Raw genomic sequence first — 115,343 nt, 5'->3', positions numbered from 1 at the left:
AAAGACGCCTATTTTTATTCCTGATTCCTTCAAAACAGCATATTATGATTATTTGTTATTTAAACTCATCGTAATGTTAACTCGCAAATTTTGCTGAAATTAACTTGTCAAGTTATTTGGTTTTCATTTATGCCTGTAAAATAAAAAAGTCAACCTCTTTCAGATTGACTTTTTTATAGCTTGTTTTGCACAGTTTACTTAGACTGAGTCTAACTACAATAGGAAGTGTCAATACCCCCGTCCCCTCATCGCCGTCCTATTTTTCCACATAATTTGTAGTAGGGCCAGTAACAGTATATTTTCCAGTGGTAGGTGAATATGATAAACCCCATGCAGCAGAAGGAGCAGATTGCGGGCTAGAAGGAACAGTCATATAAGTTATACCATTAACAGTCCAATCACCACCAGCTGTTGGAAATGCTTCTGTACCACTCAAGCTAGCCGCACCTCCTGGAGATAGATTTTTTTCTGCATCAATCATTCTTGCTACTTTAATAATTTGGTCAGAAGTGGCATGGTCGGCCTTTAACTTTGAATTTTGTTGAACGTTTGAAAATCTTGGTATAGCAATTGCCGCCAAAATACCTAAAATCGCAATAACCACAATCAGTTCAATGAGCGTGAAGCCCTTTCTGTTGTGCATTCTTTTTGTAAATACTTTGATCATAACTTTCTCCTCCTTTTATTTTCTCTCTTATGTATGAATGCATTTATGAATATCCCCCTGCGATCACCCCCGTTTGAGATTGATGATAAATGCTTATATTAAAGCTTATATAGCTTAACAGACAACTTTTTTGGTGCAAGATTCGAGGTTCAAGGTACAAGTAAAAGCATAAAGATCTAAATCAATATAATTGCTTACCCTATTGAACCGTCTTCAGCATATCAAACATCGGCAGCACCATGGCAATGACGATAAAACCGATGATCAAACCCATTACCAAAATCATGATTGGTTCAAACAATGTAACCATTTTCTGCAAGGCTGTCTCTACCTCATCATCATAGAAGTTTGCCGTCTTGTCCAGGATATCATCTAATGTACCAGATTCTTCTCCGATATGAATCATGTTATCCACCATGGGGGGGAATATACCTAGTCTTCTGATAGGAGGTGCTAGGGGAACACCGCGGCGAACCTCTTCTCTCACATTCATTATGCCATCAGCTGCTACCTTGTTCCCTACTACATTGGCCACGTTCTCCATAGCCTGAAGCAGCGGAATCCCGCTGGACAGAAGGGTAGACAAGGTGCGGGTAAACCGTGCTGTAATGATCTTCTGTGTTAGACCCCCTATTATAGGGAAATTTAGTTTCAGTTTATCAAATTTAAGTCTTCCGTTAGTGGTTAGGGTATAACGCTTAACACCATAGACGATAGCAATAATACCCAGCAGGAATAGATACCAAAAATTCTTTAGAAGTTCGCTGAACTTCATGAGTATTCTAGTGGGCAGCGGCAGCGGTACACCGCTTCCCTGAAACATACCTATGAAAGTGGGCATGACGAAGGTCAGAAGGAAAACTACTACGACTGTAGCTACAACACTGAGGATGATCGGATAAACCATAGCACCCTTGATCTTGTTGTTGATCTTGGTTTCTTTTTCATAGTGAACAGCCATGCGCTCCAGGATCGTATCGATGGAACCGCTGGCTTCTCCTGCCTCTACCATATGGATCAGCAGCTCTGGAAATATATCCATATGTTTTTTCAGGGATTCTGAAAAGGTTAAGCCTTTTTGCACTTCTTCGTATACTTCTTCTAAAACATTTCTTAACTTTTTGTTTTCTGTCTGACTACGCAGAATATCCAAACAGTTTATAATCGGCACTCCGGCATTGAGCATGGTATAGGTTTGTCTGCAAAATACTGCGATATCTTTGGTTTTGACACCACCTAAAAGATTTACCTCCCGTAACTGACTGTCAACCTCTTCCTGGATCATGACAGGATAGCTGTTGCTGCTGCGAAGCATTTGTATGACTTCCTGCTGTGAGTTGGCAGTGAAGGTCCCCTGGTGGCTCTGTCCGTTGACGCCGATGGCTTTGTATTTGTAGATAGGCATATAATCACCTCGAATTCGTGTGGAACAGCACACAGGCTTGCTCCCTACAGTATTATAGGGGTGTAGATAAAAGCCACCCATATGATTAAGAATCAAATAATAAATTATGATTTTCCGGAACGACGAGGGCGTCGTTCCCTACATTAAGATCCTTCGACTTCGTTTCACTGTGCGCAGGATGACAGTTTAGACTAGAAGCCGATGGTTTTTTTCATCATATCCAGGTCTAAAGAGTAGTTCAGTGCATTTTCTTTGGAGATGATGCCCTGCTTGTACAGTTCCATGAGAGAATAATCCATCGTCTGCATCCCAGCTTTGATTCCTGTTTGAATCGAGGTTTGGATCTGATGAGTTTTGCCCTCTCGGATCAGGTTTCGTATGGCGTTATTTGCCAGCATAACTTCAAAGGCAGCGACCCTTCCATGTCCTTCTTGCTTAGGCAGCAGCTGCTGCGAGATAATTCCTTCCAATACTGCTGCCAGCTGGATACGGATCTGCTGCTGCTGATAAGGCGGAAATACGTCTATAATCCGGTCAATGGTCTTTGCTGCACCAATGGTATGGAGGGTAGACAGTACTAAATGTCCTGTTTCAGCCGCAGTGATGGCGATGCTCATGGTTTCTAAATCACGCATCTCGCCAACCAAAATAACATCAGGGTCCTGACGGAGTGCTGCTCTTAGTCCCTTACTGAAGGATTGGGTATCATCACCTATTTCCCGCTGGTTGATAATGCATTTGTTGTGCTTATGGAGATATTCTATGGGATCTTCTAAGGTTAGTACATGACCGCTTCGCTCATGATTGATCAAGTCGATCATAGAAGCTAAGGTAGTGGATTTTCCGCTTCCCGTTGGTCCCGTTACCAGAATAAGACCCCTTGTTTTCTTCGTCAGCTCTTTAACACTGGGGGGCAGTCCTAAATCCTCCAAAGATGGAATATGGATATTCACCACCCGTATGGCCATGCAGTAGCTTCCCCGCTGCTTGTAGATGTTCATACGGAATCTTCCTAAGCCTGGGTTGGAAAAGGATAAATCCAATTCACCTTTTTGCTCCAGTTGTTTGATTTGCTCCACCGTCAGCATTTGTCTCGCTAAGACTGCGGTATCCTCTGAGCTGAGTGTTGTATCTCCCATTTTTTCCAAGTGTCCGTCTACTCTGATGATCGGTGGTACATTAACAGTAATATGTAAATCTGATGCTCTAGCCGCTACTGCTTTTTCCAATAGGCTTAAAATGTCCATTCTCATTCCCCCTTAATCTAGATTGTAGGTCATTCGGAGCAGCTCATCTACAGTAGTGATTCCACTGATAACCAGTTCTCTGCAGCTTTGACGAAGTGTCGTCATCCCCTGATCCACCGCAGCTCTTCTCAAATCCTCTGTATTGCTTCGCTCATCAATAAGCCTTTTGATATCCTTGGTGATAGGCATAATCTCATGTATAGAGGTTCTGCCCCGATAACCGGTTTGATTGCAGGCATTGCATCCTTCCCCTTTATACAGCATCATTCCGTCAGTCAATTCCAACAGTTGGATTTCTCCAGCACTAGGAGGATAGGCAGTCTTACAGTTAGTACAAATTTTTTTTACCAGACGCTGGGCTATGATGCCAACCACTGAACTGGAGATCAGGTAAGGTTCAATACCCATGTCCACCAATCTGGCAATCGTGGATGCAGTATCATTTGTATGAACGGTACTGAGGACAAGATGACCTGTTATGGCTGCCCGTACTGCGATCTGTGCTGTCTCTGCATCCCGGATTTCTCCGATCATAACGATGTCTGGATCCTGCCGCAGTATAGCACGGAGTCCGCTGGCGAAGGTTAAACCCGCCTTTATGTTTACTTGAGACTGATTTATTCCTTCCAGTCTGTATTCCACAGGGTCTTCCACGGTAATGATGTTTTTTTGTACATCATTTAATTCTCTAAGGGCGGCATAGAGAGTAGTGGTTTTTCCACTCCCAGTTGGACCTGTAACGAGGATAATCCCAAAGGGGTTTTTGATAATTTGGTCAAATACCTGTAGATTTTTTGGTGTAAAACCTAATTCACTTTTACTGATAATTACACCGCTTCTATCAAGCAGACGTATTACAACTTTTTCGCCATATACAGTAGGCATAACAGAAATCCGCATGTCAACCTCTCTGCCGTCTACATTCATCTCTACTCTGCCATCCTGAGGAATTCGCTTTTCTGCAATATCCATCTTTCCCATGATTTTGATTCGGGTGACAATGGCGGAATGGCTGGATTTGGATGGTGTCATATTCTCTTGTAACTCGCCGTCTACCCGAAAACGAACTCGTAGAATTCTCTCATAGGGTTCTATATGTATATCACTGGCTCTCATTTTCACTGCTTGAGAGATGATTGAGTTTACCAGCTTTACTACTGGAGCGTTATTGATCTGGGCCAGGCTTTCTTCGTCAATCTCTTCAGCGATTTCATCATAGCTTTCTTTAAACTCCTCTAAAGCTTTTTCTGCACTAGCCTTTTGATAGTACTGATCAATAGCCATTAAAACATCTTTGCGGGTAGCAATCACTGGCTCCACATCATAACCTGTAATGAGCTTGATATCATCCATGGCAAATATGTTTAAAGGATCTGACATAGCTACTACCAGTTTGCCTCTTTCTATCCGGATAGGAATCAATATATGTCGTCTTGCAACTTTTTCGCTGATCAGCTTTGGTATATCCGGATTTATATAATACTTGTCTAATACTACATGGGGGATACCCAGCTGAAACTCTAAAACCTCGATGATTTGTTTTTCCTGGAGTATGCCTTCTTCTATAAGAACCTCGCCGAGTTTTTTATTTAATTTTTTTTGCAGCTGTAAGGCATCTATCAGCTGCTCTTCTGTAATTAAGCTGGCTTCAACCAATAGGTCACCTAATCTTTTATTTTTAACATTCATTAGATTCCGTCCTCTCAGTAGTCATAAAGACTGATAATTGCCTAAAAAAACGAAAATAAAATCTGAAAAAAAAGCTAACAATACCCATCGATTGTTAGCCGGTTACGCCGCCACATCCCTACAGCATAAGGCGTCCAAATGTATCTGTAGTTCAACTGTTCAAGGTTTATTATTTTTTTATTACTTATTCGACGAAATTATCTAAAATCCTGTTAGGATATAAAAAAACTGTAAAATACTGTTGAAGTCAGGATTAGATATTATCACTTTATATCCATTTTTACAGCAGTAAACATGTCTCCTTAAACTAAATTCGACATCAGCAGACACCATATGCTGTAGCAAAGAGAAGATGTCTTGCTAATACTTGGTCTCAGAATGAGGCAAATTTAAAAGCTGTATAATTTAACATGTAAATAATACAGCTTTCTAGATCTATTATTTATCCATATGATAATTTGAAAGTACCGCCTTTAATACATGCCTCTCTACCTTGCGTACCAAGGTAGTCCACCAAAATTCTCTCCCCTCCAGGGGAACCACAAGTATGGTAAACAATCCCAAGCGGTTTCCGCCCAATATATCGGTAAAGAGTTGGTCGCCGATTACCGCCGTGGTATCCGGAATGGTACCCATGATCTCCATAGCTCGCCGAAATGGCCCTCTGCGAGGCTTTCTTGCTCTATGGATAGCCGGCAGCTTTAAGGTTTCATTGAATACCACCACTCGGTCCTCTGTATTGTTGGACACAAGACAGATAGAGAAGCCTGTTTCCTGCAGTTCCAAGAGCCAAGCCTTGACTGCATCGCTGGCGTATTTTTTATCCCACTGTACCAGTGTATTGTCAATATCGATAATCAGGCCTCTGATCTGTTTTTTCTTTAAAAGGTTTATATCTATTTGGAATACGGATTCTGCGTAATGCTTTGGTGTTAATCTTGTCAGCATTTTTTCACCTCTATGATTGGAATATATATTTACCATTATAACCCAGAATCCATAGAAGCAGTACATGTTTTTCCGGAAATTATATTTCCGTGGAAATAGTGATATTTCAACATCTTACGGCAATGCTCTTGTATTTTTGACGAATAGTTCTTATTTTATCGGATGGAGCTGGATATCGCCGGATACTGTTCGGATTGAGACTTTGTGACTGCTGTTCCCTACTCTGCCGGAGATGCTTTTTTTATTTACACTGCCTGTTAGAGTAATAGGAAAATCACTGATGAAATTACCGGAGACTGTATCGGTTTCGATAGCAAAGGAAGCTGTTTTAGGCAGTTTTATGCTTACTTTGCCTGAAGTGGTTTTAGCCTTGATATCATGATTAAAGCTTGCATAGCTTACATTTAGATCTCCTGAAATGGATTCAAGATCCATGTTGCCCTGACTGTTTTCTAAGCGAATATTGCCGGAGGTAGTCTTTAGGGTGCTATCTTCTGTTTTGCAGTTTTCTATAGTGATTTTTCCCGACACCGACTTTTGGTTTAAGGTCTTCACATCAAGATGCGTGATTTGCATATCCCCTGAAGTGCTGCCCAAGTCTGCTGTATTTCCCACTAAAGACTTTGCAATCAAATTGCCGGATACAGAAGTAAATCTGAAATCTGTGTGTTCTAGGGTATCTATTTTTGTAGTTCCTGAGACATTTCTAATATCCATGGCCTGCCTGTAAGCTTTGGGGACATAAACATCTAAAGCTGTATTTTCATTGATGAAACCGACGATATTATTTGATTTTCTTTTGATGGATAGTTTTATACGGTCTCCGCTGCTTGAGGCATCCAGATAAGGGATATAGTTTTCAGAGCTGGTGGATACGGTACCATGAAAGTGAGCTTTTAGCGTTGTTCCATCTGTTGTGGGTATAATATTGATGTTGCTGCTGGCCGCTTCAATATCGATTTGCTTCAAGCCATCGATATCAAAGGTCTTTTCTTCATTGATTTCTCTGCTGACGGTTCCCCCGATCGATCCTTTTTCCTGGTTTTGTATATTGGGAGTAGCCGTATTCCTTCCTATTGAAAAACTTCTGGTTAAAAAGGAAGTTATGGCTGCCAGGGAAAAGGAAACCACTACTACAAGGGATAAAATGAGAATTAATTTTTTCATATTGATGTTTTTAAACATGTTATACCCTCCTACCGGTGATAATACGTAAGTTTAATTTAATATATTGAAGCGTAGCTTTGTAGAAATACATGGACAGATAACAGTTGCCGATAATGAATAGAATGCCTAAGGCAGTGGTTCCTATTGCCGCAAAGAAAGTGGCCAGGGGATTCATGTGGATGCTGAAGGGCAAGTGCATGCTCCATCCGAAAAATGGAAACAGTATTGAACCTCCAAACATTGCTACTCCTGATATGGTTATGCCAAAGGCTGCGGCAAACAGTGCAGTGAGTATTCCAACCAGTGCCAAAAAAGGACCCAGGATAAATATGACATTGAAGAATCCAAGACTTATGGTTGCAAATACAGCCCTTAGTACATTGGTGGTAGAGGTATCCGTTTCAGCCCTTTTGAGTGCATGGCCAACAGTAAATTCTTTGGCTAGATTTTTTGGATCTCCCAATGAAGCGGCAATTTCTTCTTCTGTTTTTCCTTGCTCAAGGCCCATTTGAAAATGTTCTTCATAGTCGTATAGTATCTCGTTTCTCTCTTCTACGGATATGTTGCTCAAGGATTGCTCCAGTGTATTTAGAAATTCTGCTTTACGCAAGTTCTTCATCTCCTTCCAAAATATGATTTATTCCTTTTACAAATCGGAACCATTCCATCAGCAGTTCCTCTTTCGTTTTTTTTCCTAAGGGTGTCAGTCTGTAGTATTTTCGTGGCGGGCCTTCCTGCGATTCTTGAAGATATGTGATGAAGTACCCTTCTTCCTTTAATCTTCGCAGCAATGGATAGATGGTTCCCTCGGAAATCGCTATATTTTTTGAGATTTCGTTGACCAGCTCATATCCATAGCAATCCTTACGATCCAGCATAGCCAGTACGCAAAGCTCCAGTACGCCTTTTTTGAATTGTATGTTCATTAGGACTCCTTTCTGTACAAACAAGAGATATATCTGAACGGCACAGAAGCACGCTCCCTTGTACATTTCTGCTTAGTGGATTTATTGATTTTTTGGTCATATTTTCTCTATGATTATAATGTATCATAAGCTACCTTTTAATACAAGGTACTGTGTGATTTTTTTTTATTTTTACAGTTTTTCATTTTATAAAGAGGTGTTTTTTAAAGAAATTTGTGCATATAGGTTTAGCAGAATGCCATAGGGATACGTTTTCTACCCTTCTAATAGCAGGAAGAAATACAAAATATAGTAAGACTGTAGATCAGATCAGAGCTTAACAATAACCTTAAGGATAAAGCGGAAGTAAAACAAAAATATAGTATAAAAGGCTGGGAGTCCCAGCCTATATGAAATAGAATTGTATTACTGACTTTGGATCTTGTCCATTATATTATTGTTTTTAACATATTCATCGATTTGTCTGATCTCTTCTTCACTCAGTTCGAAGCTGTGAACGATCAAGCCCCCATCAATCAGCTCCATGTAGTCCATTTCCAGCCGCTCCTGGGTTGCGTATACCATCTGAACCACTGGATCTACAAGGTTCCAACGGATCATAGTCTCATCATCAAATTCTACATCTAGATAGACATCTACCGATTGTCCCTGATAGGATATTTCTTTAATACCATTAATTTTCAAGTGTCCAACCTCCTTCTTCTATCTAAAGAAACTGCTATTGTTAGTATGTCCTGTCTAAAGCTGTATTTAGCAGACCATTAGGAATAACAAAATCTGCAAATCCTTTAAGGACTTTTATATTGTGATATGATATAGCCACCTTTTATCATTTTTCTTTAAAAGATGAAAAAGCAGCTTAGAGCATTCAATAATATGCTCAAATGCTGCTTTTGCTGCTTAGTGTACACCTTTGCTATTGAAAAAATCCTTATATTGCATATCACTTTTTAGGATATGCTGTTCAATCCAGTTGGATACAAAGATGATAATGTCCATGGTGATTTTTCTTTGTTTCTCATCAATGTCCTCGTTTTCCAGCTCAACAATTTTATCGATAAAGCTGTTATGTTCTTTCAGATGGGCACCGAGGCCTGGAAATCCATGTTTTTCCATAAGCGCTTCTTCAAAATCAAAATGATAGATGGTGTAGTCCTTTAGTTCTAACAGTACGTCCATGATTTCGTCATAGTGATCAGCGCCGTCCTTTAAGGCTACGATATTATATAGCTTTGATCCAATTTCAAATAGTTTTTTGTGTTGTTGGTCAATTGCCTCCACATTACAGCTGTAGGCATCCTTCCATTTGAATAACATTCCTGCTTCCCCCTTTGTGAAGTATACACCTTATTATACCATATTTTTATAAAGGAAGCCTATAGAAATGGCTAATACTTTATTCATGCTTATGTAATGTCAAAAGGTTTACAGTAACGCCGTTTTCAAATTTTACGATAGGCATATGAGGTACATTTATATAGTCTTCAAAACCAGTGATTATTCCACGACCGTACTCCGGGATAATAATTGACTCCCCTATTTTAAAGAAATTGGATCTGCGAACAAAAATATCTATGATATTTGGATCAAATTTTTTCGATTTATTTTCCCAAACTAAGCTTATTGCATCACGAGGTTTTGTTCCACTGTTATGAAAATAGCCTCCCACCTTTTCCTCATAAAAATGTGCCATTGAAATGATCCTGGCAAACCTGCCAATATCTTTGCCGCTTTTTCCTTTTGGATAGCCTCCGCCATCATAGTGCTCATAATAGTCGAGGATTCCGAAAAAAATGGATTCTTTTCTAAGCATAGGGAGTTCGGTGGATATGTTTTTAATGAAGTCTACGTATACTTGATAAAGTTCCTTCCCTTTTGTTGAATACTGCAAGTGAATATTAAAGGTTTCTTTCGGCAGCCTTGTTAAGGATGCGTCTATAAGTAAAGCTGTAATTGCAAGATCTACCAGTTCTTCTTCTGTCAGTTCTATTGTTAATCCAATCATTAAGGAAATGCTTACGGTATTCATACTGTGAATTAAAAGTATATCTTTATAGTGTTTTATCGGTATGAGGGCATTACAAAGCACATTATTGGATCTAATGATGTCATATAGTTTTTTTCTGACTCTAGAGGCTCTTTCTTTTAGCTTAGCAGATTCGAGATTGTTTTCAAAAGATAAAAAAAGAGGAAATTTATATAAAGTATCCAGATAATCATTGTCAGGATTATAGTTTTTTTCTGAATAAGAATCTTGTCTCATAGTTTCCACGTTAACATGCGGGTCCAGTAGAGACATCATCGTTAATGGTACTGTCATCAATTTGTTGTGCTCCAGGATAATTTCTTGCAGCATATCAATATACTGGGCATTTCTATACTGCTCTTCATCGATATACTGCTGGTACGAATCCTGTGAAGGAACAACAAGTACATGAGTATTTGAAGGCAAGTGGTAAATGATCTTTTGAATAATATCAGAAGATAGCGTTTTGTATTGGTTGATCAGCATCAAACCGTCTGTTCTGTAAATAGGATGTAATAGTATATCTCCTGGAATCAGCTGACGTAATTGTTTTTTTACATACAAATTAGGCTTAGTATTTCCCATAAATTCTACCCTCCTAGTTGATAAGAATAAACAATAACATATTTTGATACCTGGAATAATCTACTTCTTCTTTCTTGAGAATTGAGCCAAATGCCCCCTTGCAAGCACTGTGACAGGACAGCGCCTTTAGTTAAAAGAGCGGAGAATATGTCTATGAAACTATATAAACATCATAGCATACTAAAACACCTAAAGAAAATGCAAAATCTTTTTTATAAACAAATTAAGAGGCATTGCGGATTTATATAAATCAGTACCCACTTTGCCTCTGATTGTATTGATACTCATGCTTCAAGCTGTAGGATAGGCCAAATTTCGAGTATATGACAGGCTTATATAGTATGGGGGGCAACTTACCTATTCATCATCCTCGATGATCGGTTCTGTACTGCAATTAAAGGCCTTACTGAGCTTTTTAATCGCTCGTTTTTCAATTCTTGATACATAGGAGCGGGATATTCCCAGCAGCTTTGCGATTTCCCTTTGGGTTTTGCTGCCCCCGTTTGCTAGGCCGTATCTCAGTTCGATAACGGTTCTTTCTCTGCTTTTCAGAACTTTTGCCATTTTTTGATATAGCTTTTTCACCTGAATCTTTAATTCTACTTCTTCAAGAACCTCATCATTTTCAGTGCCCAATATGTCGAGTAAGGAAATTTCATTGCCTTCCTTATCGACACCAATAGGATCCTGCAAGGATACTTCGCTTTTTGTTTTTTTGTTAGATCGGATTGTCATAAGGATTTCATTTCCGTTTTTTACAAAACTGCGACATATTAATTTTTTTAGAGGAATTATTGAAAAAAGAAAGAATGATTATTCTAGGGAGTAAGGGATAAAAACTGTGAAAAGATGTCTAAACTACAAAAGGCATAAATGATACAACTGAGGAGGACGTAAATGAAGCCATCGAGTATAATATTTTTTTTGATTGTTGCGACCAGCATATATTTTGGACTGCACTATTATTTATACAACAGCCTGACAAAGGATTTACAGCTTAGTGTAGGCATACGCCGTATGATTATTGTAATGCTCTTTATGGGAGGCCTGCTGTTCTTTGCAGGTGAAATACTGGAGAGAATGTACGGACTGCATGGCTTTTCCTATGCAGGCAGTATTTGGCTGGGTTTTATCACTATCGGTTTTTTCATTTTTATATTAAAGGATCTTTCTCTATTCTTCTCTATACCACGACATACCGCAGTCTATGGTGCCTTGCTACTAACCCTGCTGTTAGGGCTTTTTTCGATCTACCAGGCAGCTAAACCACCTGGATTGATAGAGCACCGGTTATCAGTAGGACGCTTTCCACAGGATCAATCAGAATTTACCATTCTTCAGCTTTCCGACCTTCATCTGGATGGATATAAATCTGAGACTTGGTTTGCCGAGATAGTGGAACAGGTGAACAGGCAGCAGCCCGATGTGATCGTGATGACAGGCGACATTATTGATGATCGTTATGAACGTGTAGAGCGGTTTTTGCCGCTGCTGCAGCAGTTAAAGAGCACCCATGGGGTCTATGCTGTATCAGGCAATCACGAATTCTATGCAGGCATAGAGGATTTCTACAAGTTAATGGCGCAGGCCAATATCTATGTGCTGAAAAATGAAAGGATATCTCTTGGAAATACCCTAGAACTGGCGGGTATCCATGATGATACAGCAAAACGCTTTGGACTGGAGACTGCAGATCTTGATAGTATCCTGAAGAACGCAGACCCTGAAAGAATCACTGTGCTGTTATCCCATAAACCTGTGGATTTTGATAAAGCTGTGGCCCTAGGCGTAGATTTGCAGCTTTCAGGACATACCCACGGCGGGCAAATTCCCCCTATGAATCTACTGGTTCGACTGGCCTTCAAATACTCCCATGGACTGTACCAAATGGAGGACTCCTATATCTACACCTCCAGCGGTACCGGTTTTTGGGGCCCTCCCATGCGGTTGTTTACCTCCCCGGAAATGGTGAAGCTGACTTTGACAGGTAAACCCGATTTTTAGTCTTCAACCATAGGACGTCGATAAGACGTCTTTTTTTCTTCCCCAGTATATAAGGAAATCCTATGGTTTGTATATTTTACCATGGTTCCTAGTGTATTCTTAAGGGAATTTTCTGCCCGCCACAGACTGTCTTTTGCCGTTGTTAAATTATATGCATCAGGTTTTTCTAAGGCAGCAGGCAGCGGCAGTATTTCAAAGACTAACTTTTGTCCTTTCCTATAGCGGTGAATCCAGGTAGGTATGTATGTTACCCCTTCGATCTTTAAAGGTGCATTCTGTCTATCCTTGCGAAGCAGTACATTGACAATGATCCCGTCCTCAGTATGGCGATTTTTCAGGATTTCATACCGTTGGTTGGATAAAAAGTTTCCCATGGAATAGACTACCAGCGTTTCTTTTTCAGCAGTTTGGATGAGTTCCATGGGCTGCAGTACATGGGGATGACTTCCGAAAATAATATCTGCTCCCTCCTCTGCCAGGTACTGGGCAATTTGTCTTTGGACAGGATTGGGCTCCTGCTCATATTCATTTCCCCAGTGAAGGTAAAAAATGACCAGTTCTGCCCCTTCTGCCTTCATTTGTTGAATTCTTTCCTTCAATTTCTCAAGTTCCTTAGTGAGGGCTTGGTAGCTAAAGCTGTCAATCAAAGCCTCTGCTTCCTTCGGAATTTTGATGGCGTTGAGCGTTTTAAATTCACCCCATGGAGGCGTTTCATAGGTATAGGCAGTTAAGCCGATTTTTATCCCCTTATGTTCAAGGATCTGAAATGAAGATTCACTGGTATTTCTCCTTGTGCCAAAAGCTGCTATTTCTTTCTCCTCCAGCACATCCAGCGTACGCAGGACTCCTGCCAGACCTGTATCAAGGGTATGATTATTTGCTGTACTGGCACCGTGAAAGCCTGCCTCCCTCAGTGCATCCGCAAGGGTGTCGGGAGAGTTAAACAACGGAAAGCTGGAGTAACCCCGTTCTTTCCCGCCAAAGGTGGTTTCCAGGTTGCATAGTGCCAGATCTGCCTGCTGTATGTAGGCTTTGACAAATTGGAAGTTGTTATGAAAATCGTGGGTTTTCGCTTGTTCATTCCACTGAGCTTTCAGTTGGGGTCCGTGAACCATTATGTCTCCCACAGCCGTGATCTGAAGGGTTATAGGTTCTTCTTTCTGCTTGTCCTCCGTTACAGACGGGGTTTCTTCAAGAAGTTCCTGAAATGCGGGATCGCTTTCTTCGAAAGGGTGAAGGCCGATATAGAACAATAATATGAATACGGCCAGTCCGATATGTATTTGTTTGATGTTCATGTCAATCACCTTCTATAAAAATCTTGGTAATATTGCCCAATTTTTGACTCCTTATATTAAAGCATAAAAAAAGAGACGATGCAAGTGTAGGTTGCAGGTCTCTTTGGAGATGATTGAATTATGCCTATTCACAAGGTAATCGGCTCCAGTGTTAGTATAGGCCAGTTTTGAACGAAACGGCACAAGGGCTTGTAGTTTATGGGATAGTGGTCATCGCTGCGGGTCGACAGAATCGTCGACCCCTATAAATATCCTTTTATACAAAGCTAGAAGTTGATTTTATCTCTACGCATACTGACGTTTAGGATCAAACCGATACAGATCATGTTCGACAGCATAAAGGTTCCCCCATAGCTTACAAAGGGCAATGGCTTACCGGTTACAGGCATCAATCCTATAGTCATGGCAATATTTGCAAAGATATGAAAGGCCAGCATAAAGGTTACTCCGGTAACCAAATATGCTCCGAAATCATCTTTGGCTCTACGGGCAATATTGACGCATTTTACCAGTAAAATGCTGTACATCACCAACAGAAAAAGTGCACCCAGCAGTCCTAGCTCCTCAGATAACACGGAGAAGATAAAGTCGGTATGCTTTTCCGGAAGAAAGCCCAGCTGGGTTTGTACGCCTTTAAACAGACCCCTGCCAAACAATCTGCCAGACCCTATGGTCAGTTTAGACTGGATTACGTGATATCCCTTCCCCATTGGGTCCATCTCTGGATTTAAAAACACCAGTATTCTGGTTTTCTGATAATCCTTCAATCCCATCCAGGCAAAGGGCATACTGAGAATGCCGATTAGTGCTGTTACGAGAATATGCTTATAGCGCAGGCCGGCCATAAAAAGAATCCCGAAAGTAAAGGCTGCAAAGGTCAATGTAGTCCCTAAATCCGGTTGTGCAAGAATGAGTACCATCGGTACCGCCGCAAAGCCTAATATTCTGATTAGAGTAGACAGTTCATGAATAGAATCTTTTTTATCGGATACCAGCTTGGCTAAACAGATGATGATTCCTATTTTTACGAAATCAGAAGGTTGAAACTGTACACCGCCAATACGGATCCAACGGTTTGCTCCCCATGTATCCTTTCCTGAACCAAACAACAGCACCGCCATCAGCAATGCATTGCAGAGTATATAGATAGGAATATAGAGTTTGGCAAAGAAATTATAGTCAATTAATAAAAGGATAATAATGGCAGTGAATCCCATAAGGATCGATATTATCTGGGTTTTTATATATCGCGTACTTTCAAGACTTTGGGTGGCACTACCAATGATGACTACGCCAAAAACACAGATGATCAGCAATACAGCGATTAAGCCAAAGTCCAGCTTACGGATAAGTCTGTTGTCAAATTTAAACATAATACCTCCAAGTCTAGGCAATGTATGATCCTATATATTTCAGTATATCCTATGACTAGTTTATCTTAAACCCATGCAGGATTCAACACCTTGTTTAAATTACCAGTCCCTCCAACCCAACAGGGATATTTTGTTTATGCAAAGTCTAGTCGGGTAATAAGACAATATATGTGTTAAAATGAAGTATGGGTATATCTTTGGGAGGTGAAAGGATGGAAAAGTTCGTTCCTGAAATTAAAACGGAACTGAGGAAGAAAATCATCGAGGTACCTCAGGCTATCTATAAGGCCAGCGGTATCAAGATAATGGGCAAAAGAATAAAATCTCTTTTATTTTCAACAGATGTAGCAATTATTAAAAATACAAATGCCGACGCCATCATCGCGGTATATCCCTTTACCCCACAGTCGGCCATTACACAAGCGATCATGGAAGTAGCTCCTGTTCCTGTTTTTTGTGGAGTAGGAGGCGGATTAACTACCGGGCAAAGATCGATAAACGTGGCCTTACATGCGGAGTTTCAAGGAGCTATCGGTGTGGTGTTAAATGCCCCTACTGCTAATGAAGTTATTATCGAAATGAAGAAGCAGATCGACATTCCTATTACTGTAACTGTGGTATCTGAAAATGAAGATATTGACGGAAGAATCAAAGCCGGAGCATCAATTTTTAATGTATCTGGAGGCGCCAATACGGCAAGGATCGTAAGGCAGATCCGAAAGGCTTATCTGGAATTCCCTATTATCGCTACCGGAGGACCTACAGATGCTACGATTCAAGAAACCATTGATGCCGGAGCCAATGCTATTACTTACACACCTCCTTGCACTGCCGATATATTTAGTGAGGTTATGGATCGATATAGAATTGAATTAAGCAAGAAATAGACATATAATGGAAATAAAAGGAAAGGATCTGCTTCCTTTTAGCAGATCCTTTCCTTTTATGCTATAGACTAGGGGGAATGCAATATGGAGCCATTTGGGGGATTTGGAGCTTTCAATTTTATGTTTAGCTTATTTCCTATCTTTTTTATTTTTGTATTTGGCATGATCGTGTTTACTGTGATTAGAGGAATTAAAGAATGGCATAACAATAATCAGCAGCCTGTGCTTTCCGTACCGGCCGTAGTGGTAACTAAGCGCAGCCATACTTCACGCAGTGCACACAATCATGGGGACCATACCCATCACAGTACGTCTACCACCTATTATACTACCTTCGAGGTAGAAAGCGGTGACCGTATGGAGTTTCGCGTTTCCGCTCAGGAGTATGGTATGCTGGCTGAAGGCGATGTAGGGAAACTGACCTTCCAAGGTAGCCGATATCACAGCTTCGACCGTAAAAAAAGCTCTCAGGAGTAAAAATGGCAGGAATTAGAACAACTTGATCTTTAAATGCTCTAATTCCTGTTTTGTTTTTCCGAAAATCTCTTGAAAAACCTCCTCTTCTAAGAGATTGAAAAGCATGGCGGGTACTTTCCCTTCATTGAGGCTCTCTAACAGCTGCTGGTACTTCTCTGCCGTCCATTGAATCATCAAATACTGTATTTCTTTTATACTCTCCTGCCCTTGTATAACAATCTTGATTTTTGAGTTTTCTTTCGGCATATGCCTCACCTTTTCATTCTGAGGATACTACATTCTTATGATCATCAGAATTTGTCTTATGATATTTATTAATATTTCTCTTCTCGGCAGATATATATGATTATAAGGGGTGATGGTTTTGAGTGTAGCAGGTATATATAGTCGAAAGTCTTTATTTACCGGTAAAGGTGAATCGGTGAAAAACCAGATTGATGCCTGTCAGGAATATGCCGCGATGAAAGGCTGGGATAGTCTTGTTTATTTTGATGAAGGCTTTTCCGGACAGAACCAAAACAGACCTGGTTTTCAACAGCTTCTGCAGGATATCGATCAGGGAAAAATACAGCATGTGATATTTTATAAGCTGGATCGTATTTCAAGAAGAATGCTGGATATATTAGAGTTCATTGAAAAAATGAATAGCAAAGGTATTGATTTTATCTCTATAACGGAGAATTTCGATACTACTACTCCACTTGGAAGAGCTATGGTACATATCGCTGCTACCTTCGCCCAGTTGGAAAGAGAGATGCTGCAGCAGCGGGTTCGGGACAATATGATCCAGCTGGCGAAGACTGGCAGATGGCTTGGAGGGATCGCACCAACGGGTTACACATCCAAGGAAATGCGATTTAGAGACCATCAGGGAAAAGAGAAAAGAAAGTATATCCTGGAGGGTATTCCTGAAGAGTTAGCGGTTATTGAGAAAATCTATACACATTATTTAAAGAAAAAGTCCCTAAGCCAGGTTGAGAAATATTTATTAGCCCAAGGCTTTCAGACAAAGAATGGCGGGGCTTTTCAAAAACAGACGATACGTTCAATATTGATGAATCCCGTCTATGTAAAGGCTGACCCCAGAATATTTGACTATTTTAGGGTACTTCAGTCCGATATTGCCTCCCCTATTGAAGCATTCGACGGCATCCATGGATTGTTGACCTATAATAAAAATAGAAAATCAGGCATAAAAGGAACAGAACCTTGTGATCCGGAGCATTGGATTGTGACGGTGGGGGATCATAATGGCATCATTGATGCTTCTGATTGGATTGCGGTTCAAAAACAGATATCTAAAAACAGCAAGCCTGGTGTACCCTGGAAAAAGAGCAGTCACGCCCTTCTCTCTGGACTGCTGCGCTGTAAATACTGTGGAGGGCCAATGATTATCCGATATGGGCAAAAAGATAAAAAAAATGGTCATCGGTTCTATTACTATGTTTGTCAGCAAAAGGATCTTACCGGTGGTGCAGGCTGCAGCAATAGGAATATTCGGGGAGACCTGTTGGATCAGACTGTGTTGGAGACATTGGTTTCACTGGCGCCTCAGCCGAGTCAGGTTAAAAAAATACTGGAGAAAGTAGAATCCAAATTTTTAAACAGTAAAAGAAATATAATATCTTCAAATGAGGATTTAAATAAACAAATTCACAGAAATCGCAAACGAATTCAGCAGCTGTTATCAAAGCTGGAAAGAAACATTCCTGATGCAGCTGCAAAGCATATTGGCGAGAGAATTGAGGAGTTGGATCACCATATCTCAGAATTAGAGAAAAAAATGGAACATAGAAAAATAGTAGAGCAGCATCCATCAATGGATCTCTCCCCTGCTATATTAAAGGGTATCAGAGAAAACGTTGCCTCGATTGGGCATGTAGTTAACAGTATGGAGAGTGTAGAGGAAAAACGTAGGTTTGTTGAAGGAACAGTTGAAAGGATTCTTTATCATGAGGGAGCCGTAGAAATCCATTTAAAAAAGAATGCTGCAGTACAGTGAAAAACGGATTCTCAATGCACCTTGCAGCATAGGTTGCCAATCGGGTTCCTTTGCTTCTATCGAAGGTAATAATGGCCTTGATCAGTCCAATGGTACCTATAGAAATCAAATCGTCTACTTCTTTACCGGTGTTGTGGTATTTCTTTACGATATGGGCCACTAACCGAAGATTTCGCTCAACCAAAATATTTTTAGCCTCTTCATCCCCTTGCTCGTATTTTTCCAGATAAAAATTTTCTTCCTCTTGGGTTAAGGGCTTTGGAAAAGATGTATTGCTGGATACATAGGATACAAGTGTGAATACCGGTTTGGCCAATACTGCCGAAAGTGTAAAAAAGGTCGTCCACATGAAGCTGCCCCCCTCCTTATTATTGGTCATCTTAAATAATATTCAATTTAGTATAAAAGTGTGCATGTCACGATTTTTATTCTTTCCTCTCATTTTCCAAAGCTTGAATTCTTGCTGCGATATTTCTGAAGGTAGGTGCGGCCACTCTCCCACCAGAACCACCGTCTTCAGCGATAATTGTAATGGCGTAGCGAGGATTTTTTGTTGGAAAATAGCCTGTAAACCACGCATGAACTGTATTTCTTCTATCAGACACAGCTTCTGCCGAGCCTGTTTTGCCAGCTGCATCAATAAAACCAGTCAGATCCTGATTTCTTGCCGTTCCTTCCGAAACAACTTTTTCCATCATATGCTGGAGTTGTTTAGCGGTCTCCTGGGATAATAAACGCTGTGGTGTATTTTGATTGTGATCCTCAAGAATATTTCCCTGATCATCTATAATGTTGCGGATCAGTCTTACACCCGGGTCCATGCCATCATTGGCGATGATGGCCGTTAACCTTGCAATTTGAAGAGGTGTAACCCCCAGTGTACCTTGACCGATGGAAATGTTGCCGATTCCGGCCCCCTTGATATAGTCATCCTCTGCCAGGGTACCAGGGACCTCCTCCGTCAGCTCAATACCTGTCTTTCGTCCTAAACCCAATTTTTCTGCCATGGAAAGTATTTCCTTACCTCCTACCAGCTTTCCCAGCTGGATAAAATAGGAGTTGCAGGATAAAGAAAAGGCATCTGCAAAATTTATCAGCCCATGGCCGCCCCGTTCATAGCTGGAGCATCGAATGATGATATCCCCGATCTCTTCTGCACCACTGCAAAAATAGGTATCATCCAATGAAACCAATTTGTTTTCTAGGGCTGCGGCAGATACTACGATCTTAAAAACGGAGCCTGGAGGATAGGGAGTCTGAATCGCACGGTTAAAGAGCTCAAGGTTATTGCTGTTTAGGGATGCTGCCACATCGTCTTGATCATAGTTGGGTCTGCTGACCATAGCGATTACTTCGCCATGTCGAATATCCAGAACAACGACACTCCCTTTTTCATGGGAGCGGTCAAACTCTTCTTCCACGATCTGCTGTATATTCATATCCAAGGTTGTAACGATATTCTTTCGTTCTTCAGGCCTGCTTTCCTGTATCACCTTATATCCGAGACCGGGAATCATTCTTTTTTGTGCATCTACAATGGCTCCGATCCTAAAGGTTTGTTTTTCCTTTAACACTTCGTCAAAAGCTTTCTCCAATCCCTGATGACCTGTATTGTCAATCTTATTGATGTAGCCTATCAGATGAGATGCCAGGCCGGATTCATTATATCGATCCTCTGACTCTACAGGATATACTCCTCTCATTCCTACAGCTTCTTTTATCAGCGTTTGATCTTGGTGAACTACCTTTAGCTGAACAGGCCGTGAGCCGAGAATTTTCTCATATCGGAGTATATAGTTTTTTACCCCTGTTAGTTTGGCAATAATCTCTAAGTTTTCATCAGTTTTTTGGAAAAGTTCAGGAAAAATAACCAGATACTGATTTTTCTGCTGATTGGTTAATGGCTTCAGGTTTCGGTCAAATATTTTTCCTCTGGCCACACCAATCGGGATTTCTTTAAACCATTGATTTGTCGCCTTATGATAATAATCTTCTCTTTTGAGCAGTTGGATATAAGCCAAACGGCTGATCAACATACCTAGAATTAAAGTAAATATGATGCCTAAAGAGAACAATCTTTTTCGGTTAACATCAATAATACTGGGTGAGGATTTTTCAATTTTTTTTCTCTCTAATCTTGTTCTCAATAAAAAACACCTTCTCAGAATGGAATATTCTCATTATCTCCTATTCTAAAAAGGTGTATACATTATAGTATTTTCAGTTCCTTGCCATTTTGCTTCTCGTAAATGACGGAGCGTACCTTTGCTACCATGATGTCTATGGCCACCTTATTGTAGCCTCCTTCCGGAATAATTACATCTGCATATCGCTTATAGGGTTCAATAAATTGCAGATGAGCTGGCCTTACTGTATTGAAGTACTGATCAATAACCGAATCTAAAGTTCGGTTTCTTTCAGTGATATCTCTTTTGATTCTGCGGACGATACGCACGTCTGCATCCGTATCTACGAAGATTTTGATATCCATTAAGTCACGGAGCCGCTCGTCCTCTAAGATCATGATACCTTCAAGGATAATAATATCCCTGGGTTGAACCAACTGTGTTTCTTTTTCTCTGGTATGTATGGAGAAGTTGTATTTTGGCTTATGGATGGGCTTAAAGTTTAGCAAATCCTTCAAATGAGTCAGCAGCAGTTCTGTATCAAAAGCTAAAGGATGATCATAATTGGTATGAATGCGTTCTTCAAAGGTTAAATGACTTTGATCCTTATAATATGAATCCTGCTCAATGATGGCTATATTTTTTTCCGGAAGACTTCCAAAAATAGCCTTTGCAACCGTACTTTTGCCTGAACCGGTTCCCCCGGTGATACCGATTAATATTGGCTTACTCAACGGAATCATCCTTCCTATCTTTTCTTAATATATAATACCTGTCTACAGGCTTTTCCATCTTCATCTTAATGATCTGCTGGGGATGCGGTGCCACCTGGATTTCTTCGCCCTTATCGTTCCACAGAACACCTATTTGTTGTGTAAACATATCAATGTCAGGCCCGATCACTTCGATTTGATCTCCTTTGAAAATCCGATTACGCTGTTCTATCGTAGCGATCTGAGTTTCAGGGTCATATTCCAGTACTAAGCCAATAAAATCATATTCCCGGATATAGGAGCTGTTTTCATATACCTGCTCTTTTTCATCGGGCTTATTGAAATAAAAACCGGTGGTGAAGTCCCGGTGGCTGGCTTTTTTGATCTCTTCCATCCATTCAGGATTGTATCTGTAGGCTTCTCCCAATTGATAATATGCATCAATGGCACGGCGGTAGGCCCCTACGATGGTAGCCACATAGTAGGCGCTCTTCATCCTGCCTTCGATTTTTAGACTGGATAGTCCTGACTGAATCAATTCAGGAATATGCTCGATCATACAAAGATCCTTTGAATTGTAAAAATATGTGCCTCTTTCATCCTCTACCACAGGAATATATTCACCAGGCCTCTTCTCTTCAACCAAATAATATTTCCATCGGCAGGGATGGGCACATTCACCTCGGTTGGCATCGCGGTTGGCCATATAGTTGCTGAGCAAACATCTTCCGGAATAAGATATGCACATGGCACCATGTATAAAAGCTTCCAGTTCCAGATCCTGAGGTATTTTGCTATGGATTTCTTTAATTTCATCTAAGGAAAGCTCTCTCGCCAGAATTACACGCTTGATTCCCTGTTTATGCCAGAATCGGGCACTCATATAATTTGTATTATTGGCTTGGGTGCTCAAATGTACTTCAAGCTCTGGGGCATACTCCCGCACGTACATCAAAGTGCCGGGGTCAGATAATATAACGGCATCGATCTGCATGGCCGAAAGCTTCTGCAGATAGCCTGGAAGCTCTTGAAGATCTTCGTTGTGGGGAATAATGTTTAGGGTAACATAAACCTTTTTTTCCCGTTCATGAGCAAACTGTATCCCCTTTTCCATGTCCTCAAAGGAAAAGTTTTTGGCACTGGCCCGCAGTCCAAATTGCTGCCCGCCAATATATACTGCATCGGCACCGTAGATGATGGCCATTTTCAATCTTTCAAGGTCTCCTGCAGGTGCTAATAGTTCTACTTTATCCACATTTATGCCTCCTTGTTTTTATAACTGATCGCTACCCCGTCTCCAATCGGAAGCAGGCAGGATACAAGTTTTGGGTCTTCCATAATATAATCCAAATAAGTTCTCATTCGCTTGACGATGGTTTTTTTCCTTCGTATAACGTATTCATTAGAGGCCACCATCCCTTTATACAACACGTTGTCTGATATAAGTACGCCGCCGGGCTTTAGCAAATGAATGCAGGATGCAAGGAATTCCATATACTGCCCTTTTGCTGCATCTAAAAAAATCAAATCATATGTTCCCTCCAGGGAGGGCAGTACTTCTTCTGCACAACCTTGCAGGATGCAGATATGGTCACTAAGGCCTGCTGCTGCAATATATCCTTTTGCCTTTTCGATCATATCCGAGCGTCTCTCGATGGTCGTGACTTTACCTCCTCCGGAGGATTGGCAGAAAACAATGGCTGAGTAGCCGATCGCCGTACCTACCTCCAGAATCTTTTTAGCCCCGTTTATTTTTGTAATCACTTCCAGGAGCTTAGATACCTCCGGTTGAACGATAGGTACATGATTCTCCAGAGCGTATTCCTCCATCTCCTTTAGTAAGCCTTCATTTTTACAAATGGTATTTCGTATATATTCCTCGATCAACGGATTTACTATATTGCTCAAGCTTTACACTCCTTTTTGCTATGCTCACAAAAATGAATACGTGGTATGTTCCCACGTATTAGGTTTCCCAATCCTTTAATTTCCATTCTTCGCCTTCAGGTGTTCTTTATAGGTTTTACTGAAAGTATGCTCTCCGTTTTTGCTTACAACAAAATATAGATACTCTGTTGTTTCTGGGTATAAAGCAGCTTCTATGGAAGGTTTACCCGGCGAAGCAATAGGCTTAGGCGGTAAACCTTGGTATTTATAGGTATTGTAAGGAGAATCGATTTCAATATCCTTCAGTGTAAGATTCTCTTTCCTCTCGCCCAATATATATTGAACGGTAGCACAGGATTGAAGCAGCATATTTTGCTTAATACGGTTGTGGAATACACTGGAAACCAGTGGTCTTTCCTTATCCAGTTTCGCCTCACGCTCAATAATGGAAGCCAAGGTAATCACTTCATTGATGGAAAGACCCATTTCCTGTGCTCTTTGATAGTAGGATTCCTGAAAGACCTGGTTGAAGCGATCCAACATTTTCTTTAGGATTTCTTCTTCCGTGGCATCCCTAGCAACCTGATAAGTATCGGGGAACAAGAAACCCTCCAGCCGGTTCTCACCCTTTGGAATGTTCTCTAAAAACTTATAGTTGAAGTCACCGTAGTTAGCTAGTTGAAGAAATTTATCTCTGTCAATCAGTCCGTTACTCTCTAACCGATTTACGATCTGAACGAATTCGAAGCCTTCTGGGATAGTAAATTTAACCGTATCATGGGTTACATCCCCCTCTACCAAGGCCTGTATAATCGCTTTTGCATCCATATCATTACGTAATGCATATTTTCCAGCCTGCATTTTGCCGTCGGATTTTGACAGTCTGCTCAAAATCCGAAAGGCTAGATCGTTTTTGATCAGGTTATTTTCCTTTAACAGCTTAGCTATTCTTGCAGTAGAAGTACCGCTGGGTATTTCTACAGTAATGGTACTGTTACTGTATGCATCCACTGGCTGGATCAATTTACCAAAAGAATAAAACAATCCGAGGGGTGCCGCTAATAGGACAGCGATCAGCAGCAGTAGTAAGTTTTTGAATTTTTTCTTCCTTTGCCTTCTTACAGAGGAATTCATAAAAGTACCCTCCATCTAGTCATTTGAAAATCATTGTGATGATATCATTATACATTTATCAACAGTTTTTTACAATATTTTAACCGGAATTTAAAGAATGACGCAAAATGGTAGACATAATATTTTTACGTCTACCATTTTCTTATGAAAACATATCCTTCATATCTACTGCTTCGCCGATAATCTTGTAGACATCACCGATCAGCTGACTGAATCGCATTTCGGCATGTAAAAATTCTGCTGCCAAGGGGTCTTTTGCTATAATTTCATAGAGCTTCTGCAGCTGCTCAGTTTTTGATGCATCCATAGTTTGTCCCGATATCTGGGCAGCCTGCAGTTCAATTTGTCGTTTATGGAAATCGTCAATCATTTTCTTTAGCTGTGGAGACTTTTGAACTTCTCCCTGAAGTCTTTTATATTGTCTGAATTCATCTGAGTTTTTAAGGGCTCTTGCCAGCTGATGGGCATAGTCATGGATATTCATAAAACAACCTCCTTAATATTTATTAATTTAATGAAATGATTAATGGTACTAAAACCGGTACTAAGGCTGACAAGATCAAGCCTGTAATAAAGGAAATCACAGCCGTATTGCCGTTGGTAGCGCTTGATATAACCGGCAGGGATGTATCCATGGCCGTTGCTCCTGCTGGTGCGATGCTTTCTAGCTTTCCTATATATTTTGCAATAAAGGGTATAGAAATCAGAGCAATTACTTCGCGGCTAACGTTGGTAATAAACGCTAAAGCACCTGTTTCTGCACTGTATTTAGAAAGCTCTATGGCAGAAAGACTATACCAGCCAAAACCGGCACCGATCGCTCCTGCTTCATAAAAGGGGATACCTAAAAAATATCCTCCTACCATACTTCCGGCAATGCTTCCTAGTGCCACCATCAGGGGAACCAATAGAATCTTTATTCCATTGGCCATGATTTTGGGAACAATATCTCTATTGCGGCCAATGTCTATCCCGACAAATAGCAGCAGTGTGCACAGACCTATATCGATGATTTGCCCCATAAATCCTACATATTGCTCTGGGAATATAAACAATCCACAGAATACACCTAGTAAAACGGAAAGCATAATTTTAACTGTCATGGCCACACTCCCCTTCTTCTTTTGTCGTGAATGCCTTAGAAACCAATTTTACACCCAGTATGCTGAATAGGATGGAAAAAAGAGCCAATACAATTCCCTGGTAGCCTAATTTAAAAAAGGTGCCTACAATTTCTTTATTAATACCGATATTTATGCCCATGATCATCAAGAGTGCCAGAAGACACCAGGTCTGAATTTGAGAAAGCCTGTCCTTAAGTTTTGAACTTAGTATGTCCTGATAGCCTATCACAGCACCTATCAGGATGATTGTAACATAGAGTAGTATACGCAAGCAGAAGCCCCCCCTTATGTCCTTTGATTAATATCCATTATTATTATACAATGATTCACGAAAAAGTGAAAAAAATATGCTGCAGGGCAGCATATTTTATACCTCCATAATGATCGGTAGAATCATTGGACTTCTCTTGGTCTTAGAATACAAGAAGTCTCTTAAACTATCCTTGATTGCAGACTTCAACACTGCCCATTCTCTCACGTTATTACCCTGGCAATTCTGAAGGGAATTTCGAACGACTGTTCTCGCCTCATCCATAAGATCTTCGGACTCTCGCACATAAACGAAGCCTCTGGATATGATATCGGGCCCTGCAACCACCTGACCGGTTTCCTTGGTGATAGTTACAACCACAACCATTAATCCATCTTCAGATAAATGCTTTCTGTCTCTCAATACGATATTGCCAACATCTCCTACACCTAAACCATCTACCAAAATATTGCCTGCAGTTACATTTCCGCTTATTTTTGCACCTTCCTTAGATATCTCTATGACTTGACCGTTATCTAAAGTAAAGATATTTTCAGGAGGGGTTCCCATGCTTTCCGCCAGCTTTGCATGCTGCCGCAGATGTCTGTGCTCCCCATGGACCGGTATAAAATACTGGGGTCTGACCAAGGAATGGATTAGCTTCAATTCCTCCTGGCAGGCGTGACCGGATACATGGACATCAGCCAGGCTCTCATAGATTACATTGGCACCCTTTTCAAAGAGCTGATTTACTACCTTTGCTACAGTTTTTTCATTTCCTGGTATTGGGGTAGCAGAAATAATCACCATATCTCCAGGTTGTATCTCCAGCTTTTTATGCTCTGAGGCTGCAATTCTGGAAAGAGCAGACATCGGCTCGCCTTGGCTGCCGGTTGTTACCACCACGATTTCATGGTCCATATAGCGATCGATATCATTCATATCTACCAGCATATCACTGGGTACATTCAAATAACCTAGCTCCATCGCTACATTTACTACATTGATCATGCTTCTGCCGGAAAATGAAACTTTTCTGTTAAACTTATAAGCTGCATTGATGATCTGCTGTACTCTATGAACGTTGGATGCAAAGGTTGCTACGATGATTCGTTTTGTTGCATTTCTAAAAATATTCTCAAAGGTTGCTCCAACAGTACGCTCCGACATCGTATAGCCTGGTCGTTCTACATTGGTGCTGTCTGCCATAAGCAGCAGTACCCCTTTTTGTCCCAGTTCAGCCAGTCTATGAAGATCAATGCGCTCCCCGTCAATCGGTGTAAAATCCACTTTAAAGTCACCTGTGTGAACAATCGTTCCTACTGAGGTATGGATTGCCAAGCACACTGCATCTGCTATACTATGACTGGTTCGCATAAATTCAACCTTAAATTCACCCAGCTTTACTGTATCCCCAGGCTTAACAACCTGCATGTGCACGCTGCCTGAAAGCTTATGCTCTTTCAACTTCGTCTCCACCAATCCAAGGGTCAGCTTCGTTCCATAGATGGGTAGATTTATTTTTTTTAAAACATAAGGCAGTGCACCGATATGATCCTCATGACCGTGGGTAAGGACGATGCCCCGAACCTTGTCTTTGTTTTTAATCAAATAGGTTATGTCGGGAATAACAATATCAATTCCCAGCATTTCATCCTCAGGGAAGGTTAATCCACAGTCAATCAACATGATATCATCTTTATATTCAATGGCCATCATATTTTTGCCGATTTCATTTAATCCACCTAGTGGAATTAGTTTTAGCTTTGCTGTTTTTTTTGCCACATTATCACTCTCCTAATTTATACGATGTCAATTATTCCGAACCCGTTGTAATTTCTAAATTCAAGATAACCGTTCACCTTTTGCACAATCCATTATACAGTATTTAACAGCGGTTTACAATATGTAAACTAGTCACTTATGAAATCACCTTCATGCCTTTATGTGTTATTATTGCTAATTTTAAATTTTTATATAAGCAGACAGGGGATGAAATTTTACGTTGCTAAAAAGAAAAAACCTGCAACTTTATCGTTACAGGATTATTTACACTTGCTGCAATACCCAAAAAACTTGACTTTATGGTCGCGGATCTCGAAATTATAATTCTTTTCGATTTCGTTCTCTAAAGCGTCCATTAAATCAACTTCTACTTCAATAACATTTCCGCACTTTAAACAGATCAAATGGTGATGCTGATGATCATCTTGATGGGTATTAAGTTCATAGCGGCTGCATCCGTCGTCAAAATTGATTTTGGATATTACGTCTAATTCGTCCAGTAGTTGTAAAGTTCTGTAAACTGTTGCTAACCCGATTTCCGGACATTTCTCTTTAACCATGTCATAGATTTCTTCTGTACTAAGGTGTTTGCCTTGATTTTCAATAATTGTATCCAGTGTAGCCCGTCTTTGAGGTGTTAATTTATAGCCTTTCTCTTTTAACTGATCCTTAAGACCTTCCATGATTTCTGTCACATCCACACCTTCTTTTCAATTAATAATCTCTGTCATGATTAGTTTAAAGCCTAAATCTGGAAAAGTCAAGGGAAAATAAAAATAATATTGAAAAATGTACAATTTCAATTGAAAATTTCTACACTTTATCTGTGCAATCCTTCTTCCCTAAAGAGCAGCCTTTACAGTCACCGCATTTTGGCGGTTCCTTAATGATGGTATAGCATCTGGGGCATCGTTTTATCGAGTTATCAGCAATTTGATTCCCGCAGGTTTTACAAAGCATTGGCATAAGAGGTTCATCCTTCCCAATTGTATATAAAGGCAATGACATTTATTCTCAATTACAATTTACCATCTTCTGATAGATAAATCAAGTGAAAAATATAGGAATCTCCTTATAAATTTGAATTTCCCCAGGTGCAACTTTACAGATATATGCGTAGAATTCTACACCTGCATGATAGGCCTCCACTACCGCATCTGCAAAATGAGGATCCATCATACGATTCGGTGTAAATGCAATGGCATCTTCCCTTTGAACGATAAAATAGACAGCTCCCCGCATTCCTGCCTGAAGGGCTTCCATTAGTTCCAGTACATGCTTTCTACCTCGCTCTGTAGGAGCATCAGGAAACGATGCCACATGATCCTCCCGCACATAGGTTACACATTTGGCTTCAATAAAGGCTGCATCCCGCTGCCGATGGATAAGAAGGTCAAATCGGCTCTTGCCGAAGGTCACCTCTTTTTTAACAGATGTATAGTCTTTAAAAGCTGGTATACTGTTGCTCTCAAAGCCTTTTTCCAGCAGAATATTTGGCAGCTTCGAATCGATGGAAACCAGAACATCCTCTTTGTAAACCATCAAAAGATCATAGGCGGTTTTTCTTTTTTTATCCTGTACCTGTCTGACGACAATTCTGGCCCCCTCCGTCAGCAGTTCTCTCATCCTCCCAGTATTGGCTATATGGGTTTTCTGAATATCCCCATCAATGAAAATTTCTCCAATAAAACGATTCAATCTCTTTATAAACCTAGCTTCTTTTAATTCGCCTTGTATACGTATTTTCAATTTAAACCCTCCAAGTCTTTCATGCATATATCTGGAAAACCTGCTTCCCTTTCATCGCCTGAGTCTACGCATGAAGATTGCCAATACAGAAATTCTAAAACAGGATTTCAGCAAGGTCACTGAAAAAGTCCAGGTTCTGTCATTCTAAATAAAAGATCGTGGATTAAAGAATTTTTAAAAGCGCTTAATTTCTCAGATCCTTCGCTGCGCTCAGGATGACAAACCAGACTTTTTGCAGTATTTTTGACTTTTTCAGTGGCATTGATTCGAGCGTCCTTTTATTATTCAGGAAAGAGAATTATATTTTGTAGGTCCATAGACAGATTTACAGCTTCCCCTATGGAAAAAATAGTATCTGGCAGCATCAGACACTCTAGCATTTCTTCCCCAAGCTTCACTTTATAATAGATCCGATCCCCTGCAAAACGCATATCTACAATAATAGCAGAGGCATTTCCTTTATCTTTTTTCAATTTAATTTCTTCCGGTCGGATCATCATCCAATAAGTACCGTCTGCTCTTTCTTCTGATTTTAATTCACCGCCGCTATAGTAAAAGATTCCTTTCTCTATCCTGCCCTTTAAATAGTTCTTTTTACCAAGAAAATTGGCTGCTTCCCTATTTTTCGGCATCAGATATATTTCCTCTGGTGTGCCGATCTGCTGTACTTTCCCATCCAACAGCAATACAATTCGGTCTGATGACAATAAAGCTTCTTCCTTATCGTGGGTTACCAATATAGTTGTTATTTTTAGCTTTTTCTGCAACCCGCATACAAAGTCCCGCATGCTTTCCCTAAGCCTTGCGTCTAGATTAGAAAAAGGCTCGTCCAATAGTAGTACCTTAGGTTCTATTGCTAGGGCCCTGGCTAGTGCCACCCTCTGCTTTTGTCCACCGGATAATTCTCTGGGATATTTTTTTTCAAAGCCATGCAACTCAACAAGCTCTAGCATCTCATTAATCTTTTTTGCCTGTTCTTCTCTCCCTTTTCCTGCCATCCGCAAACCAAAACCAATATTGTTCCAGACATTTAAATGAGGAAACAGCAAGTAATCCTGAAATACCATGACCGTACCCCTTCTTTCAACCGGTATATTTAGGATAGAGTTGCCATCGAAGAGGAGTTGTCCTCCATCAGGCGGAAGGAGTCCTGCAATGATTTTCAGCAGAGTCGTTTTTCCACAGCCGGAAGGGCCCAATAATGAAACTAATTCCCCCTTACGAACAGAAAAATTGATTTCATTTAAAACAATTTTTTGATCAAAATGCTTGGATATATTGATGAGTTGCAATTCATTCATGATTAAACCGTCCAATCTTTTAAAGATAAAAATAATCCTGGGTATTTAAATGAGTTCTTAAGATTTTATTTATAAGGAGAAAAAAAATAAGGGTTATAGCGATAAAGATCAGGCTAAGGGCAGATGCAATGGCCCGATCACCGCTTTCGATAAACGGAAACAGAACCATGGATAAGGTAATGATTTTTCCTCCACCGACCAAATAGGTTAAGAAGTATTGGCTAAAGGAAATGATAAAAACTAAGCTGCCTGCAGAAACTAATCCCGGTGCCAACAATGGCAGCATAACATGGAACTGTGTCTGTAAACGGTTGGCTCCAAGTATTCTCGCCTGCTGCTCCATCCTCGTGCCTAAGGCCTCATATACATTGGTGAGAATTCGCACAGCATAAGGTATGCAGGGGATCAGATGAACCAATAATATTCCCCAAAAGGTATCGGCTAAGCCCATTTGGATGAATTTCACATGGATTCCCATGGCCACAGCAAGAGGTGGCACGATGATGGGCGATAAAATAAAGATTTGTATAGCTTTTTTTCCTTTAAAATTATGCTGGCCTATTGCCTTTGCCGCCGGAAGACTTACCAACAGCGTTACAAAGGTAACGGCCAGAGATAGGAAGAAACTAAAGCACAAAATTTTCAATATTTTCGTATGGGGATCAATAATATATCGCCATCCCCTTAGGCCAACATCTTTTGGAATGAGATCAGGCCATGGCCAAGTTTTTGTAAAGGACCAAATCAGTAAAATAAAAATCGGTAATGTTAGCAGGAAAACAATAGAATACAGGAGGATTTCCTGAACCCACTTACGTTCTCTCATATTGATCACCTATCATATTGAAGAATGAGATTAAAAAGTTTAGTATAGAGCATTGTAAGCAGAATACATATAAATGTAATACACATTAAGATTACCATGGTATAGGGCCTATTGGTCATATCAGGATGAATATAGTTAATATAAGCCATGACCGGCAATGCCTTGGGAAAAGTTGGACCGATCAAGTAAGGAACTTCAAAAGCTCCAAAAGAAAAAGCGAAAATGATAATAAAGGCGGAGGATATAGTAGGCAGCAGCAAAGGTAACAGTACATGAATGAAAATTTGACGTCTGTTTGCACCTAAATTAGCCGCTGCATCGGCTAATTTGCTATTGATTTTGCTCATAACTGTATAGACTACCATAGTGATGAAGGGTACTTCCTTCCATATATAAGTAATAATAATCCCGAAACCTCTTTTATCAAATACCAGCTTTGAAAATTGAGAAGAGTCTTGAATCAAATCAAGATGATAAAACAATCTGGCAAGAATTCCACTGTCAAAGAATATATTCAACATGAGCAGCACTGCAACCGTATGAGGAACAATAATAGGAAGCTTGTAAAATATGCTTACAAGCTTCTCTGAATTATTTTTTTGAATCAAAAGATATGAAAGCAATACACCTATGCCCACGGAGAACAGCGAAGATACAAAGGATGTATACAAGCTAAAAGCTAAAGCAGTTAGAAAACTGCTATCCCTTAGAACCTCCCTATAGTAGAATAATGTAATGTTTCTAAGACCAACTACGGGAAAATAGCCAAGGCTCTGTGCCAAAGCCATAGATAAGCCTCCGATAAATATACCTGATAGGATCATTAGAACGGGAGCTAGAAGTATATAGGGTTTTAAGGTTCTGCTATTCAATGCTACTCACCCTTTTTTGATAGTACCTGTACCCAAATCTCTTCAATGCGTGGAATAAATCGTGCAGGCATTTCCGGCACACGATGTTCCATTAATATATTCTGCGGAATTCCACCCTTGCCCAATGGAATACTATCAAACACCTGCTTTTCTTCCTGTGAGAGCTTGTTATAGTCTAGCACTGGAAGATCTCCCCACTGTTCAGGATTGTATTTAGAAATCTGTGCCTCAAAGCCTTCGATATAATTTATGGTTACCATAGCCCCGGCTTTGTTTTGTGCATTAAAGGGGATTGCTAAAAAATGGGTATTTCCAATGTTACCCTTATCAAATACAAAGGTATCTGTGGTCTCTGAAAACTCTCCATCTGTTATTCTTCCTGAAGCATAATAAGGGGTGTAGCTCATCCCGAATAAAACTTCACCATCAGCAAACATATTATTCAGCTGGGCCACTGTAGCAGGATAGGTTTCGCCCTTTCTCCACAGATAGGGCTTCAATTCTCTTAAATAGTCCATACCAGGAGCTACATTGTTTTCCAAAGCGCCATCTTCTAAGGTTTGGAAGGTTTCGTAGCCGCATACATCATATATAATGTTTCTGACAAAAGCACTGCCGGTAAAATCAGGAGGTGCAGGATAGGTGATTTTTCCTGGATACTTTTTTGCCAGTTCTAGCAGTTCTATATGGTTTTTCGGTGGGGCATCAATCTTGGCCCTATCATATATGAATACCAGCTGTGCTTTTCCATAGGGCGCTTCGTAGCCTTCAACCGGATAACCAAAATCGTATTTAACATCCTCTTCATCAAGATTGATATATTTCTGTGCATTTGGCAGTTTATCTAAAAATGGCCCAAAGAGCAATTCGTTGTTTTTAGCTGTGTAAAAGTTTTCTCCGTTGATCCAGAGTACATCTATACTTCCCTTTTCATTACCCACCTGTTTGTCTCCCAAAAGTTTATTTAAGAAGTCTTCTGCATTCATCGGCACCCTATTGAGCGTAATATCATAGTTGTCCTTTAATGCAGGTGCGATAACCGTATCCAGCCATCTATTTACCTTTTCATCGCCACCCCATCCGTAAAAGTTTACCACCGATCCTTTTGCCGCCGATTCTACCTCTGACCACTCCATATCCAAGACATCTTTGGATACTGGAGTAGATACCTTGCTGCTGCATCCAATGATGGATATGCTGAGTAGTCCTATTAATAAAAATATCAAAATCCTTTTTTTCATGATTGTCACCTCATCAAATAGTTTTTTACAAAAAAAAAATAACAGTTATTTGCCAAAAATTTTATATGCCTCATAAAAGCGTTGTGCTCCTGTATAGAGGATCATGATCGTAAATAGATTGATGAATACTATCCGTAAGTCAGGGAAAAGCATAATCAAAGAAAAAACGATAAAGGTTTCAGTTCGTTCTGCTAGTCCAGCTTGATAATAAAATGCTTTTTCACTCTTTCTATCGCTTAAGGCACCTACTGTTAGGAAAATAGAGAAGGAAAAAATAATAGATGATAACAAAAACATCAGCGACATCCTTGCATCATGATATTTCAAAGCTAGGGATAATATAATACCAATTTCTACAATTCTGTCAAAAATAATGTCCATTAATGCTCCAAGTTCACTGCTTTGGCCGGTTAATCTTGCAATGGAGCCGTCTATTACATCAAAAAAACCTGAAATCCATAACAGTAGTAATGCAATCCAAGCTAGATCATAGTAAAGCATTATAGAACTAAAAATTCCAAAAATTAAAGCTAACACTGTGATTTGTTTTGGTGTTAACATAGTTTTGATAAAAACCCTTGCAATTTGATTAAAAACTGGCTGCACATACACTCTTGCTTTCGTATCTAACAAGTAGTATCCTCCATTCGTGAAATCATTAAATCAACTATCTACTATTATAATATAATTATTTCTAAAGTGTTTATAGAAAAAAACTATAGTTTTCTTCAAACTATAGTTTATCTCTATTAGCAGCTTACTCATATTCCTCATCGTTTTCTTCTTCCTGCATCAATTCTTCATATGCAGCTGCTACTGCATTGAATTCTTCGTCATCTTCTACACACTCTAAAGAATAGCTGCCGTTCTCTTCGATCATTCTGAAGATGAACGCTTCCTCACTATCTCCATCTAAAGGAAGCAGGATTGCGTATTCGCTTTCATTTACTTCCAGTGTGGCAATAACCTCAAAATCTGTTTCTTTTCCTTCCTCATCAAGAAGGGTTACAATATTTTCGTTCTCCATTTTTTCACCCCTTTCACCTGCGACTATCCAGGTATCCCTGTAGAATATATGTGGCTGCCACCATATCGATTACTGTTTTTCGCTTCTCCCTGCGCATATCTGCTTCAATTAGGGATCTTTCAGCGGCAACAGTAGTAAGTCGCTCATCCCATAGAATGATCTCTACTTTAAAACGGTTTTTTAACCCTTCCACAAACTCTAGAACTTTCTCTCCTTGAGGCCCAATGGTACCATTCATGTTTTTAGGCAGGCCTACTATAATTTTGCTGACGTCCTTTTCCTTAATCAGTTCGCCGATCCTTGCATAATCGGCTTTTTTTTTGGTTCTTCTAATGGTCTCAAGGCCTTGGGCGGTAAGGCCCAATAAATCACTTACTGCAACGCCGATCGTTTTATCTCCAACATCCAATCCCATAGCACGCATATAAAACTCCTCACTTTATACAATTTTAATACAGAAATTAGGACAATAGCTGCTGCAATACCCACATAAAACACAGGTTTTAGGGTCAACAGTCAAAATATTATTCTTAATGGCTAAAGACTTTTGACTGCATTTTGGAATACAAGCGCCACATGTTTCACACCATTTATCAATATGGAGCCTTCTGGGCATTGTGTTGATTTTATCTTGTAATGCTTTCGGTATAGAAATACCTTTAAACCGCATAACATTAGCCTGCACTTCCTCTATAGTCTGCATTCCGACGGCAACAGCATCTAAAAATGGCAGGTTCAATACAAACTGAAAGCATTGATCTGCATCATGAATAAGATTGCCTCCACCAAGAGGCTTCATTCCATAAATTCCCTTTCCTCTTTGATGAGCTGTTTCGAGGGCTTCTATCATTTCCTTTATAGAGCCGTCCTGTATACCCAGTCCTGTCATATTTATGATCGGGTGTATGATGTCGATCTCATCTATTTCAGCAGCAGCTCTAACCGCTGCAATGTGGTGGGTAGAAATTCCCACTGCCTTTAGAATACCAGCTTCCTTCATACTTTTGAAATACTCTAAGGCTTCCATGTGTCCCCTAATAGTATGTTCATTTTCCTGTTCATGCAACAAAAAAATATCAATTTGATCCAAGTCAAGTTCTTTGCGTGCCATATTCAGACTGGCTTCTGCAGTTCCTTTGTCATAAGCGTAAGACTTGGTTGCTATAACCAGCTTCTGCCTGTCCATGGCTTTTATCGCTCTACGAATATGGGGATAGGTCTGATAAAGCTCCGCTGTATCTATAAAATTTACGCCTAGGGAAAAGGCTTCTTGAATAATAGCAGCCCCTGCCTCTACGGTCATATTAGCCTGTAGGGGTCCGATAGTCAATGCACCAAAGCACAGCCTTGAAACCTGTATGCCTGAACGTCCTAAAGTTCTATATTCTAAGCTAGACATCGGTATGGTTCTCCTTTGGAATGTAAAAAGTTAAAAACAACATACTCATGGCTAAGAAAATAATTCCCGTCGCAGAAGCTACAACGCCAGAGTCATTTACAAGAAATCCTACAACACAAGCTGTAACGATGCCTGCCCATCCGATAGAGAGGTTTGGGTACGCTTTAAAGAGTCTATTGATGGCACCAACCGGCCGGTAGAACAATACAGCCAGTATTAAAATCGTGCTGATCAAAACCTTACTCCAGATCGTAACACGGATTAACCTTAGATTCATAGCCAGCTTTCGATTTGCGATTAAAAAAATGGTTCCGGGTCCCTCACTAAAGATCTGTTGAATAGCACCGGCTAAATGAGATTTTGCACCTAAAACATTGATGTCGATAAAGGCCATCACTGCCACGACAAAAACAGTGGAAAATCCTATAATAAGGATTTGTTTCAGACGAATACGAACATTAAATAGCCGCAAAGATGAAAATACAAAAGCTGCAACGGCCGTAATGGTGCCACCTACATTGGCGCCTAAACCGGGAAAACCTACGATTACTGTTGTACAGACAAATATTAATAAGGTCAAATATCTGCTTGTTTTAAACCTATCTATTATCGCTGTTGCAAATACTAGAGTTGAACCGATCAAAACCCCCATATATTCATTCCCTATTCCATAATAACGGGCTCCAATGATTGGATCATATCCCAACAGGGAGGTTTTGATCAACCGTCCGTGGGTAGCTATATCTAGCAGCAGCCCAATGGTGGTCAAGGCAGAAAGAATCAGAAGAGGATCCAGTCGATGTCTGCTGATTTTTTTAGCTCCGTAGGTAATAAGGACGGTAATAACAATCATCCAGGTAAATACCAGAAACAGATTTCTTTTCGCAAACAAAGAAAGAATCAATAATACAAAGGGTACTGTCATTGTACTTAACAATAGATTCATGAACCCACTTACCCATTTGCTATTGAGCCTGTCCTTCAATAAAATCAGTATTAATGCTGAGATGGAGATTAGTATCTCAAAAATTGCAAAGGTTGTTAATACGGGATATCTAAACTCTGATGTAGCAATAATATCCTGATTAATATTCATCAGCCACTCCAGGTTGCCAGCTCTTTCAAGATAAGCTAAGGGTCTTCCGGTCATACTTTCACTTTGTACCCCTAAATATTCTACAATACTGGGTGCTAAGTCTACGTTACCTACAACCCCTTCACGCCTGGTGGTATTCGATGTCAATATTCCTGGTCGGATTCCGTCACCTACTGCTAAAATGGGCGTCAGCCTGTCACCTGCTTTAATATTAGACGCAGAGGGATAAGGGGTTACTACATATAGTCTCGTATTTGAAAAATCAATGTGCTCCAGGAGTTGGACCATATAAGCATCTAACTCCCTCAGTGTTTTCACCCTATGATTCATATAAGCCTGATCCGTCATATTGTCCCGGTAGCGTTCCAGCCGATAGATGTCTCCAATGTCTATGACTGTCAACCCGGCTTTTTCATAAGCCTCAATAAATGCTTCAAGCATTCTCTGATAATTATTCTTTAAACCAAATGGATATAGATCATCCTTTATTAAAGTGCCTTGACTCACATCTCCATAATCCACAAAGCCCAGCTCATCCATGGCAATAAGTGGGGCCAAACGTACCGATGCATCTGAGATATCACTGTTTCCGATTGCTGCAGTCTTTATTTTCTTTTCATGCAGTGCTTGTCCCAGAGCTCCTGCAACAGCACCATATTCTCCTGCAGTATTTAGCCTTTGCAGCTTTGCCATATCTTGATTTACGATACCTTCAGCTCCCGGATCCGTGCCCATTCTGCGCAGGTAAATCTCTCTATTGTCTTCATTGATATTTACAAAATGTATGGAATCAGAGGATGCTTCAGCGCGAACGCCTGAACCAAGGGTTGTATAAGCTTTAAATATATTGGCTCTCGTAGAAGTCCGATTGTTCATCAGACCGATAGAGCCTTGGTCAATTAGCTTCTTTATGGTAGGAAGCTTTTCAAGATCTTGAAAGTTTACTTCGTTTATAGCCACAACAACTACTCTTTTATCTATGGCAGGTTCACTATAGGAGCTCATCCCAGATAAAAGAAGCAGTAGCACAACCATGCAAATGGTTTTATTTAACTTGTTATACAATATTTATCTCTCCTATTTATTTTCTAAATAGCTCTTTAACAATTCTTCCAATAGTTCATCTCTTTCAAGCTGGCGAATTAAGCTTCTTGCATTGTTATGACTGGTAATATAGGTTGGGTCGCCGGATAAAATATAGCCCACCAGCTGATTAATGGGATTATACCCTTTCTCTTTTAAAGACTTATACACATTTTTTAATATTTCCTCTGCCTGATTTACTTTTTCTTTATCCACATTAAACTTCATTGTGAGATTAAATTTTTCATTCATTGTTACCCGCTCCTTTCTTTTATATATTACTATTATTCGCTGTGATTATGCATAATCCTGTCCAATTGCAGATTTATAAAGAATAAAAGGACATTAGCGGAACAGCACAGGGGCTGTTCCCTACATAATGTTAAATTTCTAAATCACATATCTATATAGATTTACGCCTCTACAACAAGATGTTGTTTTGTAGGGGACAACCTATGTGTCTGCCCGCTTTTTCGGGACGACACATAGGTCGTCCCCTACATTTATCTTTCATTTTACTGGCGTTTATCTATATAGATTATATACCTTTTATACTATTATTTAAGCTGAGATCTTACTAATTCTTCAACTTTTTGCAGTGCTTCCTCCAGCTTGGCCACGTCCTTTGCCCCAGCCTGAGCCATGTTTGGACGTCCGCCGCCGCCACCGCCAGCGATTTTGGCAACTTCCTTAATAATGTTTCCGGCATGGATACCTTGCTTGACTGCATCGTCAGTAGCCATAGCAACAAAATTCACTTTATCCTGATCTGCTGTTCCTAATACTACTACCCCTGATCCGATGCGGTCTCTTACTTTATCAGCAAGATTTCTCAAACTATCCATATCTAATCCTTCCAGCCTGTAGGATACCACCTTTAGATCTTTAATTCGATAAGCATTTTCTAGAATTTCATCAATAGAACCACTAGCCAACTTGAGCTTCAAAGCCTCAAGCTCTTTTTGGGCTCCCTTTAATTCCTGAATGAGTGACTCTGTTTTATGAACTAGCTCTTTTTCACTTGTTTTTAACAGCTTGGAGAGTTCACTCAGTTTGTTTTCCTTTTCTTTAATGGTTTCATAAGCCTTAAGTCCGGTTACTGCCTCTATTCTTCTGACACCGGCAGCCACTCCGCCTTCGCTGATAATCTTAAATATTCCGATTTGACCGATATTCTCAATATGCGTACCGCCGCACAATTCTATACTATAGCCATCGATAGATACAACCCTTACCGTATTTCCATACTTTTCACCAAATAGGGCTGTGGCGCCTATTTTCTTAGCTTCCTCTAAAGACATATTTTCTGCTTTTACACCAAGGCCCATCAATATTCTTTCATTAATAGATTCCTCAATACGGTCTATTTCTTCTGTGGTAAGGGCTTGGAAATGGCTGAAGTCAAAGCGCAGACGATCAGGTGTAACATAAGAACCTGCCTGCTCAACGTGCTGTCCAACTGTTTCCTTCAGTGCTTTATGCAGCAGATGGGTAGCCGTATGATTTCTTTCTGTAGCCTTTCGAAGCTCCCTATCAACAATAGCTTTTATTTGCGTATTTACGGCTAGTGTTCCCTCCACTACTTTACCATAATGGAGAATTCTTTCATTGTTTCCTTTTCTACAATCAAATATTTCCACTTTCACGGCTTCATTTTCCATAAAACCTTTATCTCCGATTTGTCCGCCTCCCTCCGGATAAAAGGGTGTTCGGTCGAGAATCAGGATAACTTCGTCATTTTGCATGGCAGTATCCACTGCCTCTCCATTTTTCATAATGGCCAGCACTTTGCCTTCTGTTTGTGTATTGCCATAGCCTTCAAAGGTTGATCGGATGTCCGCACTAAGCTTTGAAAAAATATCTTCCTTCCAGCCTTCATCCTCCATGTTTTGTCTTGCTGATCTAGCCCGTACCCGTTGCTTCTCCATTTCTTCTTTAAAGCCTGCCTCATCAATCTCAATTCTCTCTTCTTCAAGGATTTCCTTTGTTAGTTCGATAGGAAAACCATAGGTGTCGTATAGTTTAAATGCATTTTCACCTGAAAGGCAGGTCTTCTTCTGCTGCTTCAATTCTTCTACAAAGCCTCTAAGTATCTCACTGCCCTGATCAATGGTTTCACGGAACCGGTCTTCCTCTACAGAGATTACCTTTTTAATGTATTCCTGTTTCTCTATAAGTTCCGGATAAGCCTGGCCGGATACAGCAATCACACGGTCTACCAAAGCTGTAAGGAATGTATCCTGAATTCCTAATTGTTTTCCATGTTTGGCAGCTCTACGGAGTAATCTGCGTAGTACATAACCCCTTCCCTCGTTGCTTGGCATAATACCGTCGCTTACCATAAAGGTTACGGAACGAATATGGTCTGTTATAATACGGATAGAAATATCACTCTTAGAGCTTACACCATATTTTTGATTGGACAGGGTAGTAACGCCTTCTAAAATTTGCTGCATTGTATCAACTTCAAAAATAGAATCTACTCCCTGCATGATGCAAGCAACTCTTTCTAATCCCATTCCGGTATCAATATTAGGCTTTGGCAGTGGATTGTAGTTGCCCTGCTCATCTTTGTCGAATTGGGTAAATACATGGTTCCAAAACTCAACGTATCGGTCACAGTCACAGCCTGGTTTACAGTTCTCGTGACCGCAGCCATATTTTTCCCCACGGTCGAAATAGATCTCCGAGCATGGTCCGCATGGTCCTAGCCCGATCTCCCAAAAGTTGTCGGCTTTTCCTAATCGAACAATACGTTCGGCCGGTACGCCAATTGTTTTATTCCATATCTCATAGGCATCATCATCCTGCTCATATACGCTGACCCACAGCTTTTCTACCGGCATTTTTAAATGCTCCGTTACATATTCCCAGCCCCACTGGATTGATTCTACTTTAAAATAGTCACCAAAGGAGAAGTTTCCTAACATCTCAAAAAAAGTGCCGTGGCGGGCTGTTTTGCCTACATTTTCAATGTCTCCTGTACGTATGCACTTCTGACAGGTAACCATTCTCTTGTTAGGCGGCGTGTCAATTCCCATAAAAAAGGGTTTCAGAGGAGCCATACCGGAATTAATCAGCAGCAAACTCTTATCATTTTCAGGTACTAAGGAATAGCTTTTTCCTACATAATGGTTCTTACTGGCAAAAAAATTTAAAAAAGAACTGCGAATATCATTTAAACTCATTTTTTCCATACTTACGCCCTCCATATCTCTTGTGTTATTTTAATCATTTACAAAAAATAAACTCTCGTTCCTACAATATAGGGACGAGAGTGCTCTCGCGGTACCACCCTACTTACCAAAATGGTCTCTCCAGTACAGTTCAATACCTGACAGATAACGGCTGTCTTCCGCTGATTCTTACTAAAATAGATTCAGAACCATGGCTCAAAAGCTGCTTCTAATAAGGACTGTTAGAAATCTCTCAGCCAAAGGATTTCCTCTCTGCATACACTCTCTTATTATACTCCTCTTTATCATTGCCTTTGTTTACTATTCATGTCTAGATTATAATGGAATTAGCTATTTTTGTCAATTCATGAAAGTATCATATAATCTTTTTAGTATCTCACTATTCTCTCAATGATATGATGAAAAATTATTTTAATACTGGCTGCAACGGGGACTGCAAACAGCATTCCTAATATTCCATAGAGCATATTGCCAACGATCAGTACAAGGATGACCATAATGGGATGAAGCCCTACGCTTTCCCCCACAATTTTAGGGGAAATAATAGCACTTTCAATCTGCTGGATTACGGTAAAGGCTATGATAACCCAAATGGCTTTAGATGGTTCATCTAATAGAGCGATGATCACTCCCGGAATTGATCCGATAATGGGTCCAAAGTAAGGAATAATGTTGGATAGCCCTGCAATAAAACCGATTAGAAAAGCAAATTCAACCTTTATAATCAACATGGCAGCTATGCTTAAAACACCTACGGCTGCAGCAACGATCAATTGTCCCCGGATAAAGCGGCTGATGAGTATATCTATATCTCTGGCAATATCAAGAATAGCTGTCCGCCCAGATTTAGGCAGCAATAGTATAATTTTTTTCTTAAAATGAGAAGCATCCTTTAAGAAATAGAAGGTAAACACAGGAATCAGCACCAGTGTTACTAAATGGGTAAATATATTGAAGATACGAGTAGTAATATTTCTAAAGAAGTTCACTAAATATACTTGAATACGGGTAAGGTTTTCTGTTATGGCCTCCTCTACGCCGATAAATTCTGGCGGCAAGTATTCAATTTGATCCACTTTGCTGTAAATTTTGTTCATAAGTTCTCCAGCCTGTCTGGAGTATATAGGAAGTAAATCGATCAGTCTTCCCATTTCTCTGGATATTTTAGGCGTGATCGTAAATAGTATAAAGAATATTGTAGCAGTTAGTATTGAATAGACGATGATCACTGCCCATATCCTTGAAATATTGTGCTTGCTGATTTGATTAACAATAGGATTTAGGAGATAAGCTAAAAGAACTGACCAACCCAAAGGTGGAAGTACCTGCCAAATAATACTTCGAAAATTGTACAACAGGCCAAAAAATAAGATACCTGCAAGCCCTAATGAAAAATAATAGAAATGTTTTTTGCTGATTCTAATTTTTTTCTGTTGATCAATAAAGTGATTGCCAATGTTAACTAAATAATAAACGGAAAATCCTAAAAGTAAGAGTAATAAGATATTTATTCCAGCTACGATAAGTAAAAAAAAATAAAAAGCAGGCTTAACTTCTAAAAAGTTTTGTAAATATAATCCCAGATTGCCCATCAAAATTTCTCCCTAAAGCTTTATTGAAAGCAGCTAAGAGACCTTAGCTGCTTTATAATTTACTTAAACATATCCATTGATTGTGCCATGCCCATCATAGAGACTGCACTTTTAAGCATTTTATTACCTCTTTTCATCATTCTTTTTCTTTGTCGCGGACTCATCCTAGAGTAAGCAAATAGCCCGGCAGTTGCACCAATAAGCCCACCGGTTAGCATTCCTGACATAAATCGATCTCTCATGCCCATCCTCCTTTTTCATTATTGGTAATCTGTGTCTTAATTATTCCAATGACAATATTTTTTTTAATCCTCCGGTATGGTACTGCACTTCGTTCTTCATTTCCTGTGGTACGATTACAGAGAAATCCTTAAAGGATACTGAATCGACCAAGGGCAACAGGGGCCTTCCTTCAATCAGATCATGAAATAATCCGTCTGTAAGAATCAAGGCAGTGATTTTTCCCCTATCAATGTCAAATAATAAATCTTGAACCATGCCAATGTTTTGTCCTTCTTCGGTTAAAACCTCTAAATCCAGAATGTCCTGTCGCCCGTGAAATTGGAATGATGCTTTGTAATGGATAGGAACATGCTCTACAAAGCTGCTTTTCTGAACAGTAATTACATTATCATCAAAACTTGATATATTATGATAATGGATGAATCTACAGCTGTGCATCAGGCCTCCCTCATCTACAAGAAGAGCCTTTAAATTCATAGTCTGCTGATCAAACAAAATATCTTTTACTTTTCCTTTTTTGCTATTATCTTCTAAACAGATTACAGGTAAGCCTATAATGTCACTCCCTCTTTTTAACATTGATTACACCACACTTTTTCATAAAAAAAAGTAAGTGAAATGCCTACTTTTATCATTCCACTTACCATTTGAAAACATACTCATATGCTATTGTTAGTATTATCTTACTTTGCTACTTATTGTACCTCCGCCTAATAATAAATCTCCTTGGTAAAAAACAACAGCTTGCCCTGGTGTAATGGCTCTTTGGGGATTTTTAAAAACGACCTTCATTGTCTTGTTTTCCATAGGGTATAAAATGGCTTCAGAAGCCCTTGCATTATAACGAATTTGAGCTTGAACGGATATAGGCTCATTAGTATAACTTAAATGTATAAAATTCACATCTTCTGCTATCAGTTCCGCTCCAAACACATCTTCGTTGTCTCCTAAAACTACTTGATTGCTTTCCGGTCGTATCTCTACTACATAGCTTCGTTTTCCCAGTGCGATCTCTAAACCTTTTCTCTGTCCTATCGTATAATGAACAATACCTCTGTGGGTTCCAAGCTTTTTTCCCGTAGTATCTACAAAATCCCCGGGCAAAACAACTTCTGGTTCATTTGCCTCAATGAAGCTGCCATAATCATCATCTTTTACAAAGCAGATTTCTTGACTATCTGGCTTGTAAGCATTGATAAATCCCATTTCTGCTGCAATTTTCCGCACCTCATCCTTCGATTCGAAATCTCCTAAGGGCATGAGGGTATGAGCCAGCTGCTCCTGAGTAAAGTGATATAGGGCATAGGTTTGATCTTTTCCGGCTGTGTTAGATTTTTTAATTCTATATTGCTGGGTTTCTGGATCATAGATAATCTTCGCATAGTGTCCGGTGGCCACATAGTAAGCACCCAGCTGATGGGCACGACGCAGCAATTCATCAAACTTTATAAACCTATTGCAGGCAATACAAGGATTGGGTGTTCTTCCCCTTTTGTATTCATCAATAAAGTACTGAATCACTTTTTTTTCAAATATGTCCTTAAAGTTCATAACATAAAAAGGTATCTCCAGCCGATCTGCTACTCTTCTGGCATCGTCAACTGCTGAAAGACCACAGCAGCCACCGGAGCTTTCCTGTTCATCCCCATTCATATCCGGCCAGACCTGCATGGTTACACCAATAACATCATACCCCTGTTTCTTCAATATATAAGCTGTTACAGAGCTGTCTACGCCACCGCTCATGCCAACAACTACTTTGTTTTTATCTAAGCTCATTATCATCTCACCTATATAGTATTATTTTAATCGAATTCTAACAATTTATCAGAAAAAAGCCCAGATATTCTGGGCTCTGTTTTAGTGTTCTTCTTCGTGATGATGGTGGTCTTCTGTAGGATCAAAGTCCTCTAAGCCGGCAAGCTGTAAACTATTTTTTCTTGCGTAATCCAGCAAGGCTGATTTTACTGCCTGTTCGGCTAAAACAGAACAGTGAATCTTTTGCGCCGGAAGACCGTCTAAGGCTTCTACTACCGCTCTATTGGTTAACTGCAGTGCCTCTTCCACAGTCTTTCCCTTAATCATTTCTGTTGCAATACTGGAAGTTGCGATTGCCGATCCGCAACCGAAGGTTTTAAATTTCACATCTACAATTACACCATCATCTATCTTTAGATACATTTTCATTATATCTCCGCATTTGGCATTTCCTACCTCGCCAATGCCATCTGCATTTTCGATTTCTCCCACATTTCTAGGATTCATAAAGTGATCCATTACTTTATCTGAATACATTATTTTTGTCCTCCCTTTACCTTCTCATATAGTGGTGACATTTGTCTTAATCGATCAACAACCTTTGGCAGTTCCTGTAAAACATAATCAATATCTTCTTCTGTTGTAAAATCTCCAATGGTTAAGCGTAAAGAACCATGGGCAATCTCATGGGATAAGCCTAAAGCCATTAGTACATGGGACGGATCTAAAGAACCGGATGTGCAGGCTGATCCACTAGAGCCGGCAATTCCTAACATATCCAAGCTAAGCAGTAGAGATTCACCTTCAATAAATTCAAAGGCAAAGTTAGCATTGCCGGGAAGTCTATGCTCCGGATGTCCATTCAAACGAACATAGCCGACCTTTTCCATGATGCCTTTGATGAGCTTATCTCTTAGAACTTTTACATGCTGAATATGTGCCTCTAGATTCTCATCTGCAAGGGCTGCAGCTTTTCCGAAACCAACAATTCCCGGTAAATTCTCTGTCCCCGCTCTTCTTCTTCTTTCCTGAGCACCCCCATGAATCAAAGAGTGAATCTTAACACCTTTTCGTATATAAAGGGCACCGATTCCCTTTGGTCCATAAACCTTATGGGCAGATAGGGACATCAAATCGATGTTTAAATCGTTCACATTGATCTTTATATTGCCGAAGGCCTGAACGGCATCTACATGGAAGATAACTTTTTTCTCTTTGGCAATTTGTCCAATTTCCTTAATTGGCTGAATAGTACCGATCTCATTGTTAGCGAACATAATGGTGATAAGTATCGTTTGATCTTTAATAGCGCTTTTTAAATCATCTATGTTAATTCGGCCATGGGCATCTACCTCTAGATAGGTAACTTCAAAACCGTTCTTTTCTAGATATTCGCAGGTATGCAGTACAGCATGATGTTCAATCTTAGTAGTAATAATATGATTACCCTTATCTCTATTTGCATAGGCAATCCCTTTTATAGCCCAGTTGTCGGCTTCAGAACCTCCGCCTGTGAAGAATATTTCATCGGCCTTCGCACCAATTGACTTAGCCAGTTGTTCCCTTGATAAATCAATAGCCTGCTTGGCTTCCCTGCCAAAGGAGTGAATACTGGAAGGATTGCCAAACTTTTCTGTAAAGTAAGGCAGCATTTCATCAAGTACTTCCTGCTTCATTGGCGTTGTTGCGGAATAGTCTAAATATACCCTCTTCTTCATGCAATCATCTCCCAAATCGTTTATATATAATACATATAAGTGTCTTTATTATTCATTCGTTTGTAATCATCAATCATATTTTGCAGGGTAATAGAATCTACAACTTCATTAATACTATCTCTAATTTTCTCCCATATAATTCTGGTAACACAGCAATCTGCTCTTGAACATTCATTGCTGTCATCACTCACAACACATTCGGCAGGTGCTAATGGTCCTTCAAGAGTTCTAATAATATCCCCAACGGTAATATCTTGGGGTCTTTCTGCCAACACATAACCACCCTGTGCACCCCGAACACTTTTCACAAGCCCTGCTTTCCTCAAGCTAGCGAAAAGTTGCTCTAAATAATGCACAGATATATTTTGTCGCTCGGCGATGTTGTTTAGCGCTATGGGACCTTCTCCATAGCTTAATGCCAGATCAAACATAGCCTTAACGCCATATCTTCCCTTAGTAGATAATCTCATTTCATCACTCCCTTCGAATCCCAAGTAAACAACTAGAAATTCATTCTTAGTATATTATACCCAACTAAATTTGTCAACATTCACTTATATGTTTTTTGGCATAAAAAATAGTCGACTGACATAATGTCAGCTGACTATTTTTTAAAGTAAGCTTTATACCACTGGATAGTCTTATACAGGCCCTCTTCCAGACTGTATTTAGGAGTCCAATTTAAGAGCTTTCTAGCCTTTTCTGCTGAAAGATACTGATGCTTTATTTCATGCTGCCCTTGATTCAGTATTACCGGTTTCAGCTCACTAGACATCAGTGTCAGAATTTGATGAACAAGTTCTAACACGGTCAATTGAATTTCATTGCTAAAATTAAAAGCTTCCCCGTAGATTTTTCCATCCTCCATATTTTCAACCAGGAGCAGATAGGCAAAAACTGCATCCTCAACATAAAAATAATCCCTAATAAATGTACCATCGCTGCGGATTTCAGGTGCCTTGCCATGAAGGATTGATTGAATGGTCTGAGGTATAATTCTATTAAAGTTTAAATCCCCTCCCCCATACAGGTTACCGCATCGGGTAATACAGACGGGAAGCCTATAGGTCTGATAATATGCCTGTGCCAATAAGTCAGTGCAGCTTTTAGAAACATCATAGGGATGTTTACCTTGCAGTGGCATAGTCTCATCATAGGGAAGCTTTTCTTGGTCGCCATAGGCCTTGTCGCTGGAAGCAACAATTACCTGCTTAATGGTTGGAGTTCTGCGGCAGGCTTCCAGCACATTCCAAGTTCCTTCGATATTTGCCTTAAAGGTCGATAGGGGATTTCTGTTGGCAATACCCACGATCGCCTGAGCTGCAATATGAAAAACGATTTCGATCTCGTACTCTCCCATTATTCGCTCCAGCAGCTGCAAATCTTCAAGGGAGCCTTTGACAATATTGATTTTTTTATCGTAACCCTCAGATATTAATTTTGAATCTGCAACCCAATCTCTTATTAAACCTGTTACATTAGCCCCTCTGTTCAGTAATTCTTGTACCAGATAGCTGCCCAAAAAACCAGTGCATCCAGTCACAAATACATTCCTATTTATCCAAAAATCCTTATTTGCCATCTTTCCACACCTTCCATGACTTTTTCTGCTGCCATATTTGATTGGCATCCTGGAGATCTTTATAGGTATCCATAGCAATCCAAAAACCATGATGCATGAATACGGCTAGTTGGCGATCACTGACTAGGTTTTGCATTGGATCTTGCTCCAAGACACAATCTTCGTCTGTTCTAAGATATTGAAAAACCTCAGGATTGAAAACAAAAAAACCTCCATTAATAATCCCTTCTGTTTTCTGTTTTTCTTGAAAGGATTGGGCTACACCGTCTTCAATCGAAAGGGTCCCATACTGGCTTTTTTTATGAATACCTGTTACGGTTCCTATTTTTCCTTTTTCAATATGGAAATCCAACAGTGCCTGTAAGTCGATATCTGCCAATCCGTCTCCATAGGTGAGCATAAAGGGTTCATTTCCAATGTATTCTTGTGCACGTTTAATTCTCGCTCCTGTCATGGTATTTATGCCGGTATCAATAAAAGTAATTTTCCAGTTCTCAGGCTGATCAAGCATATGGATGTACCCATTGGGTTGATTCATATCTAGAACAAAGTTATTACTTTTCCATGGATAGTCCATGAAATACTCCTTTATTTTTTCTCCCTTATATCCAAGCAGTAATATAAAATCATTAAACCCTTGGTGATGATACAACTTCATGATATGCCAGAGGATAGGTTTATCACCCACTGGCGCAAGGGGTTTAGGTACATCCTCTGTTATATTTTTCATCCTAGTGCCTTTTCCTCCACACAGGATTACCACTTTCATTAGAATCCCCTCCCTGGTTGATCTCCTCTTGGGATTTTCTATAATTTAAATTATGCAGACATGCTCATTTCGGTGAATGGGATTTCTTATTAAAAGCGATAGCTATGCTGCCGCTAAATCTTCATTTTTTTATAATCTAACAGATTCAAATACTGCTGCTGAAGTTCCTGGGCATGATGCTCCCATGAATAGTGTTCTAATATATAGGTTCTTAATAGATCACTTTTTGGCGTCTCTAAAGCCATTAAGGTGCTTGAACGAATACTTTCAAGGTTATTGGGGTGACAATAATTGATCATGTTTTTAAAAACCTCCTTAGCTGAGCCAATTTCAGTAGAAACAATGTTGCAGCCCGCTGCCCCGGCTTCAAGGTTTGCCAGACCAGGATACTCCAACCAGCTGGGGAGAATATGAACATGGGCGTGGTGATAGAGATTCAAAACCTGCTGATGATCCATTTTATTGATGAAGATTGTTTTCTCTCCTGCTTCTGTACGGCAAAGCTTATAATACTCCTGATCATTAATACTTCCGACAAAAACTATTGGTATGGAGTCTTTTTTTAATGCCCGGATGAGGTTCAATTGATTTTTCTGATAACTAATTCTCCCGACACATAACACATACTGGTTAAATCCATATTTATTACGGATATAATTCGATGTTTCTGCTGAAGCAATATTTGTGCCATAGGGTATAATCTTGTATAACTTTTTGTAGTTAAAATTCTGTTTGATGAGATTTGCTTCTCCTTTACAGTGAAGAATTGATAAATCAACATGGTCGAAAATATGTTTTCTCTTTTTTTCTCCATTGATCCAAGTATCCAGCTTTGAGATCTGATTGGTAGTCTTAAGATATTCACTGAGATCCCAATAAATAGGTGTCAATGCAACTGCCTTATCTCTAATGGATATATGGTTCATAAAATTATATAATTCACTGGCCCGTGAAACATTAAATAGGTGGATGACATCATAGGTATTTAGATTAATTCTATGATCCATGCATATATCTGCAGTGATTTTATACCTTCCAAGCTGCTTTTTTAAAGCACAAATAATGGTTGTATCTCCTGCCGGATTTTCTACTAAATCCTTTCTTACAAAAAACAATACTCTCATAAGATCCTCCTCTTTTGGTTCGGCTATCAATGGATGGTCTATTGATATAAGCTCGCTACTATACTGTATTCATTTTTTATTTTTATGGCACAAAAAAGAACCACCTTATGGTGATTCATCCCCTTTTAAATTTTTTGGGATCTATATCTGGATCTTCTATTGAGGTTGGAAAAAAATCCTCTGGAAAAATCCTTTTTTCAAACTCCTCGCATAACTCCAGTTCAATTGCTTCATAAGGTTCTCCCACCAGTGGTTCCTGAAAGGTACCATATGAGGGGAGCTGCAGCCGCACTCTGCCGACTACGCTTATAATCATAAAAATCCCTATAGGTATTATCAAATGTTCTCCTTCGGATTCTGGGAAATGCAGGAGCTCTGTTCTGGTTTCTGCAATAATCCGGTAATTAAATTCACTTCTTGCTTCTGGTATGTACATTACAGCGTCCTTTTTTATTTCAGGTAAATTTCCATTCATAGCCTTCACTTCACCACTGACTTGATCCCGTACGATTAGCTGGTAAGGAATTTGAATTTGAAATTGTACCCTGGAATGACCTGGACGTTTAGAGCCTAAAGGCGTGATTTTTATACTATCCTCCAATAATTTTCCCTCTTGAAAGGTAATGTTGATAAACTGAAATAAGTCTCCAGACTTCGGCATAACAACAGAAAACTTAGGTAAGCAGCTTCGAAACTGATAGCTGGAATATACCTGATCTGCAATAATGTTGACTGACTCCAGCGGATCAAATAGAATTTTACTTTGCTGTTTTTCCTGCTTATATGCTCCTCTTTTTAGACCTGTGTAGGGTTCTGGTTCACTAAGCTTTCGAATACTTTTCTTATTCTGTATTGTATTGTCATTTATCATGAAATCCCCCTCCTATTCCAATATCTATTATATTGTACTTTCCATATCTTGTTTTCATCACTTATTTATTTAATACAAGTGTCATATTTTCCAAAAATCAATGATAAATATATAGTGGGACAACACTTAAAAAGGAGATATGTATATGGTGAAGAGCAATGAAAAGCATTTTATCTATTACGGATCCTCTGGATTTTCATACCATTTCTATCTAGTAGGAACAAATTTATATGTAAGGGTGCTGAAAGAAGCTATCACCTATAACACAATGAAATTAGAAGAAAAGACTGTAGAATTTTCTGTTGGTATAGATACTGCTGGGAAATTTCATATAGCCTCCATATTAGAAACTGGGCATCTAAAATATGGTATCTATTTTAATGAAGCATGGGAATCCAGAAATTTAATGACCTTTGATCGTTATCACAGCCAACTAAAAAACATCATCCTATTTGTCTTTGAAGAAAAAATTCATATTCTTATGGCACAATCCTACACAGAAAACAGCGATCTTTGGATAATCAAACACTACTACTGGAACAAACAGAGTTGGGAGAATCAGAAAATATGTGAGATAATAACGGAGCCCTATGATGTGGCGTTTCATGCAGATTTGGACAGTAAAAACAATATACATCTCGTCTATAAATCCCGTGTTGGTAAGTATTATCAGATTTATTATGCAAAATTTCTCTTGAATTATCGATCATGGAATATTCCTGTTAAAATCAGTGAGGGCCTCTACGAACATACCCACCCATTTGTTCTCTGTGACAACAAGGATCAATTGCATGTCACATGGTCCTCCTTTATTGGTGGACACTATGAAATTCGTTATTTTAATGCAAAACAACCGATCTCATATAAAAATAATACTCGAAAGGAAATTTTAAGGATTTCAAAAAATGGTACAGATTGCAGTCAACCCTACCTTATTCAATTGGAAAATGAGATGATTATATTCTGGCGAGAGGGAATTCATCTATTTTCTCAAGCAAAAGAGCATGACAGCGATAAGTGGGGGGAAACCCGATGGCTCGCAAATCTATCAGAAAAGAATCTTGCTAGAATTGGTGTACTAGGCAACAGCTACAGATTTAGGTCTCCTATAAAGGTTCTTGCAGCATTGGGTTATATAAATGATGAAATATTATTACTTGGAGTTGATTCAACCGTGTCACAATCAAAGGATAAAGAGGATCACGGTGAAACTGAAGAAAAAGAGGAAGAAGTACAGCCACCAGATATATTTATAGACCCCTTTAATATAATCGATGAATCTGAAGTCTTAAAACCGGAGAATGATCTTTATGAAGAAACCGGGATTTTTGAAAAGCTGGAAGAGATTATCTATCAAAACCAACAGATACAAAAGGATCTTCAATCTATTATAGAAAGGCACCAATCATTGCAAGCCGATACAGCCGATCAGTTGATATCATTACTGAAGGCCGCGAGAGACATCACTCCCGGTAAGAAGGGTTTTATAAAAAGATTGCAGGATTTTTTCATAAAAAATGATCCCTAATCATGGGATCATTTCTTTCGTAAGGAATCAAGCCTTTCTTTGATGCTTTTTTCACTTCCATTTTCTGTGGGTCTGTAGTAGCTCCTTTTCTCCTCATATAGATTATTAGGCAGATACTGCTGCTTTACATACCCCCCAAAGTCGTGGGGATATAAATAATTTTTTCCAAATCCTCTTTTTTTAGCACCACTGTAATGAGCATCCATAATGTGGGGCGGTGGTGGGTCGATGTTCCTTGTACGGATGTCTGAAGCAGCTTGTTCGATAGCTACAATGCTGCTGTTGGATTTTGGCGAGCAGGCCAAAAAAAGCACTGCTTCAGCAAGGATTATCCTAGCCTCTGGAAAGCCTACCATTTGTGCTGCCTGTATACAGGACAGAACAATAGAAATAGCATTAGGAGAAGCTAGTCCTATATCTTCGCTGGCTATCACCAGCAGCCTTCTGCCGATAGTGAGGATATCTGCTCCACCTTCAATAAGCTGCGCTAAATATAAAATGGATGCATCAGGATCACTCCCCCTGATACTTTTTTGTAAAGCAGAAAGATAATTGTATTTATCTTCTTCCCGATCATAATAGTTCATTCGCTGCTGCATGGCTTCGATAATCATATCTTTTTCAATCTCTATATCGTTCCCCAGGGATCTTACGATAAATTCCAGTGTATTGAGAGCAATTCTTCCATCTCCGTTGCACAGGGTTGCTATAAGATCGATATTCTCCTGTGATATGAGAACTTTTCTACTACCTAACCCATTTTTATGAGAAATGGCACGAATTAACATTTGACTTAATTCCTCAGCAGTCAGTGACTTTAGCTCATAGACTGCCCGTACACGGCTAAGCACTGCAGGATTCATTGCAAAATAGGGATTTTCCGTTGTGCTGCCTATAAACCTGATGGTGCCTTCCTCCAGAGCCTTCAATAAGGTATCCTGCTGGCTCTTGTTCCAACGATGACATTCATCCACATAAACGTATGTCGGTTTGTATCCCAGGGTATATTTAGTCTTTTTGGCATAATCGATGATTTCTTTTAAATCCTTTGTTCCTGTAGTAGTGGCATTTAGCTCATAAAAATTAGCATCAAGTTCTTTAACGATGATTCTGGCCAATGTGGTTTTCCCCGTACCGGGAGGTCCAAAGAATATGGCAGAATCAAAGGTCTTGTTTTTGATAGATTGGTAGAGCAAGGATTTTTTATGTAAAATATGAGCTTGTCCGATAAACTCCTCCAGGGTATCGGGTCTTATTCTGATTGATAGCGGCTCCATCATTTGTTTCCTTTCTGTAATCGTTTCATTATAGAATATATCATCTATTCGATATGAAATCCATAATCCCCTTCTACAAATTGAAACCCGCCCGCTTAAAGTTAAAACAACAAGAGGATGTGCGTTTATTACACATCCTCTTGTTGTTCATTAGCAATCTATTCCAGGACCTGAAATAACTTCATCTAGCTGTGGTGGGAAAAATGCAGGTGGCAGCTGTGCATTAAATACTTCACAAGGTTCTCCTAAAGGTTCACAAGGTGCAGGTGGCGGACAGAATCCGAATGCAGGTATCACTAGCTGAACAATAAGCTCGCATTTTATTACATTGTATACTCCAACTGTAAATACTGCAAAGCATACATCATCGTATGGATCTAAGGTTGCGCCTTCATTTCTCTCGATTTTAACATCTAGGATAGTAGCCACTATTTCAAGCTTGATGATTTGATCATCTTCATCAGTTGACGGATGAATTGTACCTGTTTGATCCACTCTGCTTTCTCTAATGATAGTTTGTGTGTCTGGACAATATAATGGTCCAACAGTTTCTGTTCTTCTTAGTATTAGTTCATTGTCCTTGGAGATCGTGCAATCATCGAATACTACATCATATAGAATTCTTAACTGATATTTGTAGGTGATTATCTTACGATCTGGATCTCCTGGTAATGGTCTCTTTTGGATTACTTTAAATGATCCAGGTACAAGTCCTGCGACTCTTACATTAATGATGCTCTCAACACTACAATCTACGCGAACCCGTAAGTCTGGATCAAATACAATTCCTTCATCTCTATCTTCCTTATTTGGATCTCCAACTAAGCAGATTCTTAGAAGGCAAGAGTCATAAACCTTAGGAATCTGGACACACACCAACTCCCTTGCATTTCCAAATTGCTCTCTCAGCTCTTCTGGAATAAAGCCAGGTGTAAATAAACTGATTCCATGGGCTGAGGATGAATGTCTGTACATATCGTGTACCCCCTTCTTTATTGATCAATTATATTGCTATCAGTCTTAAGTATAAAATCGCCTGTTCTAATTGTATATTATGATACTCATTAAAAATTGGTGAGTAAATTGTTCAGTTTATATATATAAATTACCAACATATTGTGGAAGGGGCATTAATATATTTCTAGTAAGGCAGGTGATGGAAGTGTTAGATATTGGCAGGTTTGATACAAATGCAAATATCCATAGGACAGCTTATCGGTTTAGCTTAGATGATTCTCAATACCTTCGCTTCGGAATACAGGGCGAGGAATTATCTGAGAAATCGGTACATCCTTATCCTATTAAAGAATATGCTGTTGATCATGACAGCCATGGGCATATCGGAGCTGTTATACTGGACCAGGAAGGACAATTCTATTATTATAACTTTAACGGACAATCGTGGGATACACATCTTTTGTATCAGGCGGCTTTAGATGCAGAAAAAATTGACTTTGTAGATATAAAGTATACGAATCGGAATCCGCAAATTTTTTTCTGCTGGCGCGATCTATCTTCTCCTTTCAAGGTTTCCATTGTCACTTACTTTACAGAAGACGGCAGCTGGAAGAAAAAAATTATTGCCAGAACCTATTTTAAGAATAATTGTAAACCCTATTGTATAACAAAAGACCATGGTGATAATCTCTACTTATCCTTTCTAACGAATAACAATATGATTTACGATCTTAAATTATCGGTTTACAGGATTGAAACTGCTCAATGGGAGGATGCGTTTTATCTCTCTGATTGTATCTATATTAAGAATTTCTTCATAGACATGCTGGCAGATGAAAAAGGCAACCTACATATCAGCTGGACTGACAAAAACAAAAGTAATTATTGTATTAAATATCTCTGTTACACGATAGATTCAGCAAAAAAAACAACGAATGTTGTTATTGAGAAAGATCAGCCTATTAAATGGTTTTTTCAGTATATTAACCATGATGTTTTCATGATCATATATGTTGCGAATGAAGAAATTTATTATATTTATGCTCATTTATTACAAAATTGCGAACTCATCTGGTCAAGAGAAGGAGTACGGATTCATCATATAACAACCCCAGTATTCAGTAAGATCCTTCCTGAAAATATTACTCATACAAACTTTGGCTTATATAATGATCTTGAAAGTAAAACCTTATTAAATCTCTTCAGCTTGGTTTCAAGGGAAGACTTAAATCAATTGTCAGTACTTGAGGCGAATTTATCATTGGCTGCAGAAAATAGGTTTAGCAATAATCCCTCGATGATCAATAGGGATATGTCCATCAGCAATCGTAAACAGCAACCCTATCATAATCCGCCTATTGCTGCAATCAGCAAAAGTCAGCTTGAATCCAACGGCAGGAAAAATATAATCAGTACAATGGAAAGTGAAATTCGCTTTTTAAAAGAGGAAGTGAAGAAGTTAACCGATTTGAATCGAAAATATCTACACCTAATTAATGAAAGTGGTGACAAAATCAGTCAATACAAAGAGCAAATACAAAAATGGGAAGGTGAAAAAGATATTTTTCAGCACAAAATTTTGGCATTGGAAAAAAAATGTGTGTCCTTGGAAAAAGAGAGAGAAAAACTTCATGGGGAGTTGATACTTTCTCAGCAGCAGAATCAACTTTTCAAGGATGGTATAAAAGAAAAGGAAACAATTCTCACCCAGCAGAAACAAGAAAATGTGGCAAAAAAAGAATCTGGATTTTTCAAAAGAATATTCAAATAAAAAGTTCTCCTATTGAAGGAGAACTTTTTGATACTCTACTTGTTTATCCCTGCGGTGAATTTCGAAGACAGATTGAAATGGGATTTTTCCATTTCGGACTAATTCTAATGCTTTTTGCAGATCAGCCTCATTTGAAAGATAAACTGCTGAATTGCAGGACTTTGCAATTGATCTAGGTGCTTTTTTATAAATGCTCTCTATGTTGTGTCTTCGGAGGAGCTCCTCTATATAATAAGCATGATAATTCGACGTAAAAACGATAATGTATTTTCCTTCTCCATACTGCATACGATCATCTCCTGTCTAACGATTTCACTACAGTATATTCTCGGCATGAATTCTATGAGACAGGTAAAAGAGAGCTCTTCTACACTTTTTTATTTTATCTTTTTAAAGACATATTCGGAAGTCATTAGCTGAAGCAAAGCTCCATATTCAATATCAAAGGCTACTTCATCTCCAACGCTGTATTCCTTTAGCGAATCCGTAACATCAACAATCAGGTGGTCGCTGCTAGCACCTAAAATTGATATTTTCTCATCCTTTGGAATCAAATTATTTACAGATACATCCTGTCTTCCTATGGCCAGAATGGCTCTTTTTCTAATACCATGATCCTCAAATACAGGCTTATTGCCAAAAGCGTCCATGCCAATTTCTCCAATAGGCACCGATGGCTTTTCTTTTAATTCAACAATTTCAGCGATCAAAGTAAATGCATCCTGATAGGTACCAGAGATTGGCTCTCCAAAGGCGGTTTCCCTTCCGAGGACAATGGATTCGCCCAACCGCAAATGATTGATGGCTTTTGGCATCTCCCCGCGTTCCAATAAATAAAGGCTGCTGGAATTTCCACCAGATATAATTTCCATTCGGATTTGGAATGTATCTTCAATCTCCATGGCAATATTTACCAGCTGTCCCAGGTTCGTCGGATTTGGAATGACACCTCCATAGCAAGTCAAATTGGTTCCTATACCAACCAATTGAACCCCCTCTAATTGGGTAATTTCTTTAATGGTTGTGTGAATTTGGTCACTCCAAATTCCTTCCCTTAGATCCCCTAGATCAATCATTAATATGATTTTATGCACCTTTCCCTGCTTTATTGACGCTTCAGATAGTTTTTTGATAGTAGCTATTTCAGAATTCAAGCTGATATCTACCAGTGAAACTACTTTCTCAGCTTGACTGATCATTGGAAGCCTCAGAAGCAGCTTTTGGATTGGAATATGGGCTATTTTTCCAAAGTTTTCCAATCTTGCATCTGCCAACATGTTTATCCCACCCTCTACCATGGCTTCAGCTACCTGTGGAACAGCGCAGAATACTTTTGTGACCCCTGCTACCTGTATTCCTGCATTTTTACAACGATCGACCAGCACTTGTGTGTTGGCTCTGATTTTGGAAAGGTCTATCTCAATTCGTGGACAAACATCCATATTTCTACCTCCAGTCGATTAAAGGATAGCCGGGAATATTGTCCCGGCTATTATTCTATCATTAGACTTTGCTTCATTAGATTCAATGCTGCTTCCGGATATCTTTTTGATAAAACCCCTAAAGAAGCCATGATGTAATGGTTGTCAATAAGAATCTGTGCTTCCGGGGTTGGCAACAGATAGTCTCCTTTGTTGCGCAAAGCTATCTCTTTTAAGATATCTACCCTTTTAGGCAGTCGCGAGAGTGCACCGCCGGTTCCAATGATCCATTTAATATTGGTAAGATCTTTTCCCTCTGCCAAGGTCTTCTTACCTGTTGGCCCATAGAGATGACGAAGCTTTCCAGTATGACGGTTCATTGCTGTGAGGACTGCCTCCAGTGTAAGTATTTCAACAAATTGGATGGCTAAAGGTGTATCCGGTATTGGTTTATGTGTCTCAATCAGGGTTTCTACATCTCCATCCAATTGCTTTTGCAATTCTTCTTTCCCAATTCGCTCTACGATGTTTCTCATATTTACATAAACTCCAAGATCGCCCTCTACAGTACGCTTGGCCAGAGGTTCCGGACTAATTAAAATCCTATTGATCTCTTCACTGCCTTCCGTGACAGAGTGTACATCCGTAGTAGCACCGCCGACATCTAATGTGATGAGATCTCCAATATTTTCCTGCAGCAGCTTAGATGCTTCCATTACCGCTCCGGGCGTAGGAATGATCGGTCCCGTAACCAATTCTCTCACTCTTGACATCCCCGGAGCATGAATAATGTGTTCTTCGAAGGCTTCCTGTATTACCGAACGGGTAGGCTCTATATTGAGTTGGTCAATCTTCGGGTAAACATTTTCAACGATATAGAGTTTATTAGGTTTACCTTTAAAGATTTCTACGATCTCATCTTGATTCTCGATATTCCCCGCATAAATAATCGGCACATCAATATCCAAATCAGCGATTAGTTCTGCATTATAGAGAGCTGTTTCTCTTTCTCCATAATCAACGCCGCCTGCTATGAGAATAAGATTTGGTTTAATTTCCATAATGTTTTTTAAATCAGTTCTTCTAAGCTTTCCACCTGTCACTTTGTGAATGATGGCACCTGCACCTAAAGCAGCTTCCTTTGCTGCTCTAACGGTCATATCATAGACGAGTCCATGTACGGTCATCTTTAATCCACCAGCTGCACTACTGGTGGCAAGCATCTCGTCATATGAGAAATCATCAATTTTTAGGTTTTTTTTAAGATCCTCAATTGCACCCTGCAAACCGATATTTACATCACCCTCTGATACAGAAGTAGGGGCCTGACCTTGCCCCAGAAACCTGGGGCGGTCAGAATGGATGTCTGCAAAGGCATTTACAACGGTAGTAGTACTGCCTATTTCAGCAACAAGAATATTAATTTTCATTTTGAATTTCACTTCTTCTCTTCACTAAGAAAGTGGCTACATGAATACCTTTTGTTCCTCTTCCAAATCCTGCATCAACACCCTGCTTTACAGCCAATTCCGGTGTTACCTGTGTACCGCCGCACAGAATCATGATTCTATCACGAACTCCCTTTTCAATACAAAGCTCATGGATTCGTTTCATATTTCTATAATGTATGTCATCATGGCTGATAATCGTAGATGCCAATATAGCGTCTGCATTTAGCTCAATAGCAGCATCAACCAGCTTTTCAAGGGCCACGGACGTCCCAAGATAATGACATTCGATACCGTATTTTTCGATACCGCCGTGCTTAATATCTATGATTTCTCTCAACCCAACAGAATGCTCATCTTCTCCAACTGTACCTGCTACGATCTTCATCGGCTGAGCTGCAATGGCTTCTCTCACTTCTTGTTCGGACATGATTTCAGGTTCCGGCGGGATAACAAGATCCTTTGTATCTATTGCAAAGGCAACCCTACCCTTTAACTGAATTCGTGTACCCTCTGCTGGATGCATGGTTTCCTTATGAATGACTTCTACGTCCTCAAGACCCATTTTCTTACCAATTTCAAGGGCAGCAAATTCTGCTACTCGTTTGCTGGCTGGAAGGAATAGATCCATTTGTACGATTCCATCACCCATCCACTCCACTTCCGGAAGGATTTTTGAAGACTCACGAAGTTCCTTTGTTTCTTCCATTCTCACATTTACATTATCTGTATCATCCAATTCATCAATGTAGATAATTTTTTCCGGTACTTCCAAAGTGGAACCATCAATGAGCTTAGAAGGGTTATCCTCTGCTGTTTCATCGTACTGCTTCACATTGTTGTATCCGAAATGAGCTGTAACGGGTGCAAGATAATCTGCATCTCTTTCAAAGATTGCGCCTACGCCGATGCCTCCATCAATTTTTCTTGCGATACCATCGCCATTTCTTTCGGGATAATGGCCTGAATCTACAAAGAATCCTTGTTCCACTGCCTTGAAATAGCCGCCGGTTTCCAAGATTTCCTCCATAAATAGTACAGCTCTTTCTTTCAGCTCACGAACCTTCTCCGGCAAATACCCTTCCTTCTTCAGTTCGATCATATCCATTAAGCTGTCCATACCTACAAGTGCTTGTTTTGCTGTATCGCAGGCTTCCATATTGTAGATGTGCCAAGGTACATTTCTTCCTTCATCCGGTGTAATGGTAGATTGGATATCCGCACTGGTTAACCTGGAGATCATTAGGTTCAATACATGAGTTACAGTAGCTTCTCTAGTAGAAGATTCCATGTATTTCGTGTTCATTTGTGCACGCATCCGGTATTCAGAGAATAGGTCTCTTAAAGCTACTGCGTAAGGTAAATCCAAGTGCATGGACGGTGCCGGAGGTGCGGTTGGAGGTACTGTAGACAAACAAATATTTGTCTTTTTCATACCTACTTTTACTGAATAAATTGAGTTTAATGCATGTTGCACCATTAGCTCAGGCATAACCTTCCAAGCTTCTCTAGCAGTAGCATTGGCATTGTGTGCTCCATCGATTTGCGCCATATCCGCCCATGTCATGATTTTTTTAGACTCCGCTGCATCTACGAAGGAACGGATCATATTGATGTTTCTGTATAAAACATTATATTGTGGATCCTGATGCGCACCGTTAACACCTTCTTCTGCAAACATCACGGCGATATCAGGACCTGCAACACCACTTACATAAGAATGATAGTTAATCGGCCTGCCTACTTCTTCCTCGATAAGGTCTAAGGCTTTTCTTTGTGCTCTTACTTGCTTTCTTGTAATAGGAATTCCACCGATACCTTGAGGTGTACCTTCGATGAGGCCGTCAAAGTGGGATTGGCCAGCTGTACGGATAACCATGATATGATCTGCTCCATGCCATGCAGCCATTCTCATACGACGAATATCATCTTCGAATCTCCCGGAAGCGATTTCCGTAGTAATAGTATAATCCGGTTGTGGATCGATATCACCAAAATATTTGGCAGATGGAAGGGGTACACTGTTTTTAAGAGGTTTAGAACAGTTTTTATAATTAAATGGACCCATTTGAAGATTCTCTTCTTTTTCTCTCCATGTCCATCCTCTTCTCTTAGGTCTGTAGCTTTCTAAGTCTTTCAAGATTTCTTTAACATCAATCTTTTCATTGATTTTTAACTCCATTATTTTGCACCCCCTTGAAACATTGCTGCTGCTTCATCCCAGTATTTCCCCTCTACCAGGGCTAATCCAGCTTCTCTGATTGGTAAATTTTTTTCTTTAGCCAGCTTATATACCACGTGACCAGCACCTTTGCCCATTAGACCACGATCCATTACCCCCTCTACAATCGTCTTTGCCTCAAGACTTGAGAATCCCATTCGAAGCAATACAGACCTTTCGATCGATGGAGTCGTATTCTTATAGGCTAGATCGATCATTGGATCAACAATTTTTTCTGCCAACTGCCAAAATCTCTCCTTTAGCTGCTCATCTGTAAGATTGGCAAGGTGGGCTCTACGTTGTTGAAAGTCATCTGCTCTTTTCATGCTTTCTCCCTCCATATTCTTAATTGATTTAAATAGGGATAAGGCATCCCCGCTGATGCCCAGCCCATTTTAACTATTCTTCTATTTCAACTGTTTTCTCTTGAAGTGCCTGTTTTACAAAATCTACAGAAACCTTGGCGTCCTGCGCCAGGAACTCTAGGTCTGCCTTTGAGACAAACTTAATGCCAGTAGTTTCAATGCTGTTGTGAATATAGGATCTTCGAATTTTATCCATATCTATTTCCCGTACCTGTATAAGACCAGGATTTTCCGGTAAGATAATATTGGTTCCCGGAATCTCATCCTTTGGATTTCCAAATTTGATTTCAATACCATTTTGCCGTGCAAAGGATAATTGCGCCTGAAGGTGTTTACCGGCCCCTGTATATTCAGTCTCTTGAACGACGATAATCTGGTCCTGATCTAATTCCTGTGCGATACTGAAAGCTGCTGCCAGGGAAGTATTGCCTGCCGGTCCTCTTTCAAGTCCTTGCAGCTGTGCCAAAGCTTCAGTCATATAGAACACTTCTCCTTGCGACACCGTTACATAGCGATCCATGTATCTTAGCGGTCTTGCAGCTGATCTTGGTACATCAGAACGGTCTGGCCATGTGGAAAAAGGAATGCCAAAGCCTGTGTGTCCGGTTGTGAAAGATTTTCGGTTAAACTGTTTATCACTTGCCATATGCAGGCCTTGAAGATTTACACTGGCACCGACTACCACAACCCCTTCTGCACCGGCTTTCATAAGTCCTCTGGCTGTACCTGTAAGGTTTCCGCCTCCTGCATTGGTACATACCACTACATCCGGGTCTCTTCCTTCCTTCTCTCTAAACTGCATTGCCAATTCATAGCCTAATGTCTCTACACCGGCTATACCAAAGGGCGTATAGAGAGACGCATTAAAATACTGGGTTTCCTCCAGAAGCTTTAAAAATGTATAGAATAACTCTGGCCCTACAGAAAGCTGAACAACTTCTGCTCCATATGCCTCGCATTTTCTTGCCTTTTCAATGATCTCCGGCTGTCCAACACCTCTGCTATCGTAGCATTCCTGTACAATAATGCATTTTAGTCCCTGCATCGCAGCTTGGCTGGCAACAGCTGCACCATAGTTTCCGCTGGTAGCAGCGATAACTCCTTTATAGCCTAGTTTTTTCGCATGATAGACTGCATTGGCAGCTCGTCTGGCTTTAAAGCTCCCCGATGGATTAGATGCCTCATCCTTAATAAAAATGCGGGCACCTTTTCCTTTAGGTGCAAATTTCCTTACTAGAGCCGTAAGATTGCGCAGCTCTAACAGAGGGGTATTGCCTACGCCAGTTGAACCCTGGATGTTTTGCATTTCTTCTAGGGTATATCCTGTCTCCCGCATCATCCGTTCATAATCAAAGGCAATGCTGCCGGATTCGAAAACGCTGTAATCAATACCAATAGCCTGTTTCATAATCTCATTTCTACGGGACATTACCCCTTGATAACTCATATCCTTATGCATTGTTTTCACCTCCTGCAAGCATTTCTTTCAATTGAATGCCAATTTGCAGAAGCTCAGGAACAAAATCCCCAAAGTTATGTTTGTAAGCAGGATGAATCTCTACCAATTTCCCGTTAACTTTTCTTCCGGTTACTGTAGTAATCTTAACTTCATCTCCTATTGCTGCATCTTTTTCAAGAAAACCTTTTACCCAAGACTCTAAAGGTACTTGTTTCGTATCTTCAGGAACTTGTGGAGCTCTCTCTTCCGATGTTAAAACTATGTTGTGGATCATTACCCAATCGCCTTTTCTTGCTTCCATATCGATCTCCTACCTTTGGATTAAGTCTCTCATATCTCCCATAATAGCTCTTGGAACTGGTAAATCTAACATTGTTTTTAATCCTGGTGCTGCATTGATTACATGTGGAATCATGTTTACACACATAGCAATCGTACCAAGACCGCCTTCAACTTCAGGCTTATTCGCCATATTGATAGGAGGTGTTCCTTTAATTGTGATATAATCTCCTGTTTCCGTTCCTTCCATTTCCGGTTCGATCTGCTGAGGATGGATCATATCTATTTTTACTTCTCCATCTACCCAAGCTTGAGCAGTCATGTTTACTCCTGCAACATTTCCGGCTGCAGCAAAGCCGTGGGGTGATTTTCGATCTACAGATGTAACAATTGGCTTCATTTGCTGGTCAAATTTTTCAACCTTCCAACCGATAGCATCTGCGATCATTCCGATAGACTCAGCAAAGCCAACATGTCCTGCCAAAGTGCCTTCTCTAACACCTTTTTCAAATTCTTCTACTGTGATACCAACACCTTGCTCCTCCATAACTGCGTGACCAAAAGGAGATAAGCTGTTTACTCTCTTTGCTTCGATATGTTCAACATCAACCATGCATCCAGTTAAGCATACAACCAATAGGTCCATCATAAGTCCTGGATTGATTCCTGTACCTAGTACAGTCACACCGTTCTCTTTAGCAATTCTATCAAGTTCAGCTGCCAGCTCTGGACTTTGCGCCTGCGGGTATGCCATTTCTTCTGCAGTTGAAACAACATTAATTTTTTTCTCAAGTACATATTTAATACGCGGGAAAGCACTTTTTGTAAAGGAATCCGTAGCACACAGACAAACATCACAGCTTCCTTCTGTTAACACTTCTTCGATGTTTGGATTAATAATAACCTCAGGTCTGTCTCCTCGATCCACACCGAGCACCTCATACATGCTCTTACCTACTCTGGATGCATTTCTATCGCACACCCCTACTATATCTACACCTTTCTTCTTAAGAAGCATTTTTGCCATGCCGCTTCCCATAGCACCAAATCCCCAAATTGCAACTTTTACATTTTCCATATATAAGCACCTCCATCATTATTTGTATATACGCACTTATTATTTGCAATTTTCTTGCCAAACTTATTCTTTTCATTAAATTATTTTGTCAGGAAATATACAGATTTTCCTTATACATCTATTGTTTTTTGCAATTTTATTCAATTTTCCATTCAATTTTACTGAAAATTCCATATATGTAACAATCAAAAATAAAAATGCAAATAATTTTGCACTTACGCATGCAAAATTATTTGCATTTCACGCTTTTATCTGACTGTATTTTTTAATTTTGTGTTGAAGCGTCTGACGCTTGATTCCTAATCTTTCTGCAGCCTTGGAAATATTATCATTACTTTCTTTCAAAGCTTTAAGGATTAAATCATATTCGATTTCTTCTAAGGTATCTGTTAGATTTTTATGGGGAGTCAATCTTCTTGCGGATGCAGGTGCAAACATTTTTGCACTTATTTGCGGGGGAAAATGTTCTATCTTCAAAAGTTTTTCATTTTCAATAATATTCATGGCAGCTTCTATCGTGTTCTCCAATTCTCTAACATTTCCCGGCCATCTATAGTCTCTAAAGATATTTAGCACCTTTTCTTCAACATCTTCAACCTTTTTGTTCATTTTTATGTTTATTTTTTCTATAAAGGCTTTCGCTAATACTGGAATATCATCTTTTCTCTCTCTTAATGGTGGTAGGTTGATTGGAATTACATTAATCCTATAAAACAAATCCTTTCTCAGAATTCCTTTTTCTACAGCTTCATAGGGTTCTTCATTGGTGCTGGCAATAATTCGTACATCTATCGGTATATCCTTCACACCACCAATTCTTCTAACATAACCCTCCTGCAGCACCCGCAGCAGTTTTGATTGCAACAATAGACCCATAGAATTTAGTTCGTCTAAAAAAATGGTTCCCCCATTTGCCTGTTCGAATAACCCTGGGCGGTCTATTGCCCCTGTAAAGCCTCCCTTTACAGTACCAAACAATATTCCCTCCAGCAAAGCTTCCGGAAGAGCAGCACAGTTTTGTGCTATGAAGGGCTTATCCTTTCTGCTGCCGTTGTAATGAATACTTTGTGCAACCAATTCCTTTCCTGTCCCTGTTTCACCGTATATAAAGACACTTGAAGAAGAAAAGGCCGCTTTTTTAGCAAATTCTATAGCCTTTAAAAAGCCTTCATTCTGTCCAATGATACGATCAAAGGTAAACTTCCTTTCTTTTGATACGATCCTGCTCTGTGGCTTGGACAGCTGAAGCTGCAGTGTCATGATTTGATCGGATAGGGCTTTTATTTTTGTAATATTTTTTGCGATTTCTAGAGCCCCTACCTTCTTTTGATCAAAATATACCGGAACAGTAGTACTGATAGTGGTAATTTCTTTATTTTTGTTATTGAGATATGTCTGGGGATGGTCAATCAAGCTTTGCTCTGTTGATAATACCCTTAACAGCGTGCTATTGTTCCAATCCAAGCTAGGAAAAAGCTCCAACAGGGGTTTATTGAGTACATCATTAGGATTCATTCCTTCCAGCTCCGCCATGGCTTTATTATAAATAATGGTTCTTCCTTCATTATCTATAACATGAACTCCTTCATCTATGGATTGCAAAACAATTTCCAATATCTCATAAAAATAGGGCTTCAAGAAATCCCTCCTTTCCTGAGGCTGTATCTTATTTAATTCTATTTTTTATTTCTAAACCCTTTTTTAAAAGCTTAGTTAAAGTTTAGTGTGGATATTATATATTTTAGACATAGATTGTGATACGGGTAGGGGTGGACGACTCTGTCCACCCGCAGATGCCCAATAAAACAAGCGGACGCGGGGGTCCTCACCTTACAAAATCAACATTATAGGTAATAGAGCCTTTTTAAAAAGCATGGTCTAAGGACCATGCTTTCGTCTTATTCATATAATGGATATTTTCGATATAAGCTTTCAACCATTTCTATGGCATCATCATGATCTGTTGGATTTTCTACAACGATCTTGATGATCTCTGCAATGGTCACCATATCCTCCTCTTTCATTCCCCGGGTGGTCACGGCCGGAGTACCGATTCGAATGCCACTGGTTACAAATGGGCTCTGTGGATCATAAGGAATGGTGTTTTTGTTCACTGTAACACCCATTTCATCCAGCAATAACTCTGCATCCTTGCCTGTAATGTTTTTATTGCGAAGATCTACCAGCAACAGATGGTTGTCGGTTCCGCCGGATACAATGCGGAAATCTCTTTTTGTCAACTCTTCCGCTAGTTTTGCTGCATTCTTAACAACCTGCTGCTGATAAGTCTTGAATTCATCCGATAGTGCTTCTTTAAAGCTTACAGCCTTCCCTGCAATGACATGCATGAGAGGTCCGCCCTGTATTCCAGGGAAAATTGATTTATCAATGGCTTTTCCGAACTCCTTCTTACATAGTATTGCACCGCCTCTTGGGCCCCGTAAGGTTTTGTGGGTTGTTGTGGTTACAAAATGTGCATGCTCACAAGGATTTGGATGAAGTCCTGCAGCTACAAGTCCGGCTATATGAGCCATATCTACCATGAGATAAGCCCGTGCTTCATCGGCAATCTCTCTAAATCTTTTGAAATCTATGGTTCTGGAATAGGCACTGGCCCCAGCAACAATAAGCTTTGGTTTAACTTTCAGCGCAATTCGCCTTACCTCATCATAATCAATTCTTTCATCTTCCTTTGATACACCATATTCTACGAAATTATAATATTTACCGGAAATATTTACGGGACTGCCATGGGTTAGATGCCCACCATGGGATAGATTCATACCAAGAACCGTATCACCAGGCTCAAGAATCGTAAAGTACACGCCTAGATTGGCATTGGCTCCTGAATGTGGCTGAACATTGACGTATTCTGCATTAAACAGCTCCTTGAGCCGCTCTCTTGCTAAGTCTTCAACAATATCGACGTATTCGCAGCCGCCATAATAACGTTTTCCCGGATAGCCCTCTGCATACTTATTTGTTAAATGACTCCCCATGGCTTCCATAACGGCTTTACTAACAAAGTTTTCTGAAGCAATCAACTCAATTTTTGTCTTTTGCCTGTCAATTTCCTTTTCGATTGCATTGAATACATCTACATCGACTTGCATAAGATTGTCAAAATTCATTGTTCAGTTCTCCCTTCATATGTATTATGAATTACTTGAATCTTCCATAAACTATTATAGATATAAATAGTCAATTTTACAAGTTTACTTTTTTATACTGCATCCCATATAGTATTATTTCTAGTTTTCATTGATATTAGACATAAATTAGCGTAATATATTACCATGTAGAAGACAATCATTGATGCTATCATTCTATTGATTTTTTGGAGGTGTAGGTTTTTGGCAGATGCTCAAAAAAAAATACTTATTCTTGCCCTCTTTGCAGGTCAGATCATGCTGGAAAACGGTGCTGAAACCTACCGGGTTGAGGATACAATTATCCGAATTTGCAAAGCCTATGGGGTCTCTCATGTGGAATCCTTTGTTACCCCGACCGGTATCTTCGTCTCTATTTCTTCAGATCAAAAAGAGGACCAGGTTATTACGATGGTTAAGCGTATTCGAACACGCTCTATTGATTTGAATAAGGTATCTATGGTAAATGACTTTTCAAGAACATTAACTCTGAATAGAATATCTTTTGAAGAAGGTATGTCTAGGCTTAAAGATATTAACCGAATACCCAAATACCCTCAATTTCTTAGGACATTTTGCGCAGGTATGGCTTCAGCTTTTTTTGGAATTTTGCTAGGTGCAAGCATAAAAGATTTTATTAGTTCTTTTCTCATTGCAATGATTGTCTATAATGGCGTTACGATGATTGGAAAAAAAAACTCCAATCTATTTCTGGAAAATGCCATAGGTGGAATTTTGGCTTCTCTGTTAGCTATTTTATCTGTCCAAATCAATTTAGGTACGAATTTGGATAAGATCATCATCAGCTCCATCATGATTCTTTTGCCTGGTGTTTCCATCACCAATGCAGTACGGGATTCTATAGCAGGGGACTTACTTTCAGGTATATCGAGAGCAGCAGAAGCTTTTATCATTGCTATATCTATTGCAGTGGGTGTTGGTATCGTCATTCATTTATGGTTTTATGGAATAGGGGTGAGTGCTTTATGATTCAACAGCTGATCTTTGCGGCTCTTTCTATTATAGGTTTCAGTGTGTTGTTTAATATACCCAAAAATGCCATCTATAAAACAGCCCTTTCAGGTGCCCTAGGCTGGATTACCTATGTTTATTTCAGTAATCAGCTGGGACAGTCGACAGTGATGTCTTCCTTTGTGGCAGCTGCTGTTGTGGCTCTATTAAGTGAATTTTTTGCAAGACGCTTCAAAGAAGCCGTAACGGTTTTCGTAATACCGGGCATTCTCCCCTTAGTTCCCGGCTCTGGTATGTACTATACGATGTTGGCTATTATTAAAAAGGATTTCAACCGTGCTGCCTTAATTAGCAGCGAAACCATGTTTATTGCGGGAAGCATCGCAGCCGCAATTTTTATCGTTTCTTCTGTTACAAGGCTATTCTTTGTAAAGAAAATATAAATAGAGGAGCCCAATGAAGATTACATAATATTATTATGTAATCTTCATTGGGCTATTTTACTCCATTTTTACTGTCTATTCATAATTCTTGTAATCTCAGGAATATACTTTCTATTGGCACGAAATCTCTTTTCGAACATGCGGATGATCATAAAAGATAGTGCCATGATCAAGAAGCCAATAAATGCAGCGTACAATTCCACATTGCCCCTATAACCCATCTGTTTGAGCAGATAACCGCTACCCCCTATACCTAACACCATAACGATGAGAGGAATAACATAGATGATAAAGGCAGCTCCTAGTACATCCTGGGTTTCCATATTTACTTCCACCATATCGCCGACTTCAGCACCCACTTCATTAATTGCGGCAATAGTCAAAGTCATATTTTCCTTCCCGTGCTGGCAAGCACCACAGTCTCCGCAAGCTGCATGCTTTGTCATCAGAATACGTGCTTTGTTTCCTTTTAAAGTTTCCAATACTTTTCCTACCTGATGCATTCTATTCACCTCTTTACGATATGGAATAATAATTATACACTCCCCTAAAAGATCAGCTCCTGCGGTTATTTATTTAATAAACTTCATAAATCAATGATGAATGATCCATTCCTATTTAGATTATACCACTTTTTTAGACTGAATAATAAACTTTCGTAGAAAAAGACTCCCTTTTCAGGAGCCTTATCTAGCTTACTCTACATAGATTACAGTTCTTACAGTTATCTAACTTCATTGCCAAGTCACTGCATGCTCTCTTAGAGAATACACAGGGAATATTCATGGTTTTTGATTGTTCTTTGATAATTTCACTTAAATTGTGTTCTATATAATCAACTAATACAATGACCATGTCTACATTTGCAGGTATTGATTTCTTCCGCATTCCTTTTTTTCTACCTGGCCAATGTATGTATTCCTGAATTCCCCTTTCGGTTAATACATCAGGTATATTTCCTAATTTATCTCCACCTACAATTAGAGCCGTCATTCTTCTCACTCCTTAATTGATATTGATTATCATTATTATATAATAGCATGGCTATTTTGTCAAATAATAAAAACAGAGTGCTTGGGCACTCTATTTTTTCTTTCTTTTCTTTATTCTTCCAGAGAAACTCTAATATGCAATTCTTTTAACTGTCTTTCGTCTACAATTGTAGGGTCCTCCGTCATAGGTGATGATGCATTTTGTGTTTTAGGGAATGCGATCACCTCACGAATGCTATCATTACCTGTCAACAGCATAACAAAGCGATCAAGTCCATAGGCAATTCCGCCATGGGGAGGTGTTCCGTACTTAAAAGCTTCTAAGAGGAATCCAAACTTATCCCATGCCTCTTCTTTACTAAAGCCCAATGCCTTAAACATTGTCTGCTGTAATTCACTGCGGTGAATTCTTATACTGCCCCCACCGATTTCAACACCATTGAGTACGATATCATAAGCTTTTGCACGGACTTTATCTGGGGCGGTCTCCAGCAGTTCTACATCTTCGTCCATTGGAGAGGTAAATGGATGATGTTTAGCCACATATCTGTTTTCTTCCTCATCATATTCGAATAGTGGGAACTCAGTAACCCATAATAGCTTATATTCGTTCTTATTTAGAAGTTTTAATTGTTTAGCCGCCTCAACACGAAGGTGTCCTAAAGCATCGAAAACAGTACTGGATTTGTCAGCAATAAATAGCAAAAGATCTCCTTCTTTTGCTTCGAATCTTTCCAGGATCATTTTCATTTCCGTTTCTGTTAGAAATTTAGCGATAGGAGATTGGATTCCTTCATGGGTCCACTTAATCCAGGCTAAACCCTTTGCACCATAGGTTTTTACATAGTCTTCCAGCTTAGTAATGTCTTTTCTGCTAAATTGTTCACCGTACCCGTCAATGTTAATTCCCCGTACATCGCCGCCGTTGTTTACGGCATCCTTGAAGACTTTAAAGCCACAGCCCTTGGCAATATCATTGATGGATTTTAGTTCAAAGCCAAATCGCAAATCTGGCTTGTCTGACCCGTAACGCTCCATGGCTTCTGCATAGGGCAGCCTCTGCAGCGGGAGCGGTATATCGATGTCCATCATTTCCTTAAAAATTCTTTGCAGCAGTCTTTCATTCATAGAGAGTACATCTTCTACTTCCACAAAAGACATTTCGATATCAATTTGGGTAAACTCCGGTTGTCTATCTGCTCTTAAATCCTCATCACGGAAGCAGCGTACGATCTGAAAATACCGGTCCATACCTGATACCATTAGAAGCTGTTTAAATAGCTGCGGTGATTGAGGTAAAGCATAAAACTTTCCTGGGTTTACCCTGCTGGGTACCAAGTAGTCCCTTGCACCCTCTGGCGTCGGTTTTGTCAGCATTGGTGTTTCAATTTCTGCGAATCCGTTTTCATCTAAATAATCTCTTACAATCTTTGCCATCTTATGTCGGAACATAAGATTACGTTGCATCCTTGGCTTTCTTAAATCTAAGTATCTATATTTTAATCTTAGATTCTCAGATACCTCATCGTTGTCATCAATGTAAATCGGCGGCGTCTGGGCTTCCGATAATATTTTTAATTCTTGGGCAAAAATTTCAATTTCTCCGGTGGGTATATTGGCATTGACGGATTGTCTTTTTCTTACAATTCCCCGAACAGCCAATACATATTCTCCTCTGATCTTTTCAGCTTTAATAAATGCTTCTTCAGATATATCCTTATCAAATATGATTTGTACAATTCCTGCCCGGTCTCTTAAATCTGCAAAAATTAGTCCGCCTAAATCACGTCTTTTTTGTACCCAGCCCATGACAATTACTTCTTCATCTACATTAGATAAACGGAGATTTCCGCACATGTGAGTTCTTTTCATACTCCCTAAAACTTCAGCCATAAAAAAGCCTCCTTTTATTTTAATCTATTTTTAAGCTCCTGGATTATATTGCTTAGTTTGATCTCTTCCTGGTTGCCAGAATCCATATTCTTTAGCTGTACAATATCTTTTTCTAACTCATCATCTCCAATGACAACAGTATAAGCAGCCTGCTGCTTATCTGCATATTTAAATTGAGCCTTAAGACTTCTGTTCATATGGTCCTTATCTGCAGAAATTCCTTCCAGCCTTAGTTTATGAAGTAGCCTAACGGCTTCTTTTGAGGGTCTTTCTCCAATGGCAGCTATAAATATATCCAATCCGGAGGGTTTTGGGATCTCTATCTGATTGTTTTGAAGGGTCAGCAGCAAGCGCTCAATACCCATACCAAAGCCTACACCCGGTGTAGCCGGTCCCCCTAGACAGCCAATCAAGCCATCATAGCGGCCACCGCCACAAACAGTACCCTGAGCCCCTATTTCCCTTGATACAATTTCAAAGGCTGTCTTTGTGTAATAATCCAATCCTCGAACAATGGTAGGATCCACTGTATAGGCAATCTCCATCAAGGTTAGATTCTCTTTTAGGCCTTCAAAATCGGTTTTACATTCTTCACATATATGATCCAGCATGTAGGGTACATCTTTGATCTCTTCCTTACATGAATCGGTTTTACAATCGATAATACGCATTGGGTTTCGATCGAAACGATCCTGACAGGTTTTGCACAACTTATCCAATTTACCACGAAGATATTCCTTAAGCTTCTCATTATACTTGTTTCTGCACTCAGGGCAGCCTACGCTGTTAATCCTGAGTTCAAGATTGGTAATACCCAGCTTTCTATAAAAGGCCATAGCGATACCGATGACCTCTGCATCTACAGAAGGGCTGGAAGTACCAAAGGCCTCAACGCCGAATTGATGGAAAGCTCTTAATCTGCCTGACTGAGGACGCTCATAACGAAAGCAGGGTGTTATGTAAAATAACTTCATGGGTTGTGGCTCCGCATAGAGCTTATTTTCAATAAAGGATCTCACCACCGGTGCTGTTCCCTCGGGCTTTAGAGTGATTTCCCTTCCACCATTATCTTTGAAAGAATACATTTCTTTTTGGACAATATCCGTTGTTTCTCCAACACCTCTGTGAAACAGTTCTGTATGTTCGAAAATCGGGGTTCTGATTTCCTTATATCCGAATTTTTCACAGATTTCTCTAAATAAACTTTCCACATAGTTCCATTTGTATGCTTCTGACGGCAATACATCTCTTGTTCCTCTTGGAGCCTGAATACTCATAATAACCCTCCCTAATCCAAAATAGATAAAACAAAAAACTTCAACATCCCTATTGTTGACAGGGACGAGAAGTTTTATATCCCGCGGTACCACCCTAATTGGAAAATCCCACTTTTACCTTTAACGCCGGTTTGCGTGCTATCCTACTATTGGTTCAGATAACCTACTCTAAGGTGTCTTCAATAGAGCCATCATTATTGGGCTTCCACCACTTCCCAACTCGCTGAAAACTAAGCTAAATCTACTCTTCCTTTTCATTGTATTTCTTACCTAATTTCCTTATATTATAATGTAGCTCATGCTATCTGTCAATATATGGCTTACAGAATCATTAATTCTCTTCTCTTTCTTTCAATCATTTCTTTGACTCTTTGGATATATTGATAGACATTTGTCAGGTTTGGCACCCTCTCCAGACGGTTTTCTTTTGGATATACAATCTTCGAAACAGCTCCTGCTCCCGCAGCCAGTATCGTTTGCCTTTCCTCCATGATTTGAATGTTGTAAATGCCCTCATGCCCTGGAAGACAGTAGCCTATGTTTTCTAAATTTCCGACCATAAATTTCTGCCGATATAAATAATAGGGTTTCATTCCCATTCTTTTGGTATAATCAACTGTTATTTTTAACATTTCCTTCGCCTGTTCTTCCATAACTAAGGGATAATCTTCCAGCTTTTCTTTTAGATTTGACGCCCGTTTGACGGCAAGGGTGTGTACAGTAATATTTTCAGGTAATAGTTCCGCCAGGGCCTTCATCGTATATTCGATCTCCTTGCATCCTTCACCGGGCAAACCTACAATCACATCCATATTAATGGTTTCGAAGCCAATTTCCTTAGCCAATTGAAAAGCCTCTACTATTTGGCGGGGAGAATGGGCCCTGCCGATACGTTCTAGGGTTTGGGAATTCATCGTTTGCGGATTTATACTAATTCGATTTACACCATAGTTTTTTAAAATCTTCAGCTTTTCCCGATCAATAGTATCAGGTCTGCCAGCCTCTACAGTAATCTCTTTTAAGTCGGAAAGTACAATATTCTCGTTCAAAGTTAACATAAGTTTTTTTATGTTGACTGTATCCAGTGATGTTGGTGTACCTCCTCCAATGTAGAGGGTCTCAATTTTATGCCCTAATTCATTCATTAAAGCAATGGTTCCCTTTATTTCATATATCAAAGCATCTAAATATTGATCAACAATTCCCTGCCCACGGTTCAATGGATTAGATGGAAAAGAACAAAATAGGCATCGGGTTGGACAGAAGGGAATACTTACATAGAGGCTCACCAGGCTTTTATTGTTATTGGCGATAAAGGGTCTCTCCGTAACAGCAATATCCATTAGCAGCTTGCGCTTTTCCTCATTAATTCTATACTTGTTTTCCATTATGGAATCAATCTCAGGGAGTGCATAATTTTGATCCAGCAGCTCATGAACAATTTTTGTAGGCCTGATCCCGGTTAATATCCCCCAATCGGGAAACTTTTGCAGTGCTTTGCTGATTACTTCATAAATGCTTAATTTTATTGTTCTTTTCACTTCTTTTACCAGGTTCATTTGATCAAAGTCAGATTTTTCAATAGCAATGTGATACTGAAACAGTAGTTCTTTTTCTCTTGTTATTGCAGACTGAATTTCTATGTGGTCTTCTTTCTCGATTAATTTGTTTACCAACAAAAAGCTTTGGTGGTCTACCAAAGCTTCATCGTCAATAAAATAAATATTTTCAGTCTTTATAAATATCTTTAACAGCTCTAATACTTCATACTGATAGTTGTGACCTTGCAATAATACCTTTATCATTTCATCACCCTATATTAATAACGGATTGTGATTTCATCCTTTAGTTTCCTTACATAATTTCCACTGATTCCAAGTTCTTTTGCAATTTCTTCATCCCCTAGTCCCGATTGAACCATATCAATGAAGTCATGAAAATCAATATCTGTAAATTGGCTCATATTTTTTCTGCCTAGATAATAACCAATCTTCTTTTCCATATTAAATCAGCCCTCCTACAAAATGTATCTTCTGTTATTTTGACCACTTTCATAGAGGGCTATGCATTTTCTACTGATTCACAAATGGATTTGTAAGTTTTTCAATACTTATGGTCGAAGCAGGACCATGGCCCGGCATTACTTTTGTTTCATCGGGCAAAGTAAATAGCTTTAGTAAAATTGACTGAATAATGCTTTTAAATGAACCGCCTTCTAAGTCGGTTCTTCCAATAGAGTTGGCAAAAAGTGTGTCCCCGGTAAATACTACATCCTCTACAAAGACGCATATACTTCCTAAGGTATGTCCTGGTGTATGGAGAATTTTCAACTTTAGTTTTCCCAGCTCAATGATCTCTTGGTCCTCTAGCAGCCTGTCTGCTTCTACTTCAATTTTAGGCCCGCTCATAAAGCTTGATAAGTTTTTATCAGCATCTGACAAAAGATAAGCATCTTCTCTATGAATATAAACCGGTACCTTTTTTAATGAAAGGATATCAGCAACTCCCCCAATATGATCTCCATGTCCGTGGGTTAATAATATAAAGGAAAGCTCAAGCTGCTGATTTTCAATAAACTTCAGAATATCTTTCGCATCGCCGCCTGGATCAATGATCGCAGCTTTACCGGTTTCTTCGCAGGTTATCACATAACAATTGGCGGCATAGACTCCCGCCGGTATCCGTTCTATTAACAATACTATCCCTCCTAAAAATTTCTATGGCTGTCTACCAGCATGGTTACCGGACCATCATTACACAAGCTTACCTCCATATGTGCCTGGAAAACTCCTGTTTCCACCCTCAGACCTTTCGATCTGCATTGCTCGACAAAACACATATACAAGTGATTAGCTTGTTCAGGTCTGGCAGCAGTACTGAAGCTGGGTCTTCTTCCTTTACGGCAATCCCCAAGCAGTGTAAACTGCGAAACAACCAATAACTCCCCCTGAATATCTAATAAAGATAAATTCATCTTATCATTTTCATCTTCAAAAATTCGCAGGTTGATAATTTTTTCAACCATATATTCAACATCCTTTAGATCATCAGATTCCTCAACTCCAAGGAGTACCAAGAAACCTTTTTGGATCTCTCCAACCCGCTGTCCTTCAACGACAACTGCAGCCTCACTAACTCTCTGTACAACTGCCCGCATTCTATTCCTCCTTGTCTTGCTTAGGAAGTGACTCTATATACATCCATTACTCCCTGCATCGTCTTGATCTTGTTCATTAGTCTATCTAACTGTGCAATATTCGTTATCTCGATAGTCAGATTAATGATTGCAATTCTTTCCTTATTTGTTCTTGCATTGATCGCTGTAACCGTAAGCTTTGTCTCAGAAAGTACATTCGTTATTTCAGACAATAGGCCTTTTCGATCTGCCGCAATGATTTGGATTTCTGTTTGATAGGTGATTTGACGGCCTTCATCCCACTCAACTTCAATGAAACGGTCTTGAGATTCATAATCATCTGCTATATTGGGACAGTCTTTTCTGTGGATGGAAACACCCCGGCCTCTCGTAATAAAACCAATAATTTCATCCCCTGGTACTGGGTTGCAGCATTTTGAAAAGCGTACAAGTATGTTATCTATACCCTTTACCGTAACTCCTTGGTTCCCTTTATTTTCCTGACGAGGCTTATATTGCTTATTATGAGAAGTAACAATGTCTTCCGTTGATCGCTCTTCTTTTTGTGCCAGCTTATACATTTCTTTTAATTTAGGTATAACCTGGTTCATCATAATTCCACCGTAACCGATGGCAGCATAGAGATCATCTATAGTATTTAAATTGAATTTCTTCGCTAATTGACTAAGCCATTGGGGCTTTAATAATGCCTGACCTTCATAGCCGCTTCTGCGCACTTCTTTTTCAAGCATCTCCTTCCCCTTTTCAGTATTCTCTTCTTTTCTTTCTTTTTTAAACCACTGGCGAATCCTGTTTTTCGCCTGTGTACTTTTTACAAACTTTAACCAATCCCTGCTTGGGCCGTTACTATGACTAGAAGTTAGTATTTCGACAATATTCCCGTTTTTTAGCTTATAATCTATCGGAACGATTCGCCCATCAACCTTCGCACCTATACAGCTGTTGCCTATAGCCGAATGTATCTTATAGGCAAAATCAACTGGTGTAGATCCTGCCGGCAGGTCTACAACATCACCCTTCGGTGTGAATACAAATACCTCATTGGTAAACAAATCTATTTTTAAGGATTCCATAAACTCCCTAGGATCGCTGAGATCCCTTTGCCATTCTAAAAGCTGACGCAGCCAATTGAGTTTATCATCCATATCCTCTTCAGCACTTCGACCCTCTTTATACTTCCAGTGAGCTGCAATTCCGTATTCAGCAATACGATGCATATCTCTCGTTCGAATTTGTATTTCAAAGGGTTCTCCCATTGGGCCAATCACTGTAGTCAAAGATTGATACATATTGGGTTTCGGCATGGCAATATAGTCTTTAAATCTGCCAGGAATCGGCTTCCACATCGTATGGACGATACCCAATACACCATAGCAATCTTTTATACTGTCTACAATAATTCGTATAGCCGTTAAGTCAAATATCTCTTCAAAGGACTTATGCTGGTAAACCATTTTCCTGTAAATACTATAAAAATGCTTAGGGCGGCCGCTAAGTTCAAATTCAATATTTACATTATTCAATGCTTCCTTCAGCTGCTTAATGACTTGATTAATATAGTCCTCCCGCTCCCGTCTCTTTTTAGCGACCTTTTCAACCAGTTCGTAATATCCATCAGGGTCAATATAGCGAAGGGATAGGTCTTCTAATTCCCATTTTATTTTGGATATACCTAAACGATGGGCTATAGGCGCATAGATTTCAATGGTTTCCATGGCCTTTTCTTTTTTCTTATTTTCATTCATATATTTAAGGGTTCTCATGTTATGGAGCCGGTCTGCAAGCTTAATGATAATGACCCGTATATCTTTAGCCATAGCTATAAACATTTTTCTGAGGCTCTCTGCCTGTCTTTCTTCTTTTGTTTCATAAGTAAAGTTACCTAATTTGGTAACCCCTTCCACAAGAACAGCTACTTCCTCGCTAAATTCTTTCTTAATTTGCTCATAGCTATACTTCGTATCTTCAATTACATCATGAAGTAAGCCTGCCACAATGGTAGAATCATCCATTTCAAGCTCAGCAAGAATCCTTGCCACCTCAACAGGGTGAACAAAGTACTTTTCACCAGATTTTCGAACCTGGCCTTCATGTGCAGCTTCAGCAAAATTGTATGCCTTTATGATTAGACTCAAATCGCTGTTTGGATTATATTGTTGTATTTGCGCCAGCAAGTTCTCTAACATATTATCACCCTATTATTACTTCTTGATGTAAGATTATAAAGCATCAAAAATTAAAAAAATATTAAATATATTATATAACAAAAGAATTAAAAAAAACAGTATACAATGCACATATTTGTCAAAATAGAAAGAACAAGTGGTTGGATATCCAACCACTTTAGTATTTTACCAAGGATCTAACATCATATCCTTCCAGACGTTTTCGTCCTTCTAAATAGGTTAACTCAATCAGGAAAACAATACCAACTACTACACCACCCAATTCCTCAATTAATTTAATGGTGGAGTAAATTGTACCGCCAGTTGCAAGCAGATCATCAGCAATAATGACTTTTTGACCTGGCTTTATAGCATCTTTATGTATTTCTAAAACATCACTGCCATACTCAAGCTTATATTCATAACGAAGGGTCTCTCCTGGCAGCTTATTTGGCTTTCTTACAGGAACAAAGCCTTTTTTAAGTGCATAAGCCAGCGGAGTTCCTACAATGAAACCTCTTGACTCTGGGCCAATCACTAAATCAAAATCCTTGTCTTCCACTTCTTTTACAAACTGATCTATGGTATAACGAAAAGTTTCTCCATCCTTGAGTAAGGTAGTAATATCCTTGAATCGGATTCCCTTCTCCGGAAAATCTGGTATTACCCTAATTTTTTCTTTTAAGTCCATTTTTATTTCCCTCCATATTCAATCTTCATTGTCAAAGATAATGGGTTTTGCCTTTGCTATATAAAATCAACCACAGGATAACATTCCCATAATAAAATACGCACTATTCATTATATGCTATATTTAAGTTGTATTCAATAGGCTAATCCAAGTTATGGGCTTGATTTAGAGCAGAGTTTTTAACTGCTTCACTAGTATCTATTCTTCAAGCTTTTCAATAATCCTTCATTGTGATGGGATTAATTCTTTTTGATTTTTCGTCGATATTTATCAACAAAAAATAGAGCAAATAGAAATAGCGCCGCTAAATACCCAACAAGCCCTAGTTGTTTTATTTGAATCATATCTTGAAAGTCACCACTGTTCGCTATAAGCTGAGAGGAAGACAGCATTAAAGCGGCTATGAGCAAGCTGGCGGAGAGTCTGTTTCCAATCTCTCTTACAGTTTGTGCAAGCTTTTGTACTTCCATCTGTTCCAAGATCACCCGAATTTCATTCTTTTCTATTTTGTGTAATAGATTTTTCAAATGTCTGGGGAAACCTCTAAAAGATGTAAATAAATTATCTGCATAATCCATTCCCTCATGGAGGATGCGTCTAGGGTTCAGCCGGTAGGCTGTAATCTCTCCAATAAACTGTCCGGCCATATCTGAGACGCTAAAATCCGGATTGAGCATTTTCACACAGCCCTCTAAAGTAATCACCGCCTTCGCCAGTATGGTAAATTGCAGAGGCAGTTTGACATGATTATGGTATGCAATTTTCATAAGAGCCGATACTGCTTCACTCATATTCAGTCGCTTTAGCGGTGTATTATAATAGAAATTCAGCACGAAGGATATATCTTCTTTTAATCTGCGGATGCTCGTATCTTCACTGAGTGCATCTATCTCGATCAAAAGATTGACTATTTTATCTATATCTCTCTTGGCTCCAGCTATAAATAAATCTGCAATAAAACTCATTGTTTCCTTATCCAAATAGCCTACTATGCCGAAGTCTATAAAAGAAATCTTCTTTTCATTTATGACAAATATGTTCCCCGGATGGGGGTCACCATGGAATAATCCGTGTATAAAGACCTGCTTCATAAAAGAAGTTGCAATTAAATCTCCAATTACTTTTATATCCCAGCCCTTCATTTTTAACGTCTCAATATCAGCTACTTTTACTCCCTCGATTCTCTCTAAGGTTAAAATCGTTTTCGATGTAAATTCCCAATAAACTTTGGGAATCATTACACCAGGATGCTCTTTGAAGTTATCCCTGAATTTTTCTGTATTTCTTGCCTCTATCGTATAATCCAGCTCCCGATGGATAGAGTTTGAAAATTCGTCTACAACCTCTGCTACCTTAAAAGGCATTTCACCAGGATAAAAATCATCAAATAGAGAAGCCATCTGTGATAAAATTTCTATATCTCTTGAAACAACGCCCTTAATATTCGGTCTCTGAATTTTTAACACCACATCCTCACCGGAATGAAGCTTCGCACAATGCACCTGTCCAATAGATGCTGCCGCAGTCGGTTTGGAGGAAAAATATTTAAAATCCTCATCTATATGCAAGCCTAAGCTTTCTCTGAGCGCATCTTCAACCAACGATAAAGGGAATTGGGAAGCACGATCCTGCAGTTTGGAAAGTTCAAAAATGACTTCCTCCGATACAATGTCAGGTCTGGTGCTCAGGATCTGCCCTAATTTTATAAAGGTTGGACCAAGCTCTTCTAAAGCCATTCTGAGTCTTTCTCCCGCTGTAAGAGAAGTATTCATAATTCTTCTTACAGCAATCCATCTTGGTACATTACCCTTATGGTATAGCCTTTCTACGAAATAACCAAATCCATATTTGATCAGAATATCCACTATTTGTTTGTATCGTTTCAAATGACCATAACCTAGGCTAATTTTTCTTTTCAATATAACCACTCACTCTTCAATAAAAATGGTAATACCATCGATAGAGATAGTATTACCATTATCTTACATGAATTATAAACATGAAAGCTGTTATTTAAGCAGCGTTATATCGTTTATTCTTTTTCTCCCAGTTTTTCCAAAGTGTCCAAACAGGACTAGCAATAAAAATAGAAGAATAGGTTCCTGTTGCAATACCAGCGATGAGGGGTAGAGCGAATTGTCGAATAGCATCTACACCTAATACATATAACATAATAATTGACAACAACGTTGTAAACGAAGTATTAATAGAACGGGCAATGGTCTGATTTATACTTGTATCAGCGATTTCCTCATAAGATGCTTTTTTCATAAACTTTACATTTTCCCGAATTCTATCAAAAACAACGATTGTATCGTTAATAGAATATCCTACAATGGTTAAGATTGCAGCTACAAAAGAGCTGTTTACCGGAATCCTGAAAATCGCGTATACTGCCAGCACCACAAATATATCGTGAAGCAATGCGATAATGGCTGCAATACCAAATTTAAATTCAAAACGAAAGGTGATATAAGCCAGCATACCTAATGCTGCAATGGCAATAGACAATAATGCCCTGTTTCGAATCTCTTCACCAATGGCTGGTCCAAATTGCTCAGCCTGCAGGAAATCCTCATCGGTTAGATTATATCTTTCTTTAAAGGCACTGAAGATTTCTTGCCTTTGATCATTATTCAGATCTGCTTTCGTTTTGATAATGACTTCCTGTTTGTCTTGACCTGCATGAATAATATCTGCATCCAGTGCAAATTCTGAAATAATATCTTTGATTTCATTAACCTTTACTTCTTTTCCAAGATTAAACTGCATCATCGTTCCACCGGTAAAATCTATTCCCATATTCAGACCGTTAATCATTCCCATTATTAAACCAATTACAATAATGGCAATAGAAAGACCGAACCATATCTTGGTCTTATTCATAATCATCATGTGCTACCGCTCCTTTCTATGCCCCATACAATTTCGTATTTTTAAAGATATTAATATTGATAAACAGTTTCAATAGCATTTTAGTAATCACTACTGCCGTAAACATACTCACACCAATACCAATCATTAAAGTTACAGCGAAACCTCTAATTGGGCCAGAACCAAACTGAAATAACACAATACCGGCAATAACCGTTGTAATATTAGCATCAAGTATTGTAGTCAATGCTCTTGCGAACCCTGAGTCTACAGCTGCTCTCAAGGATTTACCGTTTCTTAGTTCTTCTTTTAATCTTTCAAATATAATTACATTGGCGTCTACTGCCATACCTATAGACAAAATCAAACCGGCTACGCCTGGCAGTGTTAGGGTCGCACCAAAACCAATGAACACATATAAAACGATTAAAATATATAACATCAAAGCGATACTTGCAATTAAGCCTGGTACTCTGTAATAGACGATCATAAAGAGCAGAACTAAGGCGATACCTATTTTAGCCGCATCGATACTCTTATTTAGTGAATCCAGACCTAAGGTTGGACCGATGGCAGAGGTTTGAACCTCTGTCAGGTTAACAGGCAGTGCTCCTCCTCGGATCAAAGCAGCCAAATTAGAAGCCTCATCTATGGTAAAATTACCCGTAATAACTGCTCTTCCATTTGGAATTTCCTCTCTAACCTCAGGAGCTGAAATAATTTGATCGTCAAGTATAATGGCAATAATTCTTTCATTGAGAGCAGCTGCAGCTGATACCTCTTTTGTAGCTGCCTGGAATGCTCTAGCACCCTCACTATTGAATTCTAGGGATACAGATGGAACATTGCCTTTATTGCTTTCAAACACAACTTCTGCATTCTTAACTTGATTTCCGCTAAGAATGACTTCTCCATTTGGTTTCACAAATTGGAGCTGCGCAGTTTTTCCTATCATATCAATGGCTTCCTGTGCATTTTTTGCACCTGGGAGCTCAACTCTGATTCTTTTATCGCCTTCACGCACTATATTAGGTTCTGTAAGACCCATGGCGTTTACTCTTCGTTCAATAACCCCCTGAGTTTGTCCCATAATTCGATTGAGTTCATCCCCAGTTGCATCAGTTTCTGCCTCCAGAACGACAAAAACGCCGCCTTTAAGATCAAGTCCCAGTTTCATCATATCTCGCACAGGACTGATTTCGGTTTCTCCAATCTGAATTCCTTTAATTCCCACAAAGGCCCCAGCGCCGATAATTGCTACAATGAGTAAAAGAATAATTGCGTTTTTTATCTTCATTGCTTCTTACCCCTCCTTATTCTTTTCATAAGGCTATTATACCTTTAGCTGTAAAGTGCGTCAATCAAATATATATTCCAATATATATAAACAGGCATGAAAATACAATATATCCTATTTTCTATGATTGTTGGCCATTTCTACATAATTTAGCGCAGAGCTCTCAAGCTGCTTTCGGTCTTCCTCCGTCAGTTCTCTTACTATCTTCGCAGGAGATCCCATAACCAGAGAATTGGATGGAATCTTCTTACCGGGAGGTACTAAGGAGCCTGAACCAATAATTACATGATCTCCTATTTCTGCTCCATCCAGTACGATGGCTCCCATTCCTACCAGGACATAATTGCCAATATGGCAGGCATGGATTATTGCATTATGACCAACAGTTACATAATCCCCGATAACCGTTGGCATATTTTTATTAATGTGTACCGTGCAGTTATCCTGGATATTTGTGTTTTCTCCTATCGTAATGTGGTTGTCGTCCCCACGAATGACAGTCCCGTACCACACATTTGCATTCTTTTTCATCTTAACTCTACCGATCACTGTTGCATTTTCAGAAATATAACAGCTCTCATCTATATCAGGCTTAATTCCCTTATATTCCAAAATCATTTTAGTTTTCCTCCTCCGTTAATAATTTCGCCTGGATCATGAGGGCACACTCTATTCTCTTCTTTTCCATCTCGCATCCGATTTCATAAGGCCGATTCACATCTTGATAGAAATTATAGGCATTGGCATGGCAGCCTCCGCTGCAATAGAATTTTGCCCAGCATTCTCGACATTGGGGCTTATTGTAAACATGGGCATTTCCAAATTCTCTTTGTATTTCATTGCTAAATTGATTTTCTAATAAGTTACCCATCTTAAACCGTTCGTTGCCTACAAATTGGTGACAGGGATAAATATCCCCCTCCGGTGTAATGGCTAGATACTCTGAACCTGCACCACAGCCGGAAACCCGTTTAATCACACAAGGACCTTGGTTGAGATCAATCATAAAGTGGAAGAAGCTAAACCCGTTATTATTCTTCTTTCTCTTCACATACTCTTTGGCAAGTGCTTCATACTGAGCAAAAATTTCCGGCAAGTCCTCATGTCGAATAGCATAAGGTTTGTCTGCTTCTGCAACCACAGGCTCTACAGAGGTATTTAGGAAGCCCAAATCGGCCAAATGGAGTACATCCTTTGCAAAATCCAGATGCTCTCTTGTGAACGTTCCTCTCACATAATAGTTTTTCCCTGCTCTCATCGATGCCATTTTCTGAAGCTTTGGAAGAATGATCTCATAGGTTCCTTCTCCCTTTAGGGTTTTTCTCATATTATCATTAACTTCTTTTCTGCCGTCTATGCTCAATACCACATTTTCCATGTGCTCATTGATATAAGCCATATTTTCCTCATTCAACAACACACCGTTAGTAGTTATTGTGAATCTAAATCGTTTATTGGCAGACTCTTCTCTGCTCTTCCCATAATCTACAATCTTTTTTACGACCTCCATATTCATCAGGGGTTCTCCCCCAAAGAAATCTATTTCTAGATTTCTTCTATTGCCAGAATGCTCTATCAAAAAATCTATGGCTTCCATTCCTACCCTTTCAGTCATCAGGCTTCTTGTACCCTTAAAATCACCCTGGGATGCAAAACAATATTTGCAGCTTATGTTGCAATCGTGGGCAATATGCAGACAAAGAGCCTTTACTACTGGATTTCTATTCTGAAAGGATGGATGCGATTCATAGGAATCCTGAGTGAACAGTAACCCGGCAGTTTCTAAGGCTTTTATTTCTTCAAAAGCATCAATGATTTCCTCCGGCTTGTATTGATCCTTAAAAATCTTCAGCAATGCGTCCAGACTTTCTCTTTCATAGTAATCTAAAAGCTTGTATACGATCTCGTCAATAATATGGACTGCACCACTATTTACATCCAATAAAATTCTTGTGCCATCCAATTCAAATTTATGAATCATTGAGAACCTCCTTTTTATTTACAGCAACTTTCCTATTTATTAAGCCTTTTTACAAGGTCATAAATCCATCAAATTATGAATAAATACGCTAAAAAGCAGTAATATATTCATATTACTGCTTTTTTATGTATTATTTATTTTCGCATTCTTGATTTGCTACTGTACATGATGTTTTGCATGCAGATTGGCATGAAGTTTGACACTCTCCACATCCACCCTTTGCAGCACTATCCTTTAGTGTTGCATTCGTTAATGTTTTTATGTGTTTCATATACTACTACCTCCTCTAAGTTTCATTCAATGTAAATTATACCATAAACCTTTTTTTTGTAAAAGCTTTATTTCATATTTACGCCTATCATCCCTCCTATACCGCCAGAGATAACAGCTATTATCGTTCTATAAAGAGTCCACCGGTCTATGGAAAATCCATCTACGAAAATCCAACTCATCATAAACAACAACAAGATATAAACCAGCCCTGTTAAAGCCCCGTTTAGCCAGCCTTTTCTTTTTAACTTCGTACCTGTGTAGATACCGCTTATGGTAATGCTTAAAATAAGGATCACTGAAGTGAAAATTGGCAGGATAGATTCAGAAATATTGGTATAGGTTATCATTAATGCCATCACTAAAAATATCACAAGGGAAAAGAGATAAGCAGCAATAATTCCCTTGAAATATACCCATATTTGATTCGTCCAACCTGTCTCAGCTGCTTTGTTCGATTTCATTTTATTCACCTCGCACAAACATTCTTTATAGCATATTTATGCGGCGAATAGTGATTTATTACTGTATCCTGTTTTATTTAAGCGGTTTCAATCCAGTATGAAAGGGGACGTGCAATCACATCCCCTTTTATGTACAGATTATTCTACAGTTTCATTCTTATTTAAATTACCTACTGCCCATCTTGCTATTTGCAGTTTTGTTTTATCAGCACCTACTTCAATGGTTAATACATCATCCTTGATTTTAGTAATTTTTCCATGGATTCCGCCGATGGTAACAATATTGTCACCTACTTTTAAACTGTTTCTCATTTCCTTAACTTGTTTATCCCGTTTTTGTTGCGGACGAATAATTAAGAAATAAAATATACCAATAAAAATGGCTGTCATGATGATTGGTGAATAGGCACCTGGATTCATTTTAAATTCCCCCTCTCATTTTTTCTTGATATATATTCAACATAAAATCACTATCTCCTTTTAAATCTTAAAGAATTATTATATGATTCACTGTTCGTATCCATACTTTTGAAAGAATTCTTTGCGGAAATCCAAGAGGCGGTCCTTCTTTATGGCTTCTCTGACTTGTTTCATTACATCTATTAAAAAATAGAGGTTATGATAGGTAACTAATCTTGCGGAGAGTATTTCTTGTGCCTTATACAGATGTCGCAAATAAGCACGGGAGTAGTTTTTACAGGTATAGCATTGGCAGTTTGGATCTAATGGAAGAAAGTCCTCTACGTATTGAGCGTTTTTAATGACAACCTTTCCTACAGATGTCATGGCAGTACCATTTCTAGCTATTCTGGTAGGCAAAACGCAATCAAACATATCGATGCCTCTTATTACACCTTCAATCAGACAGTCCGGTGTACCAACGCCCATCAGGTAACGGGGCTTATCTGCAGGCATCCATGGAGTAGTATAGTCTAGCACTTCGTACATCAAAGACTTCGGCTCTCCTACGCTTAGTCCGCCTACCGCATATCCTGGGAAATCCAGTTCGATGATTTCTTTCGCACTTTGTTCCCTAAGGTCCTTATACATTCCACCTTGAATAATACCAAACAGGGCTTGTTGATCCGGCTTTCGATGTGCATCCTTACAGCGCTTTGCCCAGCGGGTAGTTCTCTCCAATGAGTTTTTTACATAACTGTGCTCAGCAGGATAAGGGACGCATTCATCAAAGACCATCATAATATCTGAACCTAGAGAGTTTTGGATTTCTATAGCCTTTTCAGGGCTGATAAAATGTTTGGATCCGTCTAGGTGGGACCGAAATTCTACTCCTTCCTCGGTAATCTTTCTTAAGTCTCCAAGACTAAAAACCTGAAAGCCGCCACTATCCGTCAGAATAGCTCTATCCCAGTTCATAAACTTATGCAGTCCACCGGCCTTTTCAATGAGCTTATGGCCAGGCCTAAGATATAAATGATAGGTATTGCTTAATATGATCTTTGCTTCAATTTCTTTTAATTCTTCCGGGGTCATTGCTTTAACAGTTGCTTGGGTACCTACAGGCATAAACACAGGGGTGTCAATCACGCCATGGGGTGTATGTACACGGCCTAGCCTTGCACCGCTTTGTTTGCACACCTTAATGCTTTCATATGTCACAGCCATTAAAATTCATTCCTCCTAAAACTAATAAATAAACATCGCATCGCCGAAGCTGAAGAATCGATAGCGCTGCGTTACCGCCTCTTTATATGCGTTTAAAATGATTTCTCTTGTACTAAGAGCACTAACCAGCATTATTAATGTTGACTCGGGTAAATGAAAATTAGTGATAAGACAGTCTACCACTTTAAAAGAAAAACCAGGATAAATAAAAATTTCTGTCCATCCGGAACAGGGTTTAATCTCACCGTGATCTGCAGCAATGCTTTCCAGCGTTCTTACAGAAGTTGTTCCAACAGCAATAATTCTGCCTCCGTTTTCTTTGGTTCTATTAATCTTCTCTGCAGTCTCCTCCGTCATAATATAAAACTCGCCATGCATTTTATGCTCCAGAATATTATCAGCCTTTACGGGACGGAAAGTTCCTAATCCTACATGCAGGGTAATGAATGCGATTTCAATACCCTTCTGCTGAATAGCATGGAGCAGCTCTTGAGTAAAGTGTAGTCCGGCGGTAGGGGCAGCAGCCGATCCTTCATGCTTTGCGTAGACTGTCTGGTAACGCTCTTTATCCTCGAGTCTTTCTTTTATGTAATGAGGCAGGGGCATAGTTCCTAGTTTATCTAATATTTCCTCAAAGATACCATCATATTCGAATTCTACGATTCTTGTACCTTCTTCTGCCAATCCAATAATTTTTGCTTTGAGTAAGCCTTCATTAAAAACGATAGTATCGCCTACCTTAGCCCGTTTTCCTGGTTTTACCAGGATTTCCCATTGATTGTCCTTAATTCTCTTCAATAATAAAAATTCTACCTGCGCACTGCCATTTTCCCGAATGCCAAAGAGCCGGGCTGGGATAACCCGTGTATTATTGAGCACTAAACAATCACCTGGATTTAGAATCTCAATAATGTCTTTGAATTGGCGATGTTCTATGTTTCCAGTACGCTTATTTAAGAGCATTAGTCTAGATTCATCTCTGTTTTGAAGAGGTGTTTGTGCGATTAATTCCGGCGGTAGATCAAAATAAAAATCTTTTGTTTGCATTCAAATGACTCCTTATTCAACTTTTACGTCAGTATAATAGTAGGTTAAGATTTGTTCGTAGGTATAGCCTTCTTCAGCCATTTTCTTAGCACCCCACTGGCTCATTCCCAAGCCGTGTCCCCAACCCTTGCCAGTGATCATGATATCTTCAGATATGCCGGATTGGGCTGTTTTATATTCGACACCGTTAAAAATCATGGGTGTTGTAAGGGTCCCGCTTTCTTTTAGTCCATCCCCCGTTAGTATATAGCTGCTTTTTATATTTACTTTTTGCGGTGGTTGTGATAAATCTGCTAAAATATAGGTTTCCCCACCACCTGCGTTGATCGTAAAATAAGTACTTTTAATATTATTATAACCAAATGTTGCTCGAATCTTGTCCTTCTCTATAATTTTCTTGCCCATTGTACCGTTGATCTCCAGCTTAATTGCCCTTCCGTTTCTCGAATATTCAGTAACCATCATATCCAATAATGTTCCTACGTCTAATCCTTTAGATACTAGAATATCCTGGGCCTGCTTTTTAGACATGGTATAAGTCCATGTATCATTAGGCGCACCAATAGAAAAGGGATCCTTTACACCCCGTATGTAGGCAATAGGATTGGTCCAAATGTTCTCACTATCCTCGGTTTGACCACCGCTATTGGAATGATAATAAGCTTCAATGGCTTTTCCATTGTAGGTGATTAGCTTTCCTTTTGTTTCATCGACTGCCTTTCTGCTGGTTGGATGTTCGATACTGTAGCCTCCATAGGCTTGGCAATGGGTGGTCGCACATACATCAAACCCATGCTGTCCATGTAACTTCACACGATTGACAGCAAAGTTTCTGGCAGCCACAGCCTGCGCCTTCTGTGCTTCGATTGGCCAAGAGCCAGATACTTCTCTTGGTACCACACCATAGAGATATTCCTCTAATCCTAAATTGTTAATAACCGTCAGGTCACTACCAGAGAGCCTTTTGACAATTATACTGCCTCGGAAGGTCTTTCCGTCTAGTCTTACGATATCTTCACCGCTTTTATCGGGAACTGCCCGAAAATGAAAATCTGAACTTCCAGGATTATACATCATAAGCACCTTACCGGCTTTGGTCAGCACCTGAATGCGGCCGCTGTTCTGTGGAATGATTGCATACTCAGCTTGAGGAACTTGGTTTTTAAGGGTTTCTACACCGGCTTGGGCGTTACTAGCCGTAGTGTATAGCCCCTGCCAAACTCTCCAGCCATCCTCATATACCAGGTATAGATTCGTAATCTTGCTGGCTATGCTATTTAGAAATGCTTGTGCATCTTGCCTTGTATTGAACTTTCCCCCTACTTGTATATGTATAGGTCCATGTATATTAGCATTGCCGGAATCTCTTTGCTCATCAAAGCTGTACTCGATAAAGGAACCGTTCATATTCAAAAAATAGCTGTCTTTTCGGATCATAATATCATCATTTTCTACAAAACCCTCGATCCGATTAAATTGATTACCTGTATAAAAGCCTAATTCCAACCCGCTCTGTGCATAGAGCATCACCAGTGGCGCAGCCGTATCTTGAAATCGAATTCCGACTTTCATTTCCTGCGGCAGCTTTGATGGGTCAATCCCGTGTACAGATAAAGGTATTACTAGAAGCAGAATACAAAGGGCTACAGATAGCAAAGGGCGGAATCTATTCATTTTCTTCTCTCCTCCATTATGAACATCTTTATATTCTACTTTCGACAAGATTGTGGAATATCCTCCATTTTATTACCTACTGTAATAAACTTGAAATATTCAAAAAACAATCTTAACTTCTATAAAGTATTGCAATGATCGATAAAAAAACTGTCTACTCTGAGACAGTTATCTTCTAAACAACAAATTCAGCAGAACCGTTAACACAATACTGGCTATGATACTGGTCATAACAGGAAAATAAAAAGTAAAATTTTCCTTTTTGTAGTAGATATCTCCCGGCAATCTTCCTAGTCCTAGTTTAGAGCCTAGAAAAACAATCCCGCCGATTACGATAAGCAAAATACCCATCATCATCATCGTTCTTCCTAATGATTCCATAAATCATCACCTCTTTATTCTTGGATCCTAAGCCCTAGATGTTCATATCCAAGCTTTGTTACAATACGGCCTTTTGGTGTTCTCTGTAGAAAGCCCATTTGCAACAAAAATGGCTCATATACATCTTCAATGGTATTTCTCTCTTCTCCTGTGGATGCCGCTAAAGTGTCTAGCCCCACAGGACCGCCATCAAACTTCTCAATAATGGTTAACAAAATATTTCGGTCAACACTATCTAATCCTAATTCATCTATCTCAAGCATTGAAAGGGCATCTCGTGCCATTTGCAGAGTTATTACGCCATCACCTTTCACTTGGGCATAGTCCCTAACCCTCTTTAACAGCCGATTGGCAATCCGCGGGGTTCCCCTTGATCTTCGACCGATTTCCATGGATGCAAGCTCTTCAATTTTTGCACCTAAAATATTTGCAGAACGCATAACAATTTTATTGAGATCCTCTGTTTCATATAGATTAAGCTTACAGATCACGCCAAAACGATCTCTTAGCGGAGCTGTTAATAATCCAGCCCTTGTGGTGGCCCCAATTAACGTAAAGCGTGATAAATCCAGTCTTATAGAGCGGGCACTGGGCCCTTTGCCAATAATGATATCCAGTGCATAATCTTCCATGGCCGGATACAATACCTCTTCAACCGTTCTATTTAAGCGATGGATTTCATCGATAAATAATACGTCATTCTCCCCCAGGTTTGTCAATATTGCGGCCAGATCCCCGGGCCTCTCGATTGCAGGCCCCGAAGTAATTCTGATTTGAACGCCAAGCTCATTAGCTATAATGCTGGATAAGGTTGTCTTCCCTAAACCCGGTGGCCCGTAGAGCAGTACATGATCTAGAGACTCTTTTCTCATCTTTGCAGCATGGATAAAGATTTTTAATTTTTCCTTAGCCTTATCCTGACCTATATATTCATCCAGCGCCTTTGGCCGTAGTGTAGTTTCCAGTTCAAAGTCTTCCGCTTTCACAGCATTCGTCATAAATCTGCTCTCTTCAATCTCGTTAATCATTATATACCTCGCTTTCTACTTTATCTTGCCAGAACTTTTAGGGCATTTTTTATTATCTGTTCCAGATTACTGCATGATTCAGCAGATTCTGAAACTGCAGAAGCTGCTTCATTTTTTCCATAGCCCAAAGAAACCAGGGCTTCTATTGCCTCGTGCACAATATCTCCCCCGTACTTGGGCGGCATCACAGTTTTTCCTTCCATGGTCAGCTCCTGGGTACGTATCTTTTCTTTAAGTTCTAGAATAATCCGCTGGGCAGTTTTCTTACCGACTCCATGGGCTTTAGTCAATCCAGTAACGTCTTCTGAATAAATCATTTCGGCAAGCTTCTGATAATGGATAGAGGATAAAATTCCTAATCCGACCTTAGCTCCAACACCTGATACCGTTGTTAGCAGTTGGAACATTTTTAGCTCTTCCCTTGATAGAAATCCATAGAGACTGATATCATCCTCCCGGACTACCATTTGGGTATAAATCGTAACTTCTCCTTTATCTGCACCAATATCTGAAACAGTCGTCAGAGAAGTAAATATCTTGTAGCCTATATCACGGTTCTCTAGAACGATGAAATCATCACCTATATAATCTACTCTGCCTTTTATAAAGTGAAACAATAAGACCCCTCCAAATGTTATTTTATTTTAAACATATTCCCAAAAACACCGGAATGGGCATGACAGACGGCAACCGCTAAGGCGTCTGCTACATCATCGGGCTTTGGAATTTTTTCTAAATTAAGGATCGTCTTGACCATGGTTTGCATCTGTTTCTTGTCAGCTCGACCATAGCCTACGACTCCCTGTTTTACTTGCAAAGGTGTATACTCATAAATGTTTATATTTTGCAAGGAAGCTGCCAGAATGGCCACACCCCTCGCCTGAGCTACCAGCAGAGCTGTCTTTGTATTTTTATTGAAGAACAGTTCTTCAATGGCCATTGCACTAGGCTGATATTTTTCCATCAGGGATGCTAATGAAGTATATATGATTTCTAAACGGTTTGGCAAGCTTTCTGAAGCATCAGTGGTAATGGCCCCATGACTGATTACACGAAAGTGATTGCCCTTATATTCAACGATCCCAAATCCGACAATAGCGATACCGGGATCTATTCCTATAATTATCATACTATGCGCTCCTTTTATGCTTTCCAAACATATATTCGATATGCAACCATCGAAATCCTTCTTTATTCTATCACAACCTTCGTTCAATAAGTACGAAAAAAAGTGCACTATAATGTGCACCTTAGCTGCTGTAGTCCTCAAGTATTTGGTTTACGCCATCCATACCTTTTACAACGATCCCTCGTCTTAGCTTTTCTCTGTCTATTTCCGTAAGCGCAGAAACAGGTATGTTGGTCTGCTCCAGTAAAATAGGATTCCCCTCTTCGTCTATATGAAAGATGGCAATATATCCATTGCTCTGTTTAACTATATAATGGTTCGGTGAGATTCCATCTTTTATCCGGTAAAGCTCTACCAAATCTTTGTTTAGTTCCCGAACATCCCACTCTCCATAAGCGTTCTGAAGAAAGATACTGAATTCCTCTAAACTTTTTCCGATCATGTCCCCTGGAATTTTGATTTCACGGGTTATGGTATCCCTAGTTTGTTCGAAATAGGTTTTTAGTAGAAATCTTGTATTATTCGTAATAATATTATCTTGATTTACAACTGGTTCTTCTATTTCATAGGGGGTTTCCACTTCTCGGGGCAGATTGTTCGGTTCCTGTATTTGGGGATTCTCATTTTGAGGACTTGGAACCTCTACAGACAGGTTTTTTGGATCTACTCCTTCTTTGCCCGGTTTATTTAGAATTCTTGTTTCATTGCTAACATAGCCATATATGAAGCCCGCCAAGAGTAGAACAACGCAAGCCAAAACATATTTCCTTCTACGCCTTCTTCTTCTTAACATAGGTATCCCTCCAATCTATCTAGCTGTTTATTATAACCATTTTCTAACAGCTTATACAGATTGGAGAAAAACCAAAAGGCAGAAATTTATTTACATTTGCAATAAAATCTCATGATTTACCCTATGGGTATAGCTTTGTATCAATTCAACAAAGCCTTTGCTAAGAGGGTGATTTTTAAACCTATTGAAAAAATGTACTAAAATAAATAATTCATTCGACATTTCTCTTAAATTGTTGGGAAAATATTGACATGTTTTGTCAATTATAATAGAATAAGCATGAAAACAATTCACTAATTACCCATATTGTTTATTTTTATATTGTATTAGTCCATAGGACTATTTTTTTTACTTTTAAAAAAAAGAAAGGATCTATGAAGATCCTTTTTCAATTACTTTTGGCGGGAGTATGTGGGAATCGAACCCACCTGAGAAGCTCCTAACCCCTCAAACTGGTTTTGAAGACCAGAGGCAACACCAGCCACCATCTACTCCCTTAATATTGTTTTGAGATACAATAAAAATTATACAATATATTATAACTCAATACAAGGATTTTTTACGAAATATTCTTATCCCCCTCCCACTACAAGGGCAATATGATTTTCCACTCATTGTCATCATAAACAAACTTCCAATACTCCACCAGTTGATCCTCCACTGTAGAAATAGTCGTCTTTTTCTTCTGATAAGTTATGACCAGCACCATCTCCTCTGAGTATCTCTGTGTCTGATATCTGGCGATCTCATAACCTCTTACCTCTCTTGCATAATTTCCCATCACCAATCGAAATTTTACAAAATCAACCCGTTTTCTGCTGCTCTCTTCCACCATTTCATAAGCTGCATTATAGTCAGCATTTTTAAGGCGATCTATAAACAAATTAAAGGTTTCGTAAGGTGTAAGATCCTCTTTCTTTAATAGTTCCTCATTGCGGAAATAAGGTTGTTTTAGGGAATAATATTTCTCTATCACATCAACTTTATTTCCCTCTACAAGTATTTGCACACCTTGAACTTCATTGAGTTCCGTTAATGAATTCACAATGGACCATATGGTGATTGCTTCATTCATTTGTTGAGACCATCGGTAGGTATTTAAGAACTCGTTCGAAAGATTGACATAGCAAATTCCTTCGGTTGTATTTACAGAAAGCAGTCTTGTTTCCGGTGGTATCGATGCCCTTAATACTTTATTTCTGGGTCCCTTAATCAATTCTTCCACAATTACTTTTTCTTCAGACAATTCCTCCGAAACAATAATTCGTTTCTCAATCACCAATTGCTTATAATCAGGGCTTCCGAAGTATAGGTTCATTTCGTATTTTGTTTTATCCGGTATAGGTGGTATTGGCGGCTGATTCTTTGCCGGGTCAACTTCATTTCTAATGCTATATAATCCGTACCCTAAGGTAATAATCACTAACAGCAGGAGCAATACTTTATAAAGTATTCTCAATCATATCCCTCCCTTTATCCTGTGCTAGCTGCCCCGAACGACACTCTTCGGCAGCCTGATATAAAAAACTGTTCCCTTGCCCAGTTCACTTTCAACATGAATACTCCCCTGATGCAACCCTATAATTTGCTGGGAAATTGACAGTCCAAGTCCTGTTCCACCAGTGCTTCTGGCCCTCGCCTTATCTACGCGATAGAACCTTTCAAATATATGGGGCAAGCTTTCTTTAGGGATTCCAATGCCGTTATCTTCGATCTTAATAACTATGTCTTCGTATTCAGAATAAAGAGATACCAGCACCTTACCTCCTTCAGGAGTATACTTAATACCATTGGATATAATATTGGTTAACGCTTGCTGAATTTTAATTTGATCTAATTTGATCTGGATTTTTTCATTTTCAATAAATGATATGGATATGCTCTTCTTATCTGCCAGTGGTTTTAAACTGCGAATTAGATTTTCTATGAGATAATTCACATAGGTTACCTGATAATCAAGTTCTAAGCTGTTTTTTCCTAGATCAACGAGACGCAGCAGGTTTTCAATGATCTTATTTAAACGGTCTACTTCCGAATCAATATCTTTCAAAAACTCCCTATAGGTGCTTACATCCGCTTGATCCTGGTGCAACAATGATTCTGATAATAGCTTGATTGCGCTTAGCGGTGTCTTAAGTTCGTGAGATACATTGGCTACAAAATCCTTGCGCTGCTGCTCAACTAATGCAAGTTTAGTGGTCATCAGGTTAAAAGCCGTTCCTAGATTACTCAATTCATCATTGCCTGTTATCTCTACTTTTTGCTCTAGGTTTCCTTGATACATTTTATTGATTCTATCGGTGAGCTTTTCAATAGGCAGCGATATAACTTTAGCGAAAATAAAACTTATAAATCCAGTAATTATAACGCTTAGACCCGATAACAGTCCAAATCTTTTCATCGTTCGGGTAATATTTCCGTAGATTTCTTCAACCGATGAAGATATCAGTACAACTCCATGGATCTCCCCTTCAAGAAAAACCGGTACAGCCACATAAATTGTTCTGCCATATTTTTTAAGATTGTGCAGCCTTGCATTGCTTCTGCCCTCTAAGGCCTCCTGAACTTCTAAATGATCTATTTTCTGCCCCGTCAGTACATCGTAGGAATCGCTGATAACCATTCCATCTTTATTTATCAGCATAACTCTAGACCTAATCTCCTTGCTGTATCGCTTCAATAGATCAGATAAAGGCTCGTTATCATCACTTTCATTAAAATCTTGAATAGGGCTGATGATTCGGTCGGCTATGATATTCCCTTGAGCCATTAAGCTCATTTTTTTGTCTGCTATATAATTTAATCGCATGCTTTCACTAATGAAAGAGTTGATTAGCAAAAGTGTCAGGATAATCAATAATAAATAGGTGGAAACCAGTTTCCACCTAATACTTATAAATCTTCTATTTTGCGCGAAAATAATAACCAACTCCCCACTTGGTAAGTATATATTCCGGTTGGCTAGAATTTTTTTCGATTTTTTCCCTTAACCGCCTGACATGCACATCTACCGTTCTTAAATCACCAAAATACTCGTATCCCCAAATAATCTCCAACAGTTCCTCTCTGCTGTATATTTTACCGGGATTTGAAGCTAGTAAAAGCAGCAAATCAAATTCCTTAGCAGTAAGGTTAATCTCTTCATTGCGAAATATGACTTTTCTTCCTAGTGTATTGATTGTAAAATCCTCTATTTTAAGCACACTGGTTGGCGAAAGATATTCTGTACTCTGTACTCTTCTTAGGATAGCTTTAATTCTCGCCTTTAATTCTAAGATATTAAAGGGCTTTGTTAAATAATCGTCGGCACCATACTCTAATCCTAATATCTTACTGGTATCTTCTCCTTTAGCAGTGAGCATGATAATCGGTACCATGGATTGTTCTCTAATTCTCCTGCAGACTTCTAGGCCGTCGATCTCAGGAAGCATTAAATCCAGTATTATTAAATCAAATGCTTCATCTGAGGCCTTCAATAGTGCTTCTTTTCCGTCTGCCGCTGTTTCTATTTGGTAGGATTCCTGTTCAAGACTATATTTTAAACCCTTTAAAAGTATCGGTTCATCATCGACGATTAATATTTTATGGGTCATTTAATCACCTCTCAATTATATTATTCCTTTTTTGGAATAAAAAAGTCATCCTTACTATGTCATTTCAAATCAAAAAATAACAAATTACAACAATATTCATTATTTTAATCATACTGTTTTTTTTATTCTTTTGCAAGAAAAAAGCTGTAGATCCTCTACAGCTAACATAGTACCCTCTTTTCTCCAATCCTTTTCGTTATTTTATTCTGATCGAAGTTTTCTATCAGCGGAAGAGCATATTTCCTAGTTGTATGGATTAGATCCCTAAACTCTGAAAGTGATATTTCACCATGCTCTTGTATATACTGTTTTAACATTTCCTTTGCTTTTTCGTAGTTCTTCACATGAAACAATATGTCATCACTAATTTTTACAAGCTGTTTTCTATCGACAAGTGCCTCTAACACTTCTCTATATTTATGGTCATTTTTCTTACTATTTAAGAATTCTTCAGGAGAAGGCGTCTGAAATTCACCCTTTAAATATAATTCTTCTATTTCCTTTAAAATCATTAGTTGTTCTGGTGAATATTTGATTTCAAAGTCAGCCAGTGCCACTAAACTACTATCCAGTCGGATGACTTTTTGTTGTATGAAATGATCTAAAACTTCGTCAAATAACTTGCCTTTTATTTTAACCTTTATCTTATTTCTCAATTCTTCTTTTCCCATTCCAGTCTTTAAGGGGTTATGTCCGTGGAAATCCTGAAGTACTTTTATGATATTCGTCTCCAGCTTTGTAAGATAGTCTATATGTATTGGAACTGTACCGGAAAACTTTTTAATGGTTCCTTTTTCATCTAGACGATCTACAATCCTTTCAATGGCGTTTTCCCCTAAGCCTGTTTGTGTTGCATAAAAGCTGATGTTTTCGAAAGTATCATTGAAACGTAATATAACCTTCTCTAAAATTTCTTCAGGACTCCCTTCCTCCTTAACTTTTAATTCCTCTATTGTATCTTCTTTAAATCGTTTATGTTTGACTGGATTGGGCTCTAATATGATACCGCCGCCAATGGTCTCCATTGGCGAGTAGAATCGAATAACAAAATGGTCACCCCGTTTTGCAACGATAGATTCCTCCATCCTTAGCTGAGCATAGCAGCTTTCACCCGGTTTTACTTCTTCTCTGTCCAGCAATACGATTCTGCAAAGTATTTCAGCAGTTCCATGATACAAACGAAGCCGGTCGCGGTTGTCAATGGTACGTTCAGCATGCTTCAACATATTCAACTTAACATCAAGCATCATCGTTTCCTTCATTGAATTTTGCTCGGCGGCCACATTTCCCCTCTGAATATCTTCTTTCTTAATACCAGTAAGGTTAATCGCTACACGCTGTCCCGCATAAGCTGCTTTAACATTTTTACCATGAACATGAAGACTTCTTACTTTTGCAGGTATATCCTGAGGATATATGGTTAACTGATCTCCTTCATGAACACAGCCTTCGATCATGGTCCCTGTAACAACGGTTCCAAAGCCAGACATTGTAAAAACCCTATCAATCGGTAGTCGAAAAGGAATAGAGGTATTCTTTTCTTCTGTCTCCTCTGTATACAAATCAATGCGGCGGACTAATTCATCTAGGCCCAGACCTTTAGTTGATGATACGGGGATCATAGGAGCATCCTTCAAAAATGTATCTTTGACCTTTTCCCGTATTTCCTCCTGTACAAGGCCCAGCCATTCTTCATCCACTAAATCTACTTTAGTAATTACGATAATTCCCTTTTTTACATCGAGTATGGATAAAATGTCTAAGTGCTCTTGCGTTTGCGGCATAAAGCCTTCATCGGCAGCGATTACCAAAAGTACTATATCAATTCCGCCTACTCCGGCCAACATGTTTTTGATAAATCTCTCATGTCCTGGCACATCAATAATACCTGCTCGTCTGCCACTGGGAAGGTCGAAATGAGTAAAACCTAAGTCAATGGTAATTCCCCTCTTTTTTTCTTCTAATAAACGGTCTGTATCTGTACCCGTAAGCGCCTTAATAAGCGTTGTTTTACCATGGTCAATATGACCTGCAGTACCTATAATTACATTTTTCACTTTCATCTCCCCTTTAAGTCCTCAGTATATCTGCAAAAGCCTCTATAATCATATCAAATTCTTCTTCTTTTATCGTTCTGCAGTCAAATAATAATTGATCTTCGCTAATTCGGGCAATAATAGGTATTTTTCTTTTTCTCAGTTCGGTTTCTACTTGATTTACTGATTTCTTGAAAGGTTTTATTGCAATCAAATAGCTAGGCAGTTCTTCTAATGGCATAGCACCTCCGCCTACTTGGGATACTCCCTTTAGGATTTTTATTTCATGATCCAGATTTAGTTTCCCTATTTCCTTTAGCAGGGCTTTGGCCTTCCCTTCTATTTCTATTGGAGATAGTGTTAACATACGCAGAGTGGGTATTTTTATTAATGCATCTTTCTCGTCTAAATAGAGCCTTAAAGTCGCCTCTAGTGCCGCTAAGGTCAGTTTGTCGACTCTCAATGCTCTTGTAAGAGGATTCTTCTTCATCCGATCTATATACTTCTTTTTACCGACAATGATCCCCGCCTGTGGACCTCCTAGCAGTTTGTCACCACTAAAAGTTACAACATCTGCTCCTTCAGCAATGCTCTCTTGCACTGTAGGTTCTTTTGTCAAACCGTATTTTGAAAGATCAATGAGTGTTCCACTCCCAATATCCTCGATTACCGGTATATTATATTTTTCCCCGAGTAACACCATGTCAGATAATGCAACCTCTTGTGTAAAGCCTAATATTTTATAATTGCTGGTATGTACTTTTAGAAGTGCTGCGGTTTCCTCGCAAATTGCTCTTTCATAGTCTGCAAGATGGGTCTTATTGGTAGTTCCTACTTCTTTAAGCTTTGCGCCGCTTTGTTCCATAACCTCAGGTATGCGAAATGAGCCTCCGATTTCAACCAGTTGTCCCCTTGATACAATTACTTCTCTGTTTTTGGCTATGGTACCTAACACTAAAAGTACTGCCGCCGCGTTATTGTTTACTACCATGGCGGCTTCAGAACCACACAGCTTTGAAAGTATATCTTCCACATGGGCATACCGTGAACCACGGGTTCCAGTTTCTGTATTGAATTCTAATGTAGAATAATTGGCTGCAGTATTCCAAACCTCTTCTTTTATTGCTTCGCTTAGCAGAGATCGTCCCAAATTAGTGTGTATAACAACTCCGGTCCCATTGATCACTCTTTTTAGGTTCATCATCCATGCATTTTCTACTTGTCGAATAACCTGATTGATTAACTGATCCTCATCAACTTTATAGCTTTTAACTTTATCCTCCTGTAACCCGATAATTTCCTGTCTTATCTCTTCTATACAAAGTCTTACAGTATCTACAATGATGGTTCTTGGATATTTTTCAAATAAGATGCTCAATTTGTCATTGTTCAGCAGTTCATCTACCTTAGGTATCATACAAAACAAATCTTTTTTCTGCAGCATATCAATCACTCCATATCCCTTTTATTTCGCTGTTCTTCAGTATTTCCTATATCCGCTAAGAATTATAACATAAAACTATACTTTGATAAAAGCTTACATGCATATGAAAATATTATTAAAATAAAGCACTGTTTTCAGTGCTTTATTTAGCCTATTATGATATCCCATTGTTTTTTTTCAACGGCCTCTCCAACGATAGCAAAGGGCAAATCTAAAGAGCCTTCCAATAGATCCAATAAATCTTGAGCTTTTTCTTTATTTACAGAGATCAACAGTCCACCAGAAGTCTGAGGATCAAATAACAAGTCTTCCAGTACCGGAGACAGGCTGGGGCTATACTTTATCTTATCTCTAATATATTTTTTATTGGCATAGGTGCCTGCGGGAACTAATCCCATTTCTGCATACTCAGCTGCTCCTTTCATGACAGGAATCTTGCCGCTTTCAATTGCTAGAGTAACTCCGCTGGCCTTTGCCATTTCATAGGCATGGCCTATAAAGCCAAATCCAGTAATATCAGTGCATGCGTTTGCCCCTATTTGCTGCATAGCTTTCGCCGCTTCTTTGTTTAGGGCAGCCATGGTGTTCATTAAATCGTTGACCTGATCCCTATCCAGCATTTCCGCTTTTAGAGCAGTATTTAATATGCCAGTTCCCAGCGGTTTTGTTAAGATCAGCAAATCACCTGGCTTTGCACCTGCATTGCTTACGACCTTGAGTGGATGCACCAAACCGGTAACAGAGAGACCGTACTTAGGCTCATTATCATCTACACTATGTCCACCCACCAACAGAGCGCCTGCTTCTGCCACCTTATCGGCTCCACCTTTGAGAATTGCAGTCAACAGGTCCATCGGTAGACAGGTAGGAAAGCAAACAATATTCATAGCCATAATCGGTTCTCCCCCCATGGCATAGACATCGCTTAATGAATTTGCTGCAGCAATTTGTCCATACATGTAGGGATCATCTACTACGGGAGTAAAAAAATCTAAGGTTTGAATAATGGCAGTTTCATCATTCAATTGATATACAGCTGCATCGTCAGAAGTATGAAGACCTACGATCAGCTTTTCATTTCGAATTTTAGGTAAATGGCACAAAACTTGTGCCAAGGTCTCAGGACCTATTTTTGCTGCTCATCCCGATGTTCTGGACATCTCAGTTAGCTTTTTATATTGAATAGCTGTCAATTTATCATCACCTCCACATCATCATATCATAGGGCAAGAATCTGTGTCATCTTTTTTCCATTAGTTTACGGTGATATGATCTTTGATCCCTTCATATTTTTTGTCCCCAATTCCAGAAACCTTTTTAATTTCTTCAATGGTCTTGAATCTCCCCTTATCATTTCGATACTGAAGAATTCTTTCTGCCAGTACCTTTCCGATACCATTTAAGGTTTCCAGTTCAGATTGACTAGCCGTGTTAATATTAATTTTTCCGCTTTGAGTAGACGTAGTCATCGAAACTCCTATACCGCTATTTACATTTTCAACTTCTCCAACTTCAGGAATATATATTTGTTCACCATCTACAAGAATTCTGGCCAAATTTACTTGCTTTCGATCAGCCGTTGAGAGCAAGCCTCCAGCAGCCTCCACTGCATCAATCATTCGATCTCCTTGTTTTAGCTTGACAACACCAGCATACTGCACCGCCCCGCATATGTCAATGACTATGAATTGCTCATCAGGCAGTTTGGGGATTTCTTCTTTTATTTCAATACTATCGGCCTTCATGGGCGTGCTGTCTGTCTGCAATTCAATAGTCGGTTTTTCTGGTCTTAATAATATATGTTGTCCTACCATAAATATAATCATACTGGCCATCAAGATACTCATGGTGATATATTCCCGTTTCGTAAGCCTTATCATACGCTTCACCCCTTTTCCTTTCATTACCAATTCTCTATCTTTTTTGACATTCCTCTTTCTTCCAAAATATTTAATTTTATTTTACCTTAAATTTTTTGCTATTTTTTGTTATACTAATAAAAGCATATCTTATTTCGACATTCGAGGTGAATACATGAGGAAAACAATGCTTCTTAGGTTACTGGCTGTTTTGGTTTTTGTTAATACATTTTCCTTTTTACCCAGCCATGCTATAGCAAGACCGCCAGACATAACCGCCCCTAGCGGTATTTTAATAGATGCAGCTACCGGGGATGTTCTCTATGAAAAAAATGCCCACGAAAAAATGTACCCGGCGAGCACTACAAAAATTATGACTGCCATCTTGGTATTAGAAAATACAAATCTCCAGGATACGGTTATCATCGATAAGGATACCCCTTTTACTGATGGCAGCAGAATATATGCCCTAGAGGATGAAATTTTTACAGTAGAGCAACTTCTATATGCATTGCTGGTTCAATCGGCAAATGATGCTGCGGTAGCATTGGCCAAACACGTATCCGGCAGTGTAGAAGCCTTTGCCGCACTGATGAACCAGAGAGCCAGAGAACTGGGTGCAAAAAATACAAATTTTGTAAATCCCAATGGGTTACCCAATGAAGCACATATCAGCAGCGCATATGATCTTGCTATGATTGCAAAGCATGGCATGACAATTCCTGCATTCCGGGAGATCGTCGGGACCGTAAGATATGAAATTCCCCCTACTAACAAACAGGAAGAAACACGATATCTGAGAAGTTCTAATCGCTTTTTATGGGGAACAGGCGGAAGAAATCAAATCAATTATCGGGGAAAATGGACAAATATTAAGTATGATATTGTAGATGGAATCAAAACAGGCTATACAATACAGGCACAACAATGTCTCGTGGCATCGGCTGTTCAGGGTGAGCACCGTCTGATTAGTGTAATACTGAAGGCTCAGAGTACAAATGTCTACTTAGATTCGAGGACGCTGATTGATTATGGATTTGAAAATTTTCAATTTAAGAAGATCATAGGTTCTCATGAGCCTATTGAAGCAGTCTCTATCAAAGGCGGCATTGAAAAAAAAGTGAACTTAGTCACTGCTGACGCGTTCTACAAGGCGATACCAAAGGGAGATAGTATTGAGGATTTGACAAAGGATATAGTACTTAGGGAAGATCTTTCCGCTCCTATTGAAAAAGGGGAGATTTTAGGCAGGATGATATACAAATCAGGAGATCTTGTCTTGGGAGAAGTTGATTTAATAGCAGAGGAAACTGTTGCTAAAAAAGAAGGCATTTATGCTGCTTTTCCTTCAGCACAAACAAGCAGGAGACCTATTGCATATATCATTGCATTACCGCTGCTTTTATTTCTCCTGTGGCGGAGCTTTGTAACCTTCCGGCGAAGCAGAAGAAGAAAAAATAGATTGCTATATTCAAAAAAGAATCACAGAAAATCTAGGGGAAATGATCTTACCGATGTAAATCTTTATTATCACGATAAAAAACATTAATATAAAAAGGCACACCCAGTGTGCCTTTTTATATTAATATTCAAATCATAGGCGTCAACTTAACCCATAATTTGTCATCCTGAGCGGAGTAAAACGGAGTCGAAGGATCTTTAAGCTAGATGATATATTCTGATAATCAAAAGTAATTTTGCGTATGTTCCATAAGATTCTTCGCTAATGCTCAGAATGACATGCTTCTAAGGTTTATTTGGAAATATTTAGATTAAGTTGACGCCTATGATATTCAAATAATACTATTCTTTTTTATCACCGAATATTCTTTTCTGAATTTCTAAACCGGTAGGGGTTGCAGCCAATCCTCCTAGCGCCGTTTCTCTAAGTTCGCAGGGCATCGCTCTGCCTACACGATACATTGCTTCAACAACTTCATCAAAAGGTATAATACTCTCCACGCCAGCTAAAGCCAAATCTGCCGAAATAAGCGCATTTGCAGCGCCTATTGCATTTCTTTTAACGCAGGGTGCTTCTACCAAACCGGCTATCGGATCGCAAACCAGGCCCAAAATATTTTTAATGGTGATGGCAGCAGCATGAAAGGCTTGTTGAGGACTTCCACCCATTAGTTCTACAATTGCTGCGGCGGTCATGGCAGCAGCGGCTCCAGTCTCTGCCTGGCAGCCTCCTTCAGCGCCGGCAACGGTTGCATTCCGTGTTATGATATACCCGATTGCAGAGGCAGTTATTAACCCTTTTACTGCTTCCTCATCACTAAGTTCAAAGGCTTCTGCCACCGATAAAAGTACTCCTGGTAAAATACCACTGGAGCCTGCCGTAGGAGCAGCTACAATTTGTCCCATAGCGGCATTAACTTCTAATACAGCCATGGCACTGGCAACTGCCTTATTCATTCTATATCCTGACAGCGTTTTTTGACTTTCATATCTTTCTCTAAGCTTCTTAGCATCCCCGCCAACTAAGCCGCTGACAGACTTAACCTCTTCAAACAAGCCCTTTCTTACTGCACTTTTCATGATTTGCAGATTACCCATCATATAATTTTCGATTTCAGATTTCTCTTTTCCGGAAATGAAAGATTCCCGTTCTAACATAACTTCCCAAATCTGTTTATCATGCTGTTTGCATAATTCTATACATTCACGGCCGTTGTTAAATTCAAAACTCATTTTTTCACTCCCTTTATAAAGCATCTATGAGATATACACTAATAAAGTCTTCTCCTAAAGCTTTTGTTTTATCAATTACTTCTTCATTGATTTTATTATCTGTTTCGATAATCATGAAAGCATCTTTGCCTTTACTTTGACGGAATACTCTCATGAAGGCTATATTAATGCCGTATTCACTTAAAATTAAAGATATCTTTGCGATAGCACCTGGCTTATCAATATGTCTTACCAGCAGTGTTGGGTATTCACCTGTAAATTCTACGTCCAAGCCATTGATTTTAAATACTCTGATATTGCCGCCGCCCACAGATGAACCTATTACTTCTGTAGTTTTCCCACTTATGCCCTTCATAATGATTTTTACTGTATTAGGGTGAACATCCCCCAGGTCGGCTTCAATGAACTCGAATTCAATTCCTTTCTCCAAAGCAATTTCCATTGCATATCTTAGATTTTCATCATTTGGCTCCATGCCCAGTATCCCTGCCACTAGGGCACGATCTGTACCGTGTCCCTTATATGTTTTTGCAAAGGAGCCATGGAGATAAAAGGAGACCTGTTTGATCTCTTCTCCTCCAATCTTTCTCGCAGCTTTACTCAGTCTAGCTGCACCGGCAGTATGGGAGCTGGAGGGACCAATCATTCTAGGCCCTATAACATCAAACATACTATAATTCTTCATCCTATCACCTTCTTTTTTATTTTATAAATACCCATCATGATCCTATTAGCATAACCAGAATCACATAAATCTTTTTGATAGCAATAAAAAAGGCCCTCTGCGTGTGCTTCGCTAGGGGAACCTTAGTTCCCCTTCGACGACTGCAAGGCAGTCTGAGCACCCCTCTTACTGCGGCAGGGGATTTTATCCCCTACAACCCCTGCTTTTTTATTGTCTTAAAATGTTATAAAATGCCTTAAACTTTGAAATTACTTTTATTGAGGCTCCAGCAAATTTATACTTTCCTAGACAATAAAAAAGCGGTCATTTCACATGACCACCTTAATTTTATTTTACCATAGCAATGGCTTCGATTTCAATATTTGCATCCTTGGGCAATCTTGCCACTTCTACGCAGGATCTAGCAGGCTTATCTCCTGGAAAATAAGTTGCATAAACCTCATTGATCTTTGAAAATTGATTCATATCTTTAATAAATACTGTCAACTTTACCGCATGATCCAGGGATGAGCCAGCTTCCTCCAAAATAGCCTTTATATTTTCCAGACATTGTCTTGTCTCTGCTTGGATATCGTTTGTGATCAGCTCTCCCGTCGCCGGATTAACCGGAAGTTGACCTGAGGTGAAAATTAGATTGCCTACCTTAACCCCCTGTGCATAGGGGCCAATTGCGGCAGGTGCATTATTGGTTTCTATCATCGCCTTATTCATAAGTACCTCCTTATTTCGCATTTACTCTTATCTCATCTAAATAGTTATAGATGGTATATCTTGAAACACATAAAACCTTAGCTACATAATCTATGGCACCCTTGATCAGGAAAGCCCCTTGATCATCCAGCCTTTTAACAATATTTACTTTTTCATCCTTATTCATGTATGCTACAGGTTTTCCAATTTCCTCCAAAGTTCCCGCCACTATGTTAGAAAGTACATCATTAACACTATTAGAGATATTTTCTCTCAATTTTGTTTCCTCTTTATCCTCTGTTTGTGTAATTTCCTGGATCGCATTCTGTGCAACAATTAATTCTGACATATCAAAATTAATGCAAAGGCATCCGATAACATTTTCATTCTCGTCTTTTATAAACATGGTACTAGATTTTAATGCCCTACCATCAGTGCTCTTCCCAGTATAGTTAATGATATTGTCATCTGTATGTCCTTTTCGAATAGCTTGAAGTCCTACTTCAGTCATTGGACTTCCAACGCTTCTACCTGTAACATGTCCATTTTCAATGGCAATAATAGAACTTTGAAAATTATTAAAATCATGAAGTACAACTTCACAATTTTTTCCAAAGGTTTTAGAAATGCCCTCCACTATAGGCATAAGGCTCTTCAGAATTGGATGTATTTCGTTGCTCATTTTCCCACCCCTTTTCTTTTTCTTCATATGTTTATGTTTGTAAGTCTTATATAGTCAATCCTTAATAACAAAAGCTCTACTACGCACATGATAAGTTAATATATCAGATTTATATATTATCCTCATACTTTTCATGAAAAAAGTACCATGATCATTCAAGTCCCATAAAAGAGACGAGACATTCTCTCCTGGTACTGTATTTTATAGTGGGACCCATCTAATCATTCAGATCTTAGCAGAATTAACAAGTCATTTTTATAAGTTTGTCTTAAAATTTTAAGATTCAGCATATTTTTGAAATGTACTAATATTTTAACAATTGCTTAATTAATAATTATTATAATTAGTTCATTTCTACATGTCAATACTTAATTGCAGTGCATCCCTCCAAACACGCTCAATATTATAAAAGTTTCTCTGCTCTTCCGTAAAGACATGTACAATCACTGCATTATAGTCCATCAGTATCCATGTGCCGGTATCATATCCTTCTTTATGGTTAAGATCTAATCCTTTTGCTTTCATCTGATCTTCTATTTCATCAGCTAAAGCTTTTACATGCCTTGTAGATGTTCCGCTAATAATCACAAAATAGTCAGCAAAGCTCGAAATTCTTCTAATATCCAATATTACGATATCCTGTCCCTTTTTGTTATCTGCTATTTTTCCTATCTCCATCGCTATATCCTTTAATTCCTCTATCATGAATAACCTCCTGTATCTTTGGTATTTAAAAGGTAATATAATACAATGCAAACAAATAACTGGAATAAATACACAATAGTAAAAATCCATGAATCCTGTCAATCATTCTCTTATAGGTGCCGCAAAGCACTAAAACCGACATCATTAGCAGAGATACTGGTATATCCAGCACAAGGGTTTGAGGTACATTTACTAAAACATGGTCCAATATATGAAGGTCTCTTACCGAAATCATAAGTCCTTTACCGGATAACAAGGAGGAAGTTCCAAGAACCATGGTTAGATTTAGGATATTGGCTCCGATAATATTCCCGACAGAAATACCCATATGCCCTTTGATTACGGCCGTAATAGATGTTATCAACTCTGGTAAAGAAGTACCTAAAGCGATCAGTGTTAAGCTGATGATTTGCTCGGGTACATTAAAAATATTGGCTATGGTTACACCATTATCTACTAATAGTCTCGCACCTAAAATAATCATCCCAGCACCTATTGTAAACTTTAAAACATTCGTGGCTAATAATAGTATCGTCAGCTTTTCCTTCGTAGTATATACTCCGGCTGTAGTACCCCTTAATTCCGAGATATTTATTATTATATATAGAATTAAAATCATTAGCAACATATATCCTTCAATTTCATCTACAATGAAATCACTGGCAAAATAATAAAAGATCATTAGTGATCCAATCATAAGCAATCCTTTAAAGCTAAAGAATTTTCTTCTAATAGCTACCGGTGATATGATTGCACAAGCGCCCAATATAAGTCCCATATTGCATATGGTGGAACCAATTGCATTGCCAATGGCCATTTCAGTATAGCCCTTTGAGGATGCGATAGTCGAGACGAAGAACTCTGGTAAAGTTGTCGCCAGACTTACCAGAGTGGCGCCAATAATAATGGTTGGAATCCCAGTAATTACAGCTATCCATATGGCGGCCTCTACGAACAAATCTCCACCTTTTATTATTATGATCAAACCTAAGAAAAACATTGCAAATACAATAAAATTGTCCATAGAATCCCCCTTTAAAACTTTATCAATAATATATATACATGTACTCTATTGAATATACTATTTTTGTACACATTGGATCATCAATGGACAAATTAGGGAACAGAAAAGCATTGGCAATTTAGCCAATGCTTACTTTTTATAATCACTGCCGACGATAATGGTCACGTCCGCTTCAGCTTCAAGATATATATCTTTTTCAACCTCTTTTACATTTAATAGCTTTGCTATTTTTTTAGCTTCTGTCATTTTGTTCTTTCGATCATATATGTGAGTCTGGTTATACTTGATGCCCTTTACTGTATCAACATTTACAATATTGTATCCCTCTGCCTTCAGCTTATTGGATACATCTGTAGCTAGTCCGCTGATTCCAGAGCCATTTAAAACCTCTATGGTAACATCGCTTTTGAATTCCCTAAGGTCTTCGATCTTATTAACCGGCTGCTTATTATCTATTGTTTCTTGCGACATTCCAGCCATAGCAGCCTGAATTTTATTCATATCAGGAATATAGTACCATACTCCGCTGATAAGTTTAGGTTCTCCAGGTATTGTCATCATCTGGATATTTTCCATGCTAACGCCATTTGCCTTTAATGCATAAGCGGTAATCGTAGAAACAGGCATATCTGTAGCAACATAACTGCTAAAGGTTTTTGCAATTTTAGGCAGTTTGATGATCGTTTGCGGCTCTAACAGCTTGTCAGCTAAAGCTCTCATAAAGGTTTGCTGTGCCTTGATTCTACCCAAATCCTGGTCGGCATATCCCTTTCTGTAACGAACAAACTGCATAGCCTTATCACCATCTAAAACCTGTAGCCCCTTTTTTAAGTCAATTCTAAGGGGTGGATCTGCTGTAGGGTCTGTATACTTCATGTTCATCGGAACATCTACTTCTACACCGCCAAGATCATCTACGATCTTTCCTAGGGCCTTATAATCTATGCGTACATAATAGTGAACCGGTACCCCTAATAAATCCTTAACGGCTTTAATGGATAAATCCGGTCCGCCGTAGGCATGGGCATGGTTTATTTTATCCATTCCCTTATGGCCTCGAATTACAACCTTTGTATCTCTCGGAATAGAAATTACGTTTACTTTTTTCGACTTGGGATCAAAAGTAGCCAGCATGATCGTATCCGATCTTGCACCTTGACTGTTTTTTACATCTTTTGCATCGACACCCAAAATCAGCACATTAACCGGTTCATCCTTATCCGGAAGGTCTCCCCCTGCTTCAACAGGATTATTTGGATCATTGCCTCCACTGAGACTATTTAGAAAGATGTAGGCTCCCGCGCTAAAAACTACTACAAAACAAAAAAAAGATATCATCAACACCTTAAAGAATTTTTTCATTCCCTCACTCCTGTTCAAGTCCATCTTGCCTTAATAAAAGAGAGTTTCTAGCATGTATTGTATCTACATGCAATAGCTTTCCCTTATTCATCACATAACGGATCGTATGTTCTAAGGCCAATAAAGTAGCTTTATCCAGATCAGATAAAGCTGCTTTTCTTAAAAGATCTACTCCATCAAAATCTCTTGAAGGTTCAATAAAATCTGCCAAATAAATGATTTTATCCAACTTTGTCATACTGCTCCTGCCAGTTGTATGGTATCTGATAGCATCTATGATCTCAATATCCTCAATATCAAATAGATCCTTCGCCAGCACTGCACCAACAACTCCATGAAGCAGCTCCGGCTGATATTTTGTAAGATCATCCATAATTATATCAAATTGCGCCGCATGTTTCAACAACTGGTCTACAGATAGGTCTTTTGCACAATCATGAACCAGACCGGCAATCCTTGCTTTTTCTACTGGAACATCGTATAGGGTTGCTAAATGAACAGCTGTTTTTTGTACTCCCAGGGAATGTTGATATCTCTTTTCTGTAAGCATTATATGGATATGCTGCTTTATATAGGATAAATCTTTCATTCTATGCCTCCTACCGATAAAGACCGTGTTTATAGATATAATATTCTACAGATTCAGGCAAAAGGTATTTAATAGATTGTCCTTCTCTTACACGACACCTTATATCTGTTGAGGATATTGCTAAAGCCGGTACATCAATCTTACGGATAGATGAGTTATACTTGCACTGCAATTGTCTGATCTTTTCTTCCAAATCAGGTGATTCCAGGCCTGGTCTGGTAGCCGCTATAAAATCGCACATGGTAACGAGAATCTCTACATCCTTCCAATTCTCGATATCACAAATCGCATCAGCTCCTGTAATAAAAAACAACTTAACATCCTCAGAAAAAATCTTCTTTAGTTTTGTTAGGGTATGAATGGTATAAGATATTTCTTCTCCCTCCATTTCTATTTTTGACACTTCAAAGAAGGGGTTGGTTACAGTTGCCAATAGGGTCATAAAATACCTATGTCTGCTGCTGCTTACATCCGTGTTTAATTTGTGAGGCGGATTCCCGGCAGGGATAAACAGAATTTTATCTAAACGATATTCACATCGGATTTGCTCTGCAATAACTAAGTGACCATAGTGAATAGGATCAAAGGTCCCTCCCATAATTCCTATTCTCTTTAAATCACGATTCTCACGTTGAATAATATCAAGGGAATTGGTCGAAGCCATATTCATTCCTCCAAAATTAATTGTCTGCTATGATTCTTAACTGTAATTATATTATATATAATTGTATGGTTTTGACAACATAAAAACAAATATTCATCCTATTGATGTGAAATTATGTACTTTTCTATATTTTTTTTATTATTAAAAAGGAATTTAATTGCCTTTCTAGAATAGTTTATGTATCAGGAGGTTGATAATATGGTGAGACAATCTAAAGCTTACTATGAAAGAAAGTATTTGGTTGATCTAAACCCTTTGTCAAAAACTATTCATGACCTGGAAAAAGAAAAACAAAGTTGTAATATTGAAAAAGTTATCGAACCTTATATGAAAATGTATGATACTAAATCTCAAGTAATCCTTCACATGCTATTGCACCCTGAATTTCAGTTTTGCAGGTGCTGCATGAGGGACGAATATGAAAGGACCCATGTAAAATAAAAAGCTCAGCAAACAACTGAGCTTTTTCATATTAGACTATTTCCTTAGTAGTCCAGGCGTACCAGGAATTTCGCCTAACATCGTACCTGTTATTTTTTTTGCTTTTTCCTCTGCGTTACGGGTAACGCGGTCTGTTTTTCTAATTTTCATATTATAACCACCATTTCTTTAGTGTTTTAAGATTATTATTCCACGAAAACAAGAGAATATAATCTTAATATACTTGAAGATTATGAAATGGATGGTAGTCTAAAAACACCCTTGATAAAATATACAAATTATGATTTCGGTATCTCTATTTTAGGATTTTCCTTTGACCTTCTATATAAAACAAATTTACTTCCTATGGCTTGTACGAACTCAGCATTGGTGAGTTGAGCCGCTTCATTGCCAGCTTCTTTAGAGTCAAGCATGCTATTCTCAAGTACATGTACTTTGACAAGCTCTCTTGCTTCCAATGCACTGTCTAATTGTGCTATAAAACTTTCTGTTATACCACTTTTTCCTATTTGTGTTATGGGAGTAATGGTATTCGCCAATCCCTTTAAATAACTTCTCTGTTTTCCAGTTAGCAATTGTATCCTCCTCTATTAAACCTCTATCTCTTTTCTAAGCTTTCTTCGATGAATTTCATAGTTTTTACTACCTTTTTTCCATCCACCTCTAATTTTATCTTCTATTGTCTGGGCACTATTGGATTCATTAATGACAAAATCGTTTTTTTCTAAACAGAAATATGCAGGTGATCCTTGTTTGCAGTTTTGGCAGTTAAAACAGCTCATATAAAATCTTTGACCTCCATCTCATCATTAATCATAATATTCAAATTCAAAATCATAAATCTTAACTGTATCGCCATCTTGAATACCTAATGCCTTTAGTTCATCTACTATACCCCTCTTTCTAAGAAAGTTTTGAAAGTATCTTAATGAATCCATGTCACTTAAATTGGTGGAATACATCAGTTTTTCAACCGGTTTTCCTTCCACTACATAATAATCATTTTCTCGTCTTACAATGATCTGATTCTTTTCCTGATCGTCTATAGTATAATACTTGAAGGTCTCTTCTTCCTCGTAGATAGGTTCCTCCACAATTTCATCCAGTCTGTTGGCCACATGTCGAAAAAGCGACTCAATCCCCTCCCTCGTTGCTGCAGAAATAGGGAAAACTTCATAACCTTTACCTTCAATTTCTTCTTTGAATCTATTATAATCCTCTGGATCAGCCAGAAGGTCAGTTTTATTTGCAGCTACAATTTGCGGCTTCTTTGCCAGCCTTTCATCGTAGTGTCTCAATTCATCATTTATCTTGCTAAAATCCTCTAATGGATCCCGCCCTTCAATACCCGATACATCTACAACATGTATTAACAATTTTGTTCTTTCTACATGTCTCAAGAATTCCAGGCCAAGACCAATACCCTCATGGGCACCCTCGATTAGTCCTGGTATATCCGCCAGTACGAAGCTCTTTTTATCAACTTCTACAACTCCTAAATTCGGTGTTATAGTTGTAAAATGATAATTGGCGATTTTCGGTTTGGCACTGGTTGCAATGGAAAGTATAGTGGATTTCCCAACATTCGGAAACCCTACTAGGCCTACATCCGCCAATAGCTTTAGCTCTAATATTACCCATCTTTCTTCCGCGTGTCCGCCGCTTTCTGCAAAATTTGGTGCTTGTCTCGTAGCAGTAGTAAAGTGTACGTTACCTTTTCCACCCTTTCCTCCTTTTGCAATGACGGCACGCTGTCCAGGTTCTGTTAGATCCGCAATGATCAGATTGGTTTTCTCATCCCGAACAATTGTCCCTGGGGGAACCCGTAGAATTAAATCTTTGGCATCCTTACCAAACATTTTCTTCCCCTTACCATTTTCCCCATCTTCCGCAACATAAGATCTTTTATATCGAAAGTCCATCAGCGTTCTTAAGCCGGCATCCACTTCAAAGATTACATGTCCTCCATCACCGCCGTCTCCACCATCAGGTCCTCCAGCAGGAACATATTTTTCTTTTCTGAAAGAAACAGCTCCATCGCCACCTTTTCCTGCCTTTACAAATATCCTTGCCTTGTCTACAAACATTATATATCACCCTTAACTATGTATTCAATATATTTTTACTCCCCAAAAAACAACAAGTTTCATAAGAAAAAGTAATTTATCCTATGTCATTTTCTAATAAACTTATTATATCAACTGCGCATTGGCTGTCAACGCTTTATTTTCAGTTTCTTCTTCTGTTTTATATGTATATATTCAACCTATCTGCAGGAAATTATTCCACAAACGCAGGAAGTTTGACATTTTCAGTCAATAAGAATAAAAAAGGCGTCCTTAAGGACGCGTTTTAAAACCTAAGCCGCTAGGCTTAATTTTCTAACCGATAGGTTATTCCTTGCTCACTAGTATATTCAATTGGTTCCATAGTGCCTCCACAGACTTCACAGCTGAATCTTGGAGGCACTGTTATATCTCCTTCATCAAAAATATCATAAATATCTACTACATCTTTTGGAATATCTTCTTCTATTCCACAGTCTAAACATTTAAACGTGACAGGCTTATTTTTTTCCTTGAGTTTTTCTATTTTCTTTT

117 protein-coding genes, 1 tRNA gene and 2 other annotated features are annotated in these 115,343 nt (G+C 39.1%); of the genes, 10 read left to right on the top strand and 108 right to left on the bottom strand.

The window, feature by feature from the left end; genetic code table 11:
- Positions 1–256: 256 nt before the first annotated feature.
- The 12 genes from BUB56_RS20060 to BUB56_RS00535 all read right to left on the bottom strand — a co-directional run bounded on the left by BUB56_RS20060 (position 257) and on the right by BUB56_RS00535 (position 11,395).
- On the bottom strand, positions 257–667 hold the full coding sequence (locus tag BUB56_RS20060; protein ID WP_110939436.1) for a type II secretion system protein: 411 nt from the start codon (positions 665–667) through the stop codon (positions 257–259).
- 199 nt (positions 668–866) lie between these two features.
- Positions 867–2,072 carry a type II secretion system F family protein gene (locus BUB56_RS00585; RefSeq protein WP_110939435.1) on the bottom strand — a complete coding sequence of 402 codons (1,206 nt, stop codon included), beginning with the start codon at positions 2,070–2,072 and terminating at the stop codon, positions 867–869.
- A 191-nt stretch (positions 2,073–2,263) separates the two neighbouring features.
- The gene (locus BUB56_RS00580; RefSeq protein WP_110939434.1) at positions 2,264–3,319 is read right to left on the bottom strand and encodes a type IV pilus twitching motility protein PilT; all 1,056 of its coding nucleotides are present in this window, start codon (positions 3,317–3,319) and stop codon (positions 2,264–2,266) included.
- A 12-nt stretch (positions 3,320–3,331) separates the two neighbouring features.
- Positions 3,332–5,008, bottom strand: coding sequence for a type II secretion system ATPase GspE (gene gspE / locus BUB56_RS00575; RefSeq protein WP_110939433.1), 1,677 nt, complete (start codon positions 5,006–5,008; stop codon positions 3,332–3,334).
- A 438-nt stretch (positions 5,009–5,446) separates the two neighbouring features.
- Positions 5,447–5,956: a YqeG family HAD IIIA-type phosphatase gene (locus tag BUB56_RS00570; RefSeq protein ID WP_110939432.1), complete on the bottom strand. Its 510-nt coding sequence runs from the start codon at positions 5,954–5,956 to the stop codon at positions 5,447–5,449.
- A gap of 150 nt (positions 5,957–6,106) precedes the next feature.
- A complete protein-coding gene (locus tag BUB56_RS00565) occupies positions 6,107–7,141 on the bottom strand; it encodes a DUF4097 family beta strand repeat-containing protein (RefSeq protein WP_110939431.1) in 1,035 nt (344 codons plus the stop codon).
- Between the two features lies 1 nt (position 7,142).
- On the bottom strand, positions 7,143–7,733 hold the full coding sequence (locus BUB56_RS00560) for an HAAS signaling domain-containing protein (RefSeq protein WP_190014002.1): 591 nt from the start codon (positions 7,731–7,733) through the stop codon (positions 7,143–7,145).
- Positions 7,726–8,049 carry a PadR family transcriptional regulator gene (locus tag BUB56_RS00555; RefSeq protein WP_110939429.1) on the bottom strand — a complete coding sequence of 108 codons (324 nt, stop codon included), beginning with the start codon at positions 8,047–8,049 and terminating at the stop codon, positions 7,726–7,728. Before BUB56_RS00555 ends, BUB56_RS00560 begins: the two co-directional genes overlap by 8 nt.
- A gap of 405 nt (positions 8,050–8,454) precedes the next feature.
- Positions 8,455–8,733, bottom strand: coding sequence for a hypothetical protein (locus tag BUB56_RS00550; RefSeq protein WP_110939428.1), 279 nt, complete (start codon positions 8,731–8,733; stop codon positions 8,455–8,457).
- Between the two features lie 216 nt (positions 8,734–8,949).
- The gene (locus BUB56_RS00545; RefSeq protein ID WP_110939427.1) at positions 8,950–9,366 is read right to left on the bottom strand and encodes a bacteriohemerythrin; all 417 of its coding nucleotides are present in this window, start codon (positions 9,364–9,366) and stop codon (positions 8,950–8,952) included.
- Positions 9,367–9,445: 79 nt separating this feature from the next.
- Positions 9,446–10,660: an HD-GYP domain-containing protein gene (locus BUB56_RS00540; RefSeq protein ID WP_110939426.1), complete on the bottom strand. Its 1,215-nt coding sequence runs from the start codon at positions 10,658–10,660 to the stop codon at positions 9,446–9,448.
- A 357-nt stretch (positions 10,661–11,017) separates the two neighbouring features.
- Positions 11,018–11,395 carry a sigma-70 family RNA polymerase sigma factor gene (locus BUB56_RS00535; protein WP_110939425.1) on the bottom strand — a complete coding sequence of 126 codons (378 nt, stop codon included), beginning with the start codon at positions 11,393–11,395 and terminating at the stop codon, positions 11,018–11,020.
- A gap of 162 nt (positions 11,396–11,557) precedes the next feature.
- On the opposite strand from BUB56_RS00535, the gene BUB56_RS00530 reads away from it, so the two are divergent.
- Entirely contained in the window at positions 11,558–12,664 is a 1,107-nt protein-coding gene (locus BUB56_RS00530) for a metallophosphoesterase (protein ID WP_110939424.1), read from the top strand.
- Here the strand turns inward: BUB56_RS00530 and BUB56_RS00525 are convergent.
- Positions 12,661–13,962 carry a CapA family protein gene (locus BUB56_RS00525; RefSeq protein ID WP_110939423.1) on the bottom strand — a complete coding sequence of 434 codons (1,302 nt, stop codon included), beginning with the start codon at positions 13,960–13,962 and terminating at the stop codon, positions 12,661–12,663. The two genes, BUB56_RS00530 and BUB56_RS00525, sit on opposite strands and share 4 nt — an antisense overlap.
- Positions 13,963–14,228: 266 nt before the next feature.
- A complete protein-coding gene (gene rodA / locus BUB56_RS00520; protein WP_110939422.1) occupies positions 14,229–15,335 on the bottom strand; it encodes a rod shape-determining protein RodA in 1,107 nt (368 codons plus the stop codon).
- Positions 15,336–15,547: 212 nt separating this feature from the next.
- Here rodA and BUB56_RS00515 point away from each other — a divergent pair, with 212 nt between their 5' ends.
- A complete protein-coding gene (locus BUB56_RS00515; protein WP_110939421.1) occupies positions 15,548–16,222 on the top strand; it encodes a hydrolase in 675 nt (224 codons plus the stop codon).
- 84 nt (positions 16,223–16,306) lie between these two features.
- Positions 16,307–16,699, top strand: coding sequence for a DUF2500 domain-containing protein (locus tag BUB56_RS00510; RefSeq protein ID WP_110939420.1), 393 nt, complete (start codon positions 16,307–16,309; stop codon positions 16,697–16,699).
- 12 nt (positions 16,700–16,711) lie between these two features.
- Here the strand turns inward: BUB56_RS00510 and BUB56_RS00505 are convergent, their stop codons facing one another.
- Positions 16,712–16,945 carry a hypothetical protein gene (locus BUB56_RS00505; protein ID WP_110939419.1) on the bottom strand — a complete coding sequence of 78 codons (234 nt, stop codon included), beginning with the start codon at positions 16,943–16,945 and terminating at the stop codon, positions 16,712–16,714.
- Between the two features lie 118 nt (positions 16,946–17,063).
- Between BUB56_RS00505 and BUB56_RS00500 the strand changes: the two genes are divergently transcribed.
- The gene (locus tag BUB56_RS00500; RefSeq protein ID WP_190014000.1) at positions 17,064–18,701 is read left to right on the top strand and encodes a recombinase family protein; all 1,638 of its coding nucleotides are present in this window, start codon (positions 17,064–17,066) and stop codon (positions 18,699–18,701) included.
- On the opposite strand, the gene BUB56_RS00495 is transcribed toward BUB56_RS00500, so the two are convergent.
- From BUB56_RS00495 to BUB56_RS00330, 34 genes are all read right to left on the bottom strand, one after another.
- Complete coding sequence (locus BUB56_RS00495) at positions 18,583–19,050, bottom strand: sigma factor (protein WP_110939417.1); 468 nt, start codon at positions 19,048–19,050, stop codon at positions 18,583–18,585. The genes BUB56_RS00500 and BUB56_RS00495 overlap by 119 nt on opposite strands.
- Before the next feature lie 76 nt (positions 19,051–19,126).
- Entirely contained in the window at positions 19,127–20,848 is a 1,722-nt protein-coding gene (locus tag BUB56_RS00490; RefSeq protein ID WP_110939416.1) for a peptidoglycan D,D-transpeptidase FtsI family protein, read from the bottom strand.
- Between the two features lie 62 nt (positions 20,849–20,910).
- Positions 20,911–21,561: a uridine kinase gene (gene udk / locus BUB56_RS00485; protein WP_110939415.1), complete on the bottom strand. Its 651-nt coding sequence runs from the start codon at positions 21,559–21,561 to the stop codon at positions 20,911–20,913.
- On the bottom strand, positions 21,554–22,795 hold the full coding sequence (locus BUB56_RS00480) for a peptidase U32 family protein (RefSeq protein ID WP_110939414.1): 1,242 nt from the start codon (positions 22,793–22,795) through the stop codon (positions 21,554–21,556). Before BUB56_RS00480 ends, udk begins: the two co-directional genes overlap by 8 nt.
- 2 nt (positions 22,796–22,797) lie before the next feature.
- Positions 22,798–23,448, bottom strand: coding sequence for an O-methyltransferase (locus tag BUB56_RS00475; RefSeq protein ID WP_110939413.1), 651 nt, complete (start codon positions 23,446–23,448; stop codon positions 22,798–22,800).
- A gap of 75 nt (positions 23,449–23,523) precedes the next feature.
- Positions 23,524–24,561, bottom strand: coding sequence for an endolytic transglycosylase MltG (gene mltG, locus BUB56_RS00470; protein ID WP_190013998.1), 1,038 nt, complete (start codon positions 24,559–24,561; stop codon positions 23,524–23,526).
- A gap of 142 nt (positions 24,562–24,703) precedes the next feature.
- Positions 24,704–25,045 carry a YlbF/YmcA family competence regulator gene (locus BUB56_RS00465; protein ID WP_110939411.1) on the bottom strand — a complete coding sequence of 114 codons (342 nt, stop codon included), beginning with the start codon at positions 25,043–25,045 and terminating at the stop codon, positions 24,704–24,706.
- A gap of 22 nt (positions 25,046–25,067) precedes the next feature.
- Positions 25,068–25,664 carry a LysO family transporter gene (locus BUB56_RS00460; RefSeq protein WP_110939410.1) on the bottom strand — a complete coding sequence of 199 codons (597 nt, stop codon included), beginning with the start codon at positions 25,662–25,664 and terminating at the stop codon, positions 25,068–25,070.
- Positions 25,654–25,956, bottom strand: coding sequence for a LysO family transporter (locus BUB56_RS00455; protein WP_110939409.1), 303 nt, complete (start codon positions 25,954–25,956; stop codon positions 25,654–25,656). The genes BUB56_RS00460 and BUB56_RS00455 overlap by 11 nt, the downstream gene beginning before the upstream one ends.
- A 96-nt stretch (positions 25,957–26,052) precedes the next feature.
- Positions 26,053–27,720: a ribonuclease J gene (locus BUB56_RS00450; protein WP_110939408.1), complete on the bottom strand. Its 1,668-nt coding sequence runs from the start codon at positions 27,718–27,720 to the stop codon at positions 26,053–26,055.
- A 260-nt stretch (positions 27,721–27,980) separates the two neighbouring features.
- A complete protein-coding gene (locus tag BUB56_RS00445; protein ID WP_110939407.1) occupies positions 27,981–28,415 on the bottom strand; it encodes a Fur family transcriptional regulator in 435 nt (144 codons plus the stop codon).
- 352 nt (positions 28,416–28,767) lie between these two features.
- Entirely contained in the window at positions 28,768–29,469 is a 702-nt protein-coding gene (gene sfsA, locus BUB56_RS00440; RefSeq protein ID WP_110939406.1) for a DNA/RNA nuclease SfsA, read from the bottom strand.
- A 281-nt stretch (positions 29,470–29,750) separates the two neighbouring features.
- A complete protein-coding gene (locus BUB56_RS00435) occupies positions 29,751–30,770 on the bottom strand; it encodes an ABC transporter ATP-binding protein (RefSeq protein WP_110939405.1) in 1,020 nt (339 codons plus the stop codon).
- Positions 30,771–30,789: 19 nt separating this feature from the next.
- Entirely contained in the window at positions 30,790–31,596 is an 807-nt protein-coding gene (locus BUB56_RS00430; RefSeq protein ID WP_110939404.1) for an ABC transporter permease, read from the bottom strand.
- 5 nt (positions 31,597–31,601) lie between these two features.
- The gene (locus tag BUB56_RS00425) at positions 31,602–32,468 is read right to left on the bottom strand and encodes an ABC transporter permease (protein ID WP_242946179.1); all 867 of its coding nucleotides are present in this window, start codon (positions 32,466–32,468) and stop codon (positions 31,602–31,604) included.
- A 2-nt stretch (positions 32,469–32,470) separates the two neighbouring features.
- On the bottom strand, positions 32,471–33,709 hold the full coding sequence (locus BUB56_RS00420; RefSeq protein ID WP_110939403.1) for an ABC transporter substrate-binding protein: 1,239 nt from the start codon (positions 33,707–33,709) through the stop codon (positions 32,471–32,473).
- 45 nt (positions 33,710–33,754) lie between these two features.
- Positions 33,755–34,342, bottom strand: coding sequence for a CDP-alcohol phosphatidyltransferase family protein (locus BUB56_RS00415; RefSeq protein ID WP_110939402.1), 588 nt, complete (start codon positions 34,340–34,342; stop codon positions 33,755–33,757).
- A gap of 124 nt (positions 34,343–34,466) precedes the next feature.
- Positions 34,467–34,736: a DUF1292 domain-containing protein gene (locus BUB56_RS00410; RefSeq protein WP_110939401.1), complete on the bottom strand. Its 270-nt coding sequence runs from the start codon at positions 34,734–34,736 to the stop codon at positions 34,467–34,469.
- A gap of 13 nt (positions 34,737–34,749) precedes the next feature.
- Positions 34,750–35,160, bottom strand: a complete 411-nt coding sequence (gene ruvX / locus BUB56_RS00405; RefSeq protein WP_110939400.1) for a Holliday junction resolvase RuvX — start codon at positions 35,158–35,160, stop codon at positions 34,750–34,752.
- Positions 35,161–35,175: 15 nt separating this feature from the next.
- Complete coding sequence (locus tag BUB56_RS00400) at positions 35,176–36,135, bottom strand: aldo/keto reductase (RefSeq protein ID WP_110939399.1); 960 nt, start codon at positions 36,133–36,135, stop codon at positions 35,176–35,178.
- Positions 36,128–38,296: a hypothetical protein gene (locus BUB56_RS00395; protein ID WP_110939398.1), complete on the bottom strand. Its 2,169-nt coding sequence runs from the start codon at positions 38,294–38,296 to the stop codon at positions 36,128–36,130. Before BUB56_RS00395 ends, BUB56_RS00400 begins: the two co-directional genes overlap by 8 nt.
- Before the next feature lie 12 nt (positions 38,297–38,308).
- Entirely contained in the window at positions 38,309–38,566 is a 258-nt protein-coding gene (locus tag BUB56_RS00390; protein ID WP_110939397.1) for an IreB family regulatory phosphoprotein, read from the bottom strand.
- A 305-nt stretch (positions 38,567–38,871) separates the two neighbouring features.
- Complete coding sequence (gene alaS, locus BUB56_RS00385) at positions 38,872–41,511, bottom strand: alanine--tRNA ligase (RefSeq protein ID WP_110939396.1); 2,640 nt, start codon at positions 41,509–41,511, stop codon at positions 38,872–38,874.
- A 67-nt stretch (positions 41,512–41,578) separates the two neighbouring features.
- Positions 41,579–41,808 (bottom strand) — a binding site (T-box leader).
- Positions 41,809–41,879: 71 nt separating this feature from the next.
- Positions 41,880–43,103: an AI-2E family transporter gene (locus tag BUB56_RS00380; protein WP_110939395.1), complete on the bottom strand. Its 1,224-nt coding sequence runs from the start codon at positions 43,101–43,103 to the stop codon at positions 41,880–41,882.
- Positions 43,104–43,162: 59 nt separating this feature from the next.
- Positions 43,163–43,345 (bottom strand): YtxH domain-containing protein, encoded by a 183-nt coding sequence (locus tag BUB56_RS00375; RefSeq protein ID WP_110939394.1) that lies wholly within the window; start codon positions 43,343–43,345, stop codon positions 43,163–43,165.
- Positions 43,346–43,385: 40 nt separating this feature from the next.
- A complete protein-coding gene (locus BUB56_RS00370) occupies positions 43,386–43,925 on the bottom strand; it encodes a PRC-barrel domain-containing protein (protein WP_110939393.1) in 540 nt (179 codons plus the stop codon).
- 99 nt (positions 43,926–44,024) lie between these two features.
- Complete coding sequence (mnmA, locus tag BUB56_RS00365) at positions 44,025–45,131, bottom strand: tRNA 2-thiouridine(34) synthase MnmA (RefSeq protein WP_330392517.1); 1,107 nt, start codon at positions 45,129–45,131, stop codon at positions 44,025–44,027.
- A 75-nt stretch (positions 45,132–45,206) separates the two neighbouring features.
- Positions 45,207–45,644 carry a Fe-S cluster assembly scaffold protein NifU gene (gene nifU / locus BUB56_RS00360; protein WP_207650374.1) on the bottom strand — a complete coding sequence of 146 codons (438 nt, stop codon included), beginning with the start codon at positions 45,642–45,644 and terminating at the stop codon, positions 45,207–45,209.
- A complete protein-coding gene (gene nifS / locus BUB56_RS00355) occupies positions 45,641–46,822 on the bottom strand; it encodes a cysteine desulfurase NifS (protein ID WP_110939390.1) in 1,182 nt (393 codons plus the stop codon). Before nifS ends, nifU begins: the two co-directional genes overlap by 4 nt.
- 20 nt (positions 46,823–46,842) lie before the next feature.
- Positions 46,843–47,292, bottom strand: coding sequence for an RrF2 family transcriptional regulator (locus BUB56_RS00350; protein WP_110939389.1), 450 nt, complete (start codon positions 47,290–47,292; stop codon positions 46,843–46,845).
- A 134-nt stretch (positions 47,293–47,426) separates the two neighbouring features.
- Entirely contained in the window at positions 47,427–48,404 is a 978-nt protein-coding gene (locus BUB56_RS00345) for a GDP-mannose 4,6-dehydratase (protein ID WP_110939388.1), read from the bottom strand.
- Positions 48,394–49,173, bottom strand: coding sequence for a glucose-1-phosphate cytidylyltransferase (locus tag BUB56_RS00340; RefSeq protein ID WP_110939387.1), 780 nt, complete (start codon positions 49,171–49,173; stop codon positions 48,394–48,396). The genes BUB56_RS00345 and BUB56_RS00340 overlap by 11 nt, the downstream gene beginning before the upstream one ends.
- A gap of 113 nt (positions 49,174–49,286) precedes the next feature.
- Positions 49,287–50,297 (bottom strand): glycosyltransferase family 4 protein, encoded by a 1,011-nt coding sequence (locus tag BUB56_RS00335; RefSeq protein ID WP_110939386.1) that lies wholly within the window; start codon positions 50,295–50,297, stop codon positions 49,287–49,289.
- 115 nt (positions 50,298–50,412) lie between these two features.
- On the bottom strand, positions 50,413–51,168 hold the full coding sequence (locus BUB56_RS00330) for a hypothetical protein (protein ID WP_110939385.1): 756 nt from the start codon (positions 51,166–51,168) through the stop codon (positions 50,413–50,415).
- Positions 51,169–51,313: 145 nt separating this feature from the next.
- On the opposite strand from BUB56_RS00330, the gene BUB56_RS00325 reads away from it, so the two are divergent.
- A complete protein-coding gene (locus BUB56_RS00325) occupies positions 51,314–52,696 on the top strand; it encodes a hypothetical protein (protein ID WP_110939384.1) in 1,383 nt (460 codons plus the stop codon).
- A gap of 8 nt (positions 52,697–52,704) precedes the next feature.
- On the opposite strand, the gene BUB56_RS00320 is transcribed toward BUB56_RS00325, so the two are convergent.
- The gene (locus BUB56_RS00320) at positions 52,705–53,973 is read right to left on the bottom strand and encodes a replication-associated recombination protein A (protein ID WP_110939383.1); all 1,269 of its coding nucleotides are present in this window, start codon (positions 53,971–53,973) and stop codon (positions 52,705–52,707) included.
- 150 nt (positions 53,974–54,123) lie between these two features.
- Positions 54,124–54,948 (bottom strand): hypothetical protein, encoded by an 825-nt coding sequence (locus BUB56_RS00315; protein WP_110939382.1) that lies wholly within the window; start codon positions 54,946–54,948, stop codon positions 54,124–54,126.
- Positions 54,949–55,129: 181 nt separating this feature from the next.
- Between BUB56_RS00315 and BUB56_RS00310 the strand changes: the two genes are divergently transcribed.
- A complete protein-coding gene (locus BUB56_RS00310) occupies positions 55,130–56,701 on the top strand; it encodes a hypothetical protein (RefSeq protein ID WP_190013995.1) in 1,572 nt (523 codons plus the stop codon).
- A 9-nt stretch (positions 56,702–56,710) separates the two neighbouring features.
- Here BUB56_RS00310 and BUB56_RS00305 read toward each other — a convergent pair whose 3' ends face one another.
- The 10 genes from BUB56_RS00305 to BUB56_RS00260 form a co-directional block, all read right to left on the bottom strand.
- A complete protein-coding gene (locus tag BUB56_RS00305; protein WP_110939380.1) occupies positions 56,711–56,989 on the bottom strand; it encodes a putative Se/S carrier protein in 279 nt (92 codons plus the stop codon).
- Positions 56,990–57,078: 89 nt separating this feature from the next.
- Positions 57,079–58,143, bottom strand: a complete 1,065-nt coding sequence (orr, locus tag BUB56_RS00300; protein WP_110939379.1) for an ornithine racemase Orr — start codon at positions 58,141–58,143, stop codon at positions 57,079–57,081.
- Positions 58,144–58,193: 50 nt separating this feature from the next.
- Complete coding sequence (locus tag BUB56_RS00295; RefSeq protein WP_110939378.1) at positions 58,194–59,552, bottom strand: GlmL-related ornithine degradation protein; 1,359 nt, start codon at positions 59,550–59,552, stop codon at positions 58,194–58,196.
- Positions 59,542–61,752, bottom strand: a complete 2,211-nt coding sequence (gene oraE, locus BUB56_RS00290) for a D-ornithine 4,5-aminomutase subunit OraE (protein ID WP_110939377.1) — start codon at positions 61,750–61,752, stop codon at positions 59,542–59,544. Before oraE ends, BUB56_RS00295 begins: the two co-directional genes overlap by 11 nt.
- The gene (locus BUB56_RS00285) at positions 61,752–62,117 is read right to left on the bottom strand and encodes an ornithine aminomutase subunit alpha (protein ID WP_110939376.1); all 366 of its coding nucleotides are present in this window, start codon (positions 62,115–62,117) and stop codon (positions 61,752–61,754) included. Before BUB56_RS00285 ends, oraE begins: the two co-directional genes overlap by 1 nt.
- 73 nt (positions 62,118–62,190) lie before the next feature.
- On the bottom strand, positions 62,191–63,615 hold the full coding sequence (ortB, locus tag BUB56_RS00280) for a 2-amino-4-oxopentanoate thiolase subunit OrtB (protein ID WP_110939375.1): 1,425 nt from the start codon (positions 63,613–63,615) through the stop codon (positions 62,191–62,193).
- Complete coding sequence (ortA, locus tag BUB56_RS00275; RefSeq protein WP_110939374.1) at positions 63,608–63,916, bottom strand: 2-amino-4-oxopentanoate thiolase subunit OrtA; 309 nt, start codon at positions 63,914–63,916, stop codon at positions 63,608–63,610. Before ortA ends, ortB begins: the two co-directional genes overlap by 8 nt.
- A gap of 9 nt (positions 63,917–63,925) precedes the next feature.
- Positions 63,926–64,972, bottom strand: a complete 1,047-nt coding sequence (gene ord, locus BUB56_RS00270; protein ID WP_110939373.1) for a 2,4-diaminopentanoate dehydrogenase — start codon at positions 64,970–64,972, stop codon at positions 63,926–63,928.
- Positions 64,973–65,212: 240 nt separating this feature from the next.
- On the bottom strand, positions 65,213–66,610 hold the full coding sequence (locus BUB56_RS00265; RefSeq protein WP_110939372.1) for a sigma-54 interaction domain-containing protein: 1,398 nt from the start codon (positions 66,608–66,610) through the stop codon (positions 65,213–65,215).
- Positions 66,611–66,870: 260 nt separating this feature from the next.
- On the bottom strand, positions 66,871–68,103 hold the full coding sequence (locus BUB56_RS00260) for a serine hydroxymethyltransferase (protein WP_110939371.1): 1,233 nt from the start codon (positions 68,101–68,103) through the stop codon (positions 66,871–66,873).
- A gap of 222 nt (positions 68,104–68,325) precedes the next feature.
- Here BUB56_RS00260 and BUB56_RS00255 point away from each other — a divergent pair, with 222 nt between their 5' ends.
- A complete protein-coding gene (locus tag BUB56_RS00255) occupies positions 68,326–69,111 on the top strand; it encodes a threonine/serine exporter family protein (protein ID WP_242946177.1) in 786 nt (261 codons plus the stop codon).
- The gene (locus BUB56_RS00250) at positions 69,108–69,536 is read left to right on the top strand and encodes a threonine/serine exporter family protein (protein ID WP_242946176.1); all 429 of its coding nucleotides are present in this window, start codon (positions 69,108–69,110) and stop codon (positions 69,534–69,536) included. Before BUB56_RS00255 ends, BUB56_RS00250 begins: the two co-directional genes overlap by 4 nt.
- 68 nt (positions 69,537–69,604) lie before the next feature.
- Here BUB56_RS00250 and BUB56_RS00245 read toward each other — a convergent pair whose 3' ends face one another.
- The 34 genes from BUB56_RS00245 to BUB56_RS19230 form a co-directional block, all read right to left on the bottom strand.
- On the bottom strand, positions 69,605–70,039 hold the full coding sequence (locus BUB56_RS00245) for a SoxR reducing system RseC family protein (RefSeq protein WP_110939369.1): 435 nt from the start codon (positions 70,037–70,039) through the stop codon (positions 69,605–69,607).
- 187 nt (positions 70,040–70,226) lie between these two features.
- On the bottom strand, positions 70,227–70,529 hold the full coding sequence (locus BUB56_RS00240; RefSeq protein WP_110939368.1) for a DUF2325 domain-containing protein: 303 nt from the start codon (positions 70,527–70,529) through the stop codon (positions 70,227–70,229).
- A gap of 110 nt (positions 70,530–70,639) precedes the next feature.
- Complete coding sequence (aspS, locus tag BUB56_RS00235) at positions 70,640–72,421, bottom strand: aspartate--tRNA ligase (protein WP_110939367.1); 1,782 nt, start codon at positions 72,419–72,421, stop codon at positions 70,640–70,642.
- A gap of 14 nt (positions 72,422–72,435) precedes the next feature.
- Positions 72,436–73,698, bottom strand: coding sequence for a histidine--tRNA ligase (gene hisS, locus BUB56_RS00230; protein WP_110939366.1), 1,263 nt, complete (start codon positions 73,696–73,698; stop codon positions 72,436–72,438).
- Between the two features lie 57 nt (positions 73,699–73,755).
- Positions 73,756–73,965 (bottom strand) — a binding site (T-box leader).
- A 53-nt stretch (positions 73,966–74,018) separates the two neighbouring features.
- Positions 74,019–75,503 (bottom strand): coproporphyrinogen dehydrogenase HemZ, encoded by a 1,485-nt coding sequence (hemZ, locus tag BUB56_RS00225; RefSeq protein ID WP_110939365.1) that lies wholly within the window; start codon positions 75,501–75,503, stop codon positions 74,019–74,021.
- Positions 75,504–75,517: 14 nt separating this feature from the next.
- On the bottom strand, positions 75,518–75,700 hold the full coding sequence (locus BUB56_RS00220; protein WP_110939364.1) for a hypothetical protein: 183 nt from the start codon (positions 75,698–75,700) through the stop codon (positions 75,518–75,520).
- A 70-nt stretch (positions 75,701–75,770) separates the two neighbouring features.
- Entirely contained in the window at positions 75,771–76,394 is a 624-nt protein-coding gene (locus tag BUB56_RS00215; protein WP_110939363.1) for an MBL fold metallo-hydrolase, read from the bottom strand.
- An 11-nt stretch (positions 76,395–76,405) separates the two neighbouring features.
- Positions 76,406–76,855 (bottom strand): D-aminoacyl-tRNA deacylase, encoded by a 450-nt coding sequence (gene dtd / locus BUB56_RS00210; RefSeq protein ID WP_110939362.1) that lies wholly within the window; start codon positions 76,853–76,855, stop codon positions 76,406–76,408.
- Positions 76,856–76,875: 20 nt separating this feature from the next.
- The gene (locus BUB56_RS00205) at positions 76,876–79,041 is read right to left on the bottom strand and encodes a RelA/SpoT family protein (protein ID WP_110939361.1); all 2,166 of its coding nucleotides are present in this window, start codon (positions 79,039–79,041) and stop codon (positions 76,876–76,878) included.
- Between the two features lie 157 nt (positions 79,042–79,198).
- Entirely contained in the window at positions 79,199–79,711 is a 513-nt protein-coding gene (locus tag BUB56_RS00200) for an adenine phosphoribosyltransferase (protein WP_110939360.1), read from the bottom strand.
- 239 nt (positions 79,712–79,950) lie between these two features.
- Positions 79,951–81,630: an ABC1 kinase family protein gene (locus BUB56_RS00195; protein WP_110939359.1), complete on the bottom strand. Its 1,680-nt coding sequence runs from the start codon at positions 81,628–81,630 to the stop codon at positions 79,951–79,953.
- A 94-nt stretch (positions 81,631–81,724) separates the two neighbouring features.
- The gene (gene secF, locus BUB56_RS19745; protein WP_190013993.1) at positions 81,725–82,606 is read right to left on the bottom strand and encodes a protein translocase subunit SecF; all 882 of its coding nucleotides are present in this window, start codon (positions 82,604–82,606) and stop codon (positions 81,725–81,727) included.
- Positions 82,607–82,622: 16 nt separating this feature from the next.
- Entirely contained in the window at positions 82,623–83,882 is a 1,260-nt protein-coding gene (gene secD / locus BUB56_RS19740) for a protein translocase subunit SecD (RefSeq protein ID WP_190013991.1), read from the bottom strand.
- Between the two features lie 114 nt (positions 83,883–83,996).
- Positions 83,997–84,500 (bottom strand): gamma carbonic anhydrase family protein, encoded by a 504-nt coding sequence (locus tag BUB56_RS00185; protein WP_110939358.1) that lies wholly within the window; start codon positions 84,498–84,500, stop codon positions 83,997–83,999.
- A gap of 1 nt (position 84,501) precedes the next feature.
- Positions 84,502–85,863, bottom strand: coding sequence for a thioether cross-link-forming SCIFF peptide maturase (scfB, locus tag BUB56_RS00180; protein WP_110939357.1), 1,362 nt, complete (start codon positions 85,861–85,863; stop codon positions 84,502–84,504).
- Between the two features lie 130 nt (positions 85,864–85,993).
- Positions 85,994–86,134: a six-cysteine ranthipeptide SCIFF gene (scfA, locus tag BUB56_RS00175; protein ID WP_069981128.1), complete on the bottom strand. Its 141-nt coding sequence runs from the start codon at positions 86,132–86,134 to the stop codon at positions 85,994–85,996.
- A gap of 67 nt (positions 86,135–86,201) precedes the next feature.
- Positions 86,202–86,597: a TIGR04086 family membrane protein gene (locus BUB56_RS00170; protein WP_110939356.1), complete on the bottom strand. Its 396-nt coding sequence runs from the start codon at positions 86,595–86,597 to the stop codon at positions 86,202–86,204.
- A gap of 138 nt (positions 86,598–86,735) precedes the next feature.
- A complete protein-coding gene (gene yajC / locus BUB56_RS00165; protein WP_110939355.1) occupies positions 86,736–87,017 on the bottom strand; it encodes a preprotein translocase subunit YajC in 282 nt (93 codons plus the stop codon).
- An 87-nt stretch (positions 87,018–87,104) separates the two neighbouring features.
- Positions 87,105–88,223, bottom strand: coding sequence for a tRNA guanosine(34) transglycosylase Tgt (gene tgt / locus BUB56_RS00160; protein ID WP_110939354.1), 1,119 nt, complete (start codon positions 88,221–88,223; stop codon positions 87,105–87,107).
- Positions 88,224–88,244: 21 nt separating this feature from the next.
- Complete coding sequence (queA, locus tag BUB56_RS00155; RefSeq protein WP_110939353.1) at positions 88,245–89,270, bottom strand: tRNA preQ1(34) S-adenosylmethionine ribosyltransferase-isomerase QueA; 1,026 nt, start codon at positions 89,268–89,270, stop codon at positions 88,245–88,247.
- A gap of 12 nt (positions 89,271–89,282) precedes the next feature.
- A complete protein-coding gene (locus BUB56_RS00150) occupies positions 89,283–90,944 on the bottom strand; it encodes a SpoIID/LytB domain-containing protein (RefSeq protein WP_110939352.1) in 1,662 nt (553 codons plus the stop codon).
- A 168-nt stretch (positions 90,945–91,112) separates the two neighbouring features.
- On the bottom strand, positions 91,113–91,325 hold the full coding sequence (locus BUB56_RS00145) for a DUF2905 domain-containing protein (protein ID WP_110939351.1): 213 nt from the start codon (positions 91,323–91,325) through the stop codon (positions 91,113–91,115).
- Between the two features lie 14 nt (positions 91,326–91,339).
- Positions 91,340–92,353, bottom strand: coding sequence for a Holliday junction branch migration DNA helicase RuvB (ruvB, locus tag BUB56_RS00140; RefSeq protein ID WP_110939350.1), 1,014 nt, complete (start codon positions 92,351–92,353; stop codon positions 91,340–91,342).
- Between the two features lie 20 nt (positions 92,354–92,373).
- Positions 92,374–92,970 carry a Holliday junction branch migration protein RuvA gene (gene ruvA / locus BUB56_RS00135; RefSeq protein ID WP_110939349.1) on the bottom strand — a complete coding sequence of 199 codons (597 nt, stop codon included), beginning with the start codon at positions 92,968–92,970 and terminating at the stop codon, positions 92,374–92,376.
- 17 nt (positions 92,971–92,987) lie between these two features.
- Positions 92,988–93,482, bottom strand: a complete 495-nt coding sequence (ruvC, locus tag BUB56_RS00130) for a crossover junction endodeoxyribonuclease RuvC (RefSeq protein ID WP_110939348.1) — start codon at positions 93,480–93,482, stop codon at positions 92,988–92,990.
- Between the two features lie 121 nt (positions 93,483–93,603).
- Positions 93,604–94,275: a BofC C-terminal domain-containing protein gene (locus tag BUB56_RS00125; protein ID WP_110939347.1), complete on the bottom strand. Its 672-nt coding sequence runs from the start codon at positions 94,273–94,275 to the stop codon at positions 93,604–93,606.
- A gap of 399 nt (positions 94,276–94,674) precedes the next feature.
- A tRNA-Sec gene (locus tag BUB56_RS19235) sits at positions 94,675–94,771 on the bottom strand.
- A gap of 90 nt (positions 94,772–94,861) precedes the next feature.
- The gene (locus tag BUB56_RS00120; protein WP_110939346.1) at positions 94,862–95,734 is read right to left on the bottom strand and encodes a GerMN domain-containing protein; all 873 of its coding nucleotides are present in this window, start codon (positions 95,732–95,734) and stop codon (positions 94,862–94,864) included.
- 24 nt (positions 95,735–95,758) lie between these two features.
- On the bottom strand, positions 95,759–97,054 hold the full coding sequence (locus BUB56_RS00115; RefSeq protein ID WP_242946175.1) for a sensor histidine kinase: 1,296 nt from the start codon (positions 97,052–97,054) through the stop codon (positions 95,759–95,761).
- Between the two features lie 124 nt (positions 97,055–97,178).
- Positions 97,179–97,868, bottom strand: a complete 690-nt coding sequence (locus tag BUB56_RS00110; protein ID WP_110939345.1) for a response regulator transcription factor — start codon at positions 97,866–97,868, stop codon at positions 97,179–97,181.
- Positions 97,869–98,029: 161 nt separating this feature from the next.
- Positions 98,030–99,931, bottom strand: a complete 1,902-nt coding sequence (gene selB, locus BUB56_RS00105; protein ID WP_408606931.1) for a selenocysteine-specific translation elongation factor — start codon at positions 99,929–99,931, stop codon at positions 98,030–98,032.
- A gap of 7 nt (positions 99,932–99,938) precedes the next feature.
- Positions 99,939–101,348: an L-seryl-tRNA(Sec) selenium transferase gene (gene selA, locus BUB56_RS00100; protein ID WP_110939343.1), complete on the bottom strand. Its 1,410-nt coding sequence runs from the start codon at positions 101,346–101,348 to the stop codon at positions 99,939–99,941.
- 146 nt (positions 101,349–101,494) lie between these two features.
- Positions 101,495–102,508 carry a selenide, water dikinase SelD gene (selD, locus tag BUB56_RS00095; RefSeq protein WP_110939502.1) on the bottom strand — a complete coding sequence of 338 codons (1,014 nt, stop codon included), beginning with the start codon at positions 102,506–102,508 and terminating at the stop codon, positions 101,495–101,497.
- A 93-nt stretch (positions 102,509–102,601) separates the two neighbouring features.
- The gene (locus BUB56_RS19230) at positions 102,602–103,228 is read right to left on the bottom strand and encodes a helix-hairpin-helix domain-containing protein (protein ID WP_190013990.1); all 627 of its coding nucleotides are present in this window, start codon (positions 103,226–103,228) and stop codon (positions 102,602–102,604) included.
- 166 nt (positions 103,229–103,394) lie between these two features.
- On the opposite strand from BUB56_RS19230, the gene BUB56_RS00085 reads away from it, so the two are divergent.
- Positions 103,395–104,756 carry a D-alanyl-D-alanine carboxypeptidase family protein gene (locus BUB56_RS00085; protein ID WP_190013988.1) on the top strand — a complete coding sequence of 454 codons (1,362 nt, stop codon included), beginning with the start codon at positions 103,395–103,397 and terminating at the stop codon, positions 104,754–104,756.
- 254 nt (positions 104,757–105,010) lie between these two features.
- Here BUB56_RS00085 and sdaAA read toward each other — a convergent pair whose 3' ends face one another.
- The 9 genes from sdaAA to nadD form a co-directional block, all read right to left on the bottom strand.
- Positions 105,011–105,901, bottom strand: coding sequence for an L-serine ammonia-lyase, iron-sulfur-dependent, subunit alpha (gene sdaAA / locus BUB56_RS00080; protein ID WP_110939501.1), 891 nt, complete (start codon positions 105,899–105,901; stop codon positions 105,011–105,013).
- A 13-nt stretch (positions 105,902–105,914) separates the two neighbouring features.
- Complete coding sequence (sdaAB, locus tag BUB56_RS00075) at positions 105,915–106,586, bottom strand: L-serine ammonia-lyase, iron-sulfur-dependent subunit beta (protein ID WP_110939341.1); 672 nt, start codon at positions 106,584–106,586, stop codon at positions 105,915–105,917.
- A 327-nt stretch (positions 106,587–106,913) separates the two neighbouring features.
- Positions 106,914–107,297, bottom strand: coding sequence for a RidA family protein (locus tag BUB56_RS00070; RefSeq protein WP_110939340.1), 384 nt, complete (start codon positions 107,295–107,297; stop codon positions 106,914–106,916).
- 10 nt (positions 107,298–107,307) lie between these two features.
- The gene (locus BUB56_RS00065) at positions 107,308–107,958 is read right to left on the bottom strand and encodes a helix-turn-helix transcriptional regulator (protein WP_110939339.1); all 651 of its coding nucleotides are present in this window, start codon (positions 107,956–107,958) and stop codon (positions 107,308–107,310) included.
- A 354-nt stretch (positions 107,959–108,312) separates the two neighbouring features.
- On the bottom strand, positions 108,313–108,663 hold the full coding sequence (rsfS, locus tag BUB56_RS00060) for a ribosome silencing factor (protein WP_110939338.1): 351 nt from the start codon (positions 108,661–108,663) through the stop codon (positions 108,313–108,315).
- A gap of 25 nt (positions 108,664–108,688) precedes the next feature.
- A complete protein-coding gene (locus BUB56_RS00055; protein ID WP_110939337.1) occupies positions 108,689–109,687 on the bottom strand; it encodes a calcium/sodium antiporter in 999 nt (332 codons plus the stop codon).
- Positions 109,688–109,816: 129 nt separating this feature from the next.
- Positions 109,817–111,049, bottom strand: coding sequence for an LCP family protein (locus tag BUB56_RS00050; protein ID WP_190013986.1), 1,233 nt, complete (start codon positions 111,047–111,049; stop codon positions 109,817–109,819).
- A 4-nt stretch (positions 111,050–111,053) separates the two neighbouring features.
- Positions 111,054–111,638 carry a bis(5'-nucleosyl)-tetraphosphatase (symmetrical) YqeK gene (gene yqeK, locus BUB56_RS00045; protein WP_110939336.1) on the bottom strand — a complete coding sequence of 195 codons (585 nt, stop codon included), beginning with the start codon at positions 111,636–111,638 and terminating at the stop codon, positions 111,054–111,056.
- Between the two features lie 10 nt (positions 111,639–111,648).
- Entirely contained in the window at positions 111,649–112,302 is a 654-nt protein-coding gene (nadD, locus tag BUB56_RS00040) for a nicotinate-nucleotide adenylyltransferase (RefSeq protein WP_110939335.1), read from the bottom strand.
- A gap of 198 nt (positions 112,303–112,500) precedes the next feature.
- On the opposite strand from nadD, the gene BUB56_RS00035 reads away from it, so the two are divergent.
- On the top strand, positions 112,501–112,743 hold the full coding sequence (locus BUB56_RS00035; RefSeq protein ID WP_110939334.1) for a hypothetical protein: 243 nt from the start codon (positions 112,501–112,503) through the stop codon (positions 112,741–112,743).
- Between the two features lie 278 nt (positions 112,744–113,021).
- On the opposite strand, the gene yhbY is transcribed toward BUB56_RS00035, so the two are convergent.
- The 4 genes from yhbY to BUB56_RS00015 form a co-directional block, all read right to left on the bottom strand.
- Positions 113,022–113,318 carry a ribosome assembly RNA-binding protein YhbY gene (gene yhbY, locus BUB56_RS00030; protein ID WP_110939333.1) on the bottom strand — a complete coding sequence of 99 codons (297 nt, stop codon included), beginning with the start codon at positions 113,316–113,318 and terminating at the stop codon, positions 113,022–113,024.
- A 15-nt stretch (positions 113,319–113,333) separates the two neighbouring features.
- Positions 113,334–113,525, bottom strand: a complete 192-nt coding sequence (locus tag BUB56_RS00025) for a hypothetical protein (RefSeq protein WP_110939332.1) — start codon at positions 113,523–113,525, stop codon at positions 113,334–113,336.
- Between the two features lie 27 nt (positions 113,526–113,552).
- Complete coding sequence (gene obgE / locus BUB56_RS00020; RefSeq protein WP_110939331.1) at positions 113,553–114,830, bottom strand: GTPase ObgE; 1,278 nt, start codon at positions 114,828–114,830, stop codon at positions 113,553–113,555.
- Between the two features lie 286 nt (positions 114,831–115,116).
- A partial coding sequence (locus BUB56_RS00015; protein WP_110939330.1) for a hypothetical protein occupies positions 115,117–115,343 on the bottom strand: 227 nt, incomplete at its 5' end.

Source organism: Geosporobacter subterraneus DSM 17957 (assembly GCF_900142145.1).
GTDB lineage: Bacteria > Bacillota > Clostridia > Peptostreptococcales > Thermotaleaceae > Geosporobacter > Geosporobacter subterraneus.
This window is presented reverse-complemented; position numbering and strand designations above follow the sequence as displayed.

What these genes read in the sequence shown, in the direction of transcription:
- BUB56_RS00535 (WP_110939425.1), bottom strand. Translation starts at nt 11,395, where the DNA reads ATGACAATCCGATCTAACAAAAAAACAAAAAGCGAAGTATCCTTGCAG.
- BUB56_RS00335 (WP_110939386.1), bottom strand. Translation starts at nt 50,297, where the DNA reads ATGAGAGTATTGTTTTTTGTAAGAAAGGATTTAGTAGAAAATCCGGCA.
- BUB56_RS00410 (WP_110939401.1), bottom strand. Translation starts at nt 34,736, where the DNA reads ATGGAGAACGAAAATATTGTAACCCTTCTTGATGAGGAAGGAAAAGAA.
- BUB56_RS00495 (WP_110939417.1), bottom strand. Translation starts at nt 19,050, where the DNA reads ATGTGGACGACCTTTTTTACACTTTCGGCAGTATTGGCCAAACCGGTA.
- BUB56_RS00070 (WP_110939340.1), bottom strand. Translation starts at nt 107,297, where the DNA reads ATGAATAAGGCGATGATAGAAACCAATAATGCACCTGCCGCAATTGGC.
- BUB56_RS00035 (WP_110939334.1), top strand. Translation starts at nt 112,501, where the DNA reads ATGGTGAGACAATCTAAAGCTTACTATGAAAGAAAGTATTTGGTTGAT.
- secF (WP_190013993.1), bottom strand. Translation starts at nt 82,606, where the DNA reads ATGATGATTATGAATAAGACCAAGATATGGTTCGGTCTTTCTATTGCC.
- BUB56_RS00525 (WP_110939423.1), bottom strand. Translation starts at nt 13,962, where the DNA reads ATGAACATCAAACAAATACATATCGGACTGGCCGTATTCATATTATTG.
- BUB56_RS00375 (WP_110939394.1), bottom strand. Translation starts at nt 43,345, where the DNA reads ATGAGAGATCGATTTATGTCAGGAATGCTAACCGGTGGGCTTATTGGT.
- yajC (WP_110939355.1), bottom strand. Translation starts at nt 87,017, where the DNA reads ATGAATCCAGGTGCCTATTCACCAATCATCATGACAGCCATTTTTATT.
- BUB56_RS00115 (WP_242946175.1), bottom strand. Translation starts at nt 97,054, where the DNA reads ATGAGCTTAATGGCTCAAGGGAATATCATAGCCGACCGAATCATCAGC.
- queA (WP_110939353.1), bottom strand. Translation starts at nt 89,270, where the DNA reads ATGCAAACAAAAGATTTTTATTTTGATCTACCGCCGGAATTAATCGCA.
- ruvB (WP_110939350.1), bottom strand. Translation starts at nt 92,353, where the DNA reads ATGATTAACGAGATTGAAGAGAGCAGATTTATGACGAATGCTGTGAAA.
- BUB56_RS00310 (WP_190013995.1), top strand. Translation starts at nt 55,130, where the DNA reads ATGGAAGTGTTAGATATTGGCAGGTTTGATACAAATGCAAATATCCAT.
- BUB56_RS00250 (WP_242946176.1), top strand. Translation starts at nt 69,108, where the DNA reads ATGATTCAACAGCTGATCTTTGCGGCTCTTTCTATTATAGGTTTCAGT.
- BUB56_RS00220 (WP_110939364.1), bottom strand. Translation starts at nt 75,700, where the DNA reads ATGGAAAAGAAGATTGGTTATTATCTAGGCAGAAAAAATATGAGCCAA.
- BUB56_RS19230 (WP_190013990.1), bottom strand. Translation starts at nt 103,228, where the DNA reads ATGATAAGGCTTACGAAACGGGAATATATCACCATGAGTATCTTGATG.
- ruvX (WP_110939400.1), bottom strand. Translation starts at nt 35,160, where the DNA reads ATGCGTGCTATGGGATTGGATGTTGGAGATAAAACGATCGGCGTTGCA.
- BUB56_RS00570 (WP_110939432.1), bottom strand. Translation starts at nt 5,956, where the DNA reads ATGCTGACAAGATTAACACCAAAGCATTACGCAGAATCCGTATTCCAA.
- BUB56_RS00320 (WP_110939383.1), bottom strand. Translation starts at nt 53,973, where the DNA reads ATGGAGCCGCTATCAATCAGAATAAGACCCGATACCCTGGAGGAGTTT.
- oraE (WP_110939377.1), bottom strand. Translation starts at nt 61,752, where the DNA reads ATGGAGTTAAAAATCAATGAAAAGATTGATGTTAAAGAAATCTTGAAA.
- BUB56_RS00465 (WP_110939411.1), bottom strand. Translation starts at nt 25,045, where the DNA reads ATGAATATCCATGACTATGCCCATCAGCTGGCAAGAGCCCTTAAAAAC.
- ortB (WP_110939375.1), bottom strand. Translation starts at nt 63,615, where the DNA reads ATGCATAAGGATATGAGTTATCAAGGGGTAATGTCCCGTAGAAATGAG.
- BUB56_RS00370 (WP_110939393.1), bottom strand. Translation starts at nt 43,925, where the DNA reads ATGTTAAAAAGAGGGAGTGACATTATAGGCTTACCTGTAATCTGTTTA.
- BUB56_RS00430 (WP_110939404.1), bottom strand. Translation starts at nt 31,596, where the DNA reads ATGAGAGAACGTAAGTGGGTTCAGGAAATCCTCCTGTATTCTATTGTT.
- BUB56_RS00545 (WP_110939427.1), bottom strand. Translation starts at nt 9,366, where the DNA reads ATGTTATTCAAATGGAAGGATGCCTACAGCTGTAATGTGGAGGCAATT.
- hemZ (WP_110939365.1), bottom strand. Translation starts at nt 75,503, where the DNA reads ATGATAAAGGTATTATTGCAAGGTCACAACTATCAGTATGAAGTATTA.
- BUB56_RS00345 (WP_110939388.1), bottom strand. Translation starts at nt 48,404, where the DNA reads ATGGCAAATAAGGATTTTTGGATAAATAGGAATGTATTTGTGACTGGA.
- BUB56_RS00460 (WP_110939410.1), bottom strand. Translation starts at nt 25,664, where the DNA reads ATGACAGTTAAAATTATGCTTTCCGTTTTACTAGGTGTATTCTGTGGA.
- rodA (WP_110939422.1), bottom strand. Translation starts at nt 15,335, where the DNA reads ATGTTTAAATTTGACAACAGACTTATCCGTAAGCTGGACTTTGGCTTA.
- rsfS (WP_110939338.1), bottom strand. Translation starts at nt 108,663, where the DNA reads ATGATAGAGGAATTAAAGGATATAGCGATGGAGATAGGAAAAATAGCA.
- gspE (WP_110939433.1), bottom strand. Translation starts at nt 5,008, where the DNA reads ATGAATGTTAAAAATAAAAGATTAGGTGACCTATTGGTTGAAGCCAGC.
- ortA (WP_110939374.1), bottom strand. Translation starts at nt 63,916, where the DNA reads ATGGAAGCAAGAAAAGGCGATTGGGTAATGATCCACAACATAGTTTTA.
- ruvC (WP_110939348.1), bottom strand. Translation starts at nt 93,482, where the DNA reads ATGATAATTATAGGAATAGATCCCGGTATCGCTATTGTCGGATTTGGG.
- BUB56_RS00420 (WP_110939403.1), bottom strand. Translation starts at nt 33,709, where the DNA reads ATGAAAAAAAGGATTTTGATATTTTTATTAATAGGACTACTCAGCATA.
- scfB (WP_110939357.1), bottom strand. Translation starts at nt 85,863, where the DNA reads ATGATTCATAAATTTGAATTGGATGGCACAAGAATTTTATTGGATGTA.
- yqeK (WP_110939336.1), bottom strand. Translation starts at nt 111,638, where the DNA reads ATGAAAGATTTATCCTATATAAAGCAGCATATCCATATAATGCTTACA.
- BUB56_RS00065 (WP_110939339.1), bottom strand. Translation starts at nt 107,958, where the DNA reads ATGAGCAACGAAATACATCCAATTCTGAAGAGCCTTATGCCTATAGTG.
- BUB56_RS00150 (WP_110939352.1), bottom strand. Translation starts at nt 90,944, where the DNA reads ATGAATAGATTCCGCCCTTTGCTATCTGTAGCCCTTTGTATTCTGCTT.
- nifS (WP_110939390.1), bottom strand. Translation starts at nt 46,822, where the DNA reads ATGAAGAAGAGGGTATATTTAGACTATTCCGCAACAACGCCAATGAAG.
- BUB56_RS00240 (WP_110939368.1), bottom strand. Translation starts at nt 70,529, where the DNA reads ATGACGGCTCTAATTGTAGGTGGAGATAAATTAGGAAATATACCTGAT.
- orr (WP_110939379.1), bottom strand. Translation starts at nt 58,143, where the DNA reads ATGGATGTTTGTCCACGAATTGAGATAGACCTTTCCAAAATCAGAGCC.
- hisS (WP_110939366.1), bottom strand. Translation starts at nt 73,698, where the DNA reads ATGAGTATTCAGGCTCCAAGAGGAACAAGAGATGTATTGCCGTCAGAA.
- BUB56_RS00340 (WP_110939387.1), bottom strand. Translation starts at nt 49,173, where the DNA reads ATGAAAGTGGTAATCCTGTGTGGAGGAAAAGGCACTAGGATGAAAAAT.
- BUB56_RS00085 (WP_190013988.1), top strand. Translation starts at nt 103,395, where the DNA reads ATGCTTCTTAGGTTACTGGCTGTTTTGGTTTTTGTTAATACATTTTCC.
- BUB56_RS20060 (WP_110939436.1), bottom strand. Translation starts at nt 667, where the DNA reads ATGATCAAAGTATTTACAAAAAGAATGCACAACAGAAAGGGCTTCACG.
- alaS (WP_110939396.1), bottom strand. Translation starts at nt 41,511, where the DNA reads ATGGAAAAAATGAGTTTAAATGATATTCGCAGTTCTTTTTTAAATTTT.
- BUB56_RS00435 (WP_110939405.1), bottom strand. Translation starts at nt 30,770, where the DNA reads ATGAATGAATTGCAACTCATCAATATATCCAAGCATTTTGATCAAAAA.
- BUB56_RS00380 (WP_110939395.1), bottom strand. Translation starts at nt 43,103, where the DNA reads ATGGGCAATCTGGGATTATATTTACAAAACTTTTTAGAAGTTAAGCCT.
- sdaAB (WP_110939341.1), bottom strand. Translation starts at nt 106,586, where the DNA reads ATGAAGAATTATAGTATGTTTGATGTTATAGGGCCTAGAATGATTGGT.
- BUB56_RS00555 (WP_110939429.1), bottom strand. Translation starts at nt 8,049, where the DNA reads ATGAACATACAATTCAAAAAAGGCGTACTGGAGCTTTGCGTACTGGCT.
- ord (WP_110939373.1), bottom strand. Translation starts at nt 64,972, where the DNA reads ATGGAAAATGTAAAAGTTGCAATTTGGGGATTTGGTGCTATGGGAAGC.
- BUB56_RS00205 (WP_110939361.1), bottom strand. Translation starts at nt 79,041, where the DNA reads ATGTTAGAGAACTTGCTGGCGCAAATACAACAATATAATCCAAACAGC.
- BUB56_RS00530 (WP_110939424.1), top strand. Translation starts at nt 11,558, where the DNA reads ATGAAGCCATCGAGTATAATATTTTTTTTGATTGTTGCGACCAGCATA.
- dtd (WP_110939362.1), bottom strand. Translation starts at nt 76,855, where the DNA reads ATGCGGGCAGTTGTACAGAGAGTTAGTGAGGCTGCAGTTGTCGTTGAA.
- selA (WP_110939343.1), bottom strand. Translation starts at nt 101,348, where the DNA reads ATGCTGCAGAAAAAAGATTTGTTTTGTATGATACCTAAGGTAGATGAA.
- BUB56_RS00295 (WP_110939378.1), bottom strand. Translation starts at nt 59,552, where the DNA reads ATGAAAATTAATATTCTTGTTGCTGAAATAGGCAGTACTACTACCGTT.
- BUB56_RS00200 (WP_110939360.1), bottom strand. Translation starts at nt 79,711, where the DNA reads ATGGACTTAAAAGAAAAAATTAGGGTAATACCAGATTTTCCGGAGAAG.
- BUB56_RS00055 (WP_110939337.1), bottom strand. Translation starts at nt 109,687, where the DNA reads ATGGACAATTTTATTGTATTTGCAATGTTTTTCTTAGGTTTGATCATA.
- BUB56_RS00245 (WP_110939369.1), bottom strand. Translation starts at nt 70,039, where the DNA reads ATGCATCAGGTAGGAAAAGTATTGGAAACTTTAAAAGGAAACAAAGCA.
- selB (WP_408606931.1), bottom strand. Translation starts at nt 99,931, where the DNA reads ATGAAAGTGAAAAATGTAATTATAGGTACTGCAGGTCATATTGACCAT.
- scfA (WP_069981128.1), bottom strand. Translation starts at nt 86,134, where the DNA reads ATGAAACACATAAAAACATTAACGAATGCAACACTAAAGGATAGTGCT.
- BUB56_RS00110 (WP_110939345.1), bottom strand. Translation starts at nt 97,868, where the DNA reads ATGACCCATAAAATATTAATCGTCGATGATGAACCGATACTTTTAAAG.
- BUB56_RS00390 (WP_110939397.1), bottom strand. Translation starts at nt 38,566, where the DNA reads ATGAATGAAAAATTTAATCTCACAATGAAGTTTAATGTGGATAAAGAA.
- BUB56_RS00540 (WP_110939426.1), bottom strand. Translation starts at nt 10,660, where the DNA reads ATGGGAAATACTAAGCCTAATTTGTATGTAAAAAAACAATTACGTCAG.
- BUB56_RS00400 (WP_110939399.1), bottom strand. Translation starts at nt 36,135, where the DNA reads ATGTCTAGCTTAGAATATAGAACTTTAGGACGTTCAGGCATACAGGTT.
- BUB56_RS00285 (WP_110939376.1), bottom strand. Translation starts at nt 62,117, where the DNA reads ATGAAAAGAGCAGATGACTTTCAACAACGTAGAGCCCACCTTGCCAAT.
- BUB56_RS00125 (WP_110939347.1), bottom strand. Translation starts at nt 94,275, where the DNA reads ATGTTAAGAAGAAGAAGGCGTAGAAGGAAATATGTTTTGGCTTGCGTT.
- obgE (WP_110939331.1), bottom strand. Translation starts at nt 114,830, where the DNA reads ATGTTTGTAGACAAGGCAAGGATATTTGTAAAGGCAGGAAAAGGTGGC.
- BUB56_RS00515 (WP_110939421.1), top strand. Translation starts at nt 15,548, where the DNA reads ATGGAAAAGTTCGTTCCTGAAATTAAAACGGAACTGAGGAAGAAAATC.
- tgt (WP_110939354.1), bottom strand. Translation starts at nt 88,223, where the DNA reads ATGGCTGTGACATATGAAAGCATTAAGGTGTGCAAACAAAGCGGTGCA.
- sdaAA (WP_110939501.1), bottom strand. Translation starts at nt 105,901, where the DNA reads ATGAGTTTTGAATTTAACAACGGCCGTGAATGTATAGAATTATGCAAA.
- BUB56_RS00565 (WP_110939431.1), bottom strand. Translation starts at nt 7,141, where the DNA reads ATGTTTAAAAACATCAATATGAAAAAATTAATTCTCATTTTATCCCTT.
- nadD (WP_110939335.1), bottom strand. Translation starts at nt 112,302, where the DNA reads ATGGCTTCGACCAATTCCCTTGATATTATTCAACGTGAGAATCGTGAT.
- secD (WP_190013991.1), bottom strand. Translation starts at nt 83,882, where the DNA reads ATGAAGATAAAAAACGCAATTATTCTTTTACTCATTGTAGCAATTATC.
- BUB56_RS00510 (WP_110939420.1), top strand. Translation starts at nt 16,307, where the DNA reads ATGGAGCCATTTGGGGGATTTGGAGCTTTCAATTTTATGTTTAGCTTA.
- BUB56_RS00170 (WP_110939356.1), bottom strand. Translation starts at nt 86,597, where the DNA reads ATGAAATCGAACAAAGCAGCTGAGACAGGTTGGACGAATCAAATATGG.
- BUB56_RS00330 (WP_110939385.1), bottom strand. Translation starts at nt 51,168, where the DNA reads ATGATAAATGACAATACAATACAGAATAAGAAAAGTATTCGAAAGCTT.
- BUB56_RS00025 (WP_110939332.1), bottom strand. Translation starts at nt 113,525, where the DNA reads ATGAGCTGTTTTAACTGCCAAAACTGCAAACAAGGATCACCTGCATAT.
- BUB56_RS00325 (WP_110939384.1), top strand. Translation starts at nt 51,314, where the DNA reads ATGGTGAAGAGCAATGAAAAGCATTTTATCTATTACGGATCCTCTGGA.
- BUB56_RS00350 (WP_110939389.1), bottom strand. Translation starts at nt 47,292, where the DNA reads ATGAGATTATCTACTAAGGGAAGATATGGCGTTAAGGCTATGTTTGAT.
- BUB56_RS00260 (WP_110939371.1), bottom strand. Translation starts at nt 68,103, where the DNA reads ATGAATTTTGACAATCTTATGCAAGTCGATGTAGATGTATTCAATGCA.
- BUB56_RS00585 (WP_110939435.1), bottom strand. Translation starts at nt 2,072, where the DNA reads ATGCCTATCTACAAATACAAAGCCATCGGCGTCAACGGACAGAGCCAC.
- aspS (WP_110939367.1), bottom strand. Translation starts at nt 72,421, where the DNA reads ATGGCTGAAGTTTTAGGGAGTATGAAAAGAACTCACATGTGCGGAAAT.
- BUB56_RS00315 (WP_110939382.1), bottom strand. Translation starts at nt 54,948, where the DNA reads ATGTACAGACATTCATCCTCAGCCCATGGAATCAGTTTATTTACACCT.
- BUB56_RS00185 (WP_110939358.1), bottom strand. Translation starts at nt 84,500, where the DNA reads ATGATTTTGGAATATAAGGGAATTAAGCCTGATATAGATGAGAGCTGT.
- BUB56_RS00050 (WP_190013986.1), bottom strand. Translation starts at nt 111,049, where the DNA reads ATGAAAAAATTCTTTAAGGTGTTGATGATATCTTTTTTTTGTTTTGTA.
- BUB56_RS00305 (WP_110939380.1), bottom strand. Translation starts at nt 56,989, where the DNA reads ATGCAGTATGGAGAAGGAAAATACATTATCGTTTTTACGTCGAATTAT.
- mnmA (WP_330392517.1), bottom strand. Translation starts at nt 45,131, where the DNA reads ATGATAATGAGCTTAGATAAAAACAAAGTAGTTGTTGGCATGAGCGGT.
- BUB56_RS00145 (WP_110939351.1), bottom strand. Translation starts at nt 91,325, where the DNA reads ATGGAATCATTAGGAAGAACGATGATGATGATGGGTATTTTGCTTATC.
- BUB56_RS00580 (WP_110939434.1), bottom strand. Translation starts at nt 3,319, where the DNA reads ATGGACATTTTAAGCCTATTGGAAAAAGCAGTAGCGGCTAGAGCATCA.
- mltG (WP_190013998.1), bottom strand. Translation starts at nt 24,561, where the DNA reads ATGAATTCCTCTGTAAGAAGGCAAAGGAAGAAAAAATTCAAAAACTTA.
- BUB56_RS00505 (WP_110939419.1), bottom strand. Translation starts at nt 16,945, where the DNA reads ATGCCGAAAGAAAACTCAAAAATCAAGATTGTTATACAAGGGCAGGAG.